Genomic DNA, 115,343 nt, shown 5'->3' on the forward strand with positions numbered 1-115,343 from the left:
GTCAAAGGTCTCACCAGATTTTTTGTCGGCTGGCGCATCAAAGGAGGTGTCAAAGGTCTCGCTAGATTTTTTGTCGGCTGGCGCATCAAATGAGGTGTCAAAGGTCTCGCCAGATTGTGCGGGATGGGACCGCCTGGGTGCTACTTGCTTGCGGGCTGCTGATAGGCTTGGTGCTACTTGCTTGGGGGCTACTGATGGAGTTGCTGATGAACTTGCTCCTATACAAGTATTGGTGAATGTGGATATATTCTCGGAGGGATTTGACTGCCCGGATGTGGAGTTTGTACAGTTGGCTCGACCTACCTTGTCGCTTGCCAAGTATCTGCAGATGGTGGGACGTGGACTGCGAGTGGCTAAGGGGAAGAAGAACTGCTTGATTATAGATAACGTGGGACTGTATCGGGTGTTTGGATTGCCTTCGCAAGTATGGAACTGGAATGCTATGTTCGAGGGAAAACTGAAAGTTGGCAAGAAAAAGGAGACTCCGAAGGAAAGAGAGTTTTTCCTGATGTACGGAAAGCAAGAAACTATGCCTGTTGGTCAAGACTCGGAAATGATGATGGTGATGAGCCATGAGGAACTGATGCAGTCATTGCTGTATCGGGAGTTTGTGGATTGCAATGATGATTTTGCCATCGTCAAGTTGAATGATGGAAAGATGACGGTGGTAAACCGACAAGGCGAACAGGTGATAGAACCAGGCAACTATTATGAAATGAAGTTCTTACGAGGTAATATCTTATCCTATCGACCTCGCAGAAAGACTGTATGTTACTACGACCTCTTGGCGAGAGTTGTCATTGACGAGGACATTCATGAGAAAGATGCTCCCGAGGTAATCACCATCAATAAATGGGAGTTCGTCGAATATAATGGTCTCTTCAGGTCTCGTACCTACGAGCACTTTGCTTTACCTTTTCGCCCTTCCCAATATGACCTTTGGAATTATGGATATTATATGATCTACAACTTTCAATGCTCTACAGACAGTGGTTGTCAGGAATGGATATATAAAGAGGAGGATGGCGGCTCTATGCGCATGTATAAAGAAAACAGTGAAAAGGTTTGTTTTTTACGTGGCGACCATACTCATGTATATTGGCTGTGCGCCGACCTGTACGACAGTGGCATAGTGGTCATGGACAGTCATGAGGATTACTACTTCGTTGACTCCAGCTTGAAAAAGACCTATATAGGTTGCAATCAACCCAAAACAGAAAGCGAGAATTTGATGGTTGCGATGCCACGGCTTGGCAAACTGGTCTATGAGCGAGAAATGAAGCGCAGGAAAAAGCAAGAGGAACAGGAACTGTTACTGTTGCACGAGAAATCGGAGGCAGGCAGCGTGGAATTGTATCAAGCTGGAAAGAAGTGGGGATTGAAGATGGATGGTAAGGTTGTAGTACCTCCTCTCTACCACAGCATTTCTCAACCTGTTGGTGCCTATTGTGCCTTTGAGCAGATGCCAAGGCATTGGGGTATCATGAACTTGAAAGGCAAGGTGATTGTTGATGCTAAATATGAAAAGGTGGAGGTTCTTGCCAATGGTAAAGCTGTTGTTACTACTATTACGGGGAAAACACAGACTGTCAATCTTAGATAAAGGTAGGTGTTTCCCTTGACGTCACATGCCGGTTGTTGCAACCTATATGAGCGATTTTTCTGTTATTCTGTCAGTCTGTGGGCGTGCCAAAGTGTCAGTATTGATACTTTGGCACGTTTTTCGTATGGGCATGTGTCGATTGGTGGTGAGCCCCAATAGGCTTGCTGAAGATCTGAAATATAAACAAGAAGTAATAACAATTTAAAAATATAGAATCATGAACATTAAACCATTAGCAGACAGAGTGCTGGTACTTCCTGCACCAGCTGAAGAAAAAGTAGGTGGAATCATTATCCCTGATACAGCAAAGGAAAAGCCACAGCGTGGTAAGGTCGTTGCTACAGGCAAGGGTACTAAGGATGAAGAAATGATTCTCAAGGAAGGTGATACCGTTCTCTACGGTAAGTATGCTGGTACTGAATTGGAATTTGATGGTACCAAGTATATGATGATGCGTCAGAGCGACGTACTCGCAGTAGTAGAGGAGTAGTTTTAAAGGTAAAAAGGTAAAAAAGTAAAAAGGTAAAAAGCTTTTTTGCTGATAAAGGTAAAAAAGTAAAAAGGTAAAGAGCTTTTTTGCTGATAAAGGTAAAGAAGTAAAATGGTAAAAAATACTTTTTGCGATATTTAAACATTATTAGAAAGAATATATTATGGCTAAGGATATTAAATATAATATGGATGCCCGCGACCTCTTGAAGAAGGGCGTCGATCAGTTGGCAAATGCAGTAAAGGTAACTCTCGGTCCTAAGGGACGCAACGTGGTAATCGAAAAGAAGTTTGGTGCTCCTCAGATTACTAAGGATGGTGTTACCGTGGCTAAGGAAGTAGAGTTGGAGAACAAGTTTGAGAATACTGGTGCTCAGCTCGTAAAGAGCGTTGCCAGCAAGACTGGTGATGATGCCGGTGACGGTACAACAACTGCTACTATCCTGACTCAGGCTATCGTAAATGAGGGCTTGAAGAACGTTACTGCCGGTGCTAACCCTATGGACTTGAAGCGTGGTATCGACAAGGCTGTAGCTGCTGTCGTTGCCTTCATCAAGGATCATGCTGAGCAGGTTGATGACAACTACGACAAGATTGAGCAGGTGGCTACTGTTTCTGCCAACAACGATGCTGAGATTGGTAAGCTCCTGGCTGACGCTATGCGCAAGGTTTCCAAGGATGGTGTCATCACTATCGAGGAGAGCAAGAGCCGTGATACCAACATCGGTGTAGTTGAGGGTATGCAGTTCGACCGTGGTTACTTGAGCGGTTATTTCATGACAGACGCTGACAAGATGGAGTGTGTAATGGATAACCCATACATCCTTCTTTACGATAAGAAGATTTCTAACCTGAAGGAGTTCTTGCCAATCCTCCAGCCTGCTGCTGAGAGCGGTCGTCCTTTGTTGGTTATCGCTGAGGATGTTGATTCTGAGGCTTTGACTACATTGGTAGTTAACCGTTTGCGTGGCGGTTTGAAGATTTGTGCTGTAAAGGCTCCTGGCTTCGGTGACCGTCGCAAGGCTATGTTGGAGGATATCGCTGTATTGACTGGCGGTGTTGTTATCTCTGAGGAGAAGGGCTTGAAGTTGGAGCAGGCTACTTTGGATATGCTGGGTTCTGCTGACAAGGTTACTGTCAACAAGGACAATACAACTATCGTCAACGGTCATGGCGAGAAGGCTAACATCCAGGATCGTGTAGCTCAGATCAAGAACGAGATTGAGAACACCAAGTCTTCTTACGACAAGGAGAAACTTCAGGAGCGTTTGGCTAAGCTCGCCGGTGGTGTAGCTGTTCTCTACGTTGGTGCTAACTCTGAGGTAGAGATGAAGGAGAAGAAGGATCGTGTTGACGATGCTCTCTGCGCTACCCGTGCTGCTATCGAGGAAGGTATCGTAGCTGGTGGTGGTACTACTTATATCCGTGCTCTCGAGGCATTGAAGGATATGAAGGGTGACAACGCTGACGAGACAACGGGTATCCGCATCGTAGAGCGTGCTATCGAGGAGCCTTTGCGCCAGATTGTAGCCAATGCAGGTGGCGAGGGTTCTGTAGTAGTAAATAAGGTTCGCGAGGGCGAGGGTGACTTCGGTTACAATGCCCGCAAGGACGTTTACGAGGATATGCGCAAGGCTGGTATCGTAGATCCTGCCAAGGTTGAGCGTGTAGCTTTGGAGAATGCTGCTTCTATTGCTGGTCTGTTCCTGACTACAGAGTGCGTATTGGTAGACAAACCAGAACCAGCTCCAGCAGCTCCGGCAGCAGCTCCAGGTATGGGCGGCATGATGTAAAAACTGAATAGTTCGCGCAAAGAACGCATACTGTAAGGGTGCGGTTTTGCAAAGTAAAAATAACAAATAGGGGTGATTCTCAATGAATTACCCCTATTTTTGTATTTATTAAGTTTTAAAGATGCAAAAAATCGCAAAATTATTTGGAGTGAATTGACTTTTTTTGTAATTTTGCAAGCGAATAAAGATAGTTCTTCTCTATGCGAGTAGATTATCTTTCAAAGTTTGATTGTAATTGTATGAGGACCGTGAGGTCTGTGTACAATGAAAATATTTTTTTGATTTGTTTTAGTAGATTAGTTTTTAAGTAGTTTGTTTTTGAAAATCGGTTGTCGTGAGACATCCGATTTTTTTTTGTTATTTATTTTGTGTTCTCGAATTTATTGTGTAATTTTGCAGCATGAAGAATATTGATTGGAAAAAAGCATTGGTCTTCCTGATTGTTATCGGTGGACTGATTTATATAACAAAGGCTGAGTTGGGAATGACAACTACTAATTCATTCCTCACTACGCTTGGTATTTTATTGCTTCTCTTTATCGGTGATAACTTCGCTCAGAAGATAGACGATAATAGAAAGCGTCGTAAACTGAATGATGATGGAAAAGCTAATTAATCTTTATAGGCAATGGGCTGGCGAAGAACCTGCGGAGGTCATCAAGTTGGCAGAGCAGGGAAGTAACCGTCAGTATTTCCGTATCATCAAGCAAGATGGAGATACGGTGATTGGTGTCGTGGGCACCAGTCGTGATGAAGATCATGCCTTCATTTATCTTGCCAATCATTTCAACCTCCGACAGTTGCCTGTACCTAAGATCTTGGCAGTGAGCGAGGATCAGCTTTGCTATATACAGACTGACCTGGGGGGAACTTCGCTTTTCGATGCTATCAAGGGTGGTCGTGAGGCTGGAGGAAGATATAATCAGAAGGAGAAGGAACTTCTGAAGAAGACTATCCGTGAGTTGCCTAACATTCAGTTGCGTGGTGCTCGCGGGCTGGACTGGTCCAATTGCTATCCTCAGCCGGAATTTGATGTGGATAGCGTTCTTTTTGACCTCAACTATTTCAAGTATTGTTTCCTGAAACCTACCGATCTGGATTTTCATGAGCTGAAACTTGAAGCCAATTTCCGGTTGTTTGCAAAGGATCTTACTTCCGAAAAGATGGATTGTTTCCTCTATCGTGATTTCCAGGCACGCAACATTATGCTGGACGAAAATGGCAATCCGTATTTTATCGATTTCCAAGGTGGCAGAAAGGGACCGTTCTATTATGATCTGGCTTCCTTCCTCTGGCAGGCTTCTGCCAAATATTCCTTCAAGCTCCGCCGGGAGTTGGTTTGGGAGTATTATCAGTCGCTCAAGAATTATACGGAGGTTCCTTCGGTCCGCCATTTCGTGAATCGTCTGAGTCTCTTTGTGCTCTTCCGCACCTTACAGGTGTTGGGAGCTTACGGTTTCCGTGGCTATTTCGAGCGCAAGAAGCATTTTCTTGAGAGTATTCCACCTGCCATCCAGAATCTTCGTGATCTCCTTAAGATGGGCGAGAAGGTGTTCCCTTATCCCTATATGATGGATATGCTTCGCAGACTTACCGAACTGCCGCAGTTCAAGCGCATCGAGAGTGCTGCCGTAACACGTGCAGATGGATATAAGACTACAGATAATAATATTTATCGGGCTCATCCACAGGATGGACCGGCAACATTCTCCAAGTATGACGGAAAGGGACCTTTGGTTGTGAGAGTCTACAGTTTCTCCTTTAAAAAGGGTATTCCTGAAGATCCGTCTGGCAATGGTGGCGGTTATGTCTTTGACTGTAGAAGCTCTCATAACCCAGGCCGTTATGAACCTTACAAGAAGTTGACGGGTCTGGACGAACCGGTCATCCGATTCCTGGAGGATGATGGTGAGATTCTCCAGTTCCTGGAGCATGTCTATGCACTTGCCGATCATCACGTGAACCGTTATATCCAGCGTGGTTTCACCTCTCTGATGTTCTGTTTCGGTTGTACGGGCGGTCAGCATCGCAGTGTGTATTCCGCTCAGCATCTGGCAGAGCATATCCACGAAAAGTTTGGCGTGGAAGTGCAAATCTGCCATCGTGAGCAACAGATAGAGCAGGTTTTGCCTGCAAAATAAGAATAAGTGGCGTGCAAATTTGGCTATCTCGCAAAAAGTTAGTAAATTTGCACGCACATTAAAATATAGCTATACAGCAATGATGCAAGCAATGATATTCGCAGCAGGGTTGGGCACTCGCCTTAAGCCACTTACCGACCGTATTCCGAAGGCATTGGTAAGTGTCGGTGGAGAACCTTTGCTCAAACGTGTCATCTTTCAGTTGAAGGATGCCGGTTTCACTCGCATTGTAGTGAACGTGCATCATTTCTCCAATCAAATCATCGATTATCTCAGAGAGAATGATAACTTCGGTATGGACATCCGTATCAGTGAAGAGAGCGAAAAGCTGCTCGAAACGGGTGGAGGTATCCGGAAGGCATGGCCATTCTTCGATCAGACTGAGCCTATCCTGATTCATAATGTGGACATCCTGAGCAATGTGGATTTGAAGAAATTCTATCAGATGGAGTCGAAGGAACTTTCAGATGATTCTTCGGATTTTATGAAGGAGAAGGCTCCCTTGGCAGCCCGCCTTCTGGTGAGCGAACGCAAGACCAAGCGCTATCTTCTCTTCGATGACAGCATGCGATTGGTAGGCTGGACGAATATAGAGACGGGCGAGGTAAAGAGTCCTTATCCTGATCTCAATCCTAAAGATTATAAGATGTATGCTTTCTCGGGCATCCACATGGTAGCCCCATCACTCTTCCCATTGATGGAGGAGGAACCGGATAAGTTCCCAATCATGGATTTCTATCTGAAGCATTGCGACAAGGTTCGCATTGAGGGATATGTGAAGAACGACCTCAAGCTGATGGATGTGGGAAAGCAGGAGACGCTGAAAGAAGCGGAGGCGTTCCTGAAAGAATTATAAATTATAAATTAGACAATATGCAACAGAAGATTATTATTTTGGATTTCGGTTCACAGACCACACAGCTGATTGGCCGTCGTGTCCGTGAGCTTGATACCTTCTGCGAGATTATGCCTTACAACAAGTTTCCAAAGGATGACCCATCTGTGATTGGTGTCATCTTGAGCGGTAGCCCTTATTCCGTTCATGATCCGGAAGCTTTCAAGGTAGATCTGAGCCAGTTTATTGGCCGCATTCCTGTGCTCGGCATCTGCTACGGTGCTCAGTTCCTCTCTTACGCCCAGGGCGGTAAGGTGGAGGCTGCAGACAGCCGTGAGTATGGTCGTGCCAACTTGGAGCAGTTCGACAAGGAGAATCCTTTGTTCAAGGGATTCATCGAGAACTCTCAGGTTTGGATGAGTCATGGTGATACCATCACTGCGATTCCTGAGGACTATAAGTGCATCGCTTCTACTGCCAATGTGAAGTATGCTGCTTATGCTTCTACCAAGCAGCCTGTTTGGGCTGTACAGTTCCACCCAGAGGTGTTCCACTCTTTGCAGGGTACACAGCTCTTGAAGAACTTCGTGGTAGATATCTGTGGCAGCAAGCAGGACTGGAGTGCTGACTCTTTCGTTGAGACAACAGTTGCTGAGTTGAAGGAACAGTTGGGTGACGACAAGGTTATCCTCGGTCTTTCTGGTGGTGTTGACTCAAGTGTTGCTGCCGTTCTCCTGAACAAGGCTATCGGTAAGAACCTTACCTGTATCTTCGTTGATCACGGTATGCTCAGAAAGAACGAGTTCCGTGATGTAATGGAGGATTACAAGTGCTTGGGTCTGAATGTAATCGGCGTTGATGCATCAGAGAAGTTCTTTGCTGACTTGGCTGGTGTTACAGATCCAGAGGAGAAGCGTAAGATTATCGGCCGTGACTTCGTGGAGGTTTTCAATGCTGAGGCTAAGAAGCAGACTGGTGCCAAGTGGTTGGCTCAGGGTACTATCTATCCTGACCGTATCGAGAGCTTGAACATCACTGGCAAGGTAATCAAGAGTCATCACAATGTAGGTGGTCTTCCTAAGGAGATGAACCTTCAGTTGTGCGAGCCATTGAAGTGGCTGTTCAAGGATGAGGTTCGTCGAGTAGGTCGCTCTATGGGTATGCCAGAGCACCTGATTACCCGTCACCCATTCCCAGGTCCAGGTTTGGCTGTCCGTATCTTGGGTGACATCACTCCAGAGAAAGTACGTATCCTTCAGGATGCTGACGATATCTATATCCGTGGCTTGCGTGAGTATAAGGTGAAGTTGAGTGGTGAGGAAGCTCGCCGCGTCCTGGCTGCCGGTGTTCCTGCTGACATGCAGAATGGCGAGATAGAGGTATCTCTCTACGATCAGATCTGGCAGGCTGGTACCGTATTGCTTTCTACTGTCCGTTCTGTAGGTGTGATGGGTGATGAGCGTACATACGAGCACCCTGTTGCCTTGCGTGCCGTAACAAGTACTGATGCGATGACAGCCGACTGGGCACATCTTCCTTATGATTTCATGGCTAAGGTAAGTAATGAGATTATTAATAAGGTGAAGGGTGTAAACCGTGTATGTTATGACATCTCTTCAAAACCACCTTCGACAATCGAGTGGGAATAGTCGGAATACCGATAAACAGACACTCAAATAAAGATGAATTAATTTAAACTCAATAAGTTAGGGGATTCGTTGACGTAATAGCTTGATTGTCAACAAATCCCCTTTCTTGTATAAAATCAACAGGCTATAGCATAAACTTTGTTCGCATCAACACCTTCGATGTTCACCCATGCCTCCCCACCAGGCGTTCTGGCTGATTTGCAATCCGCCGGAATAGTAAGCCACTTTCAAAAACACTCTTCACTCTTCACCGGAAGGACATAAATATCTGTAACTTAGAAACTTGCACGGGTGAAGAGCTTGCGCCACTCTTCACCCACTCTTCACCCGGAGCCGCTTTCGGAAAATCTGTAAAAATCTGTGGGACGTAAAAAAAGTGGTTTCAGCCCCCGGCCGAACAGGGCGAGCTTCCGATTCAATTCCGTGCGCAATCCGAATGTGAACAGTGGTGAAGAGTGGTGAAGAGTGGAGCGTCACTCTTCACCTCTTGCAACCCCAGTGTTTATCGGGGTTTCAGCCGATTTGGTGAAGAGTGAAGAGTAAAAAGAAGAGTGGTGCTTTTATAAAAAAAACTCCCGACGTATCGTTTGGTGCCTGGCAATGGCAGATTATTGCCCTGGTAAGGGGCAATGTTGTGCCATAGTGAGGCAATAAACGCTACAAGCCGCTTTACGCATCGGCAGTACTATCATGGCGATCTCTCAGTAACGTCTTTGCGCCTTGTAAGTACTATCGCTGTTGCTTGTAAGTACTATCGTTGTTGCATCGTTTTTACGTAAATAGTCTTCGGAGTAACCTTTACTTGTTGCCGGAAGAATTAATGTTATAAGCCGGAGAAGCCTATATCTTCAGCCGCACAACAGCTGTTGTGCGCTTGCATAACAGCTGATATGCGCTCGCCCAACAGCTGTTGTGCAAGTGGAAATCAGCTGGTGGGCGATGAGTTGTTGGATATAAGTTCTGTGTATGTATATGAACGAGCCGTAACGAGCTTCAAGCTGTTAAACCAGTCGAAATTTGCGACCAGATCAATCATCTTACTATAACCTCATTATCTTGTAACCGGTCACAATTTGTGACCGGTTCGCCCTTACCGTTAGTCGTTCCGACGGATTATGGTGCAAAGGTATGAACAAATGAGAAGACTACAATTGTATAAATGCAGAGCCGCTTACTATTCTAGAGAAGGTACGTATTCTCTAGGATGCAGATGATATCTACCGTGGCTTGCGTGGGAGTATTCGGAATGCCGATAAACTGCCACTCAAATAAAGATGAATTAATTTAAATTCAATAAGTTAGGGGATTCGTTGACGTAAATTACTGATTGTCAACAAATCCCCTTTCTTGTACATTTTTACACTCAACACTTGGCAGTTTCCAATGCGTATGAATCTATTTATTACTTTGATTCTATGCGCTTCGTTTCTTGTTCAAACAGCGTGATCAAGTCCTTTTCAACCTTTGAAAAGGTTGCATCCATATCCATTTCTTCTGCATCATCAAAGTGTTTGGTAACAGACAATCCTTTATAAGGTTCTGTCATTGTAACTTTGAAAGTATCAGAAGAAAGCATTTCACAAATGCCTTCCAAATGAATCTCTTTGCCTGCGATTACAGGATTAATATCGATATCAAAACGGTACATATTGCTTGCTTTTTAGAACAATCCCCACTCGGCAAAACGCTCAAATCCACCAATTTGTTTGATGTATTGGCGAGCAATTTCTACAATCTCAGAATATGGCTTCCCATCAATCTCTGTATCACCAATGGCACAGAATAACTCCACAGGTTTACCTGTTTCTTGTGCTTTAAGGAACGCATAGATATTGACTGAAACGTCTGCTTTGCTTAGGTCCTTGCCCTGCACTCCTCCGCCCGAAACAGACTGAGCCATGTCAGAGCCAAGTTTGCGGTTTGTAGCACCTGCGTCAACGTCTGTTCCACCTGTCCAATCTCCAAGTGGATTAACCACGGCAGTAGGGTAGAGGCTCTTCAAATCCTTTGTCTTAGCATTGCTCTGACATATTATCAGCTTACCATTGCCTAATACATACTTGCCATCGGAAGGATATGCCTTGTATATGTCGTGGGCAATCTTACTAAGTTCTTTTTCCTCATCAGTTAGCGGAACACCCTTAAAGATACCATTATCGCCACAGCGAACTTCGCCGTCTTGGTTGCTTGCAAGTATAGGGTCTTGCTGCACCATTACGAGCTGCACTTTGAGGTTCTTTTGTCCTGTGATACGAAAAACAACAGCCTCAACCTCAGTTTGCGTGAATGCCACACTACTTTCGATGATGAGGTTTGCCACACCATGCCCCAATAATACCTCTACAGCAATTCTTGGGTTTTCTTCTCGCTTGTACGCAAGGTCAACTAATGCACCTGCGATTCTGTCTGCCACCTTATCCGGATGGCTTGGATTTACTTTTTCAATCATTGTTCTTACTTTTAAATGTTATTCTTTTTGTTCATGTAACTTTCTATCGTATCGTAACTAATACCTTCTGAAAGGTATTTGTTGATTAACTCATACTTTTTAGTACTTACCCTAAACTCCAACTCTCTTATTTGCTTGTTCAGTGGCGTCAACGTGCGCTGATAAGAGATGTTATCCATGCGATTGCTTTTCAAATCAGCCTTCAATGCTCGCTTACGCATCTTGAAAGAGTTGATTTGAGCCTCACACTCCTCTCTGAAGGATTGAAAAGTTGAAAAAGCCTCACTAATCTCAGCATCCTTGTACTTCATATAGGTATCTGCATACATAGAGTACCATTTATCGGATTCTTTGGTTAGTCGCTCTACTTTCTTTTTCAATTCATTTATCTCAGACTGCATAAAGCGTTCCTTTATTTCAGATGAATAGTTCCAACCGTCACCATCCTCAGCATGTAAGATTTCAAGCACTTGTTCAAGTGTGTAGGCTTGATAGATATGCTTTGCCTCGTCATATTGAGTATTGATGTTGACGAATGGTTGCCAATGACTTATGAATGAAGACACCTGTATAGGCTCAATCCTGCCGTCTTCAAAAACCTCTGCACAGTGGTTCGTTCCGCTCAATGGACTGCCTGCTAAGTGAAAAACGAGACTGCGATTGCCATCTTTGTCTGTTCGCAAAGCTTTAGGACATTCATTCCACCACTCCAAGTATATGCCCAAGGTTGGTGTATGAAAACCTGATGTTCCTGTATAAGCGAGTACATTTTGAACGGCAACAGGAGCAAGAAACATTCGGCTGTCACGCATGATGCGCTCACTATGTGCCAATAGGTAGAAAGCGTTATCCGTGAAGAGTTTCTTCTGTTGCTCCACGTCTTCTGTTGTTCTTGGTAGAGGCTTACATGGCTTATTGCCAATACTCAGATACGTACCTGTTGCATCCAATTTCATCTTATCGGGTACAAAGTCGTCTTGATGTGATTCTTTTGGAAAGCACTCAAGTACTGCACCATTCATTAGGGTGATGCTGTTTTGTGGCTGTTCTGTGTTATTATGTATCATGTTCCAATATTATTTAATGTATGAATGAAATTCGTTTGCCTAAAATGTGAATATCCTTCGACTCCAAGAGGTTGTAGTCTATCTGCGGCTCCATTCCACAGGAAAGACAGTCACGGCAAATCATAAGAATCTTGCCAAGGTTATTCTGACCAACAAACACACCAAAGCTATTCACTTTGCAAATCTCCATGTTGACTAAGCGTTTCAAAGCTGCCTTGCTAATCTTTGGATTGTCCGTCTTAGCCTGTCTTGTAACTTTCTTTTTAAGCTCAGCTCTTCTTATAGCCAACTCTGTATTGGTACATCCCCAAACTTCTTTGGTGTCACTATGTTGCTTGGTAGTGTCCTCTATGATGATAGCGTCATGTGGCAGCTGTAAGAGTAAATTTGCAAAGTCGGCATTACCCTTACACTTCTGCCATACAACGTAGAGCATCCATTGTATGCGGAAATCGGCAAAATCTTGACGGATGAGATTATTGTTTCTTTTCTTGATGAAACGTTTGGCAGCAAAGCCGCTTGTCTGACGTTGCATATCCTCTTGTACCAACAGATGCTTTTCTGATGAGTCCGAAAACTCACCACATAGATAAAGCGTCTCACTATCACGCCAAGTTACACCTCCGAATGAAAATGGATAGCCACCTGCCATGTTGGAAAGACGCACGTTAATGCCATTCACCATGTCCGAAGCCTTGGCGAATGACAAACAGTTAAAGTGTGAAGCATTGATGTACTCCACACGACCTAAGATGATTTCTGATGTTTTTGATGTTGCCATAAAATTTTAATTTAAAGATGAATAATCAAGCCTTAAACTCACATCTATTTTACCACCGTGGCAATGGCTAATCTGCTCGGTTGGTTCTGTATTTAAACAGTCTCTTGATGCTTGTCAATAAATAAAAGAACAACTCCCCATTTTGGAAAGCGGTTGCAAAATTACGTTCTTATTCTGAGAAAAACGAAAAGATTGTGCTAAGAAAAGTTAACGATGATTAGTTTAGAGTTCTGCTAAATAGTATTTGTGCTTATCAAATGATTTGGATATGGGGTCTTGTTATATGGAAAGAGGCTGCCAGAAGCAGCCTCCATAAATCTGTATTTCAATATTACCAATATGTTATTTTGACAGTCTCTTTGTGTAGAAGTCCATCGTAAACAATCTCTGTTGGTCTGCCTTGCTCGTCTGAAGAAGTTATTTTGTCTTCCCAATTTTTAGGTATGTAAATCGAACTCCCGATGATGTCTAAAATAGGTATTGACATTTTTTCTTCCGTTTTAGCGTTTCCCCAAATATCTTCTCTTTCTTCGTGAGCATTATTTTCTTCGTCATAGGCAAATGTACTTGTGTCGTATTCATCTTTGATTTTTACAATACGGTTCTTGCTGTCATATGTAACATTGCACAATGTGTAGTTGTCACAGGAAATAATATCTTCATTTGCGCTAACCTTGTTATACTCCACCTCTTTACCATCCTGTGATATTAGTTTCCCTTGTTTTATGGTGTAACTGTGAGAAGAAGTAAAGGTAGTATAGTCTCTATTGCACTTAACGCTGATAAGAAATCCCTGTTTGTTAAATTCGTATATAGAATTCTCTTTTTCGCTTGTCATACGAATTTGTTTAATTCCATTGGGTAATCCTATAACTTCAACATCAGAGAAAGATGGTGTAGGAGCAGAAGGTCTATAATTTCTTTTTTTTCTTTCTTCTTTTTGCTGTTGCATTGCCTTTTCTTGCTCGATAGAATCTCTTACATGCTTTTCTGCCATCTCAGCATTGTATTCTTCCAATTCAACTTGTTCGATGTGCTTGTTATATTGTATTAATCCTATAACTGCAATTATAGCACAAACGACCACTAAGAGTATGGTTAAACACGATTTTTCCATACTCTTAGTTTTAATTTCTTCTTCCTTCTTTTCTTCTTTCTTCTTTTCAAAATTTTCTTTCTTCTTTTCTAAAACCCCAATGGCAGATGAAGGATAATACATCTTTAGTAATTTCTCCTTCTGATTTTCTGTTAAGCCAAAATCTTCTTGCTTTAAATATTTTTCAAAGTTTTTGTAATAAGCAACTCGTTCTTCTAATGTTTTTAATTTATGCGTACAAATACTACTGCGGGTACAGTCTTTTCCAAGTCCGTCTACATAGAAATATTTTTCCTTCCTATCTAGGTTGAAATGTATAACGTAAAATGGAATAGCTATAGGAACGCCATCGTTTTGCAATTCAGAGATTACTGACTCATCATACCCAGAATACAAAGGTTTCATGCGGATATTGCTTGAAAATTTTTCTTTCCCTAATCTATTCCAAATTTCATTAGGAGTCCACTCACTATTACTAATGTTTACATCAAAGTTGGTTTCATATTTGCCTTCTATAGATTCCTTGATATACAAATCGCTGTCACGTGTTATACCAAAGCTGTCAAACGAAGGTAGCTTTTGAGCCTTGACATCGTATGATGGGAGGATAAAAATCTTTTTGCCTTTTAAAGTGCCATTATCAGGTATTCCATCTTCATTTTCACCTGTCCAATAATATTCGTAATAAACGTTATATGCAATAAAAGGGATACTGTAAGTTGAAATATTTATAATCTTAATGTTTTCAAAAGAAACTTTTTTCCCATACAAATAGCTTAAAAACAGCTCAATAGCTTCATCCTTTGTTATAGAAAATCTAACAATTCTTGGTTTGTGCTCTTTTGACTTACCGCTTGTTGTTGGCTTTTCTTTTGGAAAAGGAATCTTTGTTCCGCAAAACTCACAGTATCTTCCAACTGTTCCCTCTGCGCCACAATTAGGACATATTGCTTTGTTTATCATATTTATGAAAGACTTAAAAGTACGAGTAAATTCAGAATGCCTGTAATCACAATACTTATTACTATAAGTATAGGCATACAGCCACCTGTTTGAACACTATTTTCTTTTGTCCCCAAGGTATCAGAAATTTTAGAAACACCTGCTGCTAATTCTTTGCATATTTCTAAATCGCTGATACCGAAACTATTCATACTGAGGGCATTGGTTAGATTGTTACATCTTAAAGACTGAGAAGCATTTATAATGTTGTTTCTTTTGCTTTCTGATTCTTGTCTTACCATGAGGTATCGTCTCACTTTACCTAACAGATAAAGAGATACTGCGCACAAACCATCTGCCAAGAACAATAAAACAGGATTAAATCTTTCTCTCCATTCGTGGTCAGTTATAACATTCAATGTAATAGCAATTAATGCTACAAGTGAAAGCAACAGTAATATGCCACCCAATAAGCCCCAAAAGATTGCATTCCCCTTGCTGTCCTTTATTGTTTTGTTGAGTTCGTCTAATGAGCTTTTTTCTTTTTCATCAATAGGGGAATTTGAGTATAGATAGTGCCCTGTACCATCAATGATAAAATCATATTTATCTTCATGATAGTTATAGCTGATAGTCCAAGTTGCTAAAAGGAAAGCTCTTCCTGCTCCACCGTTTGTTGAGCAAGAATATGATAAATCTTCATAAATACGTGGAAGTTGAGCATGTACAGATTTTTCAATGTCACCATCTAAAAGTTTTCCACAATCGCTGTTGTTCCAAACAATAGCTTGTGAATCACCCTTTTCTTCAATAATATAAGTTTGCTCTTCTGAACTTAGATTCTTACGAGCTGTTTGGTCATATAGAGTTTTGTCAAATTTGATGCTTTCAAAAAAGTTATTGAAACTTGTTGATAATGGACTTACGTCACAGTTTGGTAGCAAGAAGCTAAAATTGCCTCCTGCTACACCATTCATAGGATATTTCTTTTCTATTTCTTTGGTTTCGTCTCCAACCTTGTATTTTTCTGTCTCAATTTTTAGACACGACCAATTTGCTTGATATGAGCCTATGTAAGAATACATAGGGATGAGAACAGGTGAGACTTCCGTAATCTGAAGTTTGTTGAAAATATCAGATGGTACAGCTTCCTTTTGAGCTAAATTCTTTAAAAAGATTTTTATAGCTTCATCTTGTGAAATTTTAAAGTCCAGAACAGTCTTTCTAATAGTAGTGGAATATTCTGTATCTTTTTTCAACTCCACAATCTTTGTACCGCAAAACTCACAGTATCTTCCAACTGTTCCTTCTGCTCCACAATTAGGACATATCGCTTTCTTTATCATGATTATATCTTTTGTGATACAATATTTGCAATAATCAATAGTGCCGTCTGTGCAGTTCGTCAGACTGTCTTGTTGATTACATTCGACTTAAATTCTTACTTACCCTTTGTCTTATTCTTTAATAGTTGCATTGCTCCTTTAGCGAGAACGGACACACTTAAAGAGTGCATACTCTTAAATTCCTTTTGCGCCTTACTTCTACTCTTATCTGATAAAATAAAAGCATCAACAGGTGTATCTTTAGGTACATGCAGCATATTATCTGAAACATAACAAAAGAAACGTGTAGCGGCTTCTGTATCATCACCAAATGATAAGACCAACGATTCATAATGATTTTTTGTCATTGGCTCAATGCCAAATTCTTGTGCAAATGAAATCTTATGCTCCTCAGCAAAAGCTGCACATCTATTGACATCCACATAATTATCTTTTAGCAAAATAAAGATTTGTGGCTTGCCATTTTTTATGTTTTCCTCAAACAATGGTTTGCAATCATTATATCTGCTAAACATTTCATTGCCCACATTGAAAGCACTAACCCCAAAACGGATATCGTCTTCGTCTATCATTTCATCATCGGCAAGTCCGATTTTATCCAAGTCCAATGTAAAACCCATATTGACATCGTTCTTCGGTTTCTTCATTTGTATAGCTGTGAAATCCTTGAAAAAAGCCAATACTGTATCATAGTAGGTTATATCTTTGGGGATTTGTACCATAGCAGGTTTGTCAAATAGTACATATTTTATATGCTGCGTTGTTTCTTCCACAGCGTTTTCTTTCATACCGCTTTCTTGTGCTATGATATCCTTTTCTTGTGATTTATCACCCTTTTCTAATAGCTTCTTTCCACAGCCTTCACACACCTTGGAAAGTGCAGGAATTGAGTTCCCGCATTGAGGGCAAATCTTATTGCACAGAGCCAATATGCCCATTATGTCTCCACTTAAATCAGCGTTATTTCCACTTTCCATTAATTTGCCAAAATAAGAATGGCTTTCACTCTTTGGCGTAAATAATCCGCTAAGTTTTAGAGAGGTTTCATCAAATTTGAGAACAGAGCTTTCATACCCCTTCTTTTCTGCTCGTTTGTTGTATCTCTCTACCATTTTGGCCACTTTGTCTTTCAACTCAGATGGCACATTCCATTCATGATGTTCGCTTGAAATATATTCTTGCGTCTCAAAAAGCCCCATTAAATTATTTTTATCCATAACTATTTGATTCTATTTGAAATAACTTTTGTTATAAACAACAATATCAGTTGAAACACAACTATAAGTGTTATCACTATTATCACCCAATTATCCATTATTCTATTGGGAGAAAATAGCGACAATACAAGTTCGATGAATCCTAAGATGGGATATAACACATACAAAGACGATTTGAAACCATCTTTTAATTGCACTATCCCAATCAACAACATAAAAATCCCAAACAATATGATGATTCCGCTGCTGAGAAGCATATTAAGCCACTCATAACTACTCAATAATAGGCCAAACAAAAAGTTGGTGATAAGTAGTGTTGTGCAAGTGAATAAGACTATTCTCTTCATTGTCGTATACTTTTATATTATTGGTAACGGTGGAGGACATTCTTCGTCAAACAAAGATTGAAAGTCTTCCACGTTGCAAATTTTATCCCAAGCTTTCATGCCTTTTCTCCAAACTAATATGTTAGCATTGATTTCATTGGCTGAATACTTTTGGCATATAGTATCAAAATCCATTGGCCCAACTGATTTGCCATTTATGCCTAAGTAATAGACACATGTTTTAGGTAATGGGGGAGGAACTTCATCAGAGTTTAACCCATTGGAAAGTGTCTTTGAAGCCATGGCTCCGACAGCATTTCCTATGCCAACACCTGCTCCAAGTCCCATTGCTGTACCCATTCCGCCCTCATTTTCAGCAGCAGCCTCAAGTACATCGTACGAACGAGATAGACGATAATTCTCTTTGCCCATGATATTGATATGAGCAGCCTCGTCTTTGACTTGTTTCAAGCGTACAAAACTTGGGTCGTCTTCTTTTACAGAAATGGAAATGATGTTGAATAGTTCCAAGCTGATACCATAACGCATAAAAGTATCTTGTAAATGGCTTTGTGCATATTCTGAAAGACCTTCAACCTGTGAATTGACATTCAAAGTAGATAGACCTTCTTCCTTCAGCTTGTTGTAGATGATGGTTGTCAGTTTAGACAATATCATACCACGGAAATAAGACACAACCTTGTCAACGGCAAAGGTTGGCATATTTCCTACTAATCTTTCAAGAAAAATTCTTGGACTGATAATCTTGAATCCATATTGCCCAAAAGCACGTATTGGAACAATCACATCATACTTTGGATCCTCGACTTGCAAAGGTGTTGCTGTACCCCATTTACAATCAAGCAGTGATACTTGGTTGACAAACCACACTTCGGCAGTAGAAGGGGTATCACCTCCAAATGGAATGTTAACCACCTTATTTAATATAGGAATGTTTTCTGAATTTAGTGTGTATGTGCCACTTGTGAACTCGTCTAATATCTTTCCGCCTTTTACAAAGAATGCAGTTTGGCTTGGATAGACAATCAACTGACTGCCTAACTTTATATTGTCTGACTTAAACTTGCCTACAAGTTCTGTATCAGAAATTTCATACTTTATAACATCAACAATTGCCATGCGACAGACAAGTTAGAAGCACCTTCAGCTCAAACAGTGCAGTTTGACAAATCTATTAAAATAGGCATACAAAAAAGTGGAGCTTCTATTCGCACCCTTGATGTAAGCCTTCGACTGCTCATGGAATTGGGATATGAATAGACAACTCCACTTGCAGTATGTTCGTGTTGATATACGAATACACCGAAATGGAGCGTCCTTTCACATATACCCTCAATTCCATTTTGTGAGTTGTCGAAGTTCACATCAAATCAGGTATAAGCGAAATACGCTTTTTCTAATATGTCTGTCAAAAGCCTATTACAGCAATATGACGTAACAAAGTTAATGAAATTCTATGAGACTAAAGAATTTCTATTGATGAATTTGCTGTTTTCTATCTGTATTTAGAATAATTCCATTTTGCGGTTGCGTTTTGTTTGAAAACTGTGTGAAAATAACCTTTTAGATTTGATTGATACATTTTGAATAGCGTATCAATACCTATTAGAAAGATTAAATTGATACACTTGATTGTTTGATACAGTTGGATGGTTTTTCCATTTTCAACAATAACATAAAAGTAAAAGAACATAGACGTTATCATTTGAAAATGGAAAATCAGATTAGTTATTCTATTGGCTTTTTGTAAGGCCTTCTCGGAATGTTATTCCTGTCATAAAACTCATATAATCTACTCAAGCCTATCTTTATTCCATTTGCTTTGAGCATAGCAAAATTATCTTTCACAGACAGACTGCAATCATAGAGGTTGCCAATCTCTTCGTCCTTCAACTTGCGCCTGACGATTCCAACCATCGACTTGGGCTTGATGCCTCTTTCAGAACAATACAGTTTATCTACTTTGAACTTACTCGGCTTACGCTTCGTCTTTATGTTTATCTTTTCGTATTCCATATTTAGGGCATTGTTGGCAATCCTCATTAGCTCTTGATTATTCAGAGTGTTGTCTGAGTTATCATAATACCATTGCCGTTCAGCAACCAAATTATATAATAGGTGTTCAAATGTGATGGTTGGGAAAATCTTTCTGCGTATGAGTGCAGACACAAACAAGCATTTCCTCCTATTGTCGCCATCCCTCTTTATCTTTACAACCGATACTTTGCGAATATCGCCACTATTGCTTGTTACGACATCTTGATACCAACTTCGATATATCTCTTGATAGTTTTCGGGTATCAACGCATAACCGTTATTATATGTTAGCTCGGTATGGTCAAAATAGCAGTATCGCTCTCGGTACTTGATAATCAATTCAGAAGGTGGAATTTCAAAGAGGTCGTTAATGAAATCCTTATCCTTTATAGGATAGACACATTCATTACTATTTGCAGATTCCTTTACTGACCTGTTTTCATGGTGGGCTGATTCAACAAGTGCAGCTCCAAAATCTGATAAAGTATAAACTTTGTCTGTAGAATACACTTCACACCTTGGCGTTCCGTTGCCATTCATATATTGTGCAGGTCTTGCTCCACACGAATCTTGGTCGGGATAAGTTGGGTAATCTTTGCGAATCTCCTTTATGATGCCTCTATACGCTGAGGCTAACGTTTTGCCATTTAAAATGTCCTCACGGAATACATAGCAAAGGCGAAAACGAAACTTGTTACCCTTACTTGGACAAAGATTGCTCGGTGTTGTATAGTATATAGTAGGCTTCTTCGATAATCCACAAACAAATTGCTTCATTTCCATATTGGAATCATCAACATCAACGAATACAACATTAGCTCGGTCAAAATTATCATTCTTCTTCTCGTATATTTTAAAGGTGTCGGCTTTTGTTGTAAACCAATGGCAAAAACAAAATCCTTCTTTGATGTGTTTTACAAAGTCCTCAATACTTATTGAAGAACGTTTAAAACACAGTTTCTTAATGTCTATACTCTCTTTAGTTGCGTAATGTTCGAGAGATAGACTTAGTTTTAATGCTATCACGTTTCATAATCGTAATATCATTATTTTGTTGGACAGGGTTTCGCCTGTCCCTTTTAGTTTTATCTTGGCTCTACATAGCCTATTCTGTTTACAGTCTAAGACAGTTCCTATCTGTTCGGTTTGGAATCTTTGGATGGTGGTGGTCTCTTTCTGTTTCTCTTCATATTTAATATGGTTTTATTTCTATCATTTATTCTCACGTTGCAAACATACTACTTGGGAGACTACTATTGCAAAATTGAATATTAAAAAATCTGAAGACTTGAAAGCAAAGGCATTTTGTATACCGGAAAATTTTCTAAAAGATGCACGGCAACCCCTTGTAGTCGATGCCTCGCTCCCTCTATAGGGGATATACAAAGGTGGGATACGGACGGAGTACTCCCCTTAACTTCATTATATACAGTGCTTTGTACTTGTCTAAGTAGTAGAAACTGATGCTGAACATTTACACCTTATTTATATAGTGGGCATCCACGTTTGTCACGTTGTTGTTTTAAAGCCCTGTATGTTTACACCTTATTATATATATAAGGGCTGATGTTGATTGTCTTGTTGAGGCTTGAAATCAATTGATTTTAAGTAGGATTAATCGTGTAAGTGACTGATAGCCATGGTCGTGTATGAAGTTCGTGCTGTCCCCGATAAATATCCCCGATAATAGCTAACTCTCTGAATATCAGATATAGAGTATAATTGAGTGGGAATAATCATATAAAAAAGACCACCATTTGAGTTGGATATCAAACTCAGATGGTGGTCTTTTTTTTGATGAAGAGTACTGAGTACTTTCTGAATGATGTACTCAGTACTTTTTGTTTTTAATAACCGTCGTTCTGCTTCAACTGCAAGTTAGCATCAAGTGCACCCTGTGGGATAGGGAGATAACGGTTGGTGGTCTTGAATACACGATCCTCAATCTTCTTGTCAGCTGCAGAAGCATTTACATTGATAGTGGCGCGCATACCAGGAGCCACAGACTTATCCATGCTCACAGTACCAACCCGACGCTCCAATGTGCAGTTCAGCAAAGTCTCAGCCAACATCTTGCCACTGGCATCCTTCCAGCGTAAGATATCAGCACGGCGGATACCCTCACCTGCGAACTCAACACCACGTTCGCGACGAATCAACTCGCGAAGCTTCTCCTTGGTATTGTACTTAGCTTCATCTACATCAGGCATACCAACACGGTTACGAACCATATTCAGGTAGGTGTAAACCTGAGCAGAAGGACCGTTCAATTCATTCTCTGCCTCGCAGTAAGTAAGCAATACTTCTGCATAGCGGAAGACGATAGGCTGGCAAGTGGTGTTCCAGATGTCAGGATACTGGTTCATAGGTGCCAAGTACTTACCCCATGTCAAACCAGTCTTTGAACTGTTGTCGGCTGCGGTGTAAAAGTTGGCATTAGAAGCTCCATTTATAGTCTTGTCAAGCGAATTGTAGATAGCCTCTTTACCATTACCATTGATGTAGTCACAACCTGGATAGATGACAGTCATTGCCATACGTGGGTCACGGTTGTTGAATGGATGAGTAGGATCATAGCCAGAACCCGGTTCGTCCTTGGTCAAGCCGTTTGCCATTTCATAGGTGTCGATCAAGCCGTAGCTAGGAACGATAGAAGACCAACCGCCATCGGCGTTGTTGTACATACGGCCAATCACATCGTTATAGTAGTCGTTTTCTACAGCCTGTACGGCAAGGATGATTTCCTTGGAATCCTGACCTGCTACATTGAACAGGTTAGCATAGTTGTTGTCCAACTCATACTGATTCAGTGCAATGATCTTCTCAGCACGATCCTTAGCAGTAGCATAGTCTCCATAATAGAGAGCCTCGCGCATGCGGAGTGCCAGAGCTGCACCCTTGGCGATGCGACCACGGGCTGCAGGAGTTACATTGATATCGTTTACCAACTCGTCGAGTTCCTTCTCGATATACTCCTTCACCTCCTGCTCGCTTTTACGTGGAACCATAGCTTCCTCTGCAGTAGCATAGCTTTCGATGATAGGTACACCACCATAGTTCCAATTCATCAGGAAATAGCGGTAAGCGCGAATCCAACGAGCCTGAGCCATAATGTCTTTCTTGGCAGTTTCTGGCATAGTACACTTGTCTATGTTAGCCAACAGCTCGTTGACGCGACGGATGCGTGAGAAGTCGTACCAGTCTCTACCGCTTGATGCGGTCACAGTTCCATTGCCGATAGGTGTATAACCCTCCCAGGAGAACTGGTCGTAACCAAAGTCACTTGTACCATCCCAATACAGGAGGAAACCATCCCAGCCCCAACCGGAATTGTATTGGTCTTGCCAATTGTTGTAACAGCCAACGAGGAACTTGTCTGCATCGTCCTGGGTTTGCCAGGTGCTGACAGGTGAAAGGGCATCCTTTGGGGCTGTATCGAGGAAATCGGAGCATGAGGTTGCCAAGAGGGCGGTCATGCCGATAAATATATATTTCTTAAGATTTCTCATGATAATATCCTTTTTAAGTTATTAGAATGTTACGCTCAAACCGAATGAGTGAGTGCGGAGCAATGGATAAGAGCTGAGTCGCTGGCTCGTAGCCTCTGGATCCACGTTGATGTCGAGGTCGTCGATTGTGAACAAATTCTCGCAAGAGTAGTAAACACGTAGCTTGTTGACATGCAGGAATTCGAGTGCCGACTTAGGAAGTGAGTAACCCAGCTGCAAGTTCTTCAAACGGCAATAAGATACATTCTTGAGCCAGAATGTAGAAATCACCTGACGAGAAGAGCTAGGAGAGTTTGTATTGGTGAACAATCTTGGCATCTTAGGATTTGACTTGTTGTAAGTCCAGGAGTCTCTCCAGATGGTTGCTGGGTGAGAGCTGTCGCCCACAAAAGCACCTTCTACCTCGTATGCATCGAAGTAGCGGTAAGCCTTAAACTGTCCATTGAAGAACAGAGAGAGGTCGAAACCCTTCCAAGCTGCGTTCAGGTTCAAACCGAAGGTCCAGCGAGGAACAGAACTGCCTGCATAGAAGCGGTCGTTCTCGGCATCAATCTTGCCATCACCGTTGATATCCGCATATTTCAAGTCACCAGCCTTGAAGCTGCCACCGCCGAAAGGACAAGAACCCTTTGAACCGTCTGCTGGCCAGTATTTGTTCATATACTCCTGTGCCTCAGCATCAGTCTGGAAGAATCCATCAGCCTTATATACATAGTAGCTGTTGAACTCCTGACCCGTAGCGTTGCGCTGGTTGTAGCCAGTACCTACGTATCCCTTACCAGGCATGCTCTCAATCTTGTTCTTGTTGTATGCAACATTCAAGCCTGCGCCTACTGTCACCTCACCAATCTTATCGTTGTAGTTGAGGCTCATCTCGACACCCTGGTTGCGCATCTGACCCACATTGTCAAGATAGCTACCCAAAGCAAACTCGTAAGGAGCATCTACAGAGATCAGGATACCATCTGTAAGACGGTTGTAGTAATCAACAGATGCAGTAATCTTGTTATCGAGGAATCCCAGGTCAACACCTACGCCCCATGTGGTCGCCTTCTCCCATGTGATGGTGTTGATCTTGTATGAACTCTGGTAGTATCCGGATGTTACCTTGCCGTCGAATGCATACTTGGCGTTGATGTTGTATGTATTGATAGCTGGATAGTAATCGCTCAAAGCCTCCTGGTTACCCAACTGACCCCATGATCCGCGAATCTTCAGGTTAGAGAGCCAAGACTTGGTTCCCTCCATGAAAGCTTCCTCGCTCACACGCCAACCTGCAGAGAATGATGGGAAGTAACCCCAACGATGACCATCTGCGAAACGGCTGGATGCATCAGCACGGAGGTTAGCCTCGAAGAGGTAACGGCCTGCAAAGTCGTAGTTAACACGACCAAACCATGAAAGCATATTCAACTCACGGGTATTTCCCTGTGCCTGCTGCGTAGATACATCACCGGCATTGATATCGGTAACACTATTATTAGGGAAGTTCTTGCGGTAAGTGTACCAATACTTATAGTCGTAAGCCTCTGCATGCCATCCTGCCAAAGCCCCAACGGTATGCTGTCCGAAGGTCTTGTTGTAGTTCAGCAATGCCTCGAAGGTCTTGCGCTCCCACTTATATACTCGTTCATCGTGGAAATTTGGATCGGTCTTCTTGTTCGCATTGTAAACGAAGAACTTCTGGAAGTAGTCGTAGTTCTGGTTGTTATTAACATAAGATGCACTCAACTTAGCTGTCAAGCCGTCAAGAATCTTGTAATCAACACCGAAGAGACCTGTGAAGTTGGTATTGCGGCGATATACCTTCAGATCGTTATCGAGCCATGCAATAGGGCTACCGTCAGAAATGGTTCCCCATGTACCATCGTCATAACGAGCGGTAATCCATGGTGCAATCAAGTTGAGCTGACGGATAATCTGGTCAGAACCACCACCTGCGTATGCAGAAGAAGGGTCGGTATAATCGTTCTTGATGTAAGCGAGATTCAAGCGGGCTGTGAGGCGGCTGTTGATCTTCATCTCCAGGTTGGTACGGCCGTTAACCTGCTCACGTCCAGCGTGAGGCAAGATACCCGACTGCTTCAGATAACCTACAGATGCGAGATAGTTTACGCTCTCTGTTGCACCGTTCACGCTTACGTTGTGGTGCTGCAGAGAACCAGTCTTGTAAGCCAGGTCGTACCAGTCGGTATTAGGAAGTGCATTGATTTCCTCTTCAGAGGTGAATTTCTTAGCCTTGCCCTCGCTTTCGAGCGCATCGTTCAGCATGTGGGCATACTCGTATGAATCCAGACGGTCAACCAGGCTGGTTGGATTCTGCACACTCACATAACCATTATAAGAAACTTGAGGCTTGCCGCTCTTACCACGCTTGGTGGTGATGAGGATAACGCCGTTGGCAGCCTTGGAACCATAGATGGCAGCAGAAGCAGCATCCTTCAATACAGAGATGCTCTCGATATCGTTAGGGTCGAGGCTACTCATGGTACCAGACTCTACGCCATCAATCAAAATATAAGGAGAGGAAGAGTTGAGGGTTCCCACACCACGTACGTTGATGCTACCTGAGTCCATACCCGGAGCACCATTGGTACCGCTGATGGTAACACCAGGCATCATACCCTGGAGTCCACTCTGCAAGTTCTGGATAGGACGGCTTTCCAAAGCCTTGCTATCCACTGATGATACAGAACCGGTGAGGTTCACCTTCTTCTGTGTACCGTAACCTACAACTACAACTTCATTGAGCTCCTTGTCTTCAGACTTCATGGTAATCTGCATGTTGCTTGCAGCTGTAAGAGTCTGTGGATTGAAGCCGACGTAGGAAATTGTAATCTTGCCATTAGGATTTTTCAGACTGAGGGAGAAATTTCCGTCTAGGTCGGTTACTGTTCCATTGGACGTGCCAACTTCCATCACGGTAACACCGATAAGAGGTTCGCCTTGATTGTCGACAACACGTCCTGTTGCTACTTTCTTCTGCTGTTGGATGCTGGTGGTAGGGTGGTTCAAGTTGTCAGCTTTTACCATAGTACCATTTGCAAACGCAGGAGACATGGAAGTCAGCGCACAAATCAGCAACGCTGTCTTCATTTGGTCTTTAGGTTTCATGTTCTTACTCATATTGTTTATGTTAAGAGTTGATGTTTAATTAAGATTTAGTGTACCTACTTAGATCTTATTTCGGGGCAAAGCTACAAAAAAAATATGTAATCAGCAAGGAAAAATGAAAGAATTTTTTAATAAACGTGAAAAATGTGTGTTTTTTTCAAAAGTAGGGGAGTTATTGTGGCTCTTTTTCTTTTATACCTTATTTATATATAGTATTTTTCTTTAAGGAGGGGCAGGAATGGTTGGGATGGAATACTTCTCAAGCCTTGATAGTGGTATTCATATCCTCTCATTCCTGTCTTCTTTTTTTATTCTGCCATGAAAAAAACAGTGGTTATCCCTTCTGCTCTTTCAGCAAATCACGGATCTCTGCCAGGAGCTTCTCTTCCTGGGTAGGCTCTGGAGCCTTAGGAGCTTCAGCAGGCTTCTCTGCCTCCTTTTTGGCGGTAACCTTGTTCACTACCTTGATGAGCAGGAATACACAGAAGGCAACGATGAGAAAGTCGAGAGTGGTCTGGAGAAAATTGCCATAGTTGATGGTTGCAGCCTGAAGCTTCTCGCCACCGATCACCTCTACTGATGGAAGTGTGACTTTGAGGTCGGAGAAGTTGACGCCACCGATGAGCCATCCGATAGGAGGCATGATGATGTCATCTACTACAGAACTTACAATCTTGCCGAAAGCACCACCGATGATTACACCGACTGCCATGTCGAGCACATTTCCACGCATGGCGAATTGCTTGAATTCATTCAAAAATTTACCCATAGTCTTTAATGTTTATAATGATTAATACTTTCCTTGAAATGATCTATTTTTTGCTTTTCTGTGTACGATGAAGCTTTTCCCCCTTAATATAATAAGGTGTAAGTTTCAGACGCAACTTTCACTTTATCTTCTGGTGTCATATTCTACTTCCTTTTAATAATCGCATTTTGCTATATGGAGTTGTCAGTATGGCATCTTAAAGTGCTTAAAATAGGTAATATTCGAGTTCTATCGCCTTTTTTTAACTTATTTAATACTCTATTCGTGTGCAAAGTTAGAAAATTTTTTGTAACTTTGCGCACGAAAAGAAGAAAAAATGCTTGATAGGGATGAAAAAAGGTGTTATCAGCTCCTTCGGATTCGCTTGATAGCTTAAAAGATATAATTTTTAAACTTTTAATTTAAATATTAGAACAATGATTAAGATTGGTATTAACGGATTTGGCCGTATCGGTCGTTTCGTATTCCGTTCTACAGTTGAGGCTGAGAACGCAAAGGAAGTACAGGTAGTAGCTATCAATGACTTGTGCCCTGTTGATTACATGGCTTACATGTTGAAGTATGATACAATGCACGGTCAGTTCGACGGTACTATCGAGGCTGACGTTGAGAAGAGCGAGTTGATCGTAAACGGTAACCACATCCGTGTTACTGCTGAGCGTGATCCTGAGAACTTGAAGTGGGATGAGGTTGGTGCAGAGTACGTAGTTGAGTCTACAGGTCTCTTCCTCGCTTACGACAAGGCTGAGAAGCACTTGAAGGCTGGTGCTAAGTATGTAGTACTTTCTGCTCCTTCTAAGGCTGACGCTAACGGTAACCAGGCTGATATGTTCGTTTGCGGTGTTAACACTGACAAGTACAATGGTCAGAAGATCGTTTCTAACGCTTCTTGTACAACAAACTGCTTGGCTCCTATCGCTAAGGTATTGAACGATAACTTCGGTATCGAGACAGGTTTGATGACAACTGTTCACTCTACAACTGCTACACAGAAGACTGTTGACGGTCCATCTATGAAGGACTGGCGTGGTGGCCGTGCAGCTGCTGGCAACATCATCCCTTCTTCTACAGGTGCTGCTAAGGCTGTAGGTAAGGTTATCCCTGAGTTGAACGGTAAGTTGACAGGTATCTCTATGCGTGTTCCTACTTTGGACGTATCTGTTGTTGACTTGACAGTTAACTTGAAGAAGGCTGCTTCTAAGGAGGCTATCTGCGCTGCAATGAAGGCTGCTTCTGAGGGTGAGTTGAAGGGTGTACTCGGTTACACAGAGGATGCTGTTGTTTCTTCTGACTTCTTGGGTTGCGCTTTGACATCTATCTTCGACGCTAACGCAGGTGTTTACTTGACAGACAACTTCGTTAAGGTTGTTTCTTGGTATGACAACGAGATTGGTTACTCACACAAGGTTGTTGAGTTGATCAAGATCATGAAGAAGCACAACGGTTAATTCGTTGCCTCTTAACGATTAAGAAATATAGCCGCCCAGCATTTCTGATGCTGGGCGGCTTTTTCTATATACATACTTCTCTTTTCTGTCTATATACTTCCTTTTTTGTTCAAAAACTCACAAATGATTGCTCAGATTGTCTTGATGTGAGAATTTCTTTTCGTTTTATTTTGTATTATCAATTATTTCCTTTATCTTTGCGGCATGAAACAGACGATGATTACCATATTAGGTCCTACTGCGAGCGGAAAGACGAGCCTTGCCGCAGCGCTTGCTTCCAAGATCAACAGCTTGGATGCTGCGTCGTGGGGGGGAACTACCCAGGGGGCGGAGATTATCAGCGCCGATAGTCGCCAGGTGTATCGTGGCATGGACATCGGTACGGGAAAAGACCTGGAAGATTATACCGTGGACGGCAAGTTGATACCTTATCACTTGATAGATATCTGCGAACCGGGAACCAAGTATAACCTCTTTGAATATCAGCAAGATTTCTATGATGCCTATCTCGATATCCGGAAACGGGACGTACTGCCTATCTTGTGCGGCGGAACAGGACTGTATATTGAGTCTGTGCTCAAGGGATATCATCTTTCGCCTGTACCACAGAATCAGGAGTTGAGAGACCGGCTGGCTGATAAGAGCCTGGATGAGCTAACGGTGATGCTGAAAGAGTTGAAGGCTAAAACGGGTTCCAATATGCACAATCGCACAGATGTGGATACTGCACAGAGGGCTATCCGAGCTATCGAAATAGAAACCTATAATCTGGAGCATCCTATGCCGGAACGGGAATTGCCTTCGGTAGATTCGCTTATTATAGGTGTCAGTATCAATCGTGATGCCCGTAGAGAAAAGATTACCCGAAGGCTGAAGCAGAGACTCCAGGAAGGAATGGTAGATGAAATCAAAGGTTTGCTCGACAGGGGAATTCCAGCAGATAACCTCATCTATTATGGTTTGGAATATAAGTTTATCACCGAATATGTGATTGGTAAAACCACCTATGATGAAATGTTCAGAGGTTTGGAGATAGCCATCCATCAGTTTGCCAAGCGCCAGATGACCTGGTTCCGCGGTATGGAGCGAAGAGGGTTTACCATCAATTGGATAGATGCCCTGCAGCCAATGGAGAAAAAGGTGGAGGCTGTTTTGGAGCTGATGAGGAGCTAAGGTGTAGCCTGAAAGCTGGCTCGGGCTGGTATCCGATGGAATCGGATGCAACGGTGTCTAGGCTTTTGAGGACGGTGTCTAGGTGGAGGTAATATTATTCAACTTTCAAATTACAAAGAAGAGACAATGATAAACGAGAATAAATGGGGATTGCTTTACTGCCCTCGAGGCGGCTGGAGAAGCAATAAGCGCTGGGAAAAAATAGAAAAGGTACTCAAGGCACAAAATGTAGATTATGACTTTGTGCAGAGTGAAAATCAGAAAAGCGTAGAGCGACTGATTAAGATGTTTGTCAACAATGGCTATAAGACAATAGTTGTTGTGGGCGGAGATTCTGCGCTCAATGATGCCGTCAATTGCTTGATGCAGATGAATACTGAGGAGCGTGAACAGGTGGCGCTGGGTGTGATTCCTAATGGATTGATGAATGATTTCGCCCATTTCTGGGGATTCAGCGACAGCGATATTGAAAAAACGGTGGCATCTCTTAAAGCAAGAAGAATCAGAAAGATAGACCTTGGATGTATCCGTTATACGAATAAGAAAGGGGAGAAATGCAGACGTTATTTCCTCAACTGCATCAATATAGGATTGATTGCTGCCATCATGAACCTGAGAAGGAAAACTCATCACATGTTTGGCTCCCGTACGCTGTCGTTCCTGTGTTCTTTCATCCTGATGATCTTCCAGCGTCTGGATTATAAGATGCATATTAAAATCAATTCAGATGTCATCAAGCGCAGGGTAATGACCATGTGCGTCGGTAATGCAACGGGTTACGGACAAACTCCTAATGCTGTGCCATACAATGGTTTGCTGGATGTTTCTGTGGTTTATCATCCGCAGATGACGCAACTCTTTGAGGGTATTTACCTCTTTGTGAAAGGTAAGTTCCTGAATCATAAGAGTGTGCATCCTTACCGTACCAGAGAAGTGGAGGTTTCATCCAATGCCCTGGTTGGTATTGATGGCAGATTGATGAATACGCCGGTAGGACCTTACCAGATTACCGTTATTCAGGAAGTTGTCAATTTCCTGATTCCTGCGTAGTAGGAGGTCGTGAATAAAATTTAACTGTATACGCTTTGAAAGTACAAAGGCTTTCATTGATGCTTTTGCCCTTTCAAGGCGTATTGTGTTTTTTATCCCCTTTCTGCAATATTCTTCAGTTCTTCCTCATTCAGGATCTTTATTTTTCTTACGTTCGTACTGATAAGGCCTTCCGTCACGAAGGAGGATAGGGTGCGAATACAGTTACTTGTCGTCATATTGGCAATGTTGGCTAAATCTTCACGGCTCAGACTACAATCCAGGGTGCAACCGTCTTTAGCCAGTCCATAAGAATCCAATAGGAAAAGAAGAGCGTCGGCAAGGCGGGCACGGATGTGCTTTTGGGTGAGATTGACAGTGCGGTCGTCTGATTTACCGATTTCAATACTCAGGTATTTGATAAAATAAAAGCCGATGTTGTAACTGCTCTGCAGCATCTTCATGAGAACCTTCATAGGAAAATGAGCCACTACGCAGTTGTCTAAAGCCATTGCTGCAGTTCTGTAGGCTTCATTGGCAAAATAGGCACGGAATCCCAGAAATTCACTAGGTTTGATAACGCGGATTATCTGGCTTTTTCCGTTGATTCCATCCTTGTAAATCTTCACCTTTCCTGCAAGCAGATACATGGCTTCTTTGGGAATAGTACCATTTTCATATATGATTTCACCCTTCTTGTATTTGGTGACTTGTATATACGTTTTCATCATCGCGAGCTGTTCACCCTTGATGCCGCCCCACAAGTTTGCCACTTCCTTGGCTGCACTATCTATATTCCAAATCTTATGTTTTGCCATTATCCTTCTTGTTCGTTTTGTTTATATTGGTTTAAAACCGTGTGCAAAAGTACATAAAAAAATCCACATAAATGAAAAAAATAAGCAAAAAATATGTTCTATAACATATAAAATGAAGATTTTAAGAAAAAGTCGCGCTTTTTCCTTTGCTATACCATTATTTTTTCTTACCTTTGAATGCAAAATAGATTAAAGTCAATAATTTATAAACCTTAATATAGATCTATGAGTTATCTAAAATTCGAAAAGGCCCTAATGACTAACTTACAAGAGTCATTGCCAAAGGAGTTGTTAAGAACAAACCGCTCGGGTGCTTATTCGTGCTCAACGATTGTAGACTGTAATACGCGAAAGTATCACGGATTGCTTGTCGTTCCGGTTCCAGAACTGGACGATGAGAATCATGTGCTCTTAAGTTCGCTCGATGTTACGGTGATTCAGCATGGCGCTGAATTCAATCTCGGCTTGCACAAGTACCAAGGCAATAATTTTAGTCCGCTCGGCCATAAGTACATTCGTGAATTTGATTGCGATAAGGTGCCTACTACACTTTATCGCGTAGGTGGTGTTATCCTCAAGAAAGAGGTCGTTTTCCAGCATTATGAGAATCGTATTCTGATTCGTTATACTTTGGTAGACGGACATTCTGCCACCACACTTCGTTTCCGTCCATTCTTGGCTTTCCGTAGCGTTCGCCAGTTTACTCATGAGAATTCAACAGCTTCTCGTGACTATTCTGCTATAGACAACGGAATCAAGACTTGCATGTATGCTGGTTATCCTGACCTTTATATGCAGTTCTCTAAGAAGAACGAGTTTAAATTCTGCCCAGACTGGTATCGTGGAGTAGAATATCCAAAGGAGCAGGAGAGAGGTTATGCTTCTAATGAAGACCTCTATGTTCCAGGATATTTCGAAATGGGTATCAAGAAGGGCGAGACTATCGTCTTTTCTGCAGCTACTTCTGAAATCAAGACCAGTAGCTTGAAGAAACTTTTTGACACAGAGGTTGACGAGCGTTCGCCTCGCGACAACTTCTTCCATTGTCTGGTCAATGCTGCTCATCAGTTCCATCGTCGTGAGAAGAATGATGACCGCTATATCCTTGCCGGTTATCCATGGTTCAAGTGCCGTGCCCGTGATACGTTCATTTCTCTTCCTGGTCTTACGCTCTCTATTGAGGAGAACGATTACTTTGAATTGGTCATGAAGACTGCCATGCGCGGATACTATGAGTTTATGGAGGGCAAGCCTCTTACAGCTCATATTACTGAGATAGAGCAGCCTGACGTGCCACTTTGGGCAGTCTGGGCTTTGCAGCAGTATGCCAAGGAAACCTCTAAGGAAGAGTGCCACAAGAAGTATGGCCAGTTTATCAAGGACGTGATTCGTTTCATCCAGGACAACAAGCATCCTAACCTGGAATTGAAGGAGAACGGCTTGCTCTATACCAATGGAAGAGACAAGGCTGTTACATGGATGAATTCTACCGCCAATGGCCGTCCTGTGGTTCCTCGTACCGGATATATTGTTGAGTTTAATGCTCTGTGGTACAATGCATTGTGCTTCTGTGCTTCTTTGGCAGGGGCAGTAGGTGAGGAGGCTGACCAGCAGGAATTGCTGGCTCAGGCAGAGATTACCAAGAAGTCGTTTGTAGATACATTCCTCAATGAATATGGCTATCTTTACGATTATGTAGATGGTAACATGATGGATTGGAGTGTTCGTCCAAACATGATATTCCCAGTAGCCTTCGACTATTCACCATTGTCTCAGGACCAGAAGAAGAAGGTACTTGATATCTGTACCCGTGAACTCCTGACTCCTAAGGGATTGCGTTCTCTTTCTCCAAAGAGCGGTGGCTATAATCCTATCTATGTAGGACCTCAGACCCAGCGCGACCATGCTTACCATCAGGGTACAGCATGGCCATGGCTTTGCGGCTTCTATATGGAGGCGAGTCTGAAACTCTATAAGCGTACACGCTTGAGTTTCGTTGAGCGTCAGATGGTAGGTTTCGAAGACGAGATGTCTTATCATTGTCTCGGTACTATCAGTGAGCTCTTCGATGGCAACCCACCATTTGCAGGTCGAGGCGCCACATCTTTCGCCATGAATGTGGCAGAGATTCTCCGTGCGCTCGAATTACTAGAAAAGTATCAATATTAATATAAGGAGGACGCTATATGAAAGTATTAATGTTTGGATGGGAGTATCCTCCTCACGTATTTGGTGGCTTGGCTACTGCCAACTTTGGTATCTCTCAGGGCTTGCATGCCCAGGGTGATGTCGATATTACATTGTGTCTGCCTCATCCTTTCGGTGATGAGGACCGCAGTGCATGTAAATTTGTGGCTATGAACAGTGTGCCTATTGCTTGGCGTGATGTAAATCACGACTATGTACAGCAGCGCGTAGGCAACATTATGGATCCTGATGACTATTTCCGCTACCGTGACCACATCTATGCTGACTTTAATTATATGAACGTGAATGACCTCGGCTGTATGGATTTTGCCGGCGGTTATCCATCTAATCTCCACGACGAGATCAACAACTACAGTATCATTGCCGGAGTTGTTGCCCGTAGCGAAGAATTTGATATTATCCACGCCCACGACTGGTTGACATTCCCTGCTGGTATTCATGCCAAGCGAGTGAGTGGAAAGCCATTGTGCATTCACGTACATGCTACCGATTTCGACCGCAGCCGTGGTAAGGTGAACCCTACCGTATATTCTATCGAGAAAGACGGTATGGACAATGCCGACTGTATCATGTGTGTATCTGAGTTGACTCGTCAGACAGTTATTCATCAGTATCACCAGGATCCACGCAAGTGCTTCGCCATGCACAATGCCGTTTATCCATTGAAGCAGGAGTGGCAAGACATTCCACGTCCTAACCATAAGGGTAAGGAGAAGGTGGTAACCTTCCTGGGCCGTCTCACCATGCAGAAGGGTCCTGAGTATTTCGTAGAGGCAGCCAATATGGTATTGCACCGTACCCGCAACGTGCGTTTCTGCATGGCAGGTTCGGGTGATATGATGGACCAGATGATTTATCTGGCAGCAGAACGCGGCATTGCCGACCGTTTCCACTTCCCAGGCTTTATGCGTGGCAAGCAGGTATACGAATGTCTCAAGGATAGTGATGTCTATGTCATGCCATCAGTGAGTGAGCCTTTCGGTATCTCTCCTCTGGAGGCGATGCAGTGTGGCACACCTACTATCATCTCTAAGCAGAGTGGTTGTGGAGAAATCCTTACCAACTGTATCAAGGTTGACTACTGGGATATTCATGCCCTTGCCGATGCCATCTACAGCATCTGCCACAACGAGAGTCTGTTCGACTATCTCTCTGAGGAAGGCAAGAAGGAAGTTGACCAGATTACCTGGGAGAAAGTGGGAGCCCGCATCAAAGACCTCTATCTCAAGACTTTGGGGTGGAAGTAATTTTTAATGTTAAAGGGCTAATCATAAAGTTCAAAGTTCAAAATTTAAAGTTCAAAGTATGAAAACAATTTGTTTATATTTCGAGATACATCAGATTACCCATCTGAAACGCTACCGCTTCTTCGATATCGGTACCGATCATTACTACTATGATGATTATGAGAATGATCGTAGCATCAACGATATCGCTGAGCGTTCATATATGCCAGCCTTGAATGCCATTCAGGAGATGATAGAGAAGAATGGTAAATCTTTCAAGGTGGCTTTCTCACTCTCTGGTGTGGGTATGGAGCAGTTGGAACTCCACGCTCCTCAGGTGATGGAGAAACTGCAGGAGTTGAACAGCACTGGCTGCGTGGAATTCCTCGCAGAGCCTTATTCTCACGGTCTTGCTTCATTGGTTAATGAGGCTAGCTTCAAGGATGAGGTGAAGCGCCAGTGCACTAAGATCAAGGAATGTTTCGGCAAGGAGCCTACCGTACTCCGCAACTCTTCTCTCATCTATAGTGACGAGATTGGTGCTCAGGTAGCTGATATGGGCTTCATGGGTATGTTGACCGAGGGTGCTAAGCACGTATTGGGTTGGAAGTCTCCACACTATGTTTATCATTGTGCCATGAACCCAAAGTTGAAGCTTTTGCTTCGCGATGTTCGTCTGAGCGATGACATTTCTCTGCGTTTCAGTAACAGTGATTGGGAAGGTTATCCTCTCTTTGCAGACAACTACATGAATCAGATTGCTGCTTTCCCGGAAGAGGAGCAGGTTATCAATATCTTCATGGAGCTTTCTGCTTTGGGTATTGCCCAGCCTTTGTCTAGCAATATTCTCGAGTTCCTGAAGGCGCTTCCACAGTGTGCTAAGGACCGTGGTATTACCTTCTCTACTCCTACCGAGATTTTCCAGAAGATGAAGTCTGTAGGCGAAATCAACGTTCCTGATACATTGAGTTGGGTAGACGAGGAACGTGATGTCAGCTCATGGCTCGGTAACCCAATGCAGCGTGAGGCTTTCAACAAGCTCTATAGCGTAGCCGACCGTGTTCGCATAGCCAACGATCCTCGTATCAATCAGGACTGGGATTATCTCCAGGCTAGCAACAACTTCCGTTTCATGACTACCAAGCCAAGTAACGTAGGTCTGGACCGCGGTTTTTACTCTAGTCCTTTTGATGCTTTCACCAACTATATGAACATTCTTGGTGACTTCATCACTCGCGTCAACAACCTTTATCCTGCTGAGGTGGATAATGAGCAGCTCGAGAGTCTTCTCACTACCATCACCAACCAGGACGAGGAGATTGAGATGAGAGACAAGGAAATTACACGTCTTCAGGCTAAGATAGAGAAGATTGAGAAGGAAGTGTTAAAACTTCGTGGCGACAAGCCTGCTGCAGCCAAGAAGCCAGCAGCCAAGAAGGCTCCTGCTGCCAAAAAGACAACAGCTAAGAAGGCTGCTTCTAAGAAGGAGGGAGCTAAGCCTGAATAAAAATAGTTCTATTTTAAATAAAAAGCCCAGAGGGATAATCCTCTGGGCTTTTTTAATCTCTATTTCATTTCTACACGTGGAAATCGTGATAAAATTCTATTCTTTATGTTTAGCGAACGAAAAGGAGACAGGAAATGAAAAAAGACCGTAATCTCAAGATTCTTAATCCTAGATTACAGTCTTTAATTAAATAGTTTCTTTGTGTATGTCGTGGTATTTATAAAAAATCCTTCATCAAATCTTGTCTTAATAACCAGGATTCTGGTCTGCTGATGTCAACATATCGTTGGCATCAATAGCTGCCTGTGGGATAGGACGTAGAAGTTTTTCTCCTATATACTGGGCAGCCTTATCTCCCATCTCGTGGTTATACTTGGTGCAGCGCTCCACCAAAGTCTTGGTTCTGCGCAAATCCATCCAACGTGCCCCGTTACCGAAGTTTTCACATGCACTTTCGTCCAAAATGTTGTCAATTGTTACAGTGCCGGTGAGTGCAGCAAGACCAGCACGCTGGTGAACCTCATTGAGACGAGCCAAAGCCTTATCATTAGCTCCAGCCTTCAGATAAGCCTCTGCTGCTACGAGATACATTTCTGGTAATGTGATGATATGGATGTCACGATAGCAGGTGTTGCCTTGATTCGATGCAGTCTGGCTGTCATCAAATTTCTTGCAAGGGTTAGAACCATATACCAACTGCTGGTTGTCATAGTATTCCATATCTTTGCCATCCATATTCTGTGCCTCCTTAGTCTGTGTATCCATAGGGATGCGGTAGGTATTAGCTCTGTTGGTTGGGTCTTCTTTCTTCCATGCCTCGAAGTCGGCATCGGTCTCATACCATGCTGAATAATAACGGGTTACAGGATAGCCCTTCAGACTTTCACCATTCTTATACCAAGTCCAATAACCAGTTCCTGCTGCATTGCCCTTATTCACATCTGGCAATTCCTTCATGAAGGTAGCATCGTAACGCAGGTCGCCCTTCTGAAAGCAATGCAAAGCATAGATTGTTGGCACATAGCTAGAGGTAGTTGCCTTGATAGGATCTTCGGCTCCACCCAAGTAGTTGCAGTAGTATGTGCTCCATGCTGTACCACCCGATGTTGTGTTGTTGGCTGTTGCCAGATCATATTCTACATCCCAGAGGAACTCTGCGTTATCATCGCCAGAACCATCTGCCTTCCAAAGGCTGGCAAATGGTGTGGTCAACTTTCTGCCTGCAATTACCTCATCGGCAAGAGAAGCTGCCTTGGCAAAGTAATCCTGCTTGCCGAGGTCCCATGCTGCTGAGAGATAGGTCTTGGCAAGGATAGCCTTGGCTGTTTCCTGACTGATGCGGCCACCACCCTTGGTAGCTGTAGATGCCTCGAGCACGTTCTTGCTGATGACATCTTCCAGCTCGCTGATGATGTAGCCATATACTTCTTCTGCAGAAGACTTTGGATATCCGGTTTCTGCAGAAGTGAGGAAATCCTTCATGATAGGAACACCGCCGAAGTTGTTCACCAGGAGATAGTACTCGTATGCTGCCAGTACGCGTGCCTCGCCCACGAGTTTGTTCTTCAAGGCATCATCTATCTTAGCGCTCTGTGCATAGTAAGATACAGAATTAGCAGCACGGATACCTGCATAGAGATAAGTATAGAGATTCTTAATATCACCATTTTCAGGAGTCAAGGTCTCATAAGTGTTCAATGCCTCATTCATCTTATTTCGGGCATCGGCATACATATCTGTACCTGCAGAAAAGCAGCTGGTGAATAGAGGTGCTGCATAGATGTTATGCAGACGCTGATAGGCATCATTTACCAAAGTGTTGAAGCCATCTTTGGTAGCGAAAGTTTGTTTGTCGCTCACATTCGACTTGTTTTCTGCGTCCAGGAAGTCGCTACAGCTGGTCATGGTGCTCATGCAGCAAGCAGCGAGAGCTACGCTATATAATATCTTTTTCATAATTGTTTCCTTTTTTATATGAAGTTTAGAACTTAATTGGGATGAAGCTTAGAACTTCAAGTTGACACCAAACTGATAGGTTACAGATGATGGACCACCGTTCTGCAAGCTCTGTGAAGCCCACTCAGGGTCGAAGCCCTTGTAGTTGGTGAAGCAGAATGGGTTCAGGATATTCATGTAAACACGAAGGTTTCTGATTCCAGCCTTGCTCACTACGTTCTTTGGCAAGGTGTAACCCAGGGTGATGTTTTTAACCTTGGTGAATGAAGTCTTCTGATACTCGAAGCCTTCTCCTTTGGCTGAACCCTTGTCACCGAAATAACCACCCATAGATGTATCGCTGTTGTTTGGATAAGGATACTTTCCGTAGTGGGTCTCTGTGGCGGTTGTAATCTCACCTGTCTCATGATTGATGATTGGTGCTCCTGCAGGGATGTAGTAATCCAACTTCATGTGGGCATTACCACGGTCGCTATACTTCATATACTTCTCGTGGAAATAGCTGCGTGACCAGAATCCGCTCTTTGTATAGAACATGATGGAGAAGTCGAAGCCCTTAAAATAGACATTGGTAGAGAGACTTCCTGTCCAGCGTGGATCGGTGCAACCATAAATCTGCTTATCACTGTCATCAATCTTACCGTCGTCGTTCCAGTCATTAACGGCTACCTGGCCTTCATACCACTTGTATTTCTTGCCATACTTGTCGTAGAATTCCTTTAGGGTATAGTGCTTGTCACCATTCATAGTATGCATTGTTACACCCTTGTCAGTGATAACTTCTGTGTGGGTATAGTCGCGGAGTACGTTCAATGGCTCGCCGATGAACCAGTTGTTGGCAACTTCATCAATCTTACCATTACTCAACTCTTTGATTTTGTTCCAGTTGCGGGCAAAGTTCACGTTGGCACTCCAAGAGAAATCCTTCTTGTTGATGATATTGAACTGCAAGCCCAACTCGATACCTCTGTTCTGGACAGAACCTACGTTGAAGGTAGATGTCTTCTCACCAGTTTCCAGAGGCACAGAGCGCGACATAATCTGACCATCAGAAAGACGGTTGTAGAAGTCGGCTGTCAAATTGATGCGATTCTTCAGGAAACTCAGGTCCAGACCGAGGTCAAATTCCTTTACCTTCTCCCAGATGAGGGCTGTGTTCACCAATCCGTTAGGGTGATAACCCTGTACTTCGGTACCACCGAGTGTCACGTATGTAGGACCTGTCGCAGAAGCGATGGTTACATAGTCGCCCACATTGTTGTTACCTGTAACACCATAAGATACACGGAGTTTGGTATTATCAAGCCAAGAACTGAACTGCTTCATCCATGCCTCATCAGAGATGCGCCATGCCGCAGCTACAGATGGGAACCATCCCCAGCGGTTGCCATCGGCAAAACGGGAGCTGCCATCGGCACGGAGTGTGGCTGTTGCCATATATCTTCCCTTGTAAGAATAGTTGGCACGGAAGGCGAATGACTCCAAAGATGACTCGTTGTATTTGCTGGAGAGATTCTTATCACCGCTAGCTGAACCCAGATTGTGGAATGTAGTATGATCGTTGGCGATACCCTTAGCCTCTTCGTATTGATACTCAGTATTGCTTTTATAGAGTGAGAAGAGGGCCATGGCACCAATGTTGTGGTCACCAAAAGTCTCGTTATAGTCTATTTGGTTATCCCAGGTCCAATCCATTCGGCTGGTGTTTGCAACAGATGCAAAGTTGGTCTTGTTCTTCTGATAGTAGGTAGAACCTACATCGTTGCCCTCGTTGATACCTGTGGCATAGAAGATGCCCTGGCGCTTGTGAGAATAGTTTGGAGAGAAGGTTGTCGTAAACTTCAATCCCTTCATAATATTGGCACGTAGAAACAAGTTACCCATCATGGTATATTTCTTGGTCTCATTGGTATAATTACCATCATAGAGGTCAATCAATGGGTTGTATGTCGAGGTAAACTGAGCATCTGAACCAAAGGCTGCTTTGGCTCCTGGGTTAGGAATCAAGTTGCCATCAGCATCTGTAGGAGATACGAATGGGTTGAAATAGAATGCGTTTACGTATGGTGAATAAGTTCCATCAGTACATACGTCTTCTGTACTGCTCATAGATAAGTTGACAGAGAATCCTGCATCAAATATCTTGGAAAGCTTGGCATCCATGGCACCCTTCAGATTGAAACGCTCATAGTCATTGCCTTTGAATACGTTTTCCTCGCCCTGATAACCCATACCTACACGGTAGTTTACCTTATCTGTAGCACCTGCAGCACTGATGAAGTGGTTCTGCTGAGCAGCTGTGCGGGTTACCATCTTCTTCCAGTCGTAACCGTCGAAGCTTGGATCCATCATTAGTTCGTAAAGCTTTGAATCCTTGTAGCTGGTTCCTCCCTTGCGGGTCAGAAAGGCTGAATTCAAGTCGGTATCCTTTATGATGTAGTGTGGATGTCCATCGGCATCAACACCCTTACGACTTGAGCCATCGTAGCTCTTACCATCGAGAGTGGTATATCTGGCAAAACGGTAATCCATGAATTCATTGGCACCCATCAATTCCGGCATGCGGGCAAGCTTTTTTACGCCATAATATCCATCGTAGGAGATGGTGGCCTTCTGAGCCTTGTCTGCGCCCTTGCTGCCTTTGGTAGTAATCATGATGACACCGGCAGAAGCACGGGAACCGTAGATGGCGGTAGATGAAGCATCTTTCAATACATCGATGCGGTCGATATCGTCTGGATTTAGGAAGTCCATGTTGTCACAAACTACACCATCGATTACATAGAGAGGCTGAGCCTGCTTGTTGATTGAAGCCTGACCACGAACCTGGATATTGAAGCCTGCGCCTGCACGGCTACCTGACTGGGTAATGTTGACACCAGGTACTGAACCCTGCAAAGACTCTGCGAGATTGGTTGTGCCACGAGCTGCAATCTTATCAGAGTTGATAGATGCAATAGAACCGGTGACATCTCTCTTACGCATGGTGCCGTAACCCACAACAACGACCTCGTCAAGAGCTGCGTTGTCATCTTCGAGTGTAATGTTCCATGACTTTTGACCTCCTACTTTGATTTTTTGTGTTTTGCAGCCTACATAGCTGAATGTAAGAACCGTGTTAGGTTCTACGTTTTGGATAGTAAAGTTACCATCCAAGTCTGTGATTCCGCCAGCTTTACCGTTTTGGTCGGTAATGGTAACACCAATCATTGGCTCGCCATTAGAATCCTTCACCGTACCCTGTATTGTTTTCTGTTGTGCAAACGCACCAATACAAACAGAGCCTAAAGCAAGTGCCATGCTGGCACGTTTAAGTTGTTGATACATAATGATGTTGTTTTATAGGTTATATTACTTTTAAATATTTGTTTGGTCTTTTGAATTTACAGGCAATTGTTGTCGTGTATTATTCTTCTAGATCAATAGGAATCAGAGATTATTATTTAGATTATCTTTGATTTCGCCGTCAAAAGTAATAAAAATATCGTTATCTTGTATGGATTTTAATGGAAATTGTTACGTAAACGTTTTCGCAATTCTGTAGAATTACCAGATTTCTTAGTACCAAAATAAGTGAACAGAACCCCCCGCAGGCAGAAAAATCATCTGCCTGCGGGGTAAATAGGGGTTATTTTTCGAAATGTATCCAGTCGATGTCTAAGAAGGCGGCATCGTTCTTCTTGGCTGTGCGGGTATTGAAGAAACCTAGCTTGGCTCCAATCCACTTGCCTTCGCGCATGGTGAATGGATTGCCAATCTTGGTAAACTTCTTACCATCCAGACTGTAGCTCCATTCGGCAATGCCTTGAATCTGGTTAGCGATTCCCTCGCTGTGAACCTTTACACGGAGCCATACATCCAGAGTAGCGATGCGGGATGAAGGTATATCATCTATCGCATACTTCACGGTGTAAGGTTTAGGCAGCTTGCTGGTCTTGATGGCTACCTGCTTTACCACCTTCTCTTCCTTTCCTTTGTCAGCTTTTTCACAAGTTACATATTGCAATACAACACCTTCTTCCTTGGTGTCTACAAACTTGAGGGCTGCATAATCCATTCCCTGCATAATCATACCTGCGCTTTCGCCCAACACCTTATCTTTCTCCTTGTAAGCCTCGGTGCGGTTAGGAATGAACTTTACCTTGGCTGTGGCTGTAAAGTTCTCGGTAGGAACCTTCTGGAGCAGGAGATTAGGAAGGTCGTAAAGATTTTTGGCGCCTTCAATCTGCTCAACACCATATAGACGCAACTTTGATTTCTTGGCATCGCAGAAATACCAGTAGTGGCTGTAAGGACCGTTCCACTGCCATTGCAGACCGAGGTCTATGCTGTTGAAATCATCCGATTCCTTAGGCTGGAAGTTTCCGCTTGATGGCAAGTTGGGCTTCTTCCATTGCTGAACTGGATCTCCGCATCCGTCACCGTCCTTGTCGTCTCCGATAACCAGCCAGTCGTTTACCCATTTGGCAGGCTGCAGATGAACCACACGACCATAGGCATGCTTATCCTGGAAGTGGAGGAACCAGTCTTCACCGTTCTGTGTATCTACCCAAGCACCTTGGTGAGGGCCGTTCACCTTCTTGTTCTTTCCCTGAGCCATACCAACATACTCCTCGTAAGGACCGTATGGATTCTTGGAACGCAGTTCTACCTGCCAGCCATACTTCACTCCGCCCGCAGGACTCATGATGTAATAATAGCCGTTGCGCTTGTAGAATTTGGTGCCCTCAATGGTAGGTTGGTCTTCATGGCCGTCATATACGATGCGTGAAGGACCGATAACCTTGGTGCCGTCTGGTGACATTGGAGCTACGAATAACACCGACTTGATACCGGCTCTGGAACCGGCGCATCCATGTGAAAGATAAGCCTTGCCGTCTTCATCCCAGAGAGGGCAGCAGTCGATAAGACCTTTTCCCTTCATCACCCAGGTGATAGGCTCCCAAGGACCGCGTGGATCTTGTGTCTTGGTCATGAAGAGTCCCTGGTCTGGATCACCGCAGTAGATATAGAACCATCCGTCATGGTAGCGGATGGATGGTGCCCATACGTAGTTACCATGCTGAACCTTCTTGCGCCAATCCAGTTCGGTGCCCTGGTATTCAGGCAAAACCGGATAGTCATCGAGTAGGGCAGCACCGATAATCTCCCAGTTTACCAGGTCGGTGCTGTGCAGAATCTGCAAGCCAGGGAAACACTGGAAGGAAGAGGAAGTCATATAGTAGTCATTGCCCACACGGCATACGTCAGGGTCTGAGTAGTCGGCGTCAATTACCGGGTTGCGATACATTCCGTTCTTCAGGTTCGGATTCCATGTCTTGGATACTGCTTTCTGGGCATTCACGCTCAGTGCAGGGAGCGGAGAACTCAATGCGATGGTGGCGAGAATGCACAGGAGTGAATGATATTTTATTTTCATTGTTACCGATGTTTAAATGAATTATTTAGCTACGTATTTCTTGTTGTTGTAGATATAGATACCTTTTTTGAGACCTTGCAGGTCTTCTGCCTTGGCATTGAGCTTTACCATGCGACCGCTGAGGTCGTAAATGTTGTTATTGTTTACCTTGGCGGTTAAAACAACATTGTTGATACCGGAACTAGTTACCTTTACACCTTTCAGAGTGATAACCCAAGCGGCTTGTGCATCTTGTGGTGTGAAGGTAAGAGCGCCTGTAGCTGGAGTGTCTAGAGTAATATCAAACATTGTGCTCGTATCCGTTTGGGTTGTACGGCTAGGGAACACATATTTATCGCTGGCAAAGGTTGTTCCGTTCAGTTCGCCGAGATAGCAGGTCTTGTTGTTTTCATTGGCATATCCTGCAAATGTAGCCGATGTAATGGTAATATTCTCGGGCAGGTTGATGGTAAACTGTACGCCCTTGCTGTACTTGATGGTATTGTTTTTAGCTGTAGCGTAACCTTTGCTGCTCTCTATGCTGCAACCGTTATTGAACGTCCATGGTGATGGATCTGCGGTTGAAGAAGTGCTGGTTGATGCATCCAGAATATAGCTTATTTCTGTTGTCTCACCTGGGTTTGGAGTGGGATTTGGATTTGTACCTGTCCCTGTAGCATCACACTGGTCGTCTACTGTAGAATCGTACTGGCGAACCCAGAGTTTGCCAGACTGGCATGTAATCTTAGAGTTGTTCTTGAATACGAGATTATCTACGAAACGGATATCGATACCTGTCTTTGCCGAAATCTGCACATTGTCGAGTGTTACATTCTTGATATGACTCTCAGGACGGCCAATCAGGAAGATGGCTTTGCCATCGCAAACATCTGTTGTCTTCACGTTCTGAAGCAGGATACCATTGTATGTTGGGGATGTGCTATCCAAAACTCTTGCATTTGCCTTATCTACGGCAGGATCGCTGTTGTAGTTCTTGTCGTAGTAGCAGTCGATTGAGAATGGGTTCTTCACCTTGGTCATGGTGAAGTTGGTGAACTTCCAGTCCTCCTCGCCACCGCCACGCAGCGTACCGTCACTGTTGATACCCGTTTTCATGCGGATACCGGCAGTTGTACCATTCATGGTGATATTGTCGAACCATACATGCTTGATGTTCTTGGTGTAGCTACCGATAGAAGCACCATGTCCTGTACCGAACTTGCAGTTCCAGACATGGATGTACTGTGCATCATTGTCGCAAACCACGTTATCATCACCTGTACTGATGTTGCAGTTATAGATGTTCATGTGATGACCCCAGATGGAGATACCGTCTGTGTTATGAGAAGGCTGCTCTGTCTTGGTTTCAGAAGAAGGGTTATAGATGGTTACATCATGAACAGTACCATTGTTTGCACCATTGCTGTTACTCAAGGTGATGTTGACACCCGGAGTATTTTGAACCTTGAGATTGCGAATCAGGAATCGGCTGCCTTTCTCGAAGCGAATCATCGCTCCCGGATTGAATGTCTCCTTGTTGTCGCGAGCTTGCCACCAGCGTGTTCCCTGTCCGTCGATGATGGAAGTCTCACCTTCGCCCTCAATAACAATGTCGCTTTGGTTCTTGTTCTTGCAACCGATAAAGATCGTTTTGTTGTTAGGCGCCTTGCCATATTCCACGAGTTTCAAGGTGGCTCCAGCGCAAAGGTGGAGTACAGTCTTTGACTTGATGCTGAGCACCTCAGTAGTGCTTGTCATCTGGTCTTTACTTCCAAACATCCAGGTACCCGCAGGTATTACGACCATACCGCCAGTTGAAGGAACTGCATCAAGAGCTTTCTGGATAGCCTTGGTATTATCTGCAGCAGATGTAGAGGCGCCATAATCCTTGATGTTAAACGTATTTGCCGAAGTGATAGCAGGCAACTGAGGCAAGTTGACTGCAGTCCAACCCACAGGGGTGTTCTGTGCGTTCTGCTCAGCAGTGATGCCGGCAAAAGTTTGTGCCTTAGCAAAGAAAGGCACAGCCATGAGTGCTGCGAGCACGATGGTTTTGATCATTTTTCTATTCATATTTTTTAGGCTTAATTTCTTTTTGGCAAAGTTACTACTTTTCTTTCAATAACTTATACTATCAGTGTAGAAAAACCACGAAAACGATTACGCAATTCATCAGCCTTATCTTTATGAATCATGATTGGAAACAAAAAAGTGCAATACCCGCACCGGGCATTGCACTTTAATATAATTGATAGTAGGATTACTTCCACTTAGAAGCACCTGCTTCACTGTCAAGACTTGCGTTGAACTTGAATTCACCATTTGCTGGAGCAGTCCAAAGTTCAGTCTCAGAACCCTTGAAGTCGATAAGACCTTCAATACCATATGTAACAGCGTCTGCACCTATTGGTGTGTAAGCAAAGTTAGTCTTGTATGAACCTGCAACAGAAAGCACTGTGCTTGCACCATTCAGAAGAACACTTCCCTTAGCGCCTGGTGTGTAAAGCTGAAGTTTTGCTCCTGCACTTCCGTCTGTAGCCATAGAAGGACCAAAGATGCTGTTGGTGATGTTCAAGTTTGCTGCATTTGTAGCAAAACGGAACAATGGTGTGTTAGCATTTGCTGTAGTCTCCATTGGAGCATAGCAGAATGTACAGTTGTTTACATTTACAGTAGGAGCCTGGGCAGTCTTACGTAAGTCGCAAAGCATAATAATGTTTGTAATAGTACAATCATCGAATGTTACGTTGCGGAAATCTCCACCCTTATCTGCGATAGTTACAACACCCTGATCACCGACACCATCAATTGTACAACCCTTGAAGGTAACGTTCAGGAAGTTGTCGTTGTTCTTCTGACCTCTTACTACACCACGGAAACCGCGGATGTAGCAATCGTTGAAGATGAGTTCACTGATGGTAGAACCAGTACCGCTGACATTGATAACCTGACGGCCACCGAAGCCCTTATCTTTACCAGCGAGGAATGCATCCTTATCAGCTTGCTTATCGCTAATCATATCGATGCTTTCGAACTTCACCTTATCGATATTAACACCCTTCTTGACGTTCATACCACCAGAGAAGGTGAACTGAGCGTTGCCACCCAATGTCATACCGGTAATGAAGGTGATATTGCGGTCGAGACTGATAGAGTTGTTGATCTTGTATTCCTGTTCACCACGGAGGATGATAGTCATACCGTCCTTAACCATATTCCAGAATTCTGCAGTCTTCAATGTATCCTTAGCTTCCTTAGCATCCCAGTTGCGGGTATCCAACCACATGCCTTCTCCATACTTCTCGTCGAAGTTGACGCTAGCCTTGGTTGTAGCTGTTGTTTTACCTGCATAGGTAGTATTATTGAAGTCAGAAGAACTGTCGTATGTCTTGAATGTGTATGATGTTTCTGGCTGCAAGCCATAAACATCTACATATCCCTGAGCATATTCGGCATCGCTAACTTTAACAGAGATTGTATCATGGTTTTCTGCTTCTTCAGCAGGGCAAGCCATTACATACTTGATTTTCTGGCCACCTTCAGCCCAGGATACACGAGCAGCGTTATCAATAGCCTTGGCACCAGAAACCTTTGTTGGGTAGTTGATGCTCTGAGCCTTTACCTCATAATACTCAGATTCCTTGTTGTTGCCAATACACTTGATTCTTACACCATACTTCTCGTCCCATCCTAAGTCATCGAAAGTATAGGTATCATCCTCTGTTGTGGCTTTCTTGATTACTTTCAGGTGATTTGTGCCATCCTCATCTGTAGATGTCACAAGACCCAATTCCAACTCATAACTGGTGGCACCTTGAATCTTATCCCATTCTACCTTCAAGGTATTTGAGTTGACAGTTGCGCTTGCAATTGGACGGAACAAACGAGGTGCATCGCCCAAGTTGTCATCGTCGCTACAGCTTACCATTGTGGTACCAACTGTAGCAGCGAAAAGCATAGACAATATATATTTATTGTATTTCATAATTACTTACTTTTATTTGTTATGGACTACATAACCCGATTTACTTGTTGCGAATAGCATAACCTTCGTTAGACAATACACCGTTTGAAGAAGCAATGTTGTCCTTAGGGATAGGCAAGATATATGGAGTTACCTTTTTGCGGAGAGGCTCCATGTCTTCTGCACCTGTTGTCACAACTCCGTCTGTCAAACCAAACCATGAGTATAAGAAAGCCTCATTCATGACACCCTTCTTGATTGTGTTGCCATCTGCGTCGGTTCCATACTTTGTGTTTGTTGTTGGATCAGTATCACTGACAGACATGTATGTATCCAAGAACTTGATATATTTCAAACCATCGAAAGAAGCTCCCGCGGTCTTGATGTCATCATCTGCAAGTGTTGTTGCCTCTTTGTATGGGCTTGCACTGTTATCACGATAAGTGAAATAGTTGTTCTCGAACTGAATCTCGCCATTTACATAGTTGTAGTAGAGGCGTGGTGCGATGCCCATATCAACAATTTCTTTAGTCTTGTCGTAGACGAATTCACCACCCTCCAGACGGAGCTGGTTATAGTTCATAGTTACGTCACGAACCCACTCCAGAGTATTAACGATGGCATCTGAGTAGTAGTTCCAACGAACGAGGTCGAACTTGCGGATGCACTCGCCACCAAACTCCCAAGCACGTTCGTTGATGATAGCTTTCTTGAAAGAGTCGTGATCGTTGAGATTATCAACATATTCATTCACCATCTCGTTCTTGTTGGTTGCATTTGCAAAGGCACGGTTACGAACTCGCTTCAACATCTCCTTTGCCTCAGCAGTAGGACCATTGTTGATTTCGTTATCAGCTTCAGCGAGGAGTAACAATACGTCAGCATATCGCAGGATAGGGAAGTTGATACCAGTACCCTTAGATTCAACGTTGTTGACACTCAAATCCATGCGGCACCATTTAGCTGGCTGGATGTTGACGCCATCCACTGCTGCCTGCTTGTTGTCGTACAACCAACGGTAGTTAGCACATGTAGCCTTCAGACGCTGGTCTTGTGCATTGAATGAGCATGCATAGCTTGGAGTCAGGTTGGTATAAGTAGTACCAGCACCCTTAGAACTTGAAACTACGCTCAAGCCAAGACACCAACCGATGTCACCACCTGAGTTTGGAACATAACCCATCTCGAACAATACATCACCATTAGCTGGGTTGCAGCCGTTGATTTCATTATCAAAAATCTCCTTGAAGTTGTTGTTGAGCTGACGGTCCTTCAAGGAAATCAACTTCTTGGCATAAGCCTTAGCAACCTTGTAGTAATCGTCTGCAGAAGTAGCTGTAGCCTCGTTACCATTCTCATCTACATAATGTACGGTATATTCATCGCCTGTACCTGTGCTGCGGGCCATTGTACCATTAGCCTGCATAGAGTAACCTGCACGGAACATAGCCAACTTGGTAATGAAACCGAGAGCGAACTCACGGTTCATACGCTCTACTGTAGCTTTGCTGCTCCACTGCATCTCACCCTCATTGTTGATGAGGTCCTGAATCAAGTGAGTATAGATGATGTTCTTGTCTGTACGTGGATCATTATGCATATCGTCCTTAGATGTAGGAGTTGTAGCAAATGGCACGTCACCCCAGAAGTTACACATCAGGAAATACCAGTATGCACGAAGACAGATAGCCTCACCATGAAGCTGCTTCATGTCAGCATCTCCGTTCTTGTAAGCATCGCTTGCCTCAATACCTTCAATACACTGGTTGGCGAAATCAATGGCTTTCTGGGTGTTGTTCCAGCAGTTCTTGATATCACCGAAGTATGATGGGTTCAGTGCCCAGATACCACGACGGGTAGTCTCAGAAGCTTGAGCCTTCTTGACGAAACCGATCTCTACGTCGGTATTCTGCATCCAGTTGGTGCTCATACGTGATGTATAAGTATCCTCGCAGAAGTAGGCATATACATGGTCTACCATCTTGCGGGCATCAGTTGCGTTTGAACACAGGTAGTTCAAATTGTCTGTAGACAAAGTCTCTGTGTCCAATAAGTCACTACAAGAGTTAAAACTTGCTCCTGCAATGAACATTGATATATATAGAAATATACGTTTCATAATTTGTATCTTGTTTTCTATTAGAATGAAATGTTTACACCTGCTGTCCAAGAGAATGACTTAGGATATGATGAGAAGTCGGCACCTGGAGTCAAACCGCTGGTCTTGCTGCCACGGATTGATGAGTTAACCTCTGGGTCATAACCTGAGTAGTTGGTCAAGCAGAACAAGTTTGTCAATGTGCAGTACATGCGCAGTGAGTTGCAAGCGAACTTCTTGGTCCACTCCTTAGGGAATGTGAAACCTACTGTCAAGTTCTGCAAACGGAGAAATGAACCATCCTCAACAGCCCATGATGAAGGTACAGGGTTGTTATCTGACAAAGTTGCTGCGCTCCAAATAGAAGCATTTGCATTCATATTCTTCAATGTCTCGTAATCTGTTACGATTTCACCTGTAGCCTGATCCATGTAAGTCCATGCCTTACCGCCCAAAGTTACAGGAGTCATTTCCTGACGGAGACTTGCGTATGTATTACGGTATGACTGTGATGTAACCATCTTGTCGAGGTTGTAAACGTCATTACCTACTACGAAGTTGAAGTTGGCAGTCAGGTCAAACCACTTGTATGTGGCGTTGAGGCCGAAACCACCCTGGAACTTAGGCTGGGTTTTACCGATGATGGTGCGGTCTGACTCTGAAATCTTCTTGTCACCATCAAGGTCTCTTACCTTCATTGCACCTGGACGGAGACCTGCCTTAGAACCTGCAGTAATGAATGAACCATCTACTACATCTTCCTTCAGGATATAGTTACCGCTCTTGTCAAATACGAACTGAGTCTTGCCGTTCTCATCGGTTGTGGTCTGGAAGTCATCAACAGTGTAGAAACCGTCGCAAACGAAACCATATACCAATCCGAGAGGCTGACCTACAACAACTCGGTAGTCGTCGTAACCGCGCATGTCGGTAGAGAAGGCACCAGAGTTGTAAGACTGGTAAGTCTGACCACCAGCCAACTTGTCAACCTTGTTCTTATTGAAACCAACGTTGAAGTTGAAGTTCAAAGAGTAATCCTTCTTGCGGAGGATAGCTGCATTCAAGTTCAACTCAACACCACGGTTAGATGTCTGACCGATGTTCTGCTGCATAGAAGTATAGCCGATTGCTGTTACAGGAGCATCGAGGAGCAGGTCCTTTGTGGTGTTCCAGTAGTAATCCAAGCTACCTGAGATACGCTCATCGAAGAAACCAAAGTCCAAACCAACGTTACGTGTAATGGTGGTTTCCCACTTCAATTCTGGGTTAGCCAACTGAGAATTGTTCAATGTATAGTGAGGGTTCTGCTGGTTACCTGCACCATAATATTTTCCGCTACCATAAGCCTTGTAAGTTGTCTCATACATGGAAGAGCTGATACGGTTGTTACCTGCTGTACCGTAAGAGAAACGGAGTTTCAGGTTAGACAACCAGTCCTTTGTATTTATCATCCAAGGCTCCTCTGCGATACGCCAACCCAATGCGGCAGCAGGGAAGTAGCCCCAACGGTTGTCCTTCACGAACTTAGAAGAACCATCGGCACGCATAGTGAATGTCAGCAAATAGCGGTCTGCATAAGAGTAGTTCAAACGACCGAAGAAAGAAAGAGTACGATCTTCCTGACCCAATGAAGAGTTGATGGTACGGGAACCTGTTGCACCTGAGTTTGATGCAAGACTTGCAAACATCTTCTCTGGAGCAATATCCTTCTGGAAGTATTTAGCGATAACACTGAGGCTCTCATTGTTTGTTGCTACATACTCCTGGCCAATCATGGCGTTCAGATTGTGTACCTTGTTAAATGTCTTGTTGTAAGTCAAGGTATGGGTCAGACGGAGCTTCCAGGTATCTTTCTTGGTCCATTCACCCATAGGAAGGCTACCGCCATCCTTTACAGCCTTGTCACTCAAAGCAGCATAATAATCTTTCTGCTGGAAGAAGGTGTAGTCGTAACCAGCCTCTGCACGATATGTAAAGTTCTTGAGGAACTTCCATGTAATGGCACCATTATAGTTGTAACGGCGTTCATTCTTTCTTCTCCAGTAGTCATTTACCTTATCCTGCAAACTGCGGGTAATAGAGATGTACTCATCATACTCATCGTCTGGAAGAGTTGAAGGATCGATGTCAAGCTGATCGTAGAGACCATTAACAGGACCCTTGGTAATAGCCTCATAAGAACGGATCTTATAAGTACCACCACCTGTACCAACACCCTTGGTTGTAACATCAGCCAGACGCATACCGAAGTCGAGCTTCAAGTTCTTGCAAATCTCATGATTCAACTTGAAGTTTACATTGAAACGGTCGTAACCGTTGGTCTTCATCAAACTGTTGTCGTTGGTGTAAGTACCGCTGAGGTTGAACTTAGTCTTTTCAGAACCACCGCTAACACTTACGTTGTGAGACTGTGAGAGATCGTGATTGCCGAACATCTCGTTCTGCCAGTCATGCCCCTGCTGATACTGATACAAGTCGAGGTCTCCGAAAGAACCGAAACGCTTTTCGAAGCTACTGATATCAGATGTACCGCGGAGAGCAGCACGTTCATAGTTGTACATAACGTACTGATAAGGAGTCATGGTGTCAAGAGTCTTGGCGATGCTCTTGCCCTGAACGTAGCCATTGTAAGAAACAACAGTCTTACCAGACTTAGCGCCCTTGGTAGTAACCAGGATTACACCATTTGCACCCTGAGAACCATAGATAGCTGTTGAAGCAGCATCCTTCAATACGGTAATGTCCTCAATGTCAGAAGGAGCAATGTCACCGATGCTGGATACTGGGAATCCGTCTATGATGTAGAGAGGAGAGTTGTCGCCAGTGATAGAACCACCACCACGCACCTTGATGATCATTTCTGCATCAGGTGAACCGTCGGTAGTTGTAATCTGCACACCAGGCAACTTACCTGTCAAAGCTTCTGCTGCATTTGTAACAGGAACCTTGGTCAGGTCTTCACCCTTTACGGTAGCAACGGCACCTGTCAGATCCTTCTTTTTAACTGTACCGTAACCGATGACAACGACATCGTTGAGGGAGTTAGCTTCGTCCTCGAGCTTTACTGAAATGGTTGTTTTACCTGCAACATTAATTTCCTTTGCTTTCATACCGATGTATGAAATCTTCAGTTTCTTACTGCTGCCTTTCAAGTTTACTGTGAAGTTACCGTCAATGTCGGTCACGCCACCATTGCCAGCTACACCTACCTCCATGACAGATGCGCCTATGATTGGCTCGCCCGTATTGTCAGTAACAACTCCTTTTACCGTTTGCGCAGAGACGCTTGTTACCATGAACATGAGCGCACCTGCAAGCGCAATCTTCTTTCTGTTATAATTACCAGACATACACTTATAGGTTAGATTATACTATTATAAAAATTTGTTTTCTTACTCTCGATTTATACGTTTAAGTAGACAAAAAGCCCTGTGCAAAAATTACGCATTTATAGCGCTATTTTATGCACAGTCTGTTTTTCCGCCTGCAAATATAGGTAAAAAAAATGAATTACGTTCAAGATTCACGTGAAAATAATACGTAAACGTTTGCTTAAAGATTGTTTTTAACATACCTTCCCCTAAAGGTAACTGCTCAGAACCCCTATGTGCATAACTTCATTAACTTCTGAAAGAGGCTCTTTCCACTTATTGCCTAACTATGGCACAATATTGCCCTCTACTGAGGCAACTTTTTGCCATTGCCGGGCACAAAATAATGCGTCGGGAGAAAAAAATCGGTAGGCCTTCCATCGCCATTCGGAATATGCTTTTCGGCTGCTGGAAGCGTGGTTTTGCACGTGAAAAACCTTACTCTCAATTTTACCCTTCACCTTTCACCTTTTCGCCGGTAACCCCGATAAACACTGGGGGCATGAGAGGTGAAGGGTGTTTTTGAATGTAGCTTTCTATCCACCGCTCCCTGAATTATCTATCCAGTCTTCTCAACTCTGGGTGCTAGAAAACTTTTATGTCTCACAATACGGGGTTAGCCGAAGGCTTACACAGAGTTGTTACGAAACGGAAAAGAGAGTGTGCCATAAATTCTTGACGCACTATCTTTTTGTTGATATATTACTGAAATATTATTGGAAAAGACAGTATAAGTTTTTGAGTTAATCAGCTTCTTCGGCCGCACAACAGCTGTTGTGCGCTTGCATATCAGCTGATATGCGCTTGCACAACAGGTGATGTGCATGTGGTAGTCAACTGTTGTGCGCTAACTGTTTTCTAGACTTATGACCGCCTCTCCTTGAACAAAAACAGAGGCGGTCCCTTTCCTTTATTTCATGATAACTTTTTCTGTCTTCTTGCTACCGTCAGCAAGAGTCTTCACAACGATGTTGATTCCTTTCTGAAGACTGTTTTGCTGAGTACCGCTTACTGAAAAGATGGCTGTGCTTACGGTGGCTGCTTCATCTTCAGCAGCAATGTTCTTGATGCCGGTAACAACAGAAGTCATCTTACCGAAACCACCCATCTCGTTGGCAGCACGAACGCTCCATGTACCTGTAGCACCGGCAATGTCGAGTGACTTCTCTGCTGTCATGGCGAAGAACTTGCCGTCTTTCAATACGATGTACATCTGTGCATCACCTTCCCAAGCGAGCTTGCCATTGCTTTCTGTTGCTGCAGTTGCAGACTTCTGAGCTGCGAGGTCGGCTGGCTTCCAGTTGTTGAATACCTTGTCGAGGCTAAACTCGGCTGCCTTCTCGGCTGTGATGATGGTGTTGTACTCGCTAACTTCCTTATCCTTTGTAAACTTCACGATGTTCTCGGCAGGAGAAATCACCTTGCCGTTCTCATCAACAGTGTTGTACTCGAAGAAGTTCTTGGCAACCACGTTCATACCACCTGTTGTCCAGCGGGTTGAAGCAATGTTGGCTGCTGCGTTCTTGTCGAGGATGGTGTTGAGGAAAGCACACTTGGCAGTTCCACCCCACGAGCGACCGAAGGTGAAGCTGTCAGTAGCTGAACCTACAATCTTACATCCGTCAAATACATAACCATAATCACTTCCGTCTGTGTAAGGAGCTGTGATGTATGAACCCTTACCTGGTTCCAATGTCAAGGTACACTTGTTGAAGAATACATCGCCACCACCGCAGATGAAGTCTACGATTCCGTGGATGTCTGAATTCTCGAAGTAGTACTGACCCTTATTATTGTTGCTATAGTAAGTATCCTGGTATGAAAGCATCTTCACGTTCTTGCAGATGGTCTGGGTACCCTTATCCTGAAGGCAGACGGCACGGCCGGTGCTCTTGTCGAATGGATAAGCATTCTTCAGAGTGAGATCCTGCATGTAGAGACCTGTGCTGGTATTGAACAATGTTGCAGTAACACCGATTCCCTCTACCTCTGGCTTGTTCACGATGATGGTGTTGTCCATGCTCTCGCCGATGATAGAGATGTTGTTACCGCTGATTGGGGTAAGACACTTGTCTCCGAGATCGTATGTGCCGTTAGGCAAGAAGATGAATGTACGTGCAGCATTGGCTGCAGCATTGTTGCCATTAGCAATTTCGAGAGCTGTCATAAAGCCCTGTGCGTCGCCCGCCTTTACTTCCATCCAGTTACCGTTCTGAGCAAAGGCAGGATTGGTCATGTTGACGATGCTGAGGCTGTGGATATATGTATCTCCTCCCTCGAAGGTGAGGGTATATTCACCACTCTCAGTTGATTCGTTCTGGAAAATACCGAAGTTGCCGTCCTTTGTTGCCTTTGCATCAATAGAACTTACTTCATTTCCCTTAGGATCGAGGAGGGTAATCTTACCAGTCTTAGAATATTGGCAGAGGTTCATCTTGATGTAACCCTTACCGCCCATCAATACCTTAATCTTGCCGTTTGATTCGAATACCCAACCGTGTGTAGTATCGTGCCACTTGCCGTTTTCTACAGAAATAGCTTCATGGTCGTTGATGTCGAAACCTTCCTTGGTGAAGTTGTAGTCGTAACGGGCTGTTGCATTGGCTGTCTCTATATCAGTTACGAGTGCATAGAGTGCTACATCTGAAGTAATGACAGAAGAAGTGGTGAACTTCTTCTCATCCTGCTTCAAGGAAGAAGACCATCCGCGGAACTTCTTGCCGTCAGCTACAGTTACCTTGTTTTCTACGCCTTCTACGAAAGCTTCAATTTCTGCATCCTGTTCTACTGCCTGTGTGCCGATAACAGTCTTGCCGTCTATATTATAATAGGTGAGGGTGAAATCAGGCTTGAAGCCTACGGTCAACTCATAGGTTACTTCGTCACCGTTAGCCTCTACTACGATAGTTGCTACAGTCTTCTGGTTGGCACCTTCGCCTGTTGTGGTGTAAGTAGTGCTCTTGATGGTTCCGTTGGCTGTAACGAGATCGGTAAGAGGGTTAGACTCTGTGATGAGCTTAGCCTTCTTGGAAACAAGAATAGTTGCGATTTGTTTGCCTTCTGCATTCTCCTCGAAGAGGTCGGCTGCCTGGTAAGCCTTGCCGTTTACTGCGAAACTGCCCAGCATTGGAGTCTTGCTCATATCTACATTACCATAGATTGCGAGGTCAGTAACGTAAGCGTTCTGACCGAGAGCAAAGTTCTCGAACTTAATCTGACAGTTGGTACGGTTTACGTCGAGTGTCAGGTCCTCACCGCTTGCTTTTACGATAGATACGTTGTGGATTACTACCCAGTCATCATCGCCGTCACCCTTTACTGATACCTTGATACCACGCTTGCCGCCGGTAGCAGCCTGGTGCAGTGTAATCTTGGTGATGCTTGCCAATGCAGATGTTACTACACTAGGTTCTGCAGCCTTGTATTCGCCAGTGTATTTGGCTGTCTGCATGAAACCGATAATATCAGAGAACTTAGAGTTGGTACCTTTTGGATAAACGCCTACTCCGTTGAAAGTAAAGCTGAGTTCTTCCTTGCTGTAGAGGGTTTTCACGTTTACCACTTCGTTTGTAGCTTTACTGCGGTCGATTTCTTTCCAGTTGGTGAAATCAGTAGAGTAGAGTGGCTTCTCCTGAATGGCACTAACCTGAACCACCTTTACGTTATAAAGGTAGCAACCACCAGTTGCCACAACCTCAACATAGCCCTTAGCCACTTCTGCTGTAGTAGCTTTGTGGTCAGTAGCGTCTTCTGTTGCAGCTACACCACCGATGGTATAGTTGTGGTAGCCAGGGTAGCTGGTTACAGTGACGATGTCCTTTGCTGACTTGACAGGTACCTGAAGGATGGTTCCGGTATTAAACTGTGCATCGGTGTCTCTTCCTTTCAGTTTGCCATTGGTTGCATCTATATGCAGTAGAATGCCGTCAACTGTAGAGGTGATGTCTCCCACTTTACCTTGAAAATTTGTTGCTGTGTTGATTCCTTCTGGCACGTTGTGCTGGAAGTCCCAAATAGCAGTTACGTCTTGCGCCTTTGCAGTAAAAGCAAAGACAAGCAACAGGCTTAGAAGCCCGAATCTGAGTAGATTTTTTTTCATTTTGTTTGCCTTTAGGTAATTATTAATATTTATACTTTCGTTTTTTAAGTTTATAGGTGCAAAAATACACTTATTATTTTTATTTTCAGTTCTTTTTCTTCTTTATTTCTTGTAAAAGCTACGTAATCGTTTTCGTTGTTTTTATTCATTTTGGTTCAAGTTTTTCTTGTGTTCTCAAAATGATTTGTTAATTTTGCCATCGGAATAAGCAAAAAATGAATTAAACTTAAATAAGTTATTCACGACTATTTTTTAAACTTAAAAACAGATAGATTATGAAGAAATTTTTTACTCTTATCGCAGCTGTCGCTATGGCAGCAAGTATGAACGCTCAGGGCACTTATGCAGTGCAGGTGGGTGACAATGTGAAGGCTGGTGATAAGATTACATCAGTAGAAAACATCACTTTGACTTATATGGAAAATGCTGGTACAGCTTACGCTACAGCTAAGGCTACTAGTAACTGGGGTGACGCAGACTTCGTGGCTTATGTATCTGGTAAGAACAATGGTAAGTTGGTATCTGATGCTGAGCCAACAGGTTGTGTTTACAAGTTCGAGACCGCAAAGGCTGGTTCTCTAACAGTAGGTGTTCAGTTGAATGCTAATAAGGGTTTCCATATCCTGGATGCAGCTTTTGCTGAGGTTACTCCTGTTTCTTATAATTTGCCAAGTGCTAAGGACGGTGATTCTCAGACTTTCGCACAGAACGAAAAGGGCGAGAACATTGTTTCTGCAAAGTCTAATGGCGTTGTAAAAATCAATGTTGCTGAGGGTGGTACATACTATATTCTCGCTGCTGGTACAAAGTTGGGCTTCTATGGCTTCAAGTACGAGGTTGGCACATCAACAGGTATCTCTTCTATCGAGGCTACTTCTGCTCAGAATGGTAAGACATATAATCTCGCTGGTCAGCAGGTTTCTGACTCTTACAAGGGCTTGGTAATCAAGAACGGCAAGAAGTACGTAAAATAATCAAAAGAATATAAGATTTTAATTGACGAAATATCGTTAATCAATTTTTTTCATTGATTTAATAAAAATCGCCCGTGTCCAGTATTCGTTTACTGTAACACGGGCGTTATTTTTTGTTATTTTATTTAATAACCTTATCTGTTAATACCTTGCCATTTCTGTAAACCATCTTGCGGATGTTGATTCCAGTTTGTGGAGCAGAAAGGAGTGTTCCGCCGAGACTGTAGTAAGTCACTTTGACCAATTCGCCAGGATTGATAACCGGGTAATCGCTGATGCCTGTTGGATTCTTCCAGGCAGGATAATATTCATTCACAGCGTTAGTTGCGTTAGCATTACCAGTCTTCATGATGTCTTCGACCAGCGAATTGGCATAGACTTCCAGATTGGTATAGTAACCTTTCTCATCAAGAGAGTAGGTGAGAGCATCGCTCGCATCGTTCGGATTCAAGCCGTTTGCTGTCTCCCAATCGTCAGGGATTCCGTCATTGTCAGTGTCAAATCCCTTAGGACGACTACCGGTTGCGAAGGTCTTCTCTGTATAACCGTTTACGTCCGATACCTTATCTATAATGCCAGGCGACTGAGTGATGCTTCCCTTATACTGTGCCGTTCCCGTCTTGGCCTCTTCCATGTAGCGGGCATCAATCTCATCGCGAAAGAGTGAAGCTCCGGCGTTAGCCAATACTTTGCTGAAAGCTTCATCGGCTGTATGAGTTGTAATCACGCCCGTAGGAGCAGGAGCGTCCATCTTAATCTTGACGCAGGAAACTCCGTTGATGGTCTTATGTTCTACCGCATCACCATAAAGATTCTTCTTGTCGGCTGAATAAATCTCATTATTGTAAGTATAAGTACCCTTGTCATAGCTTACGCCCTTCCAGTCTTTGTTCTTTGTAACAGATCCTTTGGTGGTTTCTGTGGTGTTTCCATTGATAAAGTATCTGCTGGTCATTTCGTAGAACTCAGGATGGTTCTTGTCAGAATTACTGCTGGTTGATACGGTTACCAGGGTAATTCGCTCTTGGTTTCCTCTTTCCTTGCCTGTGCTTACATCTACCTTGATGCCGTTCTGGGTTGTACCTTTCAAACTCTGGCTAGGACCTGCCTTATAGTAATTGTTGACGATATTGATCTGTCCACCTCCAGGACCACCATAGCAGGTGCCTTGTGCATTATAGATGACGCTGTTGCGGAAATCTACATTCTCTGCCTGGACGGTGTTCTTCCACTTATAGGTGTCGTAATCCTTGTTGCTGGTGTATTCTGTCCATCCGTAACGGGCACCGTTGAAGCGGGGACCACGGTTCATCAGATGGCCCAGGAAGTTGTGGTGGAAGCTGGCTAGCTTTCCGCCCCAGATACCACCGTAGCCATGGGCACCCTTGGAATGTCCCGGATTGGTAAGACTCTCAGCAATGGTACACCACTGCATGGTGAAATTGTTGTTGTCGTAGAAGGAAGCCACCTCATCGATGCTCCAGCTGAAGGAACAGTGGTCGAAGATGATGCCTGTCTTGTTGCGCTGCCATGTAGCATCCGCTCCGTCATTGATGTCTTTTTCCTGACCTCGTCGCAAGCGGATGAATCGGATGATGCAGTTGTTTTCCGGGCGAACGGTGTAATATCTCAGGGTAATTCCTGGTGAAGGTGCTGTCTGTCCGAGGATGGTGGTATTGGCTCCGATGGTCAGATCGGAAGCCAGCGGAATGACGCCAGCCACATCGAAGACAATGATCTTCTTGCTGTTGCCACTCACTGCAGCACGAAAGGACCCGGCGCCCTTGTCGTTGAGGTTGGTAACGTGAATTACTTTACCGCCTCTACCGCCGGTAACATATCTGCCATGGCCCTCTGCGCCTGGGAAGGCTGGAGCTTGTGCAAAAGCAGCAGCACTGATGAGTGCTGCTGCCATGGTTGAGAATATTATCTTTTGCATTGTTATCTTGAAAAATGAATTATTTGTTCAATCCCTGCTGTTCCATTTCCAGGCTAGCCCAGATGAAAGGACCAACGCCCTTGGCATCGTTGTCGCGGATAGGCTCGCTCATGTAGTAGTTGAAGCTGCCATCGCGCTTGAAGTTTGGCTTCTTGACGTACGGACCAGGACCAGGGCCGAGACCACTTACTGAACAGCACTTGGTAAGACTGATGGTCTTGTCTGGGTTCACCTTGATGAACTGGTTCAGGATTCCGTTGTAAGCCTTTACACCGGCATCACGGTATTTCTCTGAGAGGTATCCCTTGCGGTAACCCTTGAGCAATACATAGGCAAACATGCTTGAAGCAGTACTCTCCAGATAGTTGCGAGGATCCTTGACGTCCATCACGTCATACCATACGCCTGTAGCCTTATCCTGGTATTTCACTACGCTAGCCATCGCCTTGTTCAAGAGCTTGATAACCTCATCGCGGCGAGCGTAATTCTCAGGCATTGCATCGAGACATTCGGTCATTGCCATTACATACCATCCCAAGGCTCTAGCCCAGGTATGCTGGCTCTTACCGTTCTCCTTGTCTGCCCAGAACTGCTCGTGAGTCTCATCCCAGGCATGCTTCCAGAGCTGGGTCTTCTCGTCGTAGGTGCGGAGGTCGGTCTTGATCATCTGGTCTACCGCATCGTTCAGATACTTCTCTGCCTTCTTGGGCTTCATGGTCTGTACGGCATAGTTGCAGTAGAAAGGCAAGCCCATGAAGATACCGTCGAGCCAAACCTGGTTGGCGTAGATAGCCTTGTGCCAGTAAACGCCTTCCTTGGTCCGAGGCTGGTTGACAAGCTGTTTGAAGAGAGTCTTCAAAGCTTTCTCAGTGCCCTTGGTAGGAGCAATGTTGTGCATACGGAGGATAAACTTGGCTGTTCGAACATTGTCGAGGTTGAAATCCTCATACTTGTAGCCGGTAATATTACCCTTTTCATCAATCATGGTCTTAGGATATTCCTTCAGATATTCGAGGATAGACTCATTGCCTTCCTTGTATGCTTCGTAAGTATCGAGCATACCTTCCATTTCGATGCCCATTACATAACTCCACTTTGGTTTCTTGCTGAAATCAAGGAGATAAGAATGAGGAACGCGCTTCATCTCGCTGTGGGTAAGCCACTCTGAATAGTTCTTGTATGGCTGCTCTCTTGCGTTGAGAACAAGAGAACCGTTGATGTAGAGGTTGTCGAACTTCACGTTGCGGGTCTTGCCTGTAATCTTGACTGGCTGCTTCTGTACACCGTCGAACTTACAGTTCTTGATGTTGATGTCGTAAACATTCTCTATAGCGTCACGGCCAATGATGAGAACACCATAGTTGCTCTTCTGGCAGGTAACGTCTTCGACATTCACATTGCGAACGGTTGGTTCGAAACCACGGTAGCAAGCTTCCTTAGACTCGTAATCGAGGTTGATTTTTACTACAGCTTCGCCACACTGACCTACCTTGATACGGCGCATGTTGATGTTCTGAATCAGTCCGCCACGGCAATTATTGGTCTTGATGCGGAGGATACGGTCCAGATGCGGAGAGTCCATCTCGCAGTCTTCAGCGTAGACATTCTCGCATCCGCCGGAAATCTCAGAGCCGATAACCACACCTCCGTGACCATCTTCCATCTTGCAGTTGCGGATGATGATGTTCTTGGAAGGCTGGTTCCAGAGACGACCGTCATTGTTGCGACCGCTCTTGATGGCGATGCAGTCATCACCAGTATGGAAGATACAGTTCTGGATGAGAACATTCTCGCATGCCTCAGGGTCGCAGCCGTCACCGTTAGGACCTTCGTTCCAGATGTAAACCCCATCTACGGTAATGTTCTTGCAGAGGAGAGGGTGGATAACCCAGAAAGGAGAGTTGATCATCTTGACATCCTTGATGAGGATGCGCTCGCTGCGAACGAAGTTGATGAGCTGAGGACGGAGCCCCTGACCCATACCGAACTTTCTTTCATCAAAGGCCACGCCGTCTTCAGCCTGCTTCAGCAGTTTGGAGCGTGAACCCAACTTCTGGCTTTCGGTGGTTACTCCAGCCTTGAATCCGAAGCGTGGATTTCCGTTCCACTGCCACCATGTGTCGTTGTTGCCGCCACCATCGATGGTACCTTTACCTGTAATGGCGATGTCTTTAGCCTGGTAAGCATAGATGCATGGAGAGTAGTTCCAGCAAGCCAAGCCTTCCCAAGAAGTGCGAACCAATGGATAGAGCTTTGGCTCGAAGGCAAAGCGGAGTGTAGCACCCTCTTCGATAACGAGATTGACTCCCGATTTCAATTCGATGGCTCCAGTGTTCCATGTTCCAGCAGGAATCACCACCTTGCCGCCTTTCTTGGATGCAAGTGAGATGGCACGGTTGATTGCCTTCTGGTTCTGTGCAGCAGAAGCCGTTGTCTTAGCGCCATACGATGTAATGGCGTAAACTTTTTCACTCAATTTTGGCTGTTGGATGCTCTGCTCAATACGCTTGTATTCTTCATCGTCCCATCCAGCTGCATAGGAACAGACAGGAACGAGTAAAGCCACCAACAAAGATTTCAGTAATTTGATCATTGTTTGCTTTTAGATTAAATTAATACTGTGTAAAGTAGTTTATATCACCTTGCAAAGATACATAATTTATTTATATAAACGTGTTTTCTATATGTTAAAAAAGTGTTTTTTATGAAAAATAACCGGTTTTTCTTTGTTAAATAAAAAATAATTGCTACCTTTGTAGCGATAATTAACATTTATAATACAAGAAATAAGGAGATAGCCTATAGATTGGACATTTACTTAATACAAAATAATTAAGAAAATGAGAATACTCGAAGAAATGACAGATGAGGAGTTGGCTTTGGCTTATGTCGAAGGCAACAACAAGGCTTTTGACCTTTTGCTTTCACGCAATGAGGTGAAGCTTTTCTCATATATTATGTTTGTGGTACATGATGAGCAATTGGCAAACGATATCTTTCAGGAAACATTTGTCAAGGCCATCGTCAAGTTGCAGAACCGTTTGTATTCCACAAGCGGTAAGTTCAGCTCTTGGCTCATGCGTATCGCTCATAATGTAATCATTGACGGCTATCGTGAACAGGGCCATTTCCGTATGATAGATCAGGGTGAGAACAACGACTTGTCCAGCCTTCGCGGTGATTCTATCCTTGATAGTTTTGCTGAGCGCGAAATGATTAGAAACCAGGTGTTGGATGATGTTCAGAAACTCATGATGTATCTGCCTGCCAATCAGCGTGAAGTGGTCTATATGCGATATTATCAGCAAATGTCTTTCAAGGAAATTGCCGAAACAACCAATGTCAGTATCAATACCAGTCTGGGCAGAATGCGCTATGCGCTCCTTAACCTGCGTCGTATGGCTAAGGAGCACCATATCTGCTTGCAGCTGGATTAGTCGTCCAGCTGTTTCAGTTCTTTCATTTCATGGATGACGGAGCATGGGTCTGTACTCTTGAATACATAACTTCCGCTCACCAGAACGTTGACTCCGGCTTTTACGAGTCGTGGAGCCGTTTCTGCTTGTACGCCACCGTCTACCTCTATGAGGGCATGGCTTCCGCATTCCTTGATCAGCTTGCGGAGGCGCTGAACCTTCTTGATGGTGTTTTCGATAAACTTCTGTCCTCCGAAGCCCGGGTTCACACTCATCAGAAGTACCATGTCTACATCACAGATGATATCTTCCAATACGCTTACGGGTGTGGAAGGATTCAGTGTGACACCCGCTTTCATTCCTGCAGCATGAATCTGCTGGATGGTACGGTGCAGGTGGGTGCAAGCCTCATAGTGAACGTTCATCATCATTGCGCCCGTCTTGGCAGTCTGTTCGATATACTGTTCCGGGTGAACAATCATGAAGTGAACATCCAGTGGTTTGGTGCAGACTTTGGCTACAGCTTCAAGGACAGGGAATCCGAAGGAAATGTTTGGTACGAAGACACCGTCCATAATGTCCATATGGAGCCAGTCTGCTTCACTCTTGTTGATCATTTCTACATCGCTCTTCAAGTCAATGAAATTGGCAGAGAGGATTGAAGGTGATATTATTGTTTTCATCTTTATTGAGATTGATGTTTTATGACCCTTGGGTCGTTTGAATTCTAGTTGACATAATACGCCTGCTGGGATTCATCTTTATCGAATGCCCGATAGGTGTATGCCAGCTTCTTGATGAAATAGATAGTCTTGGCAGACGGTCTCTTTTTTTCCGAAGTAAATAAATGCTTCATAGGCGTATTATTAAATGATTATTCTATTCTTAATTAATAACGATGTGCGTTTGGCTTTATTATATTTCCATGCATTTTTTTTCTCTATTTTTTTTCTTTTGCCTGCCTATTCGGTGCATTTTCTTCTATATATAATAAGGTATATGAAAACTTTTTATGTTGAAAAGTGTATGAAAAGTAACTTTTTTCTGTTAAATACCTAAATTTTCTGATAAATAATTTGTTATTTAAAAGAAAAAGTGTACTTTTGCAAACGAATAGTTATTGTGACTATGATAATAAAGTAAAAAAATAAAATACAATACAATTATGATGAATTCATTCGTATCTACAGCATGGTGGTGGCGTAACTCAAGATTTAAAAAGTCGTGAGTCGCGAACCCGTGTATGGATATGAATCCTAAGATACTAAGGGCCTGCCGTAACTTACGACAGGTCCTTTTTCTATATTCTAAAGTACTGTATCGTATTTTTCAGATAGTGAGTATTAATATAAAATAGATAAACAGATAGGAGATAATGATTATGGAAATGAAGAATATCTTGAACAGAATGTTGAATCATGAAGAGTTGACTCGTGAGGAAACCAAGGATATTATCATCGGTATTACAAAGAGCGAGTTTCCTGAGGAACAGATTACCGCTTTGCTTACTGGTTTGCAGATGCGTGGCGTTACGGTGGATGAGTTGCTCGGCTTCCGTGATGGTATTTTGGCTACTGGTGTACCTGCCGTCCTGGATTGCGACCGCTATATTGATGTTGTAGGTACAGGTGGCGACCGAAAGAATACTTTCAATATCTCAACCACTTCCTGCTTTGTGATTGCCGGTGCCGGTTATAAGGTGGCTAAGCATGGCAACTATGCAGCAACTTCCGTGAGTGGAGCTTCTAACGTGATCAAGAATCACGGTGTGCAGTTTACTGACGATATGGACAAGTTGAACCGCAGCATCAATGAGGCGGGTATTGTTTATCTCCATGCTCAGCTTTTTGCCAAGGCAATGAAGTTTGTGGGTCCTATCCGCAAGTCTTTGCAGTTCCCTACGGTGTTCAATCTCCTGGGTCCTTTGGTTAATCCTAGTCAGCCTAAATGTCAGCTCCTGGGTGTTGCCAATCTGGATCAGATGCGCCTTTACAATCAGGTTTTTCAGAAGATAGGTATTGATTTCGGAATCGTGAACAGCATTGACGGTTATGATGAGATTTCATTGACCAGCGATTTCAAGGTAACCACCAATAACTATGAAAAGATTTTCAAGCCACAGGATCTCGGTTTTGATTTGGCTAAACCGGAAGAGGTAAGAGGTGGAGCTACTGAGGAAGAAGCTAAGGATATCTTCGATGCAGTACTAGAAAACCGTGCGCTTCCTGCTCAGAAGAACATCGTTCTGGCTAATGCTGCCTTTGGAATCCAGGTGATGGAGAAGGGACTGAAGAGCATCGAGGAATGCGTGGAGATAGCTAGAGAAAGCATCGACTCCGGTAAGGCGCTAGCTACATTCAAGAAGTTCGTGGAGCTGAATAGAGACTAAAAACTGGGGGAATCCGATGGACTGGGGGGAATATCCGGTGGAATCGGATTCAACGGTGGCCCAGAGGGGGACTTGATTCCAGTTTCTGTTTTTCAGGGAGGATAGGTAATCATAAAGTTCAAGGTTAAAAGTTCAAAGTTGAAAAAATGGCTGATATATTAGAAGAGATAGTGGCACATAAGAGGATTGAGATAGAGCAGCGCAAGCGCTTTATCCAGCCTCGCCAGATGATAACCCTCACCGAGCAGAAGATGCAGGAGAATGGGGGAAAGGTGATGGGAGGAAGTATGAAGGAGGCGCTGGTGAATTCTGAGACAGGAATCATCGCCGAGTTCAAGCGCAAATCGCCAAGTAAGGGGTGGATCAAGGAGGAAGGCAAGCCTAGCATCATTCCTTTGAGCTACCAGAAGAATGGAGCTTCTGCCCTGAGTATCCTTACCGATATCGATTACTTCGGTGGTTATGATGAGTATATCCAGGAAGCGCGCCATGTGGGTGTTTCTATACCTATATTATATAAGAACTTCGTCATCGAGGAATATCAGCTCTTGCAGGCTAGATATTGCGGTGCTTCTGCTGTATTACTCATTGCGGCTTGCCTCAGTAAGGAAGAATGCAAGCGGCTGATGAACATGGCTCACCAGCTGGGGATGGAGGTGCTGCTGGAGATGCATAACGAGCGAGACTTCGAGTATGCGGAGCTGGAGCCGGATATGTATGGAATCAACAACCGCAACCTGGGTACCTTCGTTACGGATGTTGAGAATAGCTTCCGCTTGGCAGAGAAACTTCCGAAGAATGTATGCAGGGTGAGTGAGAGTGGAATCTCCAATCCGCTGACCGTTCGCCGATTAAGAGAAGAGGGCGGTTTCCGTGGCTTCCTGATGGGTGAACAGTTCATGAAGCAGGCTGACCCGGGAATTGCGCTTGCTGAATTCATTTCTAAATTATAGGATTTACGCAAGTTTTGCTCCCTACGCCCTGAACCAACGGTCACCGGCCGAAGGGAAAGGTAAAGGGCAGAAGTTCCTAGCTCAGGGCAACGCCCTGGGTATAGATAGCCGTCAGTAATGCGCCCTGTAAGGGCAAAAGCTTTAGAATCATAAATAATAATATAATGTTAGTAAAGGTTTGTGGAATGCGTGAACCTATGAATATAGAGCAGGTTGCGCAACTCGGCGTAGACATGATGGGATTCATTTTCTATCCTAAGTCTCCACGATATGTTAGCCAGGCGGTGGATCGCTCGGACTCTGACCGGAAGGTTTGCAGAGTGGGAGTTTTCGTGAATGATTCCATTCCGGATATGGTGGATAGGATTCTTTCCTTCTCCCTGAATGCGGTGCAACTGCATGGCGGCGAGAGCTGGGAAGTTTGCGAACAGCTGCGTGAAGCCAACGGGGAGATTAAGATAATCAAAGCCATCAGTGTTTCTGATGCCGGGGATATTCAGAAATATAAGGAGTATGTAGGCGCTGTTGACTACTTCCTTTTCGACACCAAATGTAAAACGGTGGGTGGAAGTGGTCAGCAGTTTGATTGGCAAGTTCTCGATGAATATGATGGCGATGTTCCATTCCTATTGAGTGGTGGCATTGGTCCGGAGGATGTTTCCCGCGTTCATTCTTTCCATCATCCAAAATGCGTTGGTATCGACCTCAACTCCAGGTTTGAGAAAGAATCGGGGGTAAAGGATGTGGAGAAACTTAGGAAATTCCTTTTAAAAGTAAAAAGGTAAAAAAGTAAAAAGGTAAAAAGGTAAAAAGGTAAAAAAGTAAAAAGGTAAAAAAGTAAAAAGGTAAAAAAGTAAAAAGATAAAAAGTTTAAAAAATGAACAAGATAAATGTATTATTTGCAAACAATAAAGACCGCAAGCTTTTGAGCTTGTATTTCTGTGCTGGCTGCCCAACCTTGGAAGGCACCGGCGATGTGATTAAGGCGATGGAACGTAAGGGCATCGACATGATTGAGGTAGGAATCCCTTTCAGCGATCCGTTGGCTGATGGTCCTGTGATTCAGAGCGCAGGAACCAAGGCCTTGAAGAACGGAATGACCGTGAAGAAGCTCTTCTGCCAGTTGAAGGCTATCAAGGATGAAGTCCAACTTCCATTGGTACTGATGGGTTATCTCAACCCTATCATGCACTATGGCATCGAGGAGTTCTTCAAGAGTTGCGTAGAGAGCGGAGTCAGCGGAACCATCATTCCTGATCTTCCTTTTGATGATTATCTGAAGGTGGTGAAGCCGATAGCAGACAAGTACGATATCCGTGTCATCATGATGATTACTCCGGAAACCAGCGAGGAGCGCATCCGCTTCATCGATGAGCATACCGATGGCTTCATCTATATGGTTAGTTCCGCCAGCATCACGGGTGCCCAGAGCAACTTCGGTGATGCCAAGCTCGCTTACTTCAACCATATCAACAGCATGAACCTCCGCAACCCACGCATGATCGGTTTCGGTATCAGCAACAAGCAGACCCTTACCAGTGCGCAGGATAACGCAGCCGGTGCCATCATTGGTAGCAAGTTCGTGACTTTGCTCAATGAAACCATGGATCCAGACAAAGCTCTGGATGAACTCTTCGAGGCACTCAAACATTAACATTGAACATTGAACTTTATGATATGCTGTCTTGGTAATCATAAAGTTCCAAGTTCAAAATTCAAAGTTCAAAATTCAAAGTTCAAAATTCAAAGTATTATGTATCAAGTTGACGATAAAGGATTTTTTGGAAAATTCGGAGGAGCTTACGTTCCTGAAATATTATATAAGTGTGTAACAGAACTCCAGCAGGCTTACAAGCCTATCATCGAGAGCGAGGAGTTCAAGAAAGAATACTATGCCCTGCTCAAGGATTACGTGGGCCGTCCTTCACCTCTCTATTATGCTAAGCGCATGAGCGAGAAGTATGGCTGCCAACTCTATCTGAAGCGTGAGGACCTGAACCATACCGGTGCACACAAAATCAATAACACCATTGGTCAGATTCTGATGGCAAAGAAGATGGGCAAGACCCGTATCATCGCCGAGACTGGTGCCGGACAGCATGGCGTTGCTACTGCCACCGTCTGCGCCCTGATGGATATGAAGTGCGAAATCTTCATGGGTGCCACCGATGTAGAGCGCCAGCATACCAACGTGGAACGTATGAAGATGCTGGGTGCCAAGGTAAACCCTGTTCGCACAGGTAATATGACCCTGAGCGATGCCTGCTCTGAGGCCATCCGCGACTGGTGCTGTCACCCACAGGATACCTTCTACATCGTAGGTTCCACCATGGGGCCGCATCCTTACCCAGATATTGTGGCAAAGATGCAGAGCGTCATCTCTGAGGAACTGAAATGGCAGTTGGAGGAGAAGATTGGTCGCGATTATCCTGATTACCTCATCGCCTGCGTGGGTGGCGGAAGCAATGCTGCAGGTACCATCTATCATTACATCGATGATGAGCGTGTTCAGATTTATCTGGCTGAGGCTGCCGGTCATGGCATCGATACCAACTATACCGCTGCCACCATGCATTGCGGAACAGAGGGAATCATCCACGGTGCCCGCACCCTGGTGATGCAGACAGAGGATGGTCAGATTGAGGAAGCCTTCACCATCAGTGCCGGTTTGGATTACCCAGGCATCGGACCTATGCACGCCGACCTTGCTACCCGTGGAAGAAGTCATGTGCTTGCCATCAAGGACGATGAGGCTATCTATGCCGGTTATGAGTTGACCCGCATGGAGGGTATCATCCCAGCCATCGAGAGCGCACATGCAGTGGCAGCCTTGAAGAAGATGAAGTTCAAGAAGGATGATGTCGTTGTCCTGACCGTTTCAGGCCGTGGCGACAAGGATGTGGAGACGTATTTGAGCCATAAGGAAATGGCAGGAGAATATGGCAATTTCTAAAGCATGATTTCAATCAATAAGAGAAAAATGGCAAAGTTTAATTATAAGACAGTAACCCGCAAGATTCTTGCTGACCTCTATACGCCGGTGGGAGTCTATATGCGATTGAGAGATATTTATCCCCAGTCGGCTCTGATGGAGAGTTCCGACTATCATGGTTCCGAGAACTCCAGATCCTTCATCGGTGTTCATCCGTTGGCAAGTATCGCCGTGAGCCATGGCGAGGTGATCAAGACCTATCCTGACGGCAGCGTAGAAAAGGAAACGCTCCCTGCTTTCGGCGAAGGAAAGGGCGAGCAGTGCAAGCTCGCCATCTCCAAGTCAATCAATGATTTCATCAAGAGTTTTCATGTAGAAGGTGAGAGCAAGGACTTCTGCGGCTTGTATGGTTTCACCACCTTCAATGCTGTGAGATATTTCGAGAATATCCCGGTAAAGGATACTACGATGGAGAAGAACGATGCTCCGGATATCTATTATATAATGTATAAGGATATCATCGTTTTCGACCACTTCAACAATACGATGGAGTTGATTGCGCTTCAAGAGAGTGAAGAACGAAGAGTGAAGAGTGAAGAATCTCACTCTTCACTTCCTGAGCTCGATGCCCTGCTCAAGGCCGTGAACAAGGCGAATGTGAAGCCTTATGATTTCCATCCAGTGGGCGAAACATTTTCTACCCTTACTGATGAGGAGCATAAGGAGAACATCCGCAAGTGCATCCAGCACTGTCTGCGTGGTGATGTCTTCCAGATTGTTGTCAGCCGTCGCTTCATCCAGAAATACGAGGGCGATGACTTCAAGCTCTATCGTGCCCTGCGCAGCATCAACCCATCGCCATATCTCTTTTATTTCGATTTCGGAGGATTCCGTATCTTCGGTTCTTCACCGGAAACCCACAACCGTATCGTTGGCGACAAGGCGTTTATCGACCCTATTGCCGGAACCACCAAGCGTACGGGCGATATGGAGCAGGATAGAAAGGCTGCCGAATTCCTCCGCAACGACCCGAAGGAGAATGCCGAGCACGTGATGCTGGTAGATTTGGCGCGCAATGACCTGAGCCGCAACTGCCATGGCGTGAAGGTAGATTTCTATAAAGATATGCAGTTCTATAGCCACGTCATCCACCTGGTGAGCCGTGTGAGCGGAACCCTGGATCAGGATGCCGACCATATCAAGGAGTTTATCGATACCTTCCCTGCCGGTACCCTGAGCGGTGCTCCAAAGGTAAGGGCGATGCAGATTATCTCCGAACTGGAGCCTCATAACCGTGGAGCCTACGGTGGCTGTATCGGTTTCATCGGCTTGAATGGTGATTTGAATCAGGCTATCGTTATCCGAACCTTCATCAGCCGAAATGGCGAACTCTGGTTCCAGGCAGGAAGTGGAGTAGTGGCGAAGAGCAATGACCAGTATGAACTGGAAGAGTGTAATAACAAGTTGGGTGCATTGACCAAGGCGATACATATTGCAGAGAAGCTTTAGGTAGTGATTAGTGAGTAGTGATTAATGATTAGTGAGGAATAATCACTAATAAATAATCAATAATAAATAATGAAGATGAAAGTAGTAATCATAGATAATTACGATTCCTTCACCTATAATCTGGCACATCTGGTGAAGGAGTTGGGAGCAGAAGTTACGGTTTATCGCAATGACCAGTTCCAGTTGCGCGAGCTGGAGCCATTCGATAAGATTATATTGAGTCCGGGTCCGGGAATCCCATCCGAGGCGGGTTTGCTTATGGATGTCATCAAGAAGTATGCGGGCATCAAGCCGATGCTGGGCGTCTGTCTGGGTCATCAGGCTATCGGCGAGGCGTTTGGTGCCAAGTTGACCAATCTCTCTGAGGTTTATCATGGAGTGGCAACACCCTGTACACAGTTCGGCAACGACCCGATTTTCCGCGGTATGGATAAGCGTATAGAGATAGGCAGATACCATTCATGGGTGGTAGACCGTACCGGATTTCCAGAGTGTCTGGATGTAACCGCCGTGAGCGATGATGGTTGCATCATGGGATTGAAGCATAAGAATTATGATATTCACGGCATCCAGTTCCATCCCGAGAGCGTGTTGACACCAGAAGGAAAGACCATTGTCAAGAACTGGTTGTTTGACTAGTAGGATATATAAAAAAGTAAAAAGCTTGACGCTCTCACGAGTGCCAAGCTTTTTCCATCTTAAAAATAGACGATGACTTGAGTGTTATATTATAAAATTCTACAATTCCCAACCCACAGCGCTTGCACCAAGTACAGCAGCTGAGCTACCATCGAGGGTAGAAACAAGGAACTTAGCCTTGCCCTTGTAAATCTTCAATACGGTCTTGTCGTAAGCTTCCTTTACAGGCTTCATCAGGAGATCGCCAGCCTTGGTCAGACCACCGAAGAATACGAATGCCTCAGGAGCAGAGAATGCTGCGAAGTTAGCACAAGCCTCACCCAGCATCTTGCCTGTGAAGTCGTAGATGCTCTTAGCCAAAGCATCACCCTTGCCTGCAGCCACACTTACGTCGTATGAAGTAATATCTTCTGGCTTCATATCGCGGAGCAATGAAGGCTCATTAGTCTTCTGAAGGAATTCACGGGCAGTGCGAGCTACACCGGTAGCAGAGCAGTATGCCTCCAGGCAACCCTTGCGGCCGCAGCCACATGGACGACCTTCCTCACCAGGAACCATGATTACGTGACCCAACTCGCCAGCGAAACCATCGCTTCCGTAAACCATCTGACCGTTGATGACGATACCAGAACCCACACCAGTACCGAGCGTGATATCGATGAAGTTCTTCATACCGCGAGCCACGCCATAAGTCATCTCGCCGAGAGCAGCAGCGTTGGCATCATTGGTCAAAGCAACAGGAATGCCACCGAGAGCCTTGCTGAAGAGATCAGCCAATGGCACAACGCCATCATGAGCCCAAGGCAGGTTTGGAGCAAATTCGATAGTTCCATTATAATAATTGCCATTAGGTGCACCGATACCCATAGCCTTGATCTTATCGAGACCACCAACGGTATCGATTACAGGCATGAGCGCTTCTGTTGCAGCCTTTACATAGTCGTCTACATTATCATAGCCCCCAGTTTTAATAGCTGTTGTTGCTTTGATTTCTCCACGTGCATCTACGATGCCGAAAACAGAGTTAGTACCACCGAGGTCTAATCCGATAACATACGGTTTCATTGCATTTTCAGTCATGTTATTCTTTAAAATTAGTTAGAGTGTTGTTAAATTATGACGCAAAGATATATAAAAGTAGCCAAAAAACCAAGATTTATACGATAAAAAAATGTGAAAAGCGAATATTTTATTAGAAATATAGTCGAATATGCTCGAAATTTTGTATCTTTGCCAGCTGTTATGAGTTTAGCATTTCCAATAGAGATAAATATTCTTGATTTCATATTCAAGGGAATTATCATAGGCGTGATTGCCTCGGCTCCAATGGGACCCGTTGGCATCTTATGTATCCAGCGCACTTTGAACAAGGGGCGCTGGTATGGTTTCGTTACGGGTATCGGTGCCGCTTTGAGCGATATTGTCTATGCGCTCTTTACGGGTCTCGGTATGAGTTTTGTAATGGACTTTGTGAATAACGCCCAGAACAAGTTCTATCTTCAGATTTTTGGAGGTATCCTGTTGCTGGTATTCGGTGTTTATTGCTTCAAGAGCAATCCGATGAAGAATATGCACAAGTCGAGCAATAAGCAGGGCACGCTTCTGCATAACGGCATTACTGCGTTTCTGGTTACGCTCAGCAATCCGCTCATCGTATTCCTCTTTATGGCTACGTTTGCACAGTTTGCCTTTGTGGTGCCCGATATGCCGATAGAGATGGGTGTGGGCTATCTGAGCATCGTCTTCGGAGCTTTGCTGTGGTGGTTCGGACTCACCTGGCTCATCGATAAGATCAGGGGCAAGTTTGATACCAATGGCATCCTTATTATTAATAAGGTGATAGGTAGCGTGGTTATCATCTTCTCGCTCATCGCATTGGTGGGAACGGTGTTCAATCTCTACCATCTCCCTGAATTCTAGGAGAATTTAGACAGACCTTTAAACAGAAGAAGGCAAATCATAAAGTTCAAAGTTCAAAGTAAAGAGTTCAAAGTATATGTTTGTAGCAAAAGAATTAAGAAAGAAGAGTATCGCTGAATACCTCTTATATATGTGGCAGATTGAGGATATCATCCGTGCTTACGGCTGCTCGCTGCCTGTTATCAAGAAGAATTATATAGAGCGTTTCGATTTCACTCCTGAACAGAAGGACGAGGAGATAGACTGGTTTGGCAACCTCATCCGCATGATGAACGAGGAGGGCAAGCGTGAGTATGGTCATCTCGATATCAACCGAGTGCTCCTGCAGGATGTCATCGACCTGCATGCCCGATTGCTCCAGAGCAGCAAGTTCCCAATCTACAATGCTGAATACTACAAGGTTCTGCCGTTCATTGTAGAACTTCGAAACCGTGGCGATAAGGAACTCAACGAGATAGAAACCTGCCTCGATGCCCTCTATGGTGTGATGATGCTGCGCTTGCAGAAGAAGCCGATTACGCCCGAAACCGAGCGTGCCATCAAGGAAATAACCGTCTTTGTCGGTCTTTTGAGCGATTACTACATCAAGGACCGCACTGAAGGCTTGAAGTTCGAAGACGACGACATGTAGTGATTAATTTTTCGTGGTTACTTTTTAGGATATACATATTTTATAATATATATATAACGATATATAACAGATGAAAGAGATTGAAAGAAGAAGAACATTTGCCATCATTTCGCACCCTGATGCTGGTAAGACAACTTTGACCGAGAAGTTCCTGCTCTTCGGTGGACAGATTCAGGTGGCTGGTGCCGTTAAAAATAATAAGATTCGTAAGACTGCTACTTCCGACTGGATGGATATCGAGAAACAGCGTGGTATCTCTGTTTCTACTTCCGTCATGGAGTTTGATTATCTTCCTGATGGACAGACCGGTGATCCTTACAAGGTGAATATCCTCGATACTCCGGGTCACCAGGACTTCTGTGAGGATACTTATCGCACGCTTACTGCAGTAGATTCAGCCATCATCGTGGTAGACTCAGCCAAGGGTGTGGAGGCTCAGACCCGCAAGCTGATGGAAGTGTGCCGTATGCGCAATACTCCTGTTATCATCTTCATCAACAAGATGGACCGTGAAGGTCGCGACCCATTCGATGTGCTCGATGAGCTGGAGGAGGAATTGAAGATTCATGTACGCCCATTGTCTTGGCCTATCGGTCAGGGCGCCCGCTTCAAGGGTGTTTACAATATCTATGAGCATCAGCTCAACCTTTTCACACCTAATAAGCAGCGTGTTACAGAAAAGGTTGAGGTGGATATTCAGTCTCAGGAACTCGATGAGCGAGTAGGCGAGCGCGAGGCTAGCCAGTTGCGCGAGGAGCTGGAACTGGTAGATGGCGTTTACCCTGAGTTTGATGTGGAAACCTATCGCTCTGCCGAGGTTGCTCCGGTATTCTTCGGTTCAGCGTTGAATAACTTCGGTGTGCAGGAACTTCTGGACTGCTTCGTTCAGATTGCCCCATCTCCAAAACCAACCCAGGCAGAGGAGCGCCTGGTAGAGCCTGAGGAGCCTAAGTTCACCGGTTTCATCTTCAAGATTACCGCCAATATCGACCCTAACCACCGTTCCTGCATCGCCTTCTGCAAGATATGCTCAGGTAAGTTCGTGCGCAATCAGCCTTATTACCACGTGCGTCTCGACAAGACCGTGCGCTTCTCTTCGCCAACCCAGTTCATGGCGCAGCGCAAGAGTACCATCGACGAGGCATATCCTGGCGACATCGTAGGTTTGCCGGACAACGGCATCTTCAAGATTGGCGATACCCTTACCGAGGGCGAGAAGATTCACTTCCGTGGATTGCCATCGTTCTCACCACTTCTCTTCAAGTATATCGAGAATGATGACCCAATGAAGAGCAAGCAGTTCCAGAAGGGATTGGAGCAGCTCATGAACGAGGGTGTGGCTCAGTTGTTCGTCAACCAGTTCAACGGTCGCCGCATCGTGGGTACCGTGGGTCAGCTTCAGTTTGAGGTTATCCAGTATCGCTTGGAGAACGAGTACAATGCCAAGTGCCGCTGGGAGCCTGTTCACCTGCATAAGGCATGCTGGATTGAGGCAGACGACGAGAAGGAACTGGAGAACTTCAAGAAGCGCAAGTATCAGTATATGGCAAAGGATATCGAGGGCCGCGATGTGTTCCTCGCTGATTCTGGCTACGTATTGAGTATGGCTCAGCAGGACTTTGAACATATCAAGTTCCACTTTACATCGGAATTTTAGTACATTGAACATTGAACTTGAAACATTGAACTTTCTGATATGCTGTCTTGGTAATCATAAAGTTCAAAGTTCAAAGATTAAAGTTAAAAGTTAAATGGATGAAGAGTTAACAGGATACAAACAGGGCTGGATGGCGAAGCTGGTTGCCTGGCAGAAGGAGCATATCTCCGACAGGCAGATGACCTTGATTCTCGCCTTCCTCATTGGTCTGCTCGCTTCGGTGGCAGGCTTCTTCTTGCATGCCATTGTGCATGAGATACAGTTTTTGCTCACTTCCGGGTTCGAGCAGGGCACTTACAATCTGCTCTTCCTGCTGTTCCCTATCGTGGGTATCTATCTCACATCGCTATTTATCAAATATGTGGTGCGCGATAATATTTCGCATGGTATTACAAGAGTGCTTTATGCCATCTCTACCAAGAATTCCCGACTCAAGGGACATAATTGCTGGTCGTCAGTGGTGGCATCCGGTATCACCATCGGTTTCGGTGGTTCCGTGGGAGCCGAGGCACCTATTGTGCTCACCGGTTCAGCCATCGGTTCCAACCTGGGCCAGATATTCCGGATGGACAAGAAGACGATGATGCTTCTGGTGGGATGTGGAGCCAGCGCCGCCATTGCCGGCGTGTTCAAGGCGCCGATAGCCGGACTGGTGTTCACGCTTGAGGTGCTGATGGTTGATTTGAGCATGGCATCGCTCCTGCCAATCCTGATTTCGTGCGTTACGGCTACCTGTTTCACCTATATCTTCAGTGGTGACAGCTCGCTGTTCGACTTTACGCTGACTAACCCCTGGGAGCTCGACCGCACTCCGGCATGTATTCTGCTGGGTGTTTTCTGCGGACTGGTGAGTCTCTATTTCATGCGCACCATGTCAATCTGCGAGGGATTCTTCGGCAAGCTGAGCCAGTATCCATACGCCAAACTGCTGTTTGGTGGACTCATCCTCAGCACGCTCATCTTCTTCTTCCCATCGCTTTATGGCGAGGGCTATTCGGCAGTGAATATCCTGCTCAAGGGCAGCAACGAGGCAGAGTGGGGGCAGGTGATGAACCGTTCGCTGTTCTCTGGTCAGGACAATCTGCTCATCTTCTATATAGCTCTGGTCACCTTTACCAAGGTATTTGCCACTTCGGCAACCAATGGTAGTGGCGGTTGCGGTGGAACCTTTGCCCCTTCGCTCTTTATCGGCGGATTTGCGGGCTTCCTCTTTGCCCGCCTGTGGAATGTCTATCAGGTAGGCGTTCATGTGCCTGAGCAGAACTTTGCGCTGATGGGTATGGCTGGTCTGATTACGGGCGTGATGCATGCTCCGTTGACGGGCATCTTCCTCATCGCCGAACTCACGGGCGGCTATCAGCTCTTCATGCCGCTGATGATCGTGTGCATCTCTTCCTTGCTCACCATCAGCATCTTCGAGAGTCATAGCATCTACGCCCTGCGACTGGCTAGGGAGGGCAAGCTGCTTACTCACCACGTAGACCGTTCTGCGCTTACGCTGATGAGCATGCAGAGCATGGTTGAGAAGGATTACCACGCCATCAGTCCAGATCTGCCGATGAGCAAGCTGGTGAGCGAGATTTCGAGAAGCAACAACAACTTCCTGCCTGTATTGAACGATGCGGGGGTATTGGAAGGTGTAATTGATATCACCCGCCTCCGTCATATCATCTTCCGCACGGAACTGTATAATCACTTTAAGGTAAGTCAGCTGATGATTCAGCCTTCTGCTACCCTGAGCGAGAATGAGCCTATGGACGAGGTGATGGCCAAGTTCGACAAGACCGATGCTGCCCAGCTGCCAGTGGTAGATGTGAACGGCATACTGAAGGGATATATCAGTAGAACCAAGATTTACGAGGTATATCGCCAGATAGTTGCGGATATGTCGGCAGAATAGGGTAAGTAGTGAAGAGTGAAGAACGAAGAGTGAAGAAACAATGTTCGGCGGACGAGGGGAAAGCTAATTCGTCGGCTTTGCTGGTTTAAACTTCAATTATTATTTTTATGGAGAAGAAAGATTTAAGAATCGTTTTCATGGGAACCCCGGAGTTTGCGGTGGAATCCCTCAAGCGCCTGGTAGAGGGCGGTTATAATGTAGTGGCTGTGGTTACTCAGCCAGACAAGCCTGTGGGAAGACATCAGGATACGTTGCAGCCTTCGCAGGTGAAGCAGTATGCTGTAGAGCACGGTTTGCCGGTATTGCAGCCAGTGAAGATGAAGGACCCTGAGTTTGTAGAGCAGCTTCGCTCTTATCAGGCTGACCTGCAGGTGGTAGTGGCTTTCCGCATGTTGCCTGAGGTGGTTTGGGCGATGCCTAAGTTCGGCACCTTCAATGTTCATGCTGCGCTCCTGCCACAGTATCGTGGAGCTGCCCCAATCAACTGGGCAGTCATCAATGGCGAGAAGGAGACGGGAGTTACTACTTTCTTCCTCGACCATGATATCGATACCGGTCGCATCATCAAGCAGAAGCGTTTCCCTATTCCTGAGAGTGCAGATGTGGAATATGTCTATGACGGACTGATGCACTTGGGAGCCGATTTGGCGCTTGAAACCATCGATGCGCTCATCGCAGCTGGTGGCAATATCGAATCCATGCCTCAGGAGAAGCTGATGGGCGAGGGTGTGGAACTGAAGTCTGCACCAAAGATTTTCAAGGAGACCTGCCGTATCGACTTCCACAAGCCAGCCAAGCAGGTATATGATTTTGTCCGTGGTCTCTCGCCTTATCCAGGTTCTTGGACCGAAATCAAGAAGAAGGCGCCTGTTGTCATCTTTGAGGATGCTGATGGCGAAATGCCGGAGGCAACCGCTCATCCTGCTCAGCAGAAGAGTGCAGCCAAGATTCAGGTGCTCAAGATTTTCAAGACGAGTCTCACAGAGTTTTCTCGTGGTGTAGCCCCTGTAGGTTCCTTGCGTGTATTCGAGAAGAAGTTGCAGGTGGCATGTCTCGACCATTGGCTCAATATCGAGGAACTCCAGCTTTCGGGCAAAAAGCGCATGGATGCCGCTGCATTCCTCAATGGCATGAAGGATATCGCCTATTATGAGTGCCAGAAGGCTCAGGAGACAGGAGAGGAGTGGTAAAGCTCTCTAGAGAGTTAACACCCTTCGCAGGGTAATCATTAAGTTCCAAGTTCAAAGCTCAAAGTTCAAAGTTAAAAGTTCAAAGTAATATGACACAAGAAGAAGATATTAAGAAGGCAGTGGAGTGTATGCGCAAGGGTGGTGTGATACTCTATCCTACAGATACCGTCTGGGGCATTGGTTGCGATGCTACCAATCCAGAGGCAGTAAAGAAAGTGTATGAGATCAAGAAGCGTGATGATTCCAAGGCGCTGATTTGTCTCATTGATTCAGCCGACCGCATGGCGCGTTATTTCCGTAATGTTCCTCAGGTGGCTTGGGATTTCATCGATGCAGCCATGCCGGTGAAGCCTACTACCATCATCCTGGATGATGCCACAGGCGTTGCCAGTAATCTTGTTGCAGAGGATGGTTCGCTGGCTATGCGCGTCACCTATGAGGCATTCAGCAAGCAGCTCTGTTACCGTTTCCAGAAGCCAATCGTCAGCACCAGTGCCAATGTGAGTGGTGAGCCTGCTGCCCAGAATTATCGCGATATCTCTCCTGAGATTCTCGAGGCTGTAGATTATGTCTGCTGGACCCGTCGTCAGGAGCACAAACCTCATCAGCCATCCAGCATTGTCAAGATAGGTAAGAACGGTGAGGTTAAGGTAATCAGATAATAATCTTTTCAGATATCTGTCAGAAGGGGATGTTCTTCACGAATGTTCCCTCTTTTTATGCCCTTTTCTTGCCCCTGTCTTCTTCTTGTATTATGCCTTCTCCTTTGTCCTGCCGTCTTCTTCTAAACCTGGTGCAAAGATATGGCTTTTTTTTGAAACCGCCAAATTTGGTGTGCCGTTTTGGGGGTGTTTTTAGCAAAATCCAAAAAAAACAAATGTTAACGAAACTAACTCATCGTTTTGTTGATAAGAAAGCATAGAGTTAGCGTTAGAAAAGTATAGAGTTCTATTCTAAACATAGTTGGTTTACTGACACTGACACTGACAGTTCGATTTTCCGCTAGTAACTCTTTAAAGGTAAAAGGATGTTAAATTATATTTTATATTTATATATATAATATATATAAATATAACTTTTCTTCTTACTCTTTTCTACCTTCGGAATTTTAAACTGTCAGTGTCAGTGTCAGTAAAAAGGTTATTTCTTTGTGGCTCTGATGAAGAAGCCAATCAGACAGATGTAGGCGATGAGCGAGCAAACCTCTGACATTGGGTTAACCCACCAGCTGTCAGCGATGCTAGCCTCAATGCCACCAAACTTCAACAGGGCGCTTACAACACCCATCAAGGCTCCACCGGCAATGAAACCGCTGGCGATGAGCGTACCCTTTTCGCCACGCTCAGCATTCACCTTGGCATCCTTGCTGCGGGATGTGACATACCAGTTGATGGCACCACCTACCAGCAGCGGAACGTTCAATTCCAATGGAATAAACATACCCAGGGCAAAAGCCAATGCTGGAATCTTGAAGTATGTGAGCACGATGGCAATCACAGCTCCGATGGCGTAGAGCACCCATGGTGCACCCACACCGTTCATCAATGGGTCGATGACGGCAGCCATCGCATTAGCCTGAGGAGCTGCGAGAGAGCCCGATGCAAAACCGTAGGTCTCGTTCAGAAGCATCATCACACCGCCCACGGTAGCAGCACTCACCAGGGTGCCGAGGAACTTCCATCCCTCCTGCTTCTTAGGCGTAGTACCCAGCCAGTAACCTATCTTCAAGTCGGTAATGAATGAGCCTGCTACAGACAGGGCTGTGCAAACCACACCACCCATAATCAATGCAGCCAGCATGCCGCCAGGGCCCTTCAAACCTACTGCCACCATCACTACGGAAGCGAAGATGAGCGTCATCAGAGTCATACCCGAAACAGGATTGGAACCCACGATGGCGATGGCATTGGCAGCCACTGTAGTAAAGAGGAAGGCGATGACAGCCACGAGCAGGATGGCGATAATGGCGAAGAGCAGATTGCCCTCCATCACGCCAAACCAGAAGAAGAGGAAGGTGACGAGGATGGTTACGAGCGAACCGATGGCAATAATCTTGAAAGAGATATCGCGCTGGGTGCGCTTCACGTTTTCATCTACCTCGCTCTTGCCCTTCAGTTCCTTGGCAGCCAGGCCTACGGCGCTCTTGATGATGCCCCAGCTCTTGATGATGCCGATGATACCAGCCATGGCGATACCACCGATACCGATGCTGCGGGCATAGGCACGGAAGATTTCCTCCGGACTCATCGCACCCACGGTCTTCACGATGCTAGGGTCCCATGCGCTGAGCACACTGTCATGAAAAATGACACTCATTCCTGGAACGATCAACCACCATACCACGAGCGAACCCAGGCAGGTGAAGAAGGCGTATTTCAATCCGATGATGTATCCCAGACCCAATACGGCAGCACCTGTATTCACCTTGAATACGATTTTAGCCTTGTCTGCGAGATCGCATCCCAGGCTTACCACACGGGAGGTGAAATTCTCGTTCCACCAGCCAAGACTAGCCACGATGAAGTCATATAGACCACCTACCAGACCCGCAATGAGCAAAGGCTTAGCCTGATCGCCGCCCTTGGCACCGCTCACCAATACCTGTGTGGTGGCTGTAGCCTCTGGGAACGGATACTTGCCGTGCATATCGCTGACGAAGTATTTTCTGAAAGGAATCAGGAACAGGATTCCCAATACACCTCCCAAAGCTGAAGCCATGAAAATCTTCATAAATGAAGTAGTCATGTCAGGATATTTCGCTTGCAGGATGTAGATGGCTGGCAGGGTAAAGATGGCTCCTGCCACTACTGCACCCGAGCAGGCTCCGATGCTCTGGATGATGACATTCTCGCCGAGTGCCTTGCTTCGCTTGGTGGCGGTGCTTACGCCTACGGCGATGATGGCGATAGGGATGGCTGCTTCAAACACCTGTCCTACCTTCAAGCCCAGATAGGCTGCGGCAGCAGAGAAGATGATTGCCATCACGATACCCCATGTTACCGACCAGCCGTTCACCTCCGGATAAACTTTGTCTGGCGACATCAGCGGCTTATATTCCTCCCCGTCCTTGAGTTCGCGGAATGCGTTCTCGGGGAGCTGCAAATTATCTTTTTCTTCCATTACTTTTCAATTCTGATGATGTATTCACTCATGAAGCTGGCACCTGGCTGCAGGCTGTTCATCATGTACTTATCCTTGAATTCACCGGTATATTCAGCCCAGTCGCAGGTTCCGAACCATGGTTCGATGCAGACGAATGGAGCGTGGTTGCCCGGATTCCATACACCAACGGCAGGGGTCTTGAACTCTACGGTTACGTGTGGTTCGCCCTTCTCGTTGAGCAGGGAAATCTGCTTCACCTGGCTCTTGTCGAAGATGTAGGCATCATCAGCGAACGACTCGTCTGTTACCTCCAGGATACCGTTGTCGGTCTGTACGGTCTCGCGTGCGTTAGGGTCAATGCATCCACCGATGGTAGCGAAGAGGCGGGTAGGAGCCTCGTTGTCGAGCTTCAGGGTAGCCTTCAGCTTTTCGCCCTTCTCGCATCCTGGCACCTTGAATGCAGGGTGACCGCCAATCTGGAAGTAGATTACCTTGTCGTCGGTGTTCTCAACATGCCAGATAACGTGGAGTTCGTTGCCGGCAAGGCGATATGAAACAGCGAGATTGAAGTGGAAAGGATAGTTCTTGAAGGTCTCCTCGTTGTCAATGAATGCGAAGGTAAGGCGGTCGCCGGTCTTGCCAACGAGCTTGAAGTCAACGAGCTTTCCGAAGCCGTGGCGAGGCTGTGTATACTCCTTGTCGTCGATGCGGTAGGTATCCTTCCACAATCCACCTACGATAGGGAAGAGGAGAGGAGAGTGGCGTCCCCAGTATTCTGGGTCACCATCCCAGAGATATTCGTTACCATTTGCATCCTTGATGCTCTGAAGTTCTGCACCGAGAGAAGAAATCTCAACAGTGAGCTGATCGTTTTTAATTTGTTCCATAGTTACAAACGTTTATTGTTTAGTTAATATTATTGAGTCGACTTATTTTGTACAAAAGATATTGCAAAGGTACTATTTATTTTCGTAAAGTGCAAGAATCGGGCATTTTTTCTCGATTGTAACAAGATATTTATGCGATTTTATTAGCTTATTTCGATTTTTTGCAGTACTTTTGCAGCCCGAAACGAGTAGATATTTATAAAAATATTAATAAGGAATAAGAAAAACTTGGTAAAAAAGCGTTTTAATTCAAATGACAAGCAGTAATAAAGTGAAAGGCTTTGCGGCGGGAGTTGTTGCCGCCGTGTGTTATGGTACCAATCCTTTGGGTACGTTGGAGCTCTATGGCGACGGATTCAATTCCAGTTCGGTGCTCATCTATCGCTATCTCCTGGCGGTATTGATGTTTGCCGTGGTGATGCTGTTCCGAAAGGAGAGCTTTAAGGTAAAATGGGGACACCTGATCCGTCTTGCCACGTTGGGCTGTATGTTCTCCCTCTCATCAGCTACGCTTTATGTCAGTTTCCATTATATGGCGGCAGGTATTGCCAGCACCATCCTCTTCGTCTATCCCATCATGACGGCGATACTGATGACGGTGTTCTTCCATGAGAAGGTGACGTGGACCACCACGCTCGCCATTTTGCTGGCTGTATCGGGTGTAGGCTTGCTCTATCAGGGTGACGGCAACGACAAGTTGAGCACGGCTGGTTTTGCGCTGGTGATGTGTTCTTCCCTGCTTTATGCGCTCTATATCATCTCGGTGAACCAGTGGAAGAATCCGGGCATGTCGAACATCAAGTTCACCTTCTATATCCTGGTATTCGGACTCATCACGATGCTTGTCTATTCGTTCATTGCGGGCGAGAAAATCCAGATGCTTCACACTCCGATGCATTGGATCTATGCTGCTCAGCTAGCGTTGCTGCCAACGGTATTGTCGCTTTTCTTCATGACCATCTCCATCAATCTCATCGGCAGTACGCCAGCTGCCATCATGGGTGCCCTGGAGCCAGTAACGGCAGTCATCATCGGTGTCTGCATCTTTGGCGAGAGCTTCTCCCTGCAGCTAGCCATCGGCATCCTCGCCATCCTGGCTGGTGTAACGATAATTATCGCCAGAAAGAAATAAACTTTTCTTTCGGAATGAATGGCATATATAAAATACGAGGCTGCCTCCGCAATGATGTCGGAGACAGCCTTTTTTTAGATTGAATTATAACCTTTCCCTTTAATTTCTGTTTTATCTTAAGATATCCTTCAGCGCAAAGTTGGCGAGGATACTGGTGCTCTGGCTCAGCATGCGGATAAATTCCTGGGCAGAGTTCTTCATGTAGGCATCCTTCAGGATGTGGATGCAGCCATCCATCTCGTTGTCGGCAGCATCTATCGGAATCGCTCTCATGCCTTTTTCCGGGATGGTGGTTGATTCTGAGAGCACACTGACCAGATTGCTGCGATGCAGGAGGTCGAAGATGATGTTCACATTATTTACTTCTACCATGATCTTGAAATCGAGGTCCTTGCCGTCTATCAGATAGTCGAAGGCGTTGCGAGCCTGCAGACCCTTGCATGGAAGGATGAGGTCGTAGCGTTCCAGTTCTGAGAGCTTGATGGATGAAAGACGCGCCAGGGGATGGTTCTCGTTCACGATTGCCGCCAGACGGTTGCTGAAGATGGCACGGCTGTCTATCGCCTTGTCTGTCTTGAGTGGCTTGAAGGTAAGCGCCAGGTCGAGTTCACGCTTCTTCAAGCCGTCCATCAGCTCCTGCATCGAACGGTACTGGATGTTCAGCTTCACGTGAGGATAAGCGTGGAGGAAGGCGATGAGCGTCTCTGCCATGATGTTGCTGAAGGAGTAGGTAACGCCGATGTTCAGTTCGCCGGTGAGCATCTCCTTCAGGTCGTTCATGTGGTCAACGCATGCCATGGTGCAGTTTACCGCATTCTGAGCGTAAGGCAGGAGTTCCTTTCCTGCTTCTGTAAGATAAACCTCATGCGAGTTTCGCTCGAAGAGTGGCAATCCAATCTCCTGCTCCAGATGCGAAATCTGCTGCGAGAGGGTGCTCTGCGTGATGTAGAGCTTGCGCGATGCCTCCGAGAAATTGAGCGTCTCGGCTACCTTCAAGAAGTATTTCAGTTGTCGTATTTCCATTATTTTCCTTTTTAAAGGCTATCGGTTTCAGAGATAGTCGATAGCTTGTTTCCGCTGCAAAGATAATGTATTTATTTCGAAATCCAAGAATTTGGGATAAAAAATATCCCATATTCTCAAATTTCCAATCCTGCATTACTTGATTTCCACTTCGTGCAAATCCACAAACTCGCCATTCTTCTTCTTTCTCTCCACCAGCATATTGAGGAGCTTGCGCTTGCGGTTGTCGGCGATGAAGCGGCGGAAGAAGACGTTTGGAATTGCAACACCCAGGGCGATGCAGATGATGGCGAGCGAAGCCTTGATCAGGTTGTTCATACCCACGGTTACCTCGCCTACCACACCGTGCATGTCGATGAAGGCAAAGAGGGCGCGATACATCAATACTCCAGGTACCATTGGGATCACGCTAGGAATGGTGATGCACTGGTGAGGGGTGTGGAACCAGTGGCGTGCCTTGATGACGATGACGCTGATGAGTGCAGAACCGGCAAGCGAACCGATGCTCAGGCCCATGTCGAGACCGATGTTGCCATTGGATGGACCCAGGTTGACGAAGTTGCGGAAGCAAACGGCGATGATGCCGCCCACAGCCACAACTGGCAACAGGCGTCTAGGAATGCTGAAGATGGTAGAGAAGCCCATGGCTGATACGGCTGCCGCGATGGCGAACTCCCAGTATTCGTGGTGAGGAGTCATCGTAAGATCCTTCACGAAGTTGTCGATGTGGCATACCTGGATGGCGAAGGCGATACCGAACGCCATGGCAAAGATCATCAGCAGCGTGTTGAGTGCGCGCACCATTCCCACCTCTATATATCCGTCGAGCATATCGCTCACAAAGTTTATCAAAGGAACTCCCGGCACGATGAAGAGGGCACAAGCCATCAATGGATGCCAAGGGGTATCTGAATGCATGAAGCTTGGAAGAGCGGCTGAGATGGCTGGATTGAGCGACAGGAACGAAGTCAACCAGGCAATCAGCGTTGCAACGAATGCCGAAATACCGATAGCCACATAGTTGTTGCAGCCCTTGGTAGGCAGGAACATTCTCAGACGGAAGCCCAGAATAGCTGCCAGGGAACAGAAGAAGAATGCTGGCCAGTCGCAACCGAACTGGATGCAGAATCCACCGCAGGCGAATCCACCGCCGATGGCTACCTGCCAAGGAGTGAAGCTGCGTGGAGTGGCCTTGATATCGTTCAGGGCCTGCTCATACTGTTCGAGAGAATAGTTCTCCTTGATGGCCTGCCAGGTGAGCTTGCTTACCTGAGAGATAGAGGTAAGGTTGATGCCATGTTTCTCGCAGCGCTGGAACTTGGAGAAGGAATGCTCCTCGTCGCTGTAGTTCACCATCAGCACATTCCAATTGATGTAGAGGTGCATGTAGCGCTCGTCGAGTCCGAGGAAAGCTGCTGCACGCTTCATCGTTCGCATGATGCGTGATGTGTCGGCAGCACTCTCCATAAGGATGCTGCCAGTGCGTAACAACAGGTCGAGTTTTCTTCTCAGTTCTGTTTCTGCTATTTCCTTGCAGTTGTAGTTGTCAATGCCTTTCTCTGCGCAGTCGCAGGTCTTCATGTTTTTTTCTTCCATATATTTTATTTATCCGAATACGAAAATAATAATCTGAATAGTAACGATTCTGAGGAACATGGCAAATGGATAAACATTCGCATAGCCCACAGATGGTGCATCTGCCGAAGTCTGCTCACGGACGTAAGCCAGGGCAGATGGGTTGGTGTTGGCACCTGCCAATACTCCGAGCAATGTGTAATAGTTGATGTGGAACACATATCTTCCGATGATGCCGCCGATGATGATAGGAATCATGGTGATGGCGATACCGTAGAGAATCCAGGTCATTCCGCTTTCTGTGGCTACAGTCTGGATGAACTGTTCGCCTGTTCCGAGACCTACGCAAGCCAGGAAGATGCAGAGACCAATCTCACGGAGCATCAGGTTGGCTGAAATGGTGTTGTAGGTGACGAGGTTGTACTTCGGACCGAAGTAACCTATCAGGATAGCTACTACCAATGGACCACCAGTCAATCCGAGACGCAGGTTCTCGTTGATGCCAGGGATGAAGAATGGAATGTTAGCCACGATACAACCCAGCATGATGCCCAGGAAGATAGGAATCAGATTAGGGTAGTTGAGGCGCTTCATCTGGTTACCCAATACCTTCTCTGTATGCGCGATGGCAAGCTCTGTACCCACTACGGTAACACGGTCGCCCAGCTGCAACTTCAACTGTGGAGTAGCGATCAGGTCTACACCATTACGGTTCACACGGGTGATGTTGGTGCCGAGGCTTGAACGGATTTGAAGCTGGCTGATGCTCTTGCCGTTGATGCCAGGCTTGGTGATGCGGATGCGGCGGGTGATGAGATCCTTGCCGTATTTTTCCTCACTGACCTGTACTTTCTCGCCGAGCAATGCCGTGATAGGCTCTTCTACGGTAGGGTGAGCCACAATCTGAAGGATATCTCCCTCTTCGATGATAGTACGGCCATTCACTACCTCATCGCGCTTGTCGCTGTTCTTGCGGATAATCTTTGAAACCATGAAGTCGCGCTTCAGGATGTCGCGAATCTGCTTGATGCTGTCGCCGAATACCATCTGGTTGGTTACCTGGATAGAGAAGGTGTTGAGGGTCATCGTCTCCAGGTGTCCCATACCGCGCTTGGCTGCAGCTTCCTCTTCGCTCTTGTCAATACGCAGCGCATACCTTAATATAATAAAGGAAAGAATGACGCCCAGTACACCCATAGGATAAGCGATGGCATATCCTGCTGCGATAGAAGGAGCATCGATGTGACGGAGGTCGCTGAAAGCCTGCTGTGCTGCACCGAGTCCTGGGGTGTTGGTAACAGCACCTGAGAGAATACCGGCCATAGAAGTGATGGATGTTCCTGAGAAGGAGAAGATGGCGAGGGTAGTGATGATGCTCAGTGCAATGACGATGATGCTGAGCAGGTTGAGACTCTTGCCCCCATTCTTGAAGGAAGCGAAGAAACCTGGACCCACTTCCAGACCGATGGAATAAACGAAGAGAATCAAGCCAAACTCCTTAAGGAAGTGAAGCAGGTGCTCATCGAGATTGAGAGAGTAATGACCGAAGATGAGGCCGATGAAAAGAATCCATGCCAATCCGAGAGAAACTCCCTTTACTCTCAACTTTCCTAAACTTAAACCCAGGGTAATGACCAATGCCAGGATCATTACTGAGTGGGCTACACCGCCTCCCCACAGATCAGGGAAGCCGTAAAACAGATTTTTTAAGATATCCATGTTCTTATATTATATGATGTTTATTTCTACAATTATTCGTTATTGCTCTTTTGTCATAACTACTTTTTCCGTCTTTGATGCTTGTTATAGTTTTTTACCATACTTGCATCTCTCTGATTTTCGATTGCAAAGGTATAGATAAAATCGAAAGTAGAAAAGCATTGGTGTTGGAATGAGTCGATTTTAGCTATAGGGAAATTCAATAGAAGAAATGGCAAATGGAAACGGAGAATGGTGAAAAATGGTGGACTTTTCGGGTAAATAATGGATTTTTAAGAGGAATTAGGGCATATTTTCCGGAATTTATTGTAACTTTGCCTTCAGTTTTGAATAATAGTGAATAGAAAATGGATAATATATTGACAGATACTCCAAGAGAGAAAGAATTGGAGACCAGAGATGAGCACTTCCTTGCCGAGGTAAAGGACAAGCGGGTGGCTGTGCTGCTTTCGGGTGGCGTGGATAGTTCGGTGGTGGTCTGGGAGTTTGCCCGACTGGGCTTGCATCCTGACTGCTTCTATATCAAGATTGGCCCGGAAGAGAAGGAGGAATGGGACTGTTCCTCTGAGGAAGACCTGGAGATGGCTACTGCCGTGGCTCGAAAGTATGGCTGTAAGCTGGAAGTTGTTGACTGTCATCAGGAATACTGGAACGAGGTGACCCGCTATACCATGGACAAGGTGAAGGCGGGATTCACTCCAAATCCTGATGTGATGTGCAACAGACTCATCAAGTTCGGTGCGTTCGATGAGAAGATGGGGCATCACTATGATCTCATCGCAACCGGCCATTATGCGCAGACTGAAACAGACGAAAATGGCGATAAATGGCTTGTTACGAGTCCTGACCCCGTAAAGGATCAGACCGATTTTCTGGCTCAGATAGAGAGCTGGCAATTGAAAAAAGCGATTTTCCCTATCGGTCATCACATCAAAAATGAAATTCGTGAAATAGCAGAAGAGGAACATCTCATCAATGCCAAGCGCAAAGATAGTCAAGGAATCTGCTTTCTGGGGCAGATTAACTATAATGATTACATCCGCAGATATCTGGGCGAGAACTCTGGCGATGTGATTGAGATGGAGACCGGAAAGCGCATTGGCGAACATAAGGGATTGTGGTTCCATACCATCGGTCAGCGCAAGGGATTGGGCTTTGGTGGCGGTCCTTGGTTCGTCATCAAGAAGGATGTGGAGAACAATATTCTGTATGTAAGTCATGGTTATGACCCTCAGACGGCTTATAAGAAGGATTTCCCATTGCAGGACTTCCATTTCCTTACCAGGGAAGTGGCGATGCAGAAGGTAACCTTCAAGATTCGACATACACCGGAGTATCATCCTGCTACTATCGAAAAACTCGATGATGGCAGATGGATGATTCATTCTGAAGAGGCAATTCATGGTGTAGCTCCAGGCCAATTCTGCGTAGTTTATGATGAAAATCATCATCGCTGCTACGGTTCGGGAGAAATCACCATCTAGGTTTTATGGGTTATAAATCACTTAACATAATTCAAAAAAAGCTGTGTTTATCCGTAGATGAACACAGCTTTTTTTGTTGTTTATTGAAAGAATTAACCCAATAACTTTCCTATGCTACGCAACTTGGTGCGGAATCCGTAGATGGCAATCACCACGAAACAGATGAATGGGAGGATGAACGATACGTTGGTGGATGGCATTCCGAATACGGTATGCATGTCGATGATGGATGCCTGCAAAGGTGGCAGGACACCGCCGCCACGGAAGTAGTCACGGTTAGCTGGATACCAGGTAGTTGCCTTCAAAGATAGTGATAAAAAACATCATTGTTATGGTCGTTATATTTTTTTGTGTTTATTTGTTTTTATTTTTATAAAAGAAAAACGTGTAAGTAATTGGGTTACTTACACGTTTGGAGTATAGCCTGCAGCAATCTGTTTGGCTGTAGATATGAGTTGCTCAAATTCTGCGCAGAACTCGGTCATCTGATGATAGAGCAGATTGCTACCTTTATCAGCGAGTTCCTTATCTGGCAATGGACCGCTATTGATAGCCACTGTGAAGATGTTGGCAGCTACACCGGCACGCACGCCCAATGGAGCATTCTCTACCACGATACCTTCCCATGGTTTCAAGTCGCCAGCCTTCTGCAATCCCATCAGGTATGGATCAGGATTTGGCTTGCCGCGCTTCACATCGTATGCGGTTACGATATGCGCTTCGTCTAGGTATTCGCCGAAGTCGTTGAGGAGTCTCAGGATGAGTGGGCGCTGACCGCTACCGGTAACTACTCCCACCTGCATTCCTGCATCCTTGATCTTCTGCATGATTTCCTTCACGCCAGGGAATATCTCGGCGGTTGGCATGGAATGGAAGATGTCGGTCTTCACATCATACATCTTCTGCGCTTCATCCAGGGAGATGTCGATACCTTTCTGCTTCTTCACCATCATCTGGATGGTATCGATGCCTCGGGCTCCCTCGGTGGCATAGGCATCGGCGGCAGTCATGTGGATATCGAACTGCTTCATTGACTCCTGCCATGCCACGGCATGATTGGGCATACTATTATATAATACGCCATCCATATCAAAAAGAACGGCTTTAGGGTTGAATTCCCCAAAGCCGTGGTCTTTTAAGTATTTTGAAATAATATCTTTCATAATTTGAAGGAGTTAAGGAGTTAAAGAAGTTGAGGAGTTAAGACAATAGTTTATAATCTTATGTCCTCTCTCTGTTTTTCTAGGAGAAAAGCATTTGTCTTAACTCCTTTAACTCCTAAAATATATATTATTTCTCGTTAGCCAGACGCTCCTGGATAGCCTTGCTCTCTGCCTCATAACCTGGCTTGTTGAGCAATGCGAACATGTTCTTCTTGTAAGCCTCAACACCTGGCTGGTTGAATGGGTTCACCTCTTCCAAGAGACCGCTGATACCGCAAGCCTTCTCGAAGAAGTAGATCAGCTGACCAAGGTAGTAAGCGTTCAACTCAGGCACGTTAACCAGGATGTTAGGAACACCACCGTCAACGTGAGCCAGACGTGTACCGAGCTCAGCCATCTTGTTAACCTCATCAACACGCTTGCCCTCGAGGAAGTTCAAACCGTCGAGGTTCTCATCGTCGTGTGGGAAGAGCAGCTTCTCGTTAGGAGTCTCTACGCTGATAACAGTCTCGAAGATAGAGCGCTCGCCCTGCTGAATCCACTGACCCATAGAGTGAAGGTCGGTAGTGAAGTCGCAAGCTGCTGGGAAGATACCCTTCTGGTCCTTACCCTCGCTCTCACCATAGAGCTGCTTCCACCACTCAGCAAAGTAGTGAAGCTTTGGCTGGAAGTTGCATACAATCTCAATCTTCTTGCCAGCCTGAGTGTAGAGAGCCTGACGTGTAGCTGCATAGATGGCAGCAGGGTTCTCCTCGAAAGCTACGTCCTTGCCGCAAGCCTTCTCCATTTCAGCTGCACCGGCAACGAGCTGCTTTACATCGAAACCAGCTACTGCGATAGGCAACAGACCTACTGGAGTCAAGACAGAGAAGCGACCACCCACGTTGTCTGGGATGATGAAACTCTTGTAACCCTCCTTGTCAGCGCAAGTGCGGGCAGCACCCTTCTTAGCGTCGGTAACGGCTACGATAACATCCTTAGCCTCGTCCTTGCCACGCTGATCCTCGCACTGCTTCTTCAAAAGACGGAAAGCAAGAGCTGTCTCAGTTGTGGTACCAGACTTAGAGATGTTGATAACACCAAACTTCTTGTCCTTCAAGTAAGAAGTCAACTCGAAGAGGTAGTCCTCACCGATATTGTTACCTGCGAAGAGGATAGTAGGGTTCTTCTTGTCGTTTAGGAGCCAAGCAAAAGAGTTACCGAGGCCTTCGATAACGGCGCGAGCACCGAGGTAGCTACCACCGATACCTGCAACAACAACAACCTCACACTTCTCACGCAATGTGTTGGCAACAGACTGAATCTCATCGAGGAACTCAGGAGTGATAGAAGATGGCAAATGCAACCATCCCAGGAAATCGTTACCTTCACAAGTGCCGTTCTCAAGAGCTTCCTGAGCGGCCTTTACCTTAGGCTCGTAAGCCTTTACTGCACCCTCAGCGAGGAATGATGCAGCCTTTGTAATGTTTAAGCTGATACTTTTCATTTTACCATTTATCTAAATGAATCTGTTAAAAGTTTTATCTCTATTTGTGGACTGATGCGTTCATACAATATATTATATACGGCATCGAGGATTGGCATGTTGACGTGCATGTGGCGATTGATTTCCTTCATACACTTCGTACCAAAGTATCCCTCGGCAATCATCTCCATCTCTATCTGCGCACTCTTCACGCTGTAGCCTTTACCAATCATGGTTCCGAAGGTACGGTTGCGGGAGAAGTTGCTGTAACCCGTCACGAGCAGGTCGCCCAGATATACCGAGTCGTACATACTACGTTCGATAGGGTGGACGGCTGTAAGGAAGCGATGCATCTCCTGAACAGCGTTTGACATGAGTACCGCCTGGAAATTGTCTCCATACTTCAAACCGCCACAGATACCTGCAGCAATGGCATATACGTTTTTCAGCACCGAAGAGTATTCGATACCAACCACGTCGCTCGAAGTCTTGGTCTTGATAAACTCGCTTGCCAGACAGTCGTTGGCAAAGGCACGCGCCTTGTCTGTATCACTGCAGCCCACTGTGAGATAGCTCAATCGTTCCAGCGCTACCTCTTCGGCATGAGAAGGTCCACCGATACATGCCAGATTCTCGTAAGGAACATCGTATACCTGATGGAAATATTCTGAGCAAACGAGGTTCTCATCTGGCACAATACCCTTGATGGCTGTGATAATAAACTTGTCGCTGATGCGAGTCTTGAGTTTCTTGAGATGATTCTTGAGGTATGGCGATGGGGTTACGAATACGAGCGTATCGTAGTTCTGCACTATCTTGTTGATATCGGAAGAGAAGAAAATCTCATCTACGTTGAATCGTGCCGACATCAGATAGGCTGGGTTATGCCCCATGCGCTTGAAGTCTTCGATGCGGTCATTGCGACGCATATACCAGCCTATGTGATGAGTATGCCCCACCACAATCTTGGCTATTGCCGTAGCCCAGCTACCGCCGCCAATAATCGCTATTTTACCGCAGTTATACACTTCGAATGAATTTATAAATTAAAAATTAATAATTAATAATGTATAATGAGGCTTTCGCCTTTGTTTGTAGATATAATGTATAACTAATAAAAAGCCGGAACTCTTTATTAATTATACATTATTAATTATGCATTATCAATTAAGCATTTGCTGCATCAATCCAGCCCTGGATGTCATCAACAGAAGGCTTCTCGTAGCCGAGCTTGTACTTCTTGTTGATTTCTCCAATCTTCTGCTGCAAGCCTTGTGCTTTCTCTTCACGGATATCAGAGATGAGGTTGAAACCTGCCTTGCGGAGCACGTATGCCCAATCCTCTGGCACGCCAATCTCTGCCCATTCCTTGATGGTGCTCTGTGGCATCTTCTTCTCTGGTTTCATCTGTGGGAAGAACAGTACTTCCTGGATGAAGGTCTTGCCGGTCATCAACATGACTAAGCGGTCGATACCGATACCGATACCTGATGTTGGAGGCATACCGTACTGGAGGGCACGGAGAAAGTCCTGATCGATGATCATTGCCTCATCATCACCCTTGTCGGCAAGCTTCATCTGGTCGATGAAACGCTCTTCCTGGTCGATTGGGTCGTTGAGCTCAGAGTATGCATTGGCAAGCTCCTTACCGTTTACCATCAACTCGAAACGCTCGGTCAAGCCTGGCTTTGAACGGTGCATCTTGGTCAATGGAGACATCTCTACAGGATAGTCGGTGATGAAGGTTGGCTGGAGGAATGTACCCTCGCAGAACTCACCGAAGAGCTCATCAATCAACTTACCCTTACCCATAGTCTCATCTACGTCCATGCCCTTCTCCTTGCAGAATGCGCGGATCTCTTCCTCGGTCTTGCCGTTGCAGTCGAAACCGGTCTTTTCCTTGATTGCATCGAGGATAGGCAGACGGCGATATGGAGCCTTGAAGCTGATGATGTTGCCATCAATCTCGCGCTCTGGCTTGCCGTTTACGGCGATACAGATGGTTTCGAGCAACTGCTCTGTGAAAGCCATCATCCAGTTGTAGTCCTTGTACTGAACATAAAGCTCCATACAGGTAAACTCAGGGTTGTGGTTGCGGTCCATACCCTCGTTGCGGAAGTTCTTGCCGATTTCATAAACACCCTCGAAACCACCTACGATGAGGCGCTTCAGATAAAGCTCGGTAGCGATACGCATGTACATATCCTGATCGAGTGCGTTGAAGTGGGTGATGAATGGACGGGCTGAAGCACCACCGGCAATGCTCTGCAGGGTAGGAGTCTCTACCTCTGTATAACCAGCGTTGTCAAGTACGCTGCGGAGAGTGCGGAGCACAGTGGCACGCTGCAGGAAGGTTTCCTTCACACCATCGTTTACGATGAGGTCAACGTAGCGCTGACGGTAACGCAACTCTGGGTCGTCGAACTTGTCGTAAGCCACACCATCCTTGTACTTCACGATTGGGAGTGGCTTCAAGCTCTTGGAGAGCAGGCACAACTCCTTGGCGTGAACTGAAATTTCGCCAGTCTGTGTGCGGAATACGAAACCCTTTACACCGATGAAGTCACCGATATCGAGAAGCTTCTTGAATACTGTATTGTAAAGGTCCTTGTTCTCGTCTGGACAAATCTCGTCGCGGGCGATGTAAACCTGGATTCTTCCCTTTGAGTCCTGCAACTCAGCGAAACTGGCTTTACCCATTACGCGGCGACCCATCATACGGCCAGCGATAACTACCTGGCGTGGCTCGTCCTCGTCCTTAAACTCAGCTTTGATGTCAGTGCTGAATGCATTGGTTGAAAACTCTGCTGCTGGGTATGGGTCGATGCCCATCTCGCGCAATGTCTGAAGACTTTGTCTGCGAACGATTTCCTGTTCGCTTAACTCTAAAATGTTCATACTTTATTTAGATATATCTATTTGTTTTCTTTTTGTTGGTGCAAAAATACAAATAATTTTTCGAACTCTTGCCCTATTTTTATGCTTTTTAATACAATAAGGTAATTTATCTATGCAAATGTTGCGCAAGCCTATAGTTTGATGAAGATTTTTCGGTGATACATCCAGATACCCATTGCTGCGTGGATAGCTACAAAGAAGAGGGCGTAGGTGAGCGATGCTACATACTCATCGCTGATGACGCTCTGGATGCCAATGAAAATCTCTGCCTTGATGTCAAAACTTCCAAAGAGGATGGCAAGTGCCTCGCTCATCACATAGAGAAAAAGCGGATTCATGCCAAAGGCAAGCAGACCCTTGGTCAGGATGTTGTCCTTGCTGCTCGGCTTGTTGTCGATAAACTGCAACAGGATGCCCAATATCCAGGAGGCGAATCCGCAGGTTACGAATACGTAGCTGGGACTCCAGATGCGCTTGTTGATGCCGAAACCAATCAGGGAGAGTCCGAAGCCTAGAGCTACCATCACTAGACCTGCCACCTTCAATACCTTGATCTTCGAATCTACGGTCTGACCTGCTACGGAAATGTACTTGCAGCAGAGGAATCCTATCATCGTATGGGCGATGGATGGAATCGTGCTCAGTAATCCTTCCGGGTCTACCGGACTTCTTTGATAGAGATGGTTGATGCCGAAAATGCTGCGGTCTACCTGTGCCAGGATATTGGTGGATGCATCGTATGCATAGCCATTGCCAAACACCAGAATGCCCATATAAACTACGAGTAATCCGATGATGGTATGGATGAAATAGCGATGGTTCAGGGTGATGGCGAGCAGGGCCACGACTCCGTAGCAGATGGCTATGCGCTGCAGGACAGCCCAGATTCTGAGGTGGGCAAAGTCTAGCCCACCTCCATTGCATATCATGTCAAACCAGTTGATGCCCAGACCGATGAGGAAGAGCAGGATGGTTCGCTTGGCAATCTTTCTGTAGATGGCGGCAGAAGGCTTGAACTCAGTCTTCTTCAGGGATAGAAAGGTGGACATTCCCATCATGAAGAGGAAGAAGGGAAAGACCAGATCGCATGGGGTGAGTCCATTCCACTTGCTATGCTCCAGGAAACTGTAGTTATGCTCCCCGCCATTGTTTACTAATATCATGAGGGCTACGGTGAGTCCCCGCATCACGTCGAGTGATTTTAATCTGTTCATATTTTACTTGATGAATATCATGATTTATCTGATGGATATCATGAATTACTTGATGAAATGAATGACTTCCTTGGCGATGTCTGCAGGATTTCCCTCTGGCTTCGATGAGTATGGGTTCTTCTGCAGGGTCCAAGGCTCCTCCAGCGCATACCAGTCGATTTTCGGAGCACTAGGCAATGCCAGTTGGAAGAGTTCTGCGGATGTCTTGCCAGCATTCTTGCCACTGCCCAAAGCCTCGTAATCGATGTTCGTGCAAGCCGCCATCTGGTCGGCGAGGGCTTTCATATAGGTACTCCAGCGCTTGTAGTAGAAGTCCTTCAGCAATCCTTGCCATTCCTTATGTCCGTAATCTCGCAAACCGCCATCATCAGCACAGACGCGGTTGCCCCACGTGGTAATCTGTACGCGGGCATTCCATTCGTAGAGGTCTTTCTCTTCAGCGGTCTTGCCCAGGTTGCGTGCTTCCTCTATCCAGTGTCCCAGACGGAATTCCGGACGGGTGGCGAGCAGCTTGTCCTGCAGCAGAATCATCTTCAGAAAACGGTCGGCATCCTTGTCAAACTCCTTGCGGGAAAATGATTGATAGTCGGCGATGGTCTTCCAGTACTGTTTGCGTCCCTGGTCGGCGAGAGCTTGTCGGCAGATATCTACCAGGTCGTACTCATAGTTGTTGTTGCCACGGTATTTGTCTGCTACACTGGCAAAGAGAATGGCTGCCTGTCGGGTATCTTCGGGGTCGTAATAGTTGCGCATCTTCGACCAGCTGGATACCTGGAAGTTGTTGAGCGAAGGGCGACCGCAGAAGATGCTCTCGTGAGTACCCTGCTGGTTGTTGCCCACCGGACAGTTGTAGATGCTCTGCGCCAGGAGTGCCCATGCCTTCTCGATGGTTGCATCGTGCACACCATAGCGGGCATAGCAGTATTCCTTGAGCCAGTCTTCCTTGGTAGTCTTCTCGGCACGCCAAGGCAGTTCGCTCATCAGCTCAAACATCACCGGGTTGTTTTCCGAACCTTCCATCGTGAAGCCCCAACCCTTGAGCGTTTCACGATTATGATTGCTTTCTCCCTTTTTTCCTGTTGCCAGATAGAAGTTGTTCAGCAGCTGGTCCATTCTTCCATGCAGTCCCACATTGCCTCCGAAGTTCTCGAGCATACAGAAGAGCCACTGATGCTTGCCGTAACCGCCATCCCGCTTCAGAATGCTAGGACCGCCAAACATCGGTCGGCATTCTGAGAAGAGGTCGAGTACCAGAATATCGCCAACCTTTAAGTCTTCTATCATCTGAGGACGAGGGTTCTCGTTCCATCCCTGAACCACCCAGACAGCTTTTGGGTTGGCACGCTTCATCGCACTCATCAGCGCCTGTCCAGCCTTGGCATAATCTACGGCAGCATCATCTCCACTCTCATGGAAAGGATCCATCGAGTAGAAATCAGATTTTCCGTAGAGCTTGGTCAGTTCCTTATAATATAGATCGGCGATTTCTGTAAATCTGCTATCGGTAGGAGAGAGGTTGGCAGGACGCTGGTAACCGTTCCATTTGCCGGCATCCGTCACGTTCAGTCCCAGTCTCTTTTTGGCATCGTGAGGCACCATTCCGCAATAGCCCGGTAAGACTGGTTTCATGCCCATCTCCTTCATTCTGGCAAGAATCTTTTTCTGCAGGGTTTCCTGCTGCTTATACCAGTTCTGCGGCAACGGACCTCCCCAGCCTTCCAGATTGTTCATCTCCCACCAGGCAAGAAAGGCTGGTCCGGCGATGAACTTGCCCACTTCTTCCTCAGAATAACCGAGTTTCAGAAGCATATTGCGCCATACGCATTCCGTGCCCACGGCAGCCAGCGGCATGTTGATGCCATGCAATGCCATCCAGTCGATTTCTTTCTGCCATCGGTTCCAGTCCCAGAAAGCCATCGTGTAGGAGAAGGTACAGTAGTTGAAATCGTAGCGCAGTTTGAGGTCGGTCTCGTGGCGCTCCTTCTGCTTGACGGCTGGCAGTTCTGCTGGCAGTTTGGTGTTCATGCTGTTCCATGTGATATGGATGCCGGCATAATGCTTCAGATACCAGTTGATGCCCACGGCAATATTCACCCAGGAGTTGCCCCGGATGATGATGGGATTGTTTCTACCGGCAGATTGGGATGCTGTTGCATTCTTTCCGCTTCTAGCTTGGTCTATCTCGAAGAAATCTTTGTCAGACTTGACAAGTATTGTCTTGAACTTGGCAGCAGCTCCCTTGTCTATGCGATTCAGAAGATCGTCTGCCGGATTTGCGTATGCACCAAAAGTAATAGTACATAATAGTCCTAGGAGTAATTTTTTCATAAAATCGTTTGTTGTTGTTTCAATATGCTGCAAAGATAGTAAAAAAATGCGGTTCATACCAAGTAAAAGTGTTTAAAAGTATAAAAAAGGCTTATTTATTTTGTTTTGTCTTTTATTTGCATTAATTTTGCAAGAAAATGAGGTGAGGAGTGAGTTGGACATCCGTTTGCTCTTATCCCCCCTAAACAACCAACTTTAAATTTTGATAAGGATGAACATAGACGAAGTAGTAAAAAGAATAAGTAAGACCGATGGACTTTCTAAAACCCTCGGCATGCATTTTATCTCAACTCCTGAGCCTGATACGCTTCAGGCTACGATGAAAGTGGATGAGCGTAATCGCCAGCCATTCGGATTCCTGAGTGGGGGTGCTTCTCTGGCACTGGCGGAAAATGTGGCTGGTATCGGCTCCTTGGCTCTCTGCCCTGGTCAGATAGCTGTGGGCATCAATGTGAGTGGCACTCATGTACTAGCAGTGAGCGAGGGAGATACGGTTACTGCATATGCCAAGCTGGTTCACAAAGGCAGGACCCTGCATACTTGGGAAGTTGCAATCAAAAACACTGCTGATGAGTTGATCTGCACCGTACAGGTAACCAACTATGTGTTTACTCCTAAGAAGAAAGATACTAAGATGGAGGAATCTAATAAGACAGAAGAATAAAGTATGACGGCATTTGCATACTATCGTTTGCCTTATCTGCATCACGCTCATTATGTGGTGCAGCATGAGGGTGAGCCGGAAGTTCTCTTCTCTGTGGCAGAACTGAATGGTAAGGAGGGGTTTGTAATAGCTCCTTTCTCGCCATCCAGCGATTGTCCTGTGCTTTTGATTCATCCTGATGAAAGCAAACTGATTGCTGTGGGGAACGAAAATGGCCCTGGAGAGAAGGCTCCGCAATCCTCTCCCGATGGGGCTGAAAATGCATCCCGACGTAGCTCTTCATACGTCGGGACGCAGCCAGAACTGCATCGGGACGCAGTAAACGCTACGTCGGGACGTAATTTTGAGGCCTACGCCAGAGAGTTTGAATGCTTTCATCAGCAGTTATCCGAAGAGACATTCAGCAAGATTGTTTTGGCAAGAAAAGTTTCTCTGGTGAGTGATAAAATCAGAATAAAAAAAATAGATAGTGTTGATGCTCAGGATGTTGCGTCTTTAAAGGCGCTTTTCCTGAAAACCTGCCGTATGTATCCTCGTCTTTTCGTAGCCTTGGTTTATACTTCCCAATCGGGTATGTGGCTGATGGCAACTCCGGAAATCTTGCTCAAGGGGGAGGGAGATGAGTATCAGACGATGTCTTTGGCAGGTACGCAAAAGGCGGAGCCTTCCCGAACCATTGCTGATTATCCGGTAGAGGGCGTGGAATGGTCGGAGAAGAACAGGGAAGAGCAGCAGTATGTTACGGATTATATCGAAGACTGCATCAAGGGCTTTGCTGGGGATTACACACTGAAAGGTCCGTATACCACGATGGCTGCCAATCTTTATCATCTCCGTACCGATATCTCTTTCAGATTGCTGGATAAAGGCAGGTTGGGGGATGTGATCAATGCTTTGTATCCTACGCCTGCAGTCTGTGGTATCCCAAAGGATGCGGCTCGCCGGTTCATATTGCAGCATGAGCTTCATTCCCGTAAATACTATAGCGGTTTTGTCGGTCCGATTTCTTCGCAGGGAAAGACTCATCTCTTCGTTTCTCTCCGCTGCATGAACATCTTGCAGGATGGCATCTGTGAACTATATGCCGGTGGCGGATTGCTCAAGGAGAGCGAGATGGAAAAGGAGTGGAAGGAAACTGAAGCTAAAATGCAGACAATCAGACGGGTTTTGCTTTAGCAGAATTGGCAATTGTTAATTATTAATTGTAAATTATATATTATAAATTAGTTTTCGTGTTTAGTAATATCGATAATGTCAATATCCTGACGGCTGTTCTCGCATCTCATGGTGTGAGAAGAGTAGTGGTTTGTCCTGGAAGTCGTAATGCGCCCATCGTACATAATCTTAATGAGATGGATGGCATTACCTGCTATCCAGTCACCGATGAACGCAGTGCGGGATTTGTGGCTATGGGTATTGCCTTGGGTAATCCGTCACCGTGTCCGGATCCGGTAGCGGTCTGTGTTACTTCCGGCTCTGCATTGCTCAATCTCTATCCGGCAGTCTGTGAGGCTTATTATCAGAAGTTGCCAATCATCATAATTTCGGCAGATAGACCGGAGGCTTGGATAGGCCAGCAGGATGGACAGACCCTGCCGCAGGCTCATGTATTCGGTACGATGGTGAACAGAAGTGTGAATCTTCCAATCGTATCCAACGAGGAGCAGGCTTGGTATTGTGAACGGTTGGTGCATGAAGCGGTCATCGACTGCGTGCACCGCAAGATAGGTCCGGTACATATCAATATCCAGCTTTCTGAACCTCTCTATCAGTTTACGGTAGACAAGCTGCCGAAAACTCATTGGGTGGATTACGTGAAGACCAATCTCTTTGGCGGCAGTTTCCATTACGGTGATATGCTTGATTTTCTGAATGCCAGAAAGCCGATGATCGTGGTGGGACAGGATTATCCATGCAGTCAGCTTTACGGTATCAAGCAGATTGATTCGTGGGCAGTTACGCTCATCGAACCGACGGCTTTAGGCACGTCAAGCGAGGATCCTGCATGCCGGGAATTTTCCAGCAATCTCCTGGTTACCAATTTCGATGAAGTGCTGAATAATGTGGGAGATAACGGGGATTATATGCCCGATTTTATTCTCTATGTAGGAGGCACCCTGGTGAGCAAGCGCCTCAAGCTGTTCCTTCGCCTTGCCGTGAAGAAAGGTGCTAAGGTGTGGCGGGCAAGCACCGATGGTGATTACATCGATACCTTTATGCGTATTGACCGTATCTTCCAATGCGATACCACACTGCTGGCGGATGCCATGACCTCTTATGATCAGGTTTATCGGGAAGAAGTGGATGCGTATAAGGAACGTTGGGAAAAAGCACTGTGGGCGGCTAAGCGTCATGCTTTCGATTATGAACCATCCTTCAGCAGTATGGCTGCGGTGAAGGCTTTTCAGACCGAGTTTCTGGCTCATTCACTGGATGATACTCGTGAGTGCCGTCTCTTTTATGGCAATAGCATGGCTATTCGTCTGGCTTGCATTTATGCCCGCCAGTATGTGCATTGCAATCGGGGGGTGAATGGTATCGAGGGTTCGCTATCTGTAGCTGCGGGCTTGTCTATCTATCTTTCGGAATATCATCATCCTGATGCCAGGAGCCAGCAGAAGGTTTTCTGCGTGTTGGGCGACCTGAGTTTCTTCTACGATCAGAATGCCCTCTGGAATCAGAATCTCAATGGCAGTCTTCGCATCTTGCTCTTGAATAATGGCGGCGGAGCCATCTTTGCCAAGTTCAAGGGATTGAAGGAAAGTGCTGCACGCGAGAAACTGGTGATGGCTGAGCATTGCACTTCTGCTTATCACATCTGTCTGGCACAAGATGTAGCCTATCAGAATGCTGATGATATGAAGTCGCTCTGTGAAGGCATCGATTGGCTCATCCATACCGAGTCAAGCAGACCGATGCTTCTGGAGGTTCTTACGGATATGGAAACAGATAATCAGGTTCTGGATGAATATTATAATAGTTTAGAGTTATCATCAGAGAAAGAAGGATGAACCATCCTTTCTGAAAGTAACCTGAAAGTAATCATAAAGTTCAAAGTTCAATAATCAAAGTTCAAAGTAAATGAGAGAATGGAAAAAGATAGAAGGTTTTGATTTCAAGGAAATCATCTTCGAGGAGTATAATCACATTGCTAAGATTACCATCAATCGTGAGCGTTATCGCAACGCCTTCACTCCATTGACTACCTGGGAGATGGCGCAGGCTTTCAACTACTGTCGTGACTGTCTGGATATCCGTGTGGTTATCCTGACGGGTGCTGGCGATAAGGCTTTCTGTGCCGGTGGAGATATGCATGTGAAGGGTAGAGGTGGATATGTTGGCAACGATGGTGTGCCTCGTCTCAACGTGCTTGATGTACAGATGCAGATTCGTCGTTTGCCAAAGCCTGTTATCGCCATGGTGAACGGTTATGCCATCGGTGGTGGTCATGTGCTTCATGTGATGTGCGACTTGACCATCGCTTCAGAGAATGCCATCTTCGGACAGACTGGTCCTAAGGTAGGAAGCTTCGATGCAGGTTTCGGTTCTTCTTATCTGGCACGAATGGTTGGTCAGAAGAAGGCCCGTGAAATCTGGTTCCTCTGCAAGCAGTATTCTGCGAAGGAGGCAGAAGAGATGGGAATGGTCAACAAGGTGGTTCCTCTCGACCAGTTGGAAGATACCTGCGTAGAATGGGCTGAAATCATGATGGAGCGTTCTCCTTTGGCTCTCCGTATGATCAAGGCTGGCTTGAATGCTGAGTTGGATGGTCAGGCTGGTATTCAGGAGTTGGCTGGTGATGCAACGATGCTCTATTATACCATGGATGAGGCTCAGGAGGGTGGCAAGGCTTTCCTGGAGAAGCGCAAGCCTCGTTTTGAGGATTATCCTCAGTTCCCGTAAATGGCAGAGTGAGTAATCGAATATAAGGATATATAAACCATATAGGATGCCTTCGGTCATCTTGTATGGTTTATTTTTTTTCCTTCACTATGGATGCTGGATGAAAACCAATAGGGGGAAGATGAAGATAAATGAAAAATGGATGAAAATAAAAAAGCCAACCTCTAATACTAGAGATTGGCAATCTTAATGCTTTATGGGTGGAAGGTGGGACTCGAACCCACGACATTCAGAACCACAATCTGACGCTCTAACCAACTGAACTACGTCCACCATGTTAGCTTGCTTAATTGTTATTTCTTTTAAGCGAGTGCAAAGGTACTACATTTTTTTGAATCCACCAAATTTTTTCTAAACTTTTTTCTGAAAAACTTCATTTTTCTGTAAAAAAATAGCATTTCCCCTTAAAACTGCAGTTTTTTTGATGGGAAAATGCTATTTATAAGTTTACAAGCTATTACTTAGCAGGGCTAGCTGGTACAGTTGGAGTTGCTGCTTTCTGTGCATCTGCTGCACCATTAGCTGCTGGGGCTGCTTTCTGAGCACCTGCTGCAGCATCCTTGCTAGCACCTGGCATAGCAGGAAGAGCAGTCTGCTCCTGAGTTGCACCTTCCATAACGCTGCTTTCACCAGCTGCCTGAGGCGCTACATAAGCACAAACTATGCTGATAACTACCATGGCACCAGCGAGACCCCATGTTAATTTCTCTATAATGTCGGTTGTCTTACGAACGCCCATGATAGAGTTTGTTGATGAGAAGTTACTTGCAAGTCCACCTCCCTTTGATTCCTGGATGAGCACGATGAAAATCATCATGATTGCTACCAGGACGATTAATACTACAAATAATGTGTAAGCCATTTTTAAAAACTAGTTTTATTTATTATTTTTATTTGTTATTTTTATTATTTCCGTTTAATATCAGTTTCTCGAGAAATCTTAGCTGGTCCACATAGTAGGCACTCTTGTGTGGATGCTGCTTGTAGAGTCGCTCGATAATTTGATAAGCTCGTTCATACTTGCCCTGTTTGATGTAGATGCAGGCGAGGGTTTCTGTAAATACACCACTATTTTCAGTTTGTTCCTCGTTGTCTTTGTCATCTTCCAGTTGAGGCGTGTATTCTGGCTTGTATTCCTCTCCTTGCTGTATCTTTGGCAATTTGAATCCTCCATCTTCCATGAAGTCATCAATCAGACTGATGGTTCTTGAAGGTTTCTCGTCTTCTTCTTGATCTTCAGTCTCCATCAGATAAGCTACATAATCAACAGCTGCATCTGCAGGTGTTGGCTTCCGCTTTTCTTTCTTAGCTTCTTTTTCTTCTGCATCTGTTGGTATAGAACCTAGGAAACTGTCGATAAGGTCGCTTGTGCGGTCTGCCTTAGATGTATTGTGCAAGTTGCTTTTTGATGCTTCTCCTTGAGTAGGATAAGCCTTGCTCTTTTCCCCATAGTTTACTTTCTTGAACTGATAGTGCGCTGCTTCAACCATTTCGAAGATGACCTTGCGGTCTGTTATGTAGATGGCTGCACGGCGTAGCTCTTCGTCGAAACTAGGGTCGTGGAGTAGGTACAGGTTTTTCAACATCAAGAGGCGAGCCGTTTGATAATAGGGATATAGAGCCAAGAGGGCGCGCAAGTCGTAGAGCGTCTCCCGGTTCATCTCCTCTGGGTGTTGTATCAATCTGCTTAATTCCACTTTTTTCTATTTAATGTTTGGTTACTATGAACTTTGAGCTATGAACTTTGAGCTTTGAACTTTGAGCTATGAACTTTGAGCTATGAACTTTGAGCTTTGAACTTTGAGCTTTGAACTTTGAGCTTTGAACTTTATGATTTGTATAGCTGTTGAATTCTTCACTCTTCACTCTTCGTTCTTCACTTACTATTTCCTTACCAGTTAGCTACTGTAGCGTTGAATATCTGGTCTACCAAGTCTTTTACCATCTGGGTGACCAGTTCTTCCTGAACAGAAGCTAAACTTTGTGTGGTATCGTAGGTCTTTGCAGAGGTGAATGACTTTTCGAAGTCCTCGGTATGTTTCTTGTTATTCGTGAAACGGACATTGACGGTGATACTCAATTCTGTCTGTGCAGAATAACCTTCAGCAGATACCGACTTGTTGCGCTGTGAATATTGGGTAATTTCACCCTCAATCTTCAGGTCGCCATTACGGGAAACCTGTCGCAACTGGGTATTGTTGGCAAATTTGTCTTTCAGCTCGTTGTTGAACATTGGTCCCATTGGTCCCCAAACGTATGAACTTCTGATAGGGAAGTCTGCTATTTGGATAGTCTTGGTCTGGGTATAGTCAATGCTGGCGCCGTTGAAGCCGTAGCTAACGGAACATGCAGTCATGATGCCTATGACCAATGAAATCCCTAATATATATATGTACGCGCGTAATTGCTTCATAATTTATATTTCTTTATTTTCCGGTAAAGTGTTCTGTCTGATATACCCAATTCCTCAGCGGCTTTCTTTCGATTGCCATTGTTGCGTTCCAGAGCCTTTTCTATCATTTGTTTGCTCAAGTCATCGAGATTCAGTGAGTCGTTCTCTTTGATTTCTTCTGCCTCGATTTCTTCTGGTTCCGATTGTCCCATTTTGTCAGCTCGGATGATTCCCGGTTCATGTCGGATGATTCCTGTGTCATGCTGGATGATTCCTGTGTCATGCCGCATCATTCCTTCTGCTGGTGTGATAGACTGTGTTTTTTCAAACTCTGCCGGATAGGTTGTTGGACTCATGCTCGATACAGAGGTAGGACTACTGAATCCTTCTGCTCCTCTTAGTTGACGGGCTTCATCCAGTTGCTTGCGCAATGATCCCACCTCTCTTCGCAGGTCACTCACGTTTCCTCTTAGTTCGTAAAGAATCTTATAGAGAAATTCTCGTTCGTTTTCATAACTGTGCGAGGTGTTGTTGCTCTGTGGAATGGTGGCAAGTTGAGTAGTCTCTTCATCGCGTGGGATAAAATGCATGAGTGTCTCCATGTTAATTTCCCGTTCACGACTTAATACCGACATTTGCTCGGTAATGTTCTTGAGCTGTCTCACGTTGCCTGGCCACTTATATTTCAGCATGAGTTTCTTGGCATCTTCTGTCAGGCTGATCTTTGGCAGATTGTATTTCTCTGCCATTTGCATGGCGAAAAGGCGGAACAACAGTAAGATGTCATTTCCTCGTTCGCGAAGTGGAGGCATCTGGATAGGAATTGTATTCAGTCGGTAATACAAGTCTTCGCGGAATCTTCCTTCGCTGATTGCCTTTCTCATGTTGACGTTGGTGGCAGCAACGATTCGTACGTTGGTCTTGCGAATCTCTGTTCCACCTACGCGGATATATTCGCCCGTTTCCAGCACTCTCAGCAGTCTTGCCTGAGTCTGTATGGGCAGTTCGCCCACCTCGTCAAGAAATATAGTACCCTTGTTGGCTATTCCGAAGTAGCCTTCGCTTTCTCCTATGGCTCCGGTAAAGGAACCCTTCTCATGTCCAAAGAGCTCACTGTCTATAGTGCCCTCAGGAATGCTTCCGCAGTTGATGGCAAAATACTTTTCTCTTCTTCTTGGTGAGTTGTCATGGATCACCCTCGGAATGATTTCCTTACCAACTCCACTTTCTCCGATAATAAGCACAGAAAGATCTGTCGGTGCCACCTGTAAGGCGACATCGAGAGCATGATTCAATCCGTCGCTATTTCCGACGATATTGTAGCGTTGTTTTATTTTCTGTAGTTCAGATGTATCCATTTAGCTGCCAAAATTACACATTTTTTTTGAAATATCAGCATATATTGCCCAAAAATAGGTCTTTTTTAACGTTTACCTATTCTTGGGCATCATATTTTGCTTTAAATTAAGCTTCTGGAGCTACTTGCTGAGCTGGTTCAGTTGTAGCTTGTGGAGCTTCCTGACCTTCATTCTTTGGACGAGGTGTAAAGTTCTTTTCATTCTTTGGAGGGAATGGTTTGCCGCCCTTCTTTGGGATAGAGAATCTTACCTTTTCGCTCTCGTCACGCTTCTCGTGATAGAGTTTTGGAAGTGGATTTTCTATTGCCTCATCATAGCTGTTTCTGTTCTGGAAAGCATCAATAGCCAGGAATACTGCCTGGCGGAACGATGACTCGTCAGCTTCATTGCAGCCTGCAATGCTGTAACTTGGTGCCATGTTGGCTGCTGTATGGATGATAGGCAAACCTGCAGTGTAGATGACGCCATCCTCTGTATAGAGAGAATGGAATGGGGTAGTGGCTTGGTCATGATACATGGCCATGATTCCGTCAAAGTCGCTAAAATATCCCTTACCGAAGAACTCATCTGCTGCGTATGGACCAAAAGCCTGAATGCCTTGTTCTGCTAATTTGTCAATAGCAGGAATGATGATTTCGCTCTCCTCCTTACCGCAACTTTCCTCTTCGTTGCTGCGAGGATTGAGGGCAAGCACTGCTATGCGTGGGTTGGTGATGAGGAAATCTCTTTTGATGGTTTGTTGCATGAGCTTTACTCTTTCGATAATGCGTTCCTCGGTGATTCCGGCTATTACATTTTTGAATGGAGTCTTCTCTGTAACTGATGCTATGCGAAGGTTGCCACCTACGAGGATGGAAAGGGCTTCCTGTCCTTCGCCAAGACATGTTTCGATATAATGCTTGTGCCCCTTGAATGGGAAACCTTCTATCTGGGCATTCTGGTTATTGATAGGGGCTGTGATTAGCACATCATAGAGATTGTCTCTGAAATCAGTCATTGCTCTGTCGAGCGCTTTGATAGCTGCTGCTCCCGATTCGGTGGTAGGCATACCCATGTCTACCTTTACCTCTTCATCTACAGCTGCAAGCAGGTTGATGCGTCCTTCCTCTGCATCTTCTGCTTTCTGGATGATAGAAAACTGTGCTGGCAGGTTCATCGCCTTGCGATAATAGGCTGCCACCTTTGGTGAACCGTAGATGATTGGTGTACAGAAATCCAGCATCTCTGATTCAGCAAATGTCTTAAAGATGAGTTCATATCCGATACCGTTGGTATCTCCGTGAGTGATAGCCACTCTGATTTTCTTATTGTCCATTGATGTATTTTATTTTATTGTGGAAATCGCAGCTTCGAGCTGCTTGATTAATATTTTCTTTTTCATTTCGGGTGCATAGACGAAGCCGATGACATAGAGGTTATGGATGCGATGCATCACGTAAGGTCCTCCCATGGCATCCCCTTTCATCTCCCAGAGTCCTCTTTCTAAAAGAACAGGAATGGTCATATACATGCTGTCGGTTTCGCCCGGCATGTTGGTTCGAAGAATGCTATCAATCTGAGCCTTGTCATTTACATTTACATGAAAAGCATTTGAATTCTTCATTCTTCGTTCTTCACTCTTCTCTTTTCCTGCTCTTCGTTCTTCACTCTTCACTTTCATCACGAGCAGGTTCTGCATTCCCGTACTTGCGTTGTTCGAAATCCAGATGAAGTTTTTTGCCTTCTTGCTGGCATTCATCGATACCGGGATTTTCATGTCAAGTCCGAATGTCTTCTTTACCTCTTCCTGCATCTCCTTGTTCTGCTTGCTGGGATTGTTGGAGATCATCTCTGCCAGATGCTTCAGTTCAGCTTCATCTACAATTTGGCGGAGCTTTTCGCCATTGAGTCTTTCTCGCAGCTGCTGTACGGAATGGGCATTGATGCGGATGATGTTTTGCGGTTCAGCATTCTCATCGTGGCTCAACTTGACAGCGAAGTCTTTATCTGTGATATTGACGATGATGCGGGTTCTGACGAGCAGGTAGCTGCCTTTTGTCTTCCCCTTCTTCACCTGAATCAGTTTGCAGAGAGGCTCGGGTTGGGGAAGGGCTGGAACGTCTTCCGTCAGTATCCTGGTAACGATGCTGTCGGTATCTCCTTCCAGTACAATCTCGTAAGGTTGCCCTGTACTGGCTGGCTTTTTCCTGTTCTTCCCCGTTAAACCGCAACTTGTCAAGAGGAGAAATATCAGGCAGAACGGGAAAAGAAGCGTTATCGTATTTCTCACCATTATGCTATGTTCTTTTCGTCTACTCTTTTTTCTCTTCGTCCTCATGCTGGCGTATTTCGCCAATCTTCTTCGAGGTACTCAGCAAGCCGCAGGCTGCATAGATGTCTTGTCCACGGCTGGCACGGATGGTTGTAAACACGCCGTGCGAGGTAAGGTAATCGCGGAACTGCTCCATCTTTTCGTCATTCACGCCCAGCAGTGGGATGTCTGGAATCTGGTGGAAGCGGATCAGGTTGAAACGGCAATCGAGTCCCTTTACCAACTTGATGATAGCTTTGGCATGCTGCATGCTGTCATTCACTCCCTTGAATACGATGTATTCGAACGAGAGGCGACGCTGGTGGGAGAAGTCGTAGTTCTTCAAAAGCTCTACCACCTGCTCAATACCCATACCTCTTTCTGCAGGCATCAGTTCTGCGCGCTCTGAAGGAATAGGATCGTGCATGGAAATAGCCACATGGCATTCGCTCTCTTCCAGGAATCGCTTCAGTTTGTTCTTCACGCCAACAGAACTTACCGTGATACGCTTCGGACTCCATGCCCAGCCATAGTCGGCAGTCAGAATTTCCGTAGCACGAAGCACGTTGTCGAGGTTGTCCATTGGCTCGCCCTGTCCCATGAATACGATGTTGGTGAGCTTGTCTACCTCTGGCAATGAGTAAATCTGGTTCAGGATGTCGCCGGCAGGCAGACTTCCCTCGAATCCCTGCTTACCTGTTTGGCAGAAGAGACAGTTCATCTTGCAACCCACCTGCGAAGAAACACAGAGCGTGGCACGGTCCTTATCTGGAATATAAACCGTTTCCACAAACTTGCCACTTCGGGTAGGAAAGAGATACTTGATGGTACCATCCACAGAATGTTGTGCGTCGGAATATCCGAAGCATCCTATTTCGTATTCGGCAGCGAGTTTTGCACGGTTGGCTTTCGAGATATTGGTCATCTCATCAATGCTCTTTACATGCTGCTCATAGAGCCATTTCGCCATCTGTCCTCCGGTGAAGGCAGGCATGCCGAGATCCTTTGCCACCTGCTTCAATTCGGCAAGTGTAAGGCCTAAAAGATATTTTTTTTCATTATTCATACTGCAAAGATAGTGTTTTTTGCCGAAAAATTGTTATCTTTGCCACATATTTTAAGATAATAAGTTGAAATAAAGATAAAAAACATAGTTTGATGCCCCCAAATGGGACGAAAAACGAAAAAATAGAAACAAAGAAATGAGACAAAAAATAGACCTTTTCTTGCCTTGTGAAGACCTGGATGTAGCCCAGGAAGCACTCTTGGAACTTCATGACAACAAGACAGTTCAACATATCAATCTCTTGGTGAGTGCTGATTTCGCTGCTTCTCATCAAGTGCCTGATGGTTGTACATTTATCGTTGTCGACCGATTGGAGAGTTCCAATACTGTTAGTAGTATTGCTGAGAACACCGATGCCGACTATGTAATCATTTGTACCAAAGCCACTCCTATCCGTTGGGGATTGTATGCCTTGGAACGTTTCCTCCGTACCGCTGATGATACGGGAGCGGTCATGGTATACTCCGATCATTACTCTGTTCAGGAGGGTAAACTGGAGAAGCATCCGGTCATCGACTATCAGGCTGGTTCACTTCGTGATGACTTCGATTTTGGAAGTCTCTGGCTTGTCAAGGCACAGAATCTGCTCGACTATGCAGCACAGCAGGACAGACAGGAATATCAGTTTGCAGGACTCTATGACCTTCGTCTTTATCTGAGTAGAGTGGGAGAGATTTTCCATGTCAATGAATTCCTCTATACGGAAGATGAGCTCGATACCAGAAAGAGTGGAGAAAAGCAGTTCGACTATGTGAACCCTCGCAACCGGGAGGTACAGATAGAGATGGAGAAGGCTTGCACCCATCATCTCGAAAAGGTGGGAGCCTTGGTTGATACCAATTACTATCGACAGCCTGATTTTGATGAGCAGGAGTTTGAATACGAGGCTTCTGTCATTATTCCGGTATTCAACCGTGAAAAGACGATAGCTGACGCAGTGAAAAGCGCACTCAGTCAGAAGACCAGCTTCAAGTTTAATGTTATCGTGGTAAATAATCATTCTACCGACCGTACGGGCGAAATCCTTTCAGAGATTGCCCATGAGATGGAGGAACGGAATGATAAGCAGGCAGGGCGCCTTGTCCAGATTGTGCCTGATCGCAACGACCTTGGCATTGGTGGCTGCTGGAATATGGCTATCAACAGCGACCATTGTGGTAAGTTTGCCGTCCAGCTGGATAGTGATGACCTCTATTCTTCCCCTAAGACGCTGCAAAAGATAGTAGATGCCTTCCATAAGCAGAAGGCTGCCATGATGATCGGCTCTTATCGCATGTGCGATTTCGATCTCAATACACTGCCTCCTGGATTGATAGACCATAAGGAGTGGACCGAAGATAATGGCTGTAATAACGCTCTGCGTATCAATGGATTGGGTGCTCCTCGTGCCTTCTTTACCCCATTGGTCCGTCAGATTCAATTTCCTAATACCAGTTATGGTGAGGACTATGCCTTGGGATTGGTGTTCTCTCGTCGCTACCGTATTGGCAGAATCTACGATGAACTTTACCTCTGCCGTCGTTGGGGAGGAAATAGTGATGCTGCCTTGAGTATCGATAAGGTAAATGCCAATAATCTTTATAAGGACCGTCTTCGCACCATGGAGTTGAAGGCGCGCCAGCAGATGTTGCAGGGCAAGGCTGATATAATGGAAGATAGCAGTATCTCCCGTTTCTTCAATCGCCAGATGGAGAAGTGGGCTGATGCCCGTCACCGCTTCCGCGATCTCAAGCATGTGGAGACCCATCAGCTCTCCGACCAGTTGAAAGTGCAGTGGAATCCGGCACGCATCGTGAGCACCGGAGCCAAGATTGATAAGAAGACATTGGGTGATCGTCCATGTTTCCTTTGCGACAAGAACCGTCCTAAGGAGCAGATTTCAAAACAGATAGATGAACGCTTCCTTCTCTTGGTGAATCCGTTCCCGATTCTGCCTGTTCATTTCACGATTCCTGCAAGAAAGCATCAGCCACAGTCTATCTATAAGAATTATGGTGAGATGCACCGGTTCCTGAGCTTGCATAGCGAGTTGATGGTGTTCTATAACGGTCCGAAGTGTGGAGCCTCAGCTCCTGATCATCTTCATTTCCAGGCAGGTACCAGTGGCATCTTGCCTTTGCAGGCTAATTGGCAGCGACTTTCTCGCAACCTTACTGATATCATTTCTCTGAATGATGACGAAAAGATTGCCTTGATTCATGACTTTGTTGTTCCAGCCTTTGTCATCATCTCCAAGAGTGAGGACAGCGATGAGGCTCTTTTCCAACGTCTCTATAAGTCGATGCCTGTTCGTGGTGATGAGACTGAACCAATGATGAATATCATCGCATGGCGCAAGGGGGATGAGTATATCTCTGTGGTTATTCCTAGAGAGAAACACCGCCCTGAGGCTTATTTTGCAGAAGGCGATGCACAGATGATGGTTTCTCCTGGAGCCTTGGATATGTCGGGACTCATCATTACTCCCCGTGAGGAAGACTTCCGTAAGTTGACCGAAGAGAGTGCTACTGCCATTCTGCAGGAATGTGGTGTCTCTACGGATAAGATGAACAGCATCGTTACCAAACTCAAGGCTTCAAAGGAAGCTGAACTGCAGGTCGGTACTTCTGCCTTATACAGTTATGACAAGGAACCTGAGGTGAAGGTGGGTATTGTGAGCGGACAGAAGATTCATTTCTCTCTCAATAAACCTTATCTGGCTAAGGGCGAGACAGTAATCGGCGAACAGGAGGTGGAATTCTCAGAAGGTGGTGTACTCTGGAACGGTAATCAGTATAGTTCCTTGACTTTCCATCCACAGAGTGCGGACGCTTCCTTCTCGCTGAGCGATGTTACGATTGGTGTCAACTTCCATTGGGAGCGCAAGGAAACCCAGACTTTCCTCGGAACATTGCGTTTCGTGGTCGAGTCGGATAAGATTTGTGCCATCAACGAACTGCCTGTAGAGAAGTATCTGGAGAGTGTAATCAGTAGTGAGATGAGTGCCACTTCCAGTCTCGAACTCTTGAAGGCACATGCCGTTATCTCCCGTTCCTGGCTTTTGGCGCAGATGAAGAAGCATAGGGATGTTGCAGAAAGTGGTAATAATTTCTTCTCTTTCACCAAGAAGGAAGATATGCTCATCCGCTGGTACGATCGCGAAGACCATACCATCTTTGATGTTTGTGCAGATGACCATTGCCAGCGTTACCAGGGAATCACGAAGGAAACTTCTCCACATGTTGCTGAGGCTATTCGTCAGACCAAGGGACAGGTGCTCCTGGATGGTGATGAGATATGCGATGCCCGATTCTCTAAATGTTGCGGTGGAGTCACAGAGGAGTTCCAGTACTGTTGGGAAGATACACCGAAGAATTATCTCACTGCGGTGAGGGATATTGCATTAGGAATAGAATCTACTTTGCCTAATCTGACAAATGAGGAAGAGGCTGAGAAGTGGATTCGCTTCAACCCTCCTGCTTTCTGCAACACGCAGGACAAGAGAATCCTCTCACAGGTGTTGAACGATTACGACCAGGAAACGGTAGACTTCTATCGCTGGAAGGTAACCCTTACTCAGGAGAAACTGCAGCAGCTCATTGCTGACAGACTGAAGATGGACTTGGGTTCTATCCTTGATATGAAATCCGTAGAACGGGGAACGAGTGGAAGAATCAGTAAGCTCCAGATTATCGGTACGGAGAAAACCTTCACCATCGGTAAGGAACTCGAAATCCGCCGCACGCTGAGTGACAGTCATCTCCTCAGTTCTGCCTTTATCGTGGATAAATATGATATAGATGAGCAGGGAGTTCCTCAGCGTTTCGAACTGGTCGGAGCTGGATGGGGACACGGAGTAGGTCTCTGTCAGATTGGTGCAGCCGTGATGGGCGAGGAAGGCTATCTGTATGATGCCATCCTTCTGCACTACTATCAGGGAGCTGAAATCAAGAAACTCTATAAATAGTGATGTAAAATGGTAACAAAGAAAAATAGTCGGAATCCATGGGCTTGGATTCCGACACTCTATTTTGCGGAAGGACTGCCTAATGTCATCGTGACAGCCCTCTCTGTCGTGATGTATATGCAGTTGGGCTTGACCGATGCCCAGGTGGGTCTCTATACCGGATGGCTGGCTTTGCCTTGGGTTATCAAACCCTTGTGGAGTCCTTT

80 protein-coding genes, 1 tRNA gene, 1 pseudogene and 1 riboswitch (1 of these 83 running past the window's edge) are annotated in these 115,343 nt (G+C 45.3%); of the genes and pseudogenes, 36 read left to right on the forward strand and 46 right to left on the reverse strand.

Annotated elements, in window-relative coordinates:
* From ACQRBJ_RS05845 to guaA, 7 genes are all read left to right on the forward strand, one after another.
* Window positions 1–1,603: WG repeat-containing protein (locus ACQRBJ_RS05845; RefSeq protein WP_445303076.1), on the forward strand; the 1,603-nt coding region annotated here is incomplete at its 5' end.
* Window positions 1,604–1,820: 217 nt separating this feature from the next.
* Window positions 1,821–2,093 carry a co-chaperone GroES gene (locus ACQRBJ_RS05850; RefSeq protein WP_117662833.1) on the forward strand — a complete coding sequence of 91 codons (273 nt, stop codon included), beginning with the start codon at window positions 1,821–1,823 and terminating at the stop codon, window positions 2,091–2,093.
* Between the two features lie 163 nt (window positions 2,094–2,256).
* Window positions 2,257–3,885, forward strand: a complete 1,629-nt coding sequence (gene groL / locus ACQRBJ_RS05855) for a chaperonin GroEL (RefSeq protein WP_294972276.1) — start codon at window positions 2,257–2,259, stop codon at window positions 3,883–3,885.
* 400 nt (window positions 3,886–4,285) lie between these two features.
* Window positions 4,286–4,501, forward strand: a complete 216-nt coding sequence (locus tag ACQRBJ_RS05860; RefSeq protein WP_153124990.1) for a transporter — start codon at window positions 4,286–4,288, stop codon at window positions 4,499–4,501.
* Window positions 4,485–6,026 carry a RapZ C-terminal domain-containing protein gene (locus ACQRBJ_RS05865; RefSeq protein ID WP_445303077.1) on the forward strand — a complete coding sequence of 514 codons (1,542 nt, stop codon included), beginning with the start codon at window positions 4,485–4,487 and terminating at the stop codon, window positions 6,024–6,026. The genes ACQRBJ_RS05860 and ACQRBJ_RS05865 overlap by 17 nt, the downstream gene beginning before the upstream one ends.
* A gap of 79 nt (window positions 6,027–6,105) precedes the next feature.
* Window positions 6,106–6,882, forward strand: a complete 777-nt coding sequence (locus ACQRBJ_RS05870) for a nucleotidyltransferase family protein (protein ID WP_445303078.1) — start codon at window positions 6,106–6,108, stop codon at window positions 6,880–6,882.
* Between the two features lie 17 nt (window positions 6,883–6,899).
* The gene (guaA, locus tag ACQRBJ_RS05875; RefSeq protein ID WP_118310983.1) at window positions 6,900–8,510 is read left to right on the forward strand and encodes a glutamine-hydrolyzing GMP synthase; all 1,611 of its coding nucleotides are present in this window, start codon (window positions 6,900–6,902) and stop codon (window positions 8,508–8,510) included.
* Window positions 8,511–9,912: 1,402 nt separating this feature from the next.
* Here guaA and ACQRBJ_RS05880 read toward each other — a convergent pair.
* The 12 genes from ACQRBJ_RS05880 to mscL form a co-directional block, all read right to left on the reverse strand.
* Window positions 9,913–10,158, reverse strand: coding sequence for a hypothetical protein (locus ACQRBJ_RS05880; protein WP_427877207.1), 246 nt, complete (start codon window positions 10,156–10,158; stop codon window positions 9,913–9,915).
* A gap of 12 nt (window positions 10,159–10,170) precedes the next feature.
* Window positions 10,171–10,959 (reverse strand): S-adenosylmethionine synthetase N-terminal domain-containing protein, encoded by a 789-nt coding sequence (locus tag ACQRBJ_RS05885; protein ID WP_445303079.1) that lies wholly within the window; start codon window positions 10,957–10,959, stop codon window positions 10,171–10,173.
* A gap of 11 nt (window positions 10,960–10,970) precedes the next feature.
* Window positions 10,971–12,026, reverse strand: coding sequence for a hypothetical protein (locus ACQRBJ_RS05890; RefSeq protein ID WP_445303080.1), 1,056 nt, complete (start codon window positions 12,024–12,026; stop codon window positions 10,971–10,973).
* 13 nt (window positions 12,027–12,039) lie between these two features.
* Window positions 12,040–12,807 carry an NADAR family protein gene (locus tag ACQRBJ_RS05895; protein WP_445303081.1) on the reverse strand — a complete coding sequence of 256 codons (768 nt, stop codon included), beginning with the start codon at window positions 12,805–12,807 and terminating at the stop codon, window positions 12,040–12,042.
* Window positions 12,800–12,923: riboswitch (SAM-I-IV-variant riboswitch) on the reverse strand. Its footprint overlaps the gene before it by 8 nt.
* 215 nt (window positions 12,924–13,138) lie before the next feature.
* Window positions 13,139–14,866, reverse strand: coding sequence for a hypothetical protein (locus ACQRBJ_RS05900; protein WP_441192516.1), 1,728 nt, complete (start codon window positions 14,864–14,866; stop codon window positions 13,139–13,141).
* Between the two features lie 2 nt (window positions 14,867–14,868).
* On the reverse strand, window positions 14,869–16,191 hold the full coding sequence (locus ACQRBJ_RS05905; RefSeq protein WP_445303082.1) for a hypothetical protein: 1,323 nt from the start codon (window positions 16,189–16,191) through the stop codon (window positions 14,869–14,871).
* 95 nt (window positions 16,192–16,286) lie between these two features.
* Window positions 16,287–17,408, reverse strand: coding sequence for a hypothetical protein (locus ACQRBJ_RS05910; RefSeq protein ID WP_445303083.1), 1,122 nt, complete (start codon window positions 17,406–17,408; stop codon window positions 16,287–16,289).
* A 359-nt stretch (window positions 17,409–17,767) separates the two neighbouring features.
* Complete coding sequence (locus tag ACQRBJ_RS05915) at window positions 17,768–18,874, reverse strand: SPFH domain-containing protein (RefSeq protein WP_445303084.1); 1,107 nt, start codon at window positions 18,872–18,874, stop codon at window positions 17,768–17,770.
* Between the two features lie 609 nt (window positions 18,875–19,483).
* The gene (locus tag ACQRBJ_RS05920) at window positions 19,484–20,818 is read right to left on the reverse strand and encodes a hypothetical protein (RefSeq protein ID WP_445303085.1); all 1,335 of its coding nucleotides are present in this window, start codon (window positions 20,816–20,818) and stop codon (window positions 19,484–19,486) included.
* 821 nt (window positions 20,819–21,639) lie between these two features.
* Entirely contained in the window at window positions 21,640–23,301 is a 1,662-nt protein-coding gene (locus ACQRBJ_RS05925; RefSeq protein WP_294970011.1) for a RagB/SusD family nutrient uptake outer membrane protein, read from the reverse strand.
* A gap of 21 nt (window positions 23,302–23,322) precedes the next feature.
* Window positions 23,323–26,427, reverse strand: coding sequence for a SusC/RagA family TonB-linked outer membrane protein (locus ACQRBJ_RS05930; protein ID WP_441931824.1), 3,105 nt, complete (start codon window positions 26,425–26,427; stop codon window positions 23,323–23,325).
* A gap of 322 nt (window positions 26,428–26,749) precedes the next feature.
* On the reverse strand, window positions 26,750–27,184 hold the full coding sequence (mscL, locus tag ACQRBJ_RS05935) for a large-conductance mechanosensitive channel protein MscL (protein ID WP_295345801.1): 435 nt from the start codon (window positions 27,182–27,184) through the stop codon (window positions 26,750–26,752).
* Between the two features lie 416 nt (window positions 27,185–27,600).
* Between mscL and gap the strand changes: the two genes are divergently transcribed.
* The 3 genes from gap to ACQRBJ_RS05950 all read left to right on the forward strand — a co-directional run bounded on the left by gap (window position 27,601) and on the right by ACQRBJ_RS05950 (window position 30,855).
* Window positions 27,601–28,632 (forward strand): type I glyceraldehyde-3-phosphate dehydrogenase, encoded by a 1,032-nt coding sequence (gene gap / locus ACQRBJ_RS05940; RefSeq protein ID WP_118152030.1) that lies wholly within the window; start codon window positions 27,601–27,603, stop codon window positions 28,630–28,632.
* A gap of 204 nt (window positions 28,633–28,836) precedes the next feature.
* Entirely contained in the window at window positions 28,837–29,805 is a 969-nt protein-coding gene (gene miaA / locus ACQRBJ_RS05945; protein WP_445303086.1) for a tRNA (adenosine(37)-N6)-dimethylallyltransferase MiaA, read from the forward strand.
* 126 nt (window positions 29,806–29,931) lie between these two features.
* Window positions 29,932–30,855, forward strand: a complete 924-nt coding sequence (locus tag ACQRBJ_RS05950; protein WP_295345803.1) for a diacylglycerol kinase family protein — start codon at window positions 29,932–29,934, stop codon at window positions 30,853–30,855.
* A 92-nt stretch (window positions 30,856–30,947) separates the two neighbouring features.
* On the opposite strand, the gene ACQRBJ_RS05955 is transcribed toward ACQRBJ_RS05950, so the two are convergent.
* Window positions 30,948–31,652 (reverse strand): Crp/Fnr family transcriptional regulator, encoded by a 705-nt coding sequence (locus tag ACQRBJ_RS05955; RefSeq protein ID WP_441937457.1) that lies wholly within the window; start codon window positions 31,650–31,652, stop codon window positions 30,948–30,950.
* 225 nt (window positions 31,653–31,877) lie between these two features.
* On the opposite strand from ACQRBJ_RS05955, the gene ACQRBJ_RS05960 reads away from it, so the two are divergent.
* The 3 genes from ACQRBJ_RS05960 to ACQRBJ_RS05970 are packed head-to-tail and all read left to right on the forward strand — an operon-like array spanning window position 31,878 to window position 36,593.
* Window positions 31,878–33,821 (forward strand): glycogen debranching enzyme N-terminal domain-containing protein, encoded by a 1,944-nt coding sequence (locus tag ACQRBJ_RS05960; RefSeq protein ID WP_294969993.1) that lies wholly within the window; start codon window positions 31,878–31,880, stop codon window positions 33,819–33,821.
* 17 nt (window positions 33,822–33,838) lie between these two features.
* Window positions 33,839–35,107 (forward strand): glycosyltransferase family 4 protein, encoded by a 1,269-nt coding sequence (locus tag ACQRBJ_RS05965; RefSeq protein WP_294969990.1) that lies wholly within the window; start codon window positions 33,839–33,841, stop codon window positions 35,105–35,107.
* 58 nt (window positions 35,108–35,165) lie between these two features.
* A complete protein-coding gene (locus ACQRBJ_RS05970) occupies window positions 35,166–36,593 on the forward strand; it encodes a glycoside hydrolase family 57 protein (protein WP_445303087.1) in 1,428 nt (475 codons plus the stop codon).
* Between the two features lie 246 nt (window positions 36,594–36,839).
* Here the strand turns inward: ACQRBJ_RS05970 and ACQRBJ_RS05975 are convergent, their stop codons facing one another.
* The 8 genes from ACQRBJ_RS05975 to ACQRBJ_RS06010 form a co-directional block, all read right to left on the reverse strand.
* Window positions 36,840–38,549, reverse strand: a complete 1,710-nt coding sequence (locus ACQRBJ_RS05975; RefSeq protein ID WP_445303088.1) for a RagB/SusD family nutrient uptake outer membrane protein — start codon at window positions 38,547–38,549, stop codon at window positions 36,840–36,842.
* Between the two features lie 48 nt (window positions 38,550–38,597).
* Window positions 38,598–41,849: a SusC/RagA family TonB-linked outer membrane protein gene (locus ACQRBJ_RS05980; RefSeq protein ID WP_445303116.1), complete on the reverse strand. Its 3,252-nt coding sequence runs from the start codon at window positions 41,847–41,849 to the stop codon at window positions 38,598–38,600.
* A gap of 328 nt (window positions 41,850–42,177) precedes the next feature.
* Window positions 42,178–43,968, reverse strand: coding sequence for a glycoside hydrolase family 43 protein (locus tag ACQRBJ_RS05985; protein WP_445303089.1), 1,791 nt, complete (start codon window positions 43,966–43,968; stop codon window positions 42,178–42,180).
* 21 nt (window positions 43,969–43,989) lie between these two features.
* Window positions 43,990–46,020, reverse strand: coding sequence for a glycoside hydrolase family 28 protein (locus ACQRBJ_RS05990; RefSeq protein ID WP_445303090.1), 2,031 nt, complete (start codon window positions 46,018–46,020; stop codon window positions 43,990–43,992).
* A 187-nt stretch (window positions 46,021–46,207) separates the two neighbouring features.
* On the reverse strand, window positions 46,208–47,932 hold the full coding sequence (locus tag ACQRBJ_RS05995) for a hypothetical protein (protein WP_295345812.1): 1,725 nt from the start codon (window positions 47,930–47,932) through the stop codon (window positions 46,208–46,210).
* Between the two features lie 40 nt (window positions 47,933–47,972).
* Window positions 47,973–49,946: a RagB/SusD family nutrient uptake outer membrane protein gene (locus ACQRBJ_RS06000; RefSeq protein ID WP_445303091.1), complete on the reverse strand. Its 1,974-nt coding sequence runs from the start codon at window positions 49,944–49,946 to the stop codon at window positions 47,973–47,975.
* A gap of 104 nt (window positions 49,947–50,050) precedes the next feature.
* Window positions 50,051–53,359, reverse strand: coding sequence for a SusC/RagA family TonB-linked outer membrane protein (locus tag ACQRBJ_RS06005; protein ID WP_294969965.1), 3,309 nt, complete (start codon window positions 53,357–53,359; stop codon window positions 50,051–50,053).
* Window positions 53,360–54,290: 931 nt separating this feature from the next.
* Entirely contained in the window at window positions 54,291–57,479 is a 3,189-nt protein-coding gene (locus ACQRBJ_RS06010; protein ID WP_445303092.1) for a pectinesterase family protein, read from the reverse strand.
* Between the two features lie 275 nt (window positions 57,480–57,754).
* Between ACQRBJ_RS06010 and ACQRBJ_RS06015 the strand changes: the two genes are divergently transcribed.
* The gene (locus tag ACQRBJ_RS06015; RefSeq protein WP_153125030.1) at window positions 57,755–58,453 is read left to right on the forward strand and encodes a hypothetical protein; all 699 of its coding nucleotides are present in this window, start codon (window positions 57,755–57,757) and stop codon (window positions 58,451–58,453) included.
* A 121-nt stretch (window positions 58,454–58,574) separates the two neighbouring features.
* On the opposite strand, the gene ACQRBJ_RS06020 is transcribed toward ACQRBJ_RS06015, so the two are convergent.
* Both ACQRBJ_RS06020 and ACQRBJ_RS06025 read right to left on the reverse strand, forming a co-directional pair.
* Window positions 58,575–60,392: a pectate lyase gene (locus tag ACQRBJ_RS06020; protein WP_445303093.1), complete on the reverse strand. Its 1,818-nt coding sequence runs from the start codon at window positions 60,390–60,392 to the stop codon at window positions 58,575–58,577.
* A 19-nt stretch (window positions 60,393–60,411) separates the two neighbouring features.
* On the reverse strand, window positions 60,412–62,985 hold the full coding sequence (locus ACQRBJ_RS06025) for a glycoside hydrolase family 88 protein (RefSeq protein ID WP_445303094.1): 2,574 nt from the start codon (window positions 62,983–62,985) through the stop codon (window positions 60,412–60,414).
* Between the two features lie 247 nt (window positions 62,986–63,232).
* On the opposite strand from ACQRBJ_RS06025, the gene ACQRBJ_RS06030 reads away from it, so the two are divergent.
* Window positions 63,233–63,829, forward strand: coding sequence for a sigma-70 family RNA polymerase sigma factor (locus tag ACQRBJ_RS06030; protein WP_294969958.1), 597 nt, complete (start codon window positions 63,233–63,235; stop codon window positions 63,827–63,829).
* On the opposite strand, the gene rpe is transcribed toward ACQRBJ_RS06030, so the two are convergent.
* Both rpe and ACQRBJ_RS06040 read right to left on the reverse strand, forming a co-directional pair.
* Window positions 63,826–64,491 carry a ribulose-phosphate 3-epimerase gene (rpe, locus tag ACQRBJ_RS06035; RefSeq protein WP_294969955.1) on the reverse strand — a complete coding sequence of 222 codons (666 nt, stop codon included), beginning with the start codon at window positions 64,489–64,491 and terminating at the stop codon, window positions 63,826–63,828. The two genes, ACQRBJ_RS06030 and rpe, sit on opposite strands and share 4 nt — an antisense overlap.
* Before the next feature lie 44 nt (window positions 64,492–64,535).
* Window positions 64,536–64,664, reverse strand: a complete 129-nt coding sequence (locus ACQRBJ_RS06040) for a hypothetical protein (protein ID WP_256620870.1) — start codon at window positions 64,662–64,664, stop codon at window positions 64,536–64,538.
* Window positions 64,665–65,189: 525 nt separating this feature from the next.
* Between ACQRBJ_RS06040 and trpD the strand changes: the two genes are divergently transcribed.
* From trpD to ACQRBJ_RS06075, 7 genes are all read left to right on the forward strand, one after another.
* Window positions 65,190–66,197, forward strand: a complete 1,008-nt coding sequence (trpD, locus tag ACQRBJ_RS06045; RefSeq protein WP_294969951.1) for an anthranilate phosphoribosyltransferase — start codon at window positions 65,190–65,192, stop codon at window positions 66,195–66,197.
* Between the two features lie 146 nt (window positions 66,198–66,343).
* Entirely contained in the window at window positions 66,344–67,150 is an 807-nt protein-coding gene (gene trpC, locus ACQRBJ_RS06050) for an indole-3-glycerol phosphate synthase TrpC (RefSeq protein WP_218415677.1), read from the forward strand.
* 164 nt (window positions 67,151–67,314) lie between these two features.
* The gene (locus tag ACQRBJ_RS06055) at window positions 67,315–67,935 is read left to right on the forward strand and encodes a phosphoribosylanthranilate isomerase (RefSeq protein WP_445303095.1); all 621 of its coding nucleotides are present in this window, start codon (window positions 67,315–67,317) and stop codon (window positions 67,933–67,935) included.
* 92 nt (window positions 67,936–68,027) lie between these two features.
* Window positions 68,028–68,804, forward strand: a complete 777-nt coding sequence (trpA, locus tag ACQRBJ_RS06060; RefSeq protein ID WP_445303096.1) for a tryptophan synthase subunit alpha — start codon at window positions 68,028–68,030, stop codon at window positions 68,802–68,804.
* A gap of 99 nt (window positions 68,805–68,903) precedes the next feature.
* On the forward strand, window positions 68,904–70,103 hold the full coding sequence (trpB, locus tag ACQRBJ_RS06065; RefSeq protein WP_445303097.1) for a tryptophan synthase subunit beta: 1,200 nt from the start codon (window positions 68,904–68,906) through the stop codon (window positions 70,101–70,103).
* A 27-nt stretch (window positions 70,104–70,130) separates the two neighbouring features.
* Window positions 70,131–71,591 (forward strand): anthranilate synthase component I family protein, encoded by a 1,461-nt coding sequence (locus tag ACQRBJ_RS06070; RefSeq protein WP_441937472.1) that lies wholly within the window; start codon window positions 70,131–70,133, stop codon window positions 71,589–71,591.
* Window positions 71,592–71,666: 75 nt separating this feature from the next.
* Complete coding sequence (locus ACQRBJ_RS06075) at window positions 71,667–72,230, forward strand: anthranilate synthase component II (protein ID WP_153125076.1); 564 nt, start codon at window positions 71,667–71,669, stop codon at window positions 72,228–72,230.
* A gap of 99 nt (window positions 72,231–72,329) precedes the next feature.
* On the opposite strand, the gene ACQRBJ_RS06080 is transcribed toward ACQRBJ_RS06075, so the two are convergent.
* Entirely contained in the window at window positions 72,330–73,310 is a 981-nt protein-coding gene (locus tag ACQRBJ_RS06080; RefSeq protein WP_294969140.1) for an ROK family protein, read from the reverse strand.
* A 162-nt stretch (window positions 73,311–73,472) separates the two neighbouring features.
* Here ACQRBJ_RS06080 and ACQRBJ_RS06085 point away from each other — a divergent pair, with 162 nt between their 5' ends.
* The 6 genes from ACQRBJ_RS06085 to ACQRBJ_RS06110 all read left to right on the forward strand — a co-directional run bounded on the left by ACQRBJ_RS06085 (window position 73,473) and on the right by ACQRBJ_RS06110 (window position 80,190).
* The gene (locus ACQRBJ_RS06085; RefSeq protein ID WP_294969137.1) at window positions 73,473–74,150 is read left to right on the forward strand and encodes a LysE family transporter; all 678 of its coding nucleotides are present in this window, start codon (window positions 73,473–73,475) and stop codon (window positions 74,148–74,150) included.
* Between the two features lie 76 nt (window positions 74,151–74,226).
* Complete coding sequence (locus ACQRBJ_RS06090) at window positions 74,227–74,781, forward strand: DUF4924 family protein (protein WP_153125051.1); 555 nt, start codon at window positions 74,227–74,229, stop codon at window positions 74,779–74,781.
* Between the two features lie 70 nt (window positions 74,782–74,851).
* Window positions 74,852–76,438: a peptide chain release factor 3 gene (locus tag ACQRBJ_RS06095; protein WP_293629430.1), complete on the forward strand. Its 1,587-nt coding sequence runs from the start codon at window positions 74,852–74,854 to the stop codon at window positions 76,436–76,438.
* A 94-nt stretch (window positions 76,439–76,532) separates the two neighbouring features.
* Window positions 76,533–78,338, forward strand: coding sequence for a chloride channel protein (locus tag ACQRBJ_RS06100; protein ID WP_294969133.1), 1,806 nt, complete (start codon window positions 76,533–76,535; stop codon window positions 78,336–78,338).
* 107 nt (window positions 78,339–78,445) lie between these two features.
* Window positions 78,446–79,528: a methionyl-tRNA formyltransferase gene (fmt, locus tag ACQRBJ_RS06105; protein WP_445303098.1), complete on the forward strand. Its 1,083-nt coding sequence runs from the start codon at window positions 78,446–78,448 to the stop codon at window positions 79,526–79,528.
* Between the two features lie 89 nt (window positions 79,529–79,617).
* Window positions 79,618–80,190 carry an L-threonylcarbamoyladenylate synthase gene (locus ACQRBJ_RS06110; RefSeq protein WP_294969127.1) on the forward strand — a complete coding sequence of 191 codons (573 nt, stop codon included), beginning with the start codon at window positions 79,618–79,620 and terminating at the stop codon, window positions 80,188–80,190.
* Between the two features lie 478 nt (window positions 80,191–80,668).
* Here ACQRBJ_RS06110 and ACQRBJ_RS06115 read toward each other — a convergent pair whose 3' ends face one another.
* On the reverse strand, window positions 80,669–82,648 hold the full coding sequence (locus ACQRBJ_RS06115) for an OPT family oligopeptide transporter (RefSeq protein WP_295345831.1): 1,980 nt from the start codon (window positions 82,646–82,648) through the stop codon (window positions 80,669–80,671).
* Window positions 82,648–83,517 carry an aldose 1-epimerase family protein gene (locus ACQRBJ_RS06120; RefSeq protein WP_441931841.1) on the reverse strand — a complete coding sequence of 290 codons (870 nt, stop codon included), beginning with the start codon at window positions 83,515–83,517 and terminating at the stop codon, window positions 82,648–82,650. The genes ACQRBJ_RS06115 and ACQRBJ_RS06120 overlap by 1 nt, the downstream gene beginning before the upstream one ends.
* A gap of 253 nt (window positions 83,518–83,770) precedes the next feature.
* Here ACQRBJ_RS06120 and ACQRBJ_RS06125 point away from each other — a divergent pair, with 253 nt between their 5' ends.
* Complete coding sequence (locus ACQRBJ_RS06125) at window positions 83,771–84,649, forward strand: EamA family transporter (RefSeq protein ID WP_294969118.1); 879 nt, start codon at window positions 83,771–83,773, stop codon at window positions 84,647–84,649.
* A gap of 111 nt (window positions 84,650–84,760) precedes the next feature.
* On the opposite strand, the gene ACQRBJ_RS06130 is transcribed toward ACQRBJ_RS06125, so the two are convergent.
* From ACQRBJ_RS06130 to ACQRBJ_RS06140, 3 genes are all read right to left on the reverse strand, one after another.
* Window positions 84,761–85,672 carry a LysR family transcriptional regulator gene (locus ACQRBJ_RS06130; RefSeq protein ID WP_445303099.1) on the reverse strand — a complete coding sequence of 304 codons (912 nt, stop codon included), beginning with the start codon at window positions 85,670–85,672 and terminating at the stop codon, window positions 84,761–84,763.
* Between the two features lie 135 nt (window positions 85,673–85,807).
* Window positions 85,808–87,268: a threonine/serine exporter family protein gene (locus tag ACQRBJ_RS06135; RefSeq protein WP_295345837.1), complete on the reverse strand. Its 1,461-nt coding sequence runs from the start codon at window positions 87,266–87,268 to the stop codon at window positions 85,808–85,810.
* A gap of 9 nt (window positions 87,269–87,277) precedes the next feature.
* On the reverse strand, window positions 87,278–88,966 hold the full coding sequence (locus tag ACQRBJ_RS06140; RefSeq protein ID WP_294969109.1) for a putative transporter: 1,689 nt from the start codon (window positions 88,964–88,966) through the stop codon (window positions 87,278–87,280).
* 347 nt (window positions 88,967–89,313) lie between these two features.
* Between ACQRBJ_RS06140 and mnmA the strand changes: the two genes are divergently transcribed.
* Window positions 89,314–90,450 (forward strand): tRNA 2-thiouridine(34) synthase MnmA, encoded by a 1,137-nt coding sequence (gene mnmA, locus ACQRBJ_RS06145; RefSeq protein WP_228117737.1) that lies wholly within the window; start codon window positions 89,314–89,316, stop codon window positions 90,448–90,450.
* A 92-nt stretch (window positions 90,451–90,542) separates the two neighbouring features.
* Here the strand turns inward: mnmA and ACQRBJ_RS06150 are convergent.
* The 7 genes and pseudogenes from ACQRBJ_RS06150 to ACQRBJ_RS06180 all read right to left on the reverse strand — a co-directional run.
* A pseudogene (locus tag ACQRBJ_RS06150) lies at window positions 90,543–90,710 on the reverse strand (L-fucose:H+ symporter permease); the annotation flags it as partial.
* 144 nt (window positions 90,711–90,854) lie between these two features.
* Window positions 90,855–91,613: an HAD family hydrolase gene (locus ACQRBJ_RS06155; protein WP_445303100.1), complete on the reverse strand. Its 759-nt coding sequence runs from the start codon at window positions 91,611–91,613 to the stop codon at window positions 90,855–90,857.
* A 127-nt stretch (window positions 91,614–91,740) separates the two neighbouring features.
* On the reverse strand, window positions 91,741–93,099 hold the full coding sequence (locus ACQRBJ_RS06160) for a glucose-6-phosphate isomerase (RefSeq protein WP_295345841.1): 1,359 nt from the start codon (window positions 93,097–93,099) through the stop codon (window positions 91,741–91,743).
* A gap of 8 nt (window positions 93,100–93,107) precedes the next feature.
* Entirely contained in the window at window positions 93,108–94,106 is a 999-nt protein-coding gene (locus ACQRBJ_RS06165; RefSeq protein WP_294969100.1) for an NAD(P)H-dependent glycerol-3-phosphate dehydrogenase, read from the reverse strand.
* 139 nt (window positions 94,107–94,245) lie between these two features.
* Complete coding sequence (gene lysS, locus ACQRBJ_RS06170; protein ID WP_445303101.1) at window positions 94,246–95,976, reverse strand: lysine--tRNA ligase; 1,731 nt, start codon at window positions 95,974–95,976, stop codon at window positions 94,246–94,248.
* A gap of 131 nt (window positions 95,977–96,107) precedes the next feature.
* Entirely contained in the window at window positions 96,108–97,190 is a 1,083-nt protein-coding gene (locus ACQRBJ_RS06175) for an acyltransferase family protein (RefSeq protein WP_445303102.1), read from the reverse strand.
* Between the two features lie 45 nt (window positions 97,191–97,235).
* On the reverse strand, window positions 97,236–99,518 hold the full coding sequence (locus ACQRBJ_RS06180) for an alpha-N-acetylglucosaminidase (protein WP_445303103.1): 2,283 nt from the start codon (window positions 99,516–99,518) through the stop codon (window positions 97,236–97,238).
* 211 nt (window positions 99,519–99,729) lie between these two features.
* Here ACQRBJ_RS06180 and ACQRBJ_RS06185 point away from each other — a divergent pair, with 211 nt between their 5' ends.
* The 4 genes from ACQRBJ_RS06185 to menB all read left to right on the forward strand — a co-directional run bounded on the left by ACQRBJ_RS06185 (window position 99,730) and on the right by menB (window position 104,085).
* Entirely contained in the window at window positions 99,730–100,182 is a 453-nt protein-coding gene (locus ACQRBJ_RS06185; protein WP_218415700.1) for a PaaI family thioesterase, read from the forward strand.
* 3 nt (window positions 100,183–100,185) lie between these two features.
* Window positions 100,186–101,358: an isochorismate synthase gene (locus ACQRBJ_RS06190; RefSeq protein WP_445303104.1), complete on the forward strand. Its 1,173-nt coding sequence runs from the start codon at window positions 100,186–100,188 to the stop codon at window positions 101,356–101,358.
* Window positions 101,359–101,414: 56 nt separating this feature from the next.
* Window positions 101,415–103,193: a 2-succinyl-5-enolpyruvyl-6-hydroxy-3-cyclohexene-1-carboxylic-acid synthase gene (gene menD / locus ACQRBJ_RS06195; RefSeq protein ID WP_445303105.1), complete on the forward strand. Its 1,779-nt coding sequence runs from the start codon at window positions 101,415–101,417 to the stop codon at window positions 103,191–103,193.
* A 70-nt stretch (window positions 103,194–103,263) separates the two neighbouring features.
* Window positions 103,264–104,085 carry a 1,4-dihydroxy-2-naphthoyl-CoA synthase gene (gene menB / locus ACQRBJ_RS06200; RefSeq protein WP_089545278.1) on the forward strand — a complete coding sequence of 274 codons (822 nt, stop codon included), beginning with the start codon at window positions 103,264–103,266 and terminating at the stop codon, window positions 104,083–104,085.
* 198 nt (window positions 104,086–104,283) lie between these two features.
* On the opposite strand, the gene ACQRBJ_RS06205 is transcribed toward menB, so the two are convergent.
* The 8 genes from ACQRBJ_RS06205 to rlmN all read right to left on the reverse strand — a co-directional run bounded on the left by ACQRBJ_RS06205 (window position 104,284) and on the right by rlmN (window position 111,191).
* Window positions 104,284–104,359: transfer RNA gene (locus ACQRBJ_RS06205), tRNA-His, on the reverse strand.
* A gap of 183 nt (window positions 104,360–104,542) precedes the next feature.
* Window positions 104,543–104,947, reverse strand: a complete 405-nt coding sequence (secG, locus tag ACQRBJ_RS06210) for a preprotein translocase subunit SecG (RefSeq protein WP_153125770.1) — start codon at window positions 104,945–104,947, stop codon at window positions 104,543–104,545.
* Window positions 104,948–104,975: 28 nt separating this feature from the next.
* The gene (locus ACQRBJ_RS06215) at window positions 104,976–105,782 is read right to left on the reverse strand and encodes a tetratricopeptide repeat protein (RefSeq protein WP_445303106.1); all 807 of its coding nucleotides are present in this window, start codon (window positions 105,780–105,782) and stop codon (window positions 104,976–104,978) included.
* A gap of 194 nt (window positions 105,783–105,976) precedes the next feature.
* On the reverse strand, window positions 105,977–106,498 hold the full coding sequence (lptE, locus tag ACQRBJ_RS06220; RefSeq protein WP_294969079.1) for an LptE family protein: 522 nt from the start codon (window positions 106,496–106,498) through the stop codon (window positions 105,977–105,979).
* A complete protein-coding gene (locus tag ACQRBJ_RS06225; RefSeq protein WP_295345850.1) occupies window positions 106,495–107,835 on the reverse strand; it encodes a sigma-54-dependent transcriptional regulator in 1,341 nt (446 codons plus the stop codon). The genes lptE and ACQRBJ_RS06225 overlap by 4 nt, the downstream gene beginning before the upstream one ends.
* A gap of 106 nt (window positions 107,836–107,941) precedes the next feature.
* Entirely contained in the window at window positions 107,942–109,150 is a 1,209-nt protein-coding gene (locus tag ACQRBJ_RS06230) for a PdxA family dehydrogenase (protein ID WP_217760417.1), read from the reverse strand.
* Window positions 109,151–109,159: 9 nt separating this feature from the next.
* Window positions 109,160–110,107: a DUF4837 family protein gene (locus tag ACQRBJ_RS06235; RefSeq protein WP_294969071.1), complete on the reverse strand. Its 948-nt coding sequence runs from the start codon at window positions 110,105–110,107 to the stop codon at window positions 109,160–109,162.
* Window positions 110,108–110,126: 19 nt separating this feature from the next.
* A complete protein-coding gene (gene rlmN, locus ACQRBJ_RS06240; protein WP_445303107.1) occupies window positions 110,127–111,191 on the reverse strand; it encodes a 23S rRNA (adenine(2503)-C(2))-methyltransferase RlmN in 1,065 nt (354 codons plus the stop codon).
* A gap of 136 nt (window positions 111,192–111,327) precedes the next feature.
* Between rlmN and ACQRBJ_RS06245 the strand changes: the two genes are divergently transcribed.
* Window positions 111,328–115,137, forward strand: coding sequence for a DUF4922 domain-containing protein (locus ACQRBJ_RS06245; protein ID WP_445303108.1), 3,810 nt, complete (start codon window positions 111,328–111,330; stop codon window positions 115,135–115,137).
* Between the two features lie 9 nt (window positions 115,138–115,146).
* Window positions 115,147–115,343, forward strand: partial view of an MFS transporter gene (locus ACQRBJ_RS06250; RefSeq protein WP_294969064.1) — the 5' portion only. 1,129 nt of this gene lie beyond the right edge of the window; the window shows 197 of its 1,326 coding nt (coding positions 1–197); the start codon lies at window positions 115,147–115,149; the stop codon falls past the right edge of the window.

It is taken from the genome of Prevotella sp. SGI.167, from assembly GCF_050313615.1.
Classification (GTDB): Bacteria; Bacteroidota; Bacteroidia; order Bacteroidales; family Bacteroidaceae; genus Prevotella.

Coding starts and splice junctions, on each gene's coding strand:
- ACQRBJ_RS06175 (WP_445303102.1), bottom strand. CDS start 97,190: ATGAACAGATTAAAATCACTCGACGTGATGCGGGGACTCACCGTAGCC.
- ACQRBJ_RS06235 (WP_294969071.1), bottom strand. CDS start 110,107: ATGGTGAGAAATACGATAACGCTTCTTTTCCCGTTCTGCCTGATATTT.
- ACQRBJ_RS05895 (WP_445303081.1), bottom strand. CDS start 12,807: ATGGCAACATCAAAAACATCAGAAATCATCTTAGGTCGTGTGGAGTAC.
- ACQRBJ_RS05890 (WP_445303080.1), bottom strand. CDS start 12,026: ATGATACATAATAACACAGAACAGCCACAAAACAGCATCACCCTAATG.
- ACQRBJ_RS06140 (WP_294969109.1), bottom strand. CDS start 88,966: ATGGATATCTTAAAAAATCTGTTTTACGGCTTCCCTGATCTGTGGGGA.
- ACQRBJ_RS05850 (WP_117662833.1), top strand. CDS start 1,821: ATGAACATTAAACCATTAGCAGACAGAGTGCTGGTACTTCCTGCACCA.
- ACQRBJ_RS05965 (WP_294969990.1), top strand. CDS start 33,839: ATGAAAGTATTAATGTTTGGATGGGAGTATCCTCCTCACGTATTTGGT.
- ACQRBJ_RS05995 (WP_295345812.1), bottom strand. CDS start 47,932: ATGAAATACAATAAATATATATTGTCTATGCTTTTCGCTGCTACAGTT.
- ACQRBJ_RS06125 (WP_294969118.1), top strand. CDS start 83,771: ATGACAAGCAGTAATAAAGTGAAAGGCTTTGCGGCGGGAGTTGTTGCC.
- ACQRBJ_RS05910 (WP_445303083.1), bottom strand. CDS start 17,408: ATGGATAAAAATAATTTAATGGGGCTTTTTGAGACGCAAGAATATATT.
- ACQRBJ_RS05990 (WP_445303090.1), bottom strand. CDS start 46,020: ATGAATAGAAAAATGATCAAAACCATCGTGCTCGCAGCACTCATGGCT.
- ACQRBJ_RS06090 (WP_153125051.1), top strand. CDS start 74,227: ATGTTTGTAGCAAAAGAATTAAGAAAGAAGAGTATCGCTGAATACCTC.
- ACQRBJ_RS05930 (WP_441931824.1), bottom strand. CDS start 26,427: ATGAGTAAGAACATGAAACCTAAAGACCAAATGAAGACAGCGTTGCTG.
- ACQRBJ_RS06070 (WP_441937472.1), top strand. CDS start 70,131: ATGGCAAAGTTTAATTATAAGACAGTAACCCGCAAGATTCTTGCTGAC.
- ACQRBJ_RS06080 (WP_294969140.1), bottom strand. CDS start 73,310: ATGACTGAAAATGCAATGAAACCGTATGTTATCGGATTAGACCTCGGT.
- ACQRBJ_RS06120 (WP_441931841.1), bottom strand. CDS start 83,517: ATGGAACAAATTAAAAACGATCAGCTCACTGTTGAGATTTCTTCTCTC.
- ACQRBJ_RS06110 (WP_294969127.1), top strand. CDS start 79,618: ATGACACAAGAAGAAGATATTAAGAAGGCAGTGGAGTGTATGCGCAAG.
- ACQRBJ_RS06135 (WP_295345837.1), bottom strand. CDS start 87,268: ATGGAAGAAAAAAACATGAAGACCTGCGACTGCGCAGAGAAAGGCATT.
- miaA (WP_445303086.1), top strand. CDS start 28,837: ATGAAACAGACGATGATTACCATATTAGGTCCTACTGCGAGCGGAAAG.
- mscL (WP_295345801.1), bottom strand. CDS start 27,184: ATGGGTAAATTTTTGAATGAATTCAAGCAATTCGCCATGCGTGGAAAT.
- ACQRBJ_RS05985 (WP_445303089.1), bottom strand. CDS start 43,968: ATGAAAATAAAATATCATTCACTCCTGTGCATTCTCGCCACCATCGCA.
- ACQRBJ_RS06025 (WP_445303094.1), bottom strand. CDS start 62,985: ATGATCAAATTACTGAAATCTTTGTTGGTGGCTTTACTCGTTCCTGTC.
- ACQRBJ_RS06005 (WP_294969965.1), bottom strand. CDS start 53,359: ATGTCTGGTAATTATAACAGAAAGAAGATTGCGCTTGCAGGTGCGCTC.
- ACQRBJ_RS05885 (WP_445303079.1), bottom strand. CDS start 10,959: ATGATTGAAAAAGTAAATCCAAGCCATCCGGATAAGGTGGCAGACAGA.
- ACQRBJ_RS06085 (WP_294969137.1), top strand. CDS start 73,473: ATGAGTTTAGCATTTCCAATAGAGATAAATATTCTTGATTTCATATTC.
- ACQRBJ_RS06225 (WP_295345850.1), bottom strand. CDS start 107,835: ATGGATACATCTGAACTACAGAAAATAAAACAACGCTACAATATCGTC.
- ACQRBJ_RS05880 (WP_427877207.1), bottom strand. CDS start 10,158: ATGTACCGTTTTGATATCGATATTAATCCTGTAATCGCAGGCAAAGAG.
- ACQRBJ_RS05905 (WP_445303082.1), bottom strand. CDS start 16,191: ATGATAAAGAAAGCGATATGTCCTAATTGTGGAGCAGAAGGAACAGTT.
- fmt (WP_445303098.1), top strand. CDS start 78,446: ATGGAGAAGAAAGATTTAAGAATCGTTTTCATGGGAACCCCGGAGTTT.
- lptE (WP_294969079.1), bottom strand. CDS start 106,498: ATGAAGCAATTACGCGCGTACATATATATATTAGGGATTTCATTGGTC.
- trpB (WP_445303097.1), top strand. CDS start 68,904: ATGTATCAAGTTGACGATAAAGGATTTTTTGGAAAATTCGGAGGAGCT.
- ACQRBJ_RS06040 (WP_256620870.1), bottom strand. CDS start 64,664: ATGAAGCATTTATTTACTTCGGAAAAAAAGAGACCGTCTGCCAAGACT.
- trpD (WP_294969951.1), top strand. CDS start 65,190: ATGGAAATGAAGAATATCTTGAACAGAATGTTGAATCATGAAGAGTTG.
- rpe (WP_294969955.1), bottom strand. CDS start 64,491: ATGAAAACAATAATATCACCTTCAATCCTCTCTGCCAATTTCATTGAC.
- ACQRBJ_RS06245 (WP_445303108.1), top strand. CDS start 111,328: ATGAGACAAAAAATAGACCTTTTCTTGCCTTGTGAAGACCTGGATGTA.
- rlmN (WP_445303107.1), bottom strand. CDS start 111,191: ATGAATAATGAAAAAAAATATCTTTTAGGCCTTACACTTGCCGAATTG.
- ACQRBJ_RS06020 (WP_445303093.1), bottom strand. CDS start 60,392: ATGCAAAAGATAATATTCTCAACCATGGCAGCAGCACTCATCAGTGCT.
- ACQRBJ_RS06010 (WP_445303092.1), bottom strand. CDS start 57,479: ATGAAAAAAAATCTACTCAGATTCGGGCTTCTAAGCCTGTTGCTTGTC.
- mnmA (WP_228117737.1), top strand. CDS start 89,314: ATGGATAATATATTGACAGATACTCCAAGAGAGAAAGAATTGGAGACC.
- ACQRBJ_RS05970 (WP_445303087.1), top strand. CDS start 35,166: ATGAAAACAATTTGTTTATATTTCGAGATACATCAGATTACCCATCTG.
- gap (WP_118152030.1), top strand. CDS start 27,601: ATGATTAAGATTGGTATTAACGGATTTGGCCGTATCGGTCGTTTCGTA.
- ACQRBJ_RS05950 (WP_295345803.1), top strand. CDS start 29,932: ATGATAAACGAGAATAAATGGGGATTGCTTTACTGCCCTCGAGGCGGC.
- ACQRBJ_RS05900 (WP_441192516.1), bottom strand. CDS start 14,866: ATGATAAACAAAGCAATATGTCCTAATTGTGGCGCAGAGGGAACAGTT.
- ACQRBJ_RS05860 (WP_153124990.1), top strand. CDS start 4,286: ATGAAGAATATTGATTGGAAAAAAGCATTGGTCTTCCTGATTGTTATC.
- ACQRBJ_RS05865 (WP_445303077.1), top strand. CDS start 4,485: ATGGAAAAGCTAATTAATCTTTATAGGCAATGGGCTGGCGAAGAACCT.
- ACQRBJ_RS05925 (WP_294970011.1), bottom strand. CDS start 23,301: ATGAGAAATCTTAAGAAATATATATTTATCGGCATGACCGCCCTCTTG.
- ACQRBJ_RS06180 (WP_445303103.1), bottom strand. CDS start 99,518: ATGAAAAAATTACTCCTAGGACTATTATGTACTATTACTTTTGGTGCA.
- ACQRBJ_RS06015 (WP_153125030.1), top strand. CDS start 57,755: ATGAAGAAATTTTTTACTCTTATCGCAGCTGTCGCTATGGCAGCAAGT.
- ACQRBJ_RS06185 (WP_218415700.1), top strand. CDS start 99,730: ATGAACATAGACGAAGTAGTAAAAAGAATAAGTAAGACCGATGGACTT.
- menB (WP_089545278.1), top strand. CDS start 103,264: ATGAGAGAATGGAAAAAGATAGAAGGTTTTGATTTCAAGGAAATCATC.
- ACQRBJ_RS05915 (WP_445303084.1), bottom strand. CDS start 18,874: ATGGCAATTGTTGATGTTATAAAGTATGAAATTTCTGATACAGAACTT.
- secG (WP_153125770.1), bottom strand. CDS start 104,947: ATGGCTTACACATTATTTGTAGTATTAATCGTCCTGGTAGCAATCATG.
- ACQRBJ_RS05870 (WP_445303078.1), top strand. CDS start 6,106: ATGATGCAAGCAATGATATTCGCAGCAGGGTTGGGCACTCGCCTTAAG.
- trpA (WP_445303096.1), top strand. CDS start 68,028: ATGAACAAGATAAATGTATTATTTGCAAACAATAAAGACCGCAAGCTT.
- groL (WP_294972276.1), top strand. CDS start 2,257: ATGGCTAAGGATATTAAATATAATATGGATGCCCGCGACCTCTTGAAG.
- ACQRBJ_RS06130 (WP_445303099.1), bottom strand. CDS start 85,672: ATGGAAATACGACAACTGAAATACTTCTTGAAGGTAGCCGAGACGCTC.
- guaA (WP_118310983.1), top strand. CDS start 6,900: ATGCAACAGAAGATTATTATTTTGGATTTCGGTTCACAGACCACACAG.
- ACQRBJ_RS06160 (WP_295345841.1), bottom strand. CDS start 93,099: ATGAAAAGTATCAGCTTAAACATTACAAAGGCTGCATCATTCCTCGCT.
- ACQRBJ_RS05960 (WP_294969993.1), top strand. CDS start 31,878: ATGAGTTATCTAAAATTCGAAAAGGCCCTAATGACTAACTTACAAGAG.
- ACQRBJ_RS06115 (WP_295345831.1), bottom strand. CDS start 82,648: ATGGAAGAAAAAGATAATTTGCAGCTCCCCGAGAACGCATTCCGCGAA.
- ACQRBJ_RS06100 (WP_294969133.1), top strand. CDS start 76,533: ATGGATGAAGAGTTAACAGGATACAAACAGGGCTGGATGGCGAAGCTG.
- trpC (WP_218415677.1), top strand. CDS start 66,344: ATGGCTGATATATTAGAAGAGATAGTGGCACATAAGAGGATTGAGATA.
- ACQRBJ_RS06190 (WP_445303104.1), top strand. CDS start 100,186: ATGACGGCATTTGCATACTATCGTTTGCCTTATCTGCATCACGCTCAT.
- ACQRBJ_RS06155 (WP_445303100.1), bottom strand. CDS start 91,613: ATGAAAGATATTATTTCAAAATACTTAAAAGACCACGGCTTTGGGGAA.
- ACQRBJ_RS05980 (WP_445303116.1), bottom strand. CDS start 41,849: ATGGCACTTGCTTTAGGCTCTGTTTGTATTGGTGCGTTTGCACAACAG.
- ACQRBJ_RS06030 (WP_294969958.1), top strand. CDS start 63,233: ATGAGAATACTCGAAGAAATGACAGATGAGGAGTTGGCTTTGGCTTAT.
- lysS (WP_445303101.1), bottom strand. CDS start 95,976: ATGAACATTTTAGAGTTAAGCGAACAGGAAATCGTTCGCAGACAAAGT.
- ACQRBJ_RS06230 (WP_217760417.1), bottom strand. CDS start 109,150: ATGGACAATAAGAAAATCAGAGTGGCTATCACTCACGGAGATACCAAC.
- ACQRBJ_RS06055 (WP_445303095.1), top strand. CDS start 67,315: ATGTTAGTAAAGGTTTGTGGAATGCGTGAACCTATGAATATAGAGCAG.
- ACQRBJ_RS06075 (WP_153125076.1), top strand. CDS start 71,667: ATGAAAGTAGTAATCATAGATAATTACGATTCCTTCACCTATAATCTG.
- ACQRBJ_RS05975 (WP_445303088.1), bottom strand. CDS start 38,549: ATGAAAAAGATATTATATAGCGTAGCTCTCGCTGCTTGCTGCATGAGC.
- ACQRBJ_RS06095 (WP_293629430.1), top strand. CDS start 74,852: ATGAAAGAGATTGAAAGAAGAAGAACATTTGCCATCATTTCGCACCCT.
- ACQRBJ_RS05955 (WP_441937457.1), bottom strand. CDS start 31,652: ATGGCAAAACATAAGATTTGGAATATAGATAGTGCAGCCAAGGAAGTG.